This is a genomic window from Streptomyces sp. GbtcB7 (assembly GCF_019091445.1).
Lineage (GTDB): Bacteria > Actinomycetota > Actinomycetes > Streptomycetales > Streptomycetaceae > Streptomyces > Streptomyces mirabilis.
On the sequence record NZ_JAGXJM010000026.1, the window covers coordinates 55,707 to 169,017 of the forward strand.

107 protein-coding genes and 1 riboswitch (2 of these 108 only partly in view) are annotated in these 113,311 nt (G+C 71.0%); of the genes, 57 read left to right on the top strand and 50 right to left on the bottom strand.

The annotated features are described in order from the left end of the window. The 12 genes from araD to KVT44_RS35630 all read left to right on the top strand — a co-directional run. Positions 1-205: the 3' portion of an L-arabinonate dehydratase gene (gene araD, locus KVT44_RS35575; RefSeq protein WP_217571516.1), read on the top strand. The gene continues 1,547 nt to the left of window position 1, outside the view; only the last 205 of its 1,752 coding nucleotides appear in the window; the start codon falls outside the window, past its left edge; the stop codon is at positions 203-205. Positions 206-367: 162 nt separating this feature from the next. Further along, a complete protein-coding gene (locus tag KVT44_RS35580) occupies positions 368-1,303 on the top strand; it encodes a carbohydrate ABC transporter permease (protein WP_075026190.1) in 936 nt (311 codons plus the stop codon). Next, positions 1,300-2,202 carry a carbohydrate ABC transporter permease gene (locus KVT44_RS35585; RefSeq protein ID WP_190170320.1) on the top strand — a complete coding sequence of 301 codons (903 nt, stop codon included), beginning with the start codon at positions 1,300-1,302 and terminating at the stop codon, positions 2,200-2,202. Before KVT44_RS35580 ends, KVT44_RS35585 begins: the two co-directional genes overlap by 4 nt. Then, positions 2,199-3,464: a Gfo/Idh/MocA family protein gene (locus KVT44_RS35590; RefSeq protein ID WP_217571518.1), complete on the top strand. Its 1,266-nt coding sequence runs from the start codon at positions 2,199-2,201 to the stop codon at positions 3,462-3,464. The genes KVT44_RS35585 and KVT44_RS35590 overlap by 4 nt, the downstream gene beginning before the upstream one ends. Further along, positions 3,461-4,315 (top strand): PmoA family protein, encoded by an 855-nt coding sequence (locus tag KVT44_RS35595; RefSeq protein WP_217571520.1) that lies wholly within the window; start codon positions 3,461-3,463, stop codon positions 4,313-4,315. The genes KVT44_RS35590 and KVT44_RS35595 overlap by 4 nt, the downstream gene beginning before the upstream one ends. Then, entirely contained in the window at positions 4,315-5,850 is a 1,536-nt protein-coding gene (locus KVT44_RS35600) for a glycoside hydrolase 43 family protein (RefSeq protein ID WP_190170323.1), read from the top strand. Before KVT44_RS35595 ends, KVT44_RS35600 begins: the two co-directional genes overlap by 1 nt. A gap of 45 nt (positions 5,851-5,895) precedes the next feature. Next, positions 5,896-7,233 carry a sugar ABC transporter substrate-binding protein gene (locus KVT44_RS35605; RefSeq protein ID WP_217571522.1) on the top strand — a complete coding sequence of 446 codons (1,338 nt, stop codon included), beginning with the start codon at positions 5,896-5,898 and terminating at the stop codon, positions 7,231-7,233. A gap of 138 nt (positions 7,234-7,371) precedes the next feature. Further along, positions 7,372-8,166: a rhamnogalacturonan acetylesterase gene (locus KVT44_RS35610; RefSeq protein WP_217571524.1), complete on the top strand. Its 795-nt coding sequence runs from the start codon at positions 7,372-7,374 to the stop codon at positions 8,164-8,166. Between the two features lie 343 nt (positions 8,167-8,509). Further along, entirely contained in the window at positions 8,510-9,844 is a 1,335-nt protein-coding gene (locus tag KVT44_RS35615) for a polysaccharide lyase family 1 protein (protein ID WP_217571526.1), read from the top strand. Between the two features lie 197 nt (positions 9,845-10,041). Continuing rightward, entirely contained in the window at positions 10,042-11,178 is a 1,137-nt protein-coding gene (locus tag KVT44_RS35620; RefSeq protein WP_217571528.1) for a pectinesterase family protein, read from the top strand. Position 11,179: 1 nt separating this feature from the next. Beyond that, positions 11,180-12,196 (top strand): pectinesterase family protein, encoded by a 1,017-nt coding sequence (locus KVT44_RS35625; RefSeq protein ID WP_217571530.1) that lies wholly within the window; start codon positions 11,180-11,182, stop codon positions 12,194-12,196. A gap of 62 nt (positions 12,197-12,258) precedes the next feature. After that, on the top strand, positions 12,259-13,371 hold the full coding sequence (locus tag KVT44_RS35630) for a chondroitinase-B domain-containing protein (RefSeq protein WP_217571532.1): 1,113 nt from the start codon (positions 12,259-12,261) through the stop codon (positions 13,369-13,371). Positions 13,372-13,439: 68 nt separating this feature from the next. Here the strand turns inward: KVT44_RS35630 and KVT44_RS35635 are convergent, their stop codons facing one another. From KVT44_RS35635 to KVT44_RS35650, 4 genes are all read right to left on the bottom strand, one after another. After that, a complete protein-coding gene (locus tag KVT44_RS35635; RefSeq protein WP_190170330.1) occupies positions 13,440-13,751 on the bottom strand; it encodes a hypothetical protein in 312 nt (103 codons plus the stop codon). A 105-nt stretch (positions 13,752-13,856) separates the two neighbouring features. Then, positions 13,857-14,288: a hypothetical protein gene (locus tag KVT44_RS35640; protein WP_254650353.1), complete on the bottom strand. Its 432-nt coding sequence runs from the start codon at positions 14,286-14,288 to the stop codon at positions 13,857-13,859. A gap of 25 nt (positions 14,289-14,313) precedes the next feature. Beyond that, entirely contained in the window at positions 14,314-18,579 is a 4,266-nt protein-coding gene (locus KVT44_RS35645; protein ID WP_217571536.1) for an RHS repeat-associated core domain-containing protein, read from the bottom strand. Further along, a complete protein-coding gene (locus KVT44_RS35650) occupies positions 18,569-18,946 on the bottom strand; it encodes a hypothetical protein (protein ID WP_217571538.1) in 378 nt (125 codons plus the stop codon). Before KVT44_RS35650 ends, KVT44_RS35645 begins: the two co-directional genes overlap by 11 nt. A gap of 232 nt (positions 18,947-19,178) precedes the next feature. On the opposite strand from KVT44_RS35650, the gene KVT44_RS35655 reads away from it, so the two are divergent. Next, a complete protein-coding gene (locus tag KVT44_RS35655; protein WP_217571540.1) occupies positions 19,179-19,973 on the top strand; it encodes an HAD family acid phosphatase in 795 nt (264 codons plus the stop codon). A 19-nt stretch (positions 19,974-19,992) separates the two neighbouring features. Here KVT44_RS35655 and KVT44_RS35660 read toward each other — a convergent pair whose 3' ends face one another. Then, positions 19,993-22,212 carry a family 43 glycosylhydrolase gene (locus KVT44_RS35660; RefSeq protein ID WP_217571542.1) on the bottom strand — a complete coding sequence of 740 codons (2,220 nt, stop codon included), beginning with the start codon at positions 22,210-22,212 and terminating at the stop codon, positions 19,993-19,995. 234 nt (positions 22,213-22,446) lie between these two features. Here KVT44_RS35660 and KVT44_RS35665 point away from each other — a divergent pair, with 234 nt between their 5' ends. Next, positions 22,447-23,604 (top strand): right-handed parallel beta-helix repeat-containing protein, encoded by a 1,158-nt coding sequence (locus KVT44_RS35665; protein ID WP_190170336.1) that lies wholly within the window; start codon positions 22,447-22,449, stop codon positions 23,602-23,604. 107 nt (positions 23,605-23,711) lie between these two features. Here KVT44_RS35665 and KVT44_RS35670 read toward each other — a convergent pair whose 3' ends face one another. From KVT44_RS35670 to KVT44_RS35680, 3 genes are all read right to left on the bottom strand, one after another. Beyond that, positions 23,712-24,542 (bottom strand): pectate lyase, encoded by an 831-nt coding sequence (locus tag KVT44_RS35670; protein ID WP_217571544.1) that lies wholly within the window; start codon positions 24,540-24,542, stop codon positions 23,712-23,714. A gap of 100 nt (positions 24,543-24,642) precedes the next feature. Further along, a complete protein-coding gene (locus tag KVT44_RS35675) occupies positions 24,643-25,506 on the bottom strand; it encodes a hypothetical protein (RefSeq protein ID WP_217571546.1) in 864 nt (287 codons plus the stop codon). Further along, entirely contained in the window at positions 25,503-26,069 is a 567-nt protein-coding gene (locus tag KVT44_RS35680) for a SigE family RNA polymerase sigma factor (RefSeq protein ID WP_060902186.1), read from the bottom strand. Before KVT44_RS35680 ends, KVT44_RS35675 begins: the two co-directional genes overlap by 4 nt. Before the next feature lie 260 nt (positions 26,070-26,329). Here KVT44_RS35680 and KVT44_RS35685 point away from each other — a divergent pair, with 260 nt between their 5' ends. After that, a complete protein-coding gene (locus KVT44_RS35685; protein WP_097284153.1) occupies positions 26,330-27,781 on the top strand; it encodes an NCS2 family permease in 1,452 nt (483 codons plus the stop codon). Between the two features lie 79 nt (positions 27,782-27,860). On the opposite strand, the gene KVT44_RS35690 is transcribed toward KVT44_RS35685, so the two are convergent. The 3 genes from KVT44_RS35690 to KVT44_RS35700 all read right to left on the bottom strand — a co-directional run bounded on the left by KVT44_RS35690 (position 27,861) and on the right by KVT44_RS35700 (position 30,674). Next, entirely contained in the window at positions 27,861-29,312 is a 1,452-nt protein-coding gene (locus tag KVT44_RS35690) for a penicillin-binding protein 2 (protein WP_099923366.1), read from the bottom strand. A gap of 112 nt (positions 29,313-29,424) precedes the next feature. Further along, positions 29,425-29,898, bottom strand: coding sequence for a GNAT family N-acetyltransferase (locus KVT44_RS35695; RefSeq protein ID WP_217571548.1), 474 nt, complete (start codon positions 29,896-29,898; stop codon positions 29,425-29,427). A 2-nt stretch (positions 29,899-29,900) separates the two neighbouring features. Continuing rightward, the gene (locus KVT44_RS35700) at positions 29,901-30,674 is read right to left on the bottom strand and encodes an IclR family transcriptional regulator (protein WP_028803360.1); all 774 of its coding nucleotides are present in this window, start codon (positions 30,672-30,674) and stop codon (positions 29,901-29,903) included. A 131-nt stretch (positions 30,675-30,805) separates the two neighbouring features. Here KVT44_RS35700 and KVT44_RS35705 point away from each other — a divergent pair, with 131 nt between their 5' ends. The 5 genes from KVT44_RS35705 (at position 30,806) to KVT44_RS35725 (ending at position 35,597) form a co-directional block, all read left to right on the top strand. After that, positions 30,806-32,335 carry an aldehyde dehydrogenase (NADP(+)) gene (locus tag KVT44_RS35705; RefSeq protein ID WP_217571550.1) on the top strand — a complete coding sequence of 510 codons (1,530 nt, stop codon included), beginning with the start codon at positions 30,806-30,808 and terminating at the stop codon, positions 32,333-32,335. Positions 32,336-32,455: 120 nt separating this feature from the next. Further along, positions 32,456-33,064 (top strand): DUF1349 domain-containing protein, encoded by a 609-nt coding sequence (locus tag KVT44_RS35710; RefSeq protein WP_054232288.1) that lies wholly within the window; start codon positions 32,456-32,458, stop codon positions 33,062-33,064. Between the two features lie 64 nt (positions 33,065-33,128). Beyond that, positions 33,129-33,635, top strand: coding sequence for a GNAT family N-acetyltransferase (locus KVT44_RS35715; protein WP_217571552.1), 507 nt, complete (start codon positions 33,129-33,131; stop codon positions 33,633-33,635). Positions 33,636-33,712: 77 nt separating this feature from the next. Next, complete coding sequence (locus tag KVT44_RS35720) at positions 33,713-34,432, top strand: DsbA family oxidoreductase (RefSeq protein ID WP_217571554.1); 720 nt, start codon at positions 33,713-33,715, stop codon at positions 34,430-34,432. Positions 34,433-34,547: 115 nt separating this feature from the next. Next, positions 34,548-35,597, top strand: a complete 1,050-nt coding sequence (locus tag KVT44_RS35725) for an aminotransferase class V-fold PLP-dependent enzyme (protein ID WP_254650354.1) — start codon at positions 34,548-34,550, stop codon at positions 35,595-35,597. A gap of 80 nt (positions 35,598-35,677) precedes the next feature. On the opposite strand, the gene thpD is transcribed toward KVT44_RS35725, so the two are convergent. The 5 genes from thpD to KVT44_RS35750 all read right to left on the bottom strand — a co-directional run bounded on the left by thpD (position 35,678) and on the right by KVT44_RS35750 (position 40,599). Further along, a complete protein-coding gene (gene thpD / locus KVT44_RS35730) occupies positions 35,678-36,589 on the bottom strand; it encodes an ectoine hydroxylase (RefSeq protein ID WP_217571558.1) in 912 nt (303 codons plus the stop codon). A 6-nt stretch (positions 36,590-36,595) separates the two neighbouring features. Next, on the bottom strand, positions 36,596-37,000 hold the full coding sequence (locus KVT44_RS35735) for an ectoine synthase (protein WP_099923372.1): 405 nt from the start codon (positions 36,998-37,000) through the stop codon (positions 36,596-36,598). A gap of 62 nt (positions 37,001-37,062) precedes the next feature. Continuing rightward, positions 37,063-38,334, bottom strand: a complete 1,272-nt coding sequence (gene ectB, locus KVT44_RS35740; protein ID WP_190170346.1) for a diaminobutyrate--2-oxoglutarate transaminase — start codon at positions 38,332-38,334, stop codon at positions 37,063-37,065. A gap of 91 nt (positions 38,335-38,425) precedes the next feature. Next, complete coding sequence (gene ectA / locus KVT44_RS35745; RefSeq protein WP_217571559.1) at positions 38,426-38,965, bottom strand: diaminobutyrate acetyltransferase; 540 nt, start codon at positions 38,963-38,965, stop codon at positions 38,426-38,428. Between the two features lie 533 nt (positions 38,966-39,498). Continuing rightward, positions 39,499-40,599 carry an aminotransferase class V-fold PLP-dependent enzyme gene (locus KVT44_RS35750; RefSeq protein ID WP_308314200.1) on the bottom strand — a complete coding sequence of 367 codons (1,101 nt, stop codon included), beginning with the start codon at positions 40,597-40,599 and terminating at the stop codon, positions 39,499-39,501. Positions 40,600-40,836: 237 nt separating this feature from the next. On the opposite strand from KVT44_RS35750, the gene KVT44_RS35755 reads away from it, so the two are divergent. From KVT44_RS35755 to KVT44_RS35775, 5 genes are all read left to right on the top strand, one after another. Beyond that, positions 40,837-41,685 carry a transporter substrate-binding domain-containing protein gene (locus KVT44_RS35755; RefSeq protein WP_217571563.1) on the top strand — a complete coding sequence of 283 codons (849 nt, stop codon included), beginning with the start codon at positions 40,837-40,839 and terminating at the stop codon, positions 41,683-41,685. After that, entirely contained in the window at positions 41,682-42,515 is an 834-nt protein-coding gene (locus tag KVT44_RS35760) for an amino acid ABC transporter permease (RefSeq protein ID WP_217571564.1), read from the top strand. The genes KVT44_RS35755 and KVT44_RS35760 overlap by 4 nt, the downstream gene beginning before the upstream one ends. Continuing rightward, a complete protein-coding gene (locus KVT44_RS35765) occupies positions 42,512-43,327 on the top strand; it encodes an amino acid ABC transporter ATP-binding protein (RefSeq protein WP_308314199.1) in 816 nt (271 codons plus the stop codon). Before KVT44_RS35760 ends, KVT44_RS35765 begins: the two co-directional genes overlap by 4 nt. A gap of 35 nt (positions 43,328-43,362) precedes the next feature. Further along, positions 43,363-44,454 (top strand): amidohydrolase family protein, encoded by a 1,092-nt coding sequence (locus KVT44_RS35770; protein ID WP_217571565.1) that lies wholly within the window; start codon positions 43,363-43,365, stop codon positions 44,452-44,454. Between the two features lie 291 nt (positions 44,455-44,745). Next, positions 44,746-45,648 carry an SCO1860 family LAETG-anchored protein gene (locus tag KVT44_RS35775; protein WP_217571566.1) on the top strand — a complete coding sequence of 301 codons (903 nt, stop codon included), beginning with the start codon at positions 44,746-44,748 and terminating at the stop codon, positions 45,646-45,648. A gap of 314 nt (positions 45,649-45,962) precedes the next feature. On the opposite strand, the gene cobC is transcribed toward KVT44_RS35775, so the two are convergent. Genes cobC through cobM form a run of 6 tightly spaced genes read right to left on the bottom strand, consistent with a single transcriptional unit; the run spans position 45,963 to position 52,331 of the window. Further along, positions 45,963-47,042: an Rv2231c family pyridoxal phosphate-dependent protein CobC gene (gene cobC / locus KVT44_RS35780; protein WP_217571567.1), complete on the bottom strand. Its 1,080-nt coding sequence runs from the start codon at positions 47,040-47,042 to the stop codon at positions 45,963-45,965. Then, positions 47,032-47,967, bottom strand: a complete 936-nt coding sequence (locus KVT44_RS35785; RefSeq protein WP_099923380.1) for a sirohydrochlorin chelatase — start codon at positions 47,965-47,967, stop codon at positions 47,032-47,034. Before KVT44_RS35785 ends, cobC begins: the two co-directional genes overlap by 11 nt. After that, positions 47,964-48,566, bottom strand: coding sequence for a precorrin-8X methylmutase (locus KVT44_RS35790; RefSeq protein ID WP_217571638.1), 603 nt, complete (start codon positions 48,564-48,566; stop codon positions 47,964-47,966). Before KVT44_RS35790 ends, KVT44_RS35785 begins: the two co-directional genes overlap by 4 nt. Positions 48,567-48,571: 5 nt before the next feature. Then, positions 48,572-50,263 carry a precorrin-3B C(17)-methyltransferase gene (gene cobJ / locus KVT44_RS35795; RefSeq protein WP_217571568.1) on the bottom strand — a complete coding sequence of 564 codons (1,692 nt, stop codon included), beginning with the start codon at positions 50,261-50,263 and terminating at the stop codon, positions 48,572-48,574. Continuing rightward, positions 50,260-51,510, bottom strand: coding sequence for a precorrin-6y C5,15-methyltransferase (decarboxylating) subunit CbiE (gene cbiE, locus KVT44_RS35800; protein WP_217571569.1), 1,251 nt, complete (start codon positions 51,508-51,510; stop codon positions 50,260-50,262). Before cbiE ends, cobJ begins: the two co-directional genes overlap by 4 nt. Beyond that, positions 51,507-52,331: a precorrin-4 C(11)-methyltransferase gene (gene cobM / locus KVT44_RS35805; RefSeq protein ID WP_217571570.1), complete on the bottom strand. Its 825-nt coding sequence runs from the start codon at positions 52,329-52,331 to the stop codon at positions 51,507-51,509. The genes cbiE and cobM overlap by 4 nt, the downstream gene beginning before the upstream one ends. Positions 52,332-52,450: 119 nt before the next feature. Here cobM and KVT44_RS35810 point away from each other — a divergent pair, with 119 nt between their 5' ends. Then, the gene (locus KVT44_RS35810) at positions 52,451-53,185 is read left to right on the top strand and encodes a ZIP family metal transporter (protein WP_217571571.1); all 735 of its coding nucleotides are present in this window, start codon (positions 52,451-52,453) and stop codon (positions 53,183-53,185) included. Between the two features lie 11 nt (positions 53,186-53,196). Here KVT44_RS35810 and cobI read toward each other — a convergent pair whose 3' ends face one another. The 10 genes from cobI to KVT44_RS35860 form a co-directional block, all read right to left on the bottom strand. Next, positions 53,197-53,946 carry a precorrin-2 C(20)-methyltransferase gene (gene cobI, locus KVT44_RS35815; protein ID WP_217571573.1) on the bottom strand — a complete coding sequence of 250 codons (750 nt, stop codon included), beginning with the start codon at positions 53,944-53,946 and terminating at the stop codon, positions 53,197-53,199. Then, on the bottom strand, positions 53,943-55,415 hold the full coding sequence (locus KVT44_RS35820) for a cobyrinate a,c-diamide synthase (protein WP_217571575.1): 1,473 nt from the start codon (positions 55,413-55,415) through the stop codon (positions 53,943-53,945). Before KVT44_RS35820 ends, cobI begins: the two co-directional genes overlap by 4 nt. Further along, the gene (gene cobO / locus KVT44_RS35825; RefSeq protein ID WP_217571577.1) at positions 55,409-56,008 is read right to left on the bottom strand and encodes a cob(I)yrinic acid a,c-diamide adenosyltransferase; all 600 of its coding nucleotides are present in this window, start codon (positions 56,006-56,008) and stop codon (positions 55,409-55,411) included. The genes KVT44_RS35820 and cobO overlap by 7 nt, the downstream gene beginning before the upstream one ends. Beyond that, a complete protein-coding gene (locus tag KVT44_RS35830; protein ID WP_217571579.1) occupies positions 56,008-58,053 on the bottom strand; it encodes a putative cobaltochelatase in 2,046 nt (681 codons plus the stop codon). The genes cobO and KVT44_RS35830 overlap by 1 nt, the downstream gene beginning before the upstream one ends. Then, positions 58,050-61,703 carry a cobaltochelatase subunit CobN gene (gene cobN / locus KVT44_RS35835; RefSeq protein ID WP_217571581.1) on the bottom strand — a complete coding sequence of 1,218 codons (3,654 nt, stop codon included), beginning with the start codon at positions 61,701-61,703 and terminating at the stop codon, positions 58,050-58,052. Before cobN ends, KVT44_RS35830 begins: the two co-directional genes overlap by 4 nt. Beyond that, on the bottom strand, positions 61,700-63,247 hold the full coding sequence (locus KVT44_RS35840; RefSeq protein WP_217571583.1) for a cobyric acid synthase: 1,548 nt from the start codon (positions 63,245-63,247) through the stop codon (positions 61,700-61,702). Before KVT44_RS35840 ends, cobN begins: the two co-directional genes overlap by 4 nt. Beyond that, entirely contained in the window at positions 63,244-64,200 is a 957-nt protein-coding gene (locus KVT44_RS35845) for a cobalamin biosynthesis protein (RefSeq protein WP_217571585.1), read from the bottom strand. Before KVT44_RS35845 ends, KVT44_RS35840 begins: the two co-directional genes overlap by 4 nt. Positions 64,201-64,299: 99 nt before the next feature. Beyond that, a riboswitch (cobalamin riboswitch) is annotated at positions 64,300-64,442 on the bottom strand. Positions 64,443-64,553: 111 nt separating this feature from the next. Beyond that, the gene (locus KVT44_RS35850) at positions 64,554-64,778 is read right to left on the bottom strand and encodes a hypothetical protein (RefSeq protein ID WP_054232266.1); all 225 of its coding nucleotides are present in this window, start codon (positions 64,776-64,778) and stop codon (positions 64,554-64,556) included. Between the two features lie 12 nt (positions 64,779-64,790). Continuing rightward, the gene (locus KVT44_RS35855) at positions 64,791-66,035 is read right to left on the bottom strand and encodes an inorganic phosphate transporter (protein WP_101405904.1); all 1,245 of its coding nucleotides are present in this window, start codon (positions 66,033-66,035) and stop codon (positions 64,791-64,793) included. A gap of 212 nt (positions 66,036-66,247) precedes the next feature. Further along, positions 66,248-67,000: a lysozyme gene (locus KVT44_RS35860; protein ID WP_217571587.1), complete on the bottom strand. Its 753-nt coding sequence runs from the start codon at positions 66,998-67,000 to the stop codon at positions 66,248-66,250. Positions 67,001-67,196: 196 nt separating this feature from the next. Here KVT44_RS35860 and KVT44_RS35865 point away from each other — a divergent pair, with 196 nt between their 5' ends. From KVT44_RS35865 to KVT44_RS35875, 3 genes are all read left to right on the top strand, one after another. Beyond that, positions 67,197-67,922 carry a class II aldolase/adducin family protein gene (locus KVT44_RS35865; protein ID WP_099923394.1) on the top strand — a complete coding sequence of 242 codons (726 nt, stop codon included), beginning with the start codon at positions 67,197-67,199 and terminating at the stop codon, positions 67,920-67,922. A gap of 246 nt (positions 67,923-68,168) precedes the next feature. Beyond that, positions 68,169-69,293: a S9 family peptidase gene (locus KVT44_RS35870; protein ID WP_190170363.1), complete on the top strand. Its 1,125-nt coding sequence runs from the start codon at positions 68,169-68,171 to the stop codon at positions 69,291-69,293. A 282-nt stretch (positions 69,294-69,575) separates the two neighbouring features. Continuing rightward, positions 69,576-70,979 carry a hypothetical protein gene (locus KVT44_RS35875; protein ID WP_180293050.1) on the top strand — a complete coding sequence of 468 codons (1,404 nt, stop codon included), beginning with the start codon at positions 69,576-69,578 and terminating at the stop codon, positions 70,977-70,979. A 51-nt stretch (positions 70,980-71,030) separates the two neighbouring features. Here KVT44_RS35875 and KVT44_RS35880 read toward each other — a convergent pair whose 3' ends face one another. Further along, complete coding sequence (locus KVT44_RS35880) at positions 71,031-71,444, bottom strand: VOC family protein (protein ID WP_067364865.1); 414 nt, start codon at positions 71,442-71,444, stop codon at positions 71,031-71,033. Between the two features lie 170 nt (positions 71,445-71,614). Further along, positions 71,615-72,505 carry a neutral zinc metallopeptidase gene (locus KVT44_RS35885; protein WP_217571589.1) on the bottom strand — a complete coding sequence of 297 codons (891 nt, stop codon included), beginning with the start codon at positions 72,503-72,505 and terminating at the stop codon, positions 71,615-71,617. A 242-nt stretch (positions 72,506-72,747) separates the two neighbouring features. On the opposite strand from KVT44_RS35885, the gene KVT44_RS35890 reads away from it, so the two are divergent. The 4 genes from KVT44_RS35890 to KVT44_RS35905 all read left to right on the top strand — a co-directional run bounded on the left by KVT44_RS35890 (position 72,748) and on the right by KVT44_RS35905 (position 76,795). Next, positions 72,748-73,545, top strand: a complete 798-nt coding sequence (locus tag KVT44_RS35890) for a hypothetical protein (RefSeq protein WP_217571591.1) — start codon at positions 72,748-72,750, stop codon at positions 73,543-73,545. Positions 73,546-73,637: 92 nt separating this feature from the next. Then, positions 73,638-75,236, top strand: coding sequence for an ABC-F family ATP-binding cassette domain-containing protein (locus KVT44_RS35895; protein WP_067364496.1), 1,599 nt, complete (start codon positions 73,638-73,640; stop codon positions 75,234-75,236). A 387-nt stretch (positions 75,237-75,623) separates the two neighbouring features. After that, positions 75,624-75,845 (top strand): helix-turn-helix domain-containing protein, encoded by a 222-nt coding sequence (locus KVT44_RS35900; protein WP_006123601.1) that lies wholly within the window; start codon positions 75,624-75,626, stop codon positions 75,843-75,845. 146 nt (positions 75,846-75,991) lie between these two features. Continuing rightward, the gene (locus KVT44_RS35905) at positions 75,992-76,795 is read left to right on the top strand and encodes an enoyl-CoA hydratase/isomerase family protein (RefSeq protein WP_217571593.1); all 804 of its coding nucleotides are present in this window, start codon (positions 75,992-75,994) and stop codon (positions 76,793-76,795) included. 11 nt (positions 76,796-76,806) lie between these two features. Here KVT44_RS35905 and KVT44_RS35910 read toward each other — a convergent pair whose 3' ends face one another. Continuing rightward, a complete protein-coding gene (locus KVT44_RS35910) occupies positions 76,807-77,553 on the bottom strand; it encodes a nucleopolyhedrovirus P10 family protein (RefSeq protein ID WP_254650356.1) in 747 nt (248 codons plus the stop codon). 68 nt (positions 77,554-77,621) lie between these two features. On the opposite strand from KVT44_RS35910, the gene KVT44_RS35915 reads away from it, so the two are divergent. From KVT44_RS35915 to amaP, 5 genes are read left to right on the top strand one after another with little or no spacing between them, the layout of a single operon-like run. Then, the gene (locus KVT44_RS35915) at positions 77,622-78,110 is read left to right on the top strand and encodes an Asp23/Gls24 family envelope stress response protein (RefSeq protein ID WP_217571595.1); all 489 of its coding nucleotides are present in this window, start codon (positions 77,622-77,624) and stop codon (positions 78,108-78,110) included. A gap of 60 nt (positions 78,111-78,170) precedes the next feature. Continuing rightward, complete coding sequence (locus KVT44_RS35920; protein ID WP_054232254.1) at positions 78,171-78,356, top strand: hypothetical protein; 186 nt, start codon at positions 78,171-78,173, stop codon at positions 78,354-78,356. A gap of 5 nt (positions 78,357-78,361) precedes the next feature. Next, positions 78,362-78,736 carry an Asp23/Gls24 family envelope stress response protein gene (locus KVT44_RS35925; RefSeq protein WP_190170367.1) on the top strand — a complete coding sequence of 125 codons (375 nt, stop codon included), beginning with the start codon at positions 78,362-78,364 and terminating at the stop codon, positions 78,734-78,736. Then, complete coding sequence (locus KVT44_RS35930; protein WP_217571597.1) at positions 78,733-79,425, top strand: DUF6286 domain-containing protein; 693 nt, start codon at positions 78,733-78,735, stop codon at positions 79,423-79,425. The genes KVT44_RS35925 and KVT44_RS35930 overlap by 4 nt, the downstream gene beginning before the upstream one ends. Beyond that, positions 79,422-80,009: an alkaline shock response membrane anchor protein AmaP gene (gene amaP, locus KVT44_RS35935; RefSeq protein ID WP_217571598.1), complete on the top strand. Its 588-nt coding sequence runs from the start codon at positions 79,422-79,424 to the stop codon at positions 80,007-80,009. The genes KVT44_RS35930 and amaP overlap by 4 nt, the downstream gene beginning before the upstream one ends. Positions 80,010-80,033: 24 nt before the next feature. On the opposite strand, the gene KVT44_RS35940 is transcribed toward amaP, so the two are convergent. The 5 genes from KVT44_RS35940 to KVT44_RS35960 all read right to left on the bottom strand — a co-directional run bounded on the left by KVT44_RS35940 (position 80,034) and on the right by KVT44_RS35960 (position 84,962). After that, complete coding sequence (locus tag KVT44_RS35940) at positions 80,034-80,789, bottom strand: SDR family oxidoreductase (protein ID WP_217571600.1); 756 nt, start codon at positions 80,787-80,789, stop codon at positions 80,034-80,036. A gap of 15 nt (positions 80,790-80,804) precedes the next feature. Next, the gene (locus tag KVT44_RS35945; protein WP_217571602.1) at positions 80,805-82,610 is read right to left on the bottom strand and encodes a glycoside hydrolase family 15 protein; all 1,806 of its coding nucleotides are present in this window, start codon (positions 82,608-82,610) and stop codon (positions 80,805-80,807) included. A 101-nt stretch (positions 82,611-82,711) separates the two neighbouring features. Continuing rightward, positions 82,712-83,503 carry an SURF1 family protein gene (locus KVT44_RS35950; protein WP_217571604.1) on the bottom strand — a complete coding sequence of 264 codons (792 nt, stop codon included), beginning with the start codon at positions 83,501-83,503 and terminating at the stop codon, positions 82,712-82,714. A 93-nt stretch (positions 83,504-83,596) separates the two neighbouring features. Further along, a complete protein-coding gene (locus tag KVT44_RS35955) occupies positions 83,597-83,830 on the bottom strand; it encodes a hypothetical protein (protein ID WP_054232337.1) in 234 nt (77 codons plus the stop codon). A gap of 112 nt (positions 83,831-83,942) precedes the next feature. Further along, on the bottom strand, positions 83,943-84,962 hold the full coding sequence (locus tag KVT44_RS35960; protein WP_217571606.1) for a DEDDh family exonuclease: 1,020 nt from the start codon (positions 84,960-84,962) through the stop codon (positions 83,943-83,945). A gap of 251 nt (positions 84,963-85,213) precedes the next feature. On the opposite strand from KVT44_RS35960, the gene KVT44_RS35965 reads away from it, so the two are divergent. From KVT44_RS35965 to KVT44_RS36000, 8 genes are all read left to right on the top strand, one after another. Then, the gene (locus KVT44_RS35965; RefSeq protein ID WP_217571608.1) at positions 85,214-86,011 is read left to right on the top strand and encodes an acetoacetate decarboxylase family protein; all 798 of its coding nucleotides are present in this window, start codon (positions 85,214-85,216) and stop codon (positions 86,009-86,011) included. Beyond that, a complete protein-coding gene (locus KVT44_RS35970; protein WP_217571610.1) occupies positions 86,011-86,895 on the top strand; it encodes an SDR family oxidoreductase in 885 nt (294 codons plus the stop codon). The genes KVT44_RS35965 and KVT44_RS35970 overlap by 1 nt, the downstream gene beginning before the upstream one ends. 11 nt (positions 86,896-86,906) lie before the next feature. Next, a complete protein-coding gene (locus tag KVT44_RS35975; protein ID WP_217571611.1) occupies positions 86,907-88,190 on the top strand; it encodes an amidohydrolase family protein in 1,284 nt (427 codons plus the stop codon). 20 nt (positions 88,191-88,210) lie between these two features. Next, complete coding sequence (locus KVT44_RS35980; RefSeq protein WP_217571643.1) at positions 88,211-89,449, top strand: amidohydrolase family protein; 1,239 nt, start codon at positions 88,211-88,213, stop codon at positions 89,447-89,449. 24 nt (positions 89,450-89,473) lie between these two features. Further along, positions 89,474-90,184, top strand: coding sequence for a VIT family protein (locus KVT44_RS35985; protein WP_217571612.1), 711 nt, complete (start codon positions 89,474-89,476; stop codon positions 90,182-90,184). Positions 90,185-90,331: 147 nt separating this feature from the next. Next, a complete protein-coding gene (locus KVT44_RS35990) occupies positions 90,332-91,204 on the top strand; it encodes a sterol desaturase family protein (protein WP_217571613.1) in 873 nt (290 codons plus the stop codon). Further along, positions 91,201-91,896, top strand: a complete 696-nt coding sequence (locus KVT44_RS35995; protein ID WP_217571614.1) for a lysoplasmalogenase — start codon at positions 91,201-91,203, stop codon at positions 91,894-91,896. The genes KVT44_RS35990 and KVT44_RS35995 overlap by 4 nt, the downstream gene beginning before the upstream one ends. Before the next feature lie 41 nt (positions 91,897-91,937). Beyond that, the gene (locus KVT44_RS36000; protein WP_217571615.1) at positions 91,938-92,987 is read left to right on the top strand and encodes a zinc-dependent alcohol dehydrogenase family protein; all 1,050 of its coding nucleotides are present in this window, start codon (positions 91,938-91,940) and stop codon (positions 92,985-92,987) included. On the opposite strand, the gene KVT44_RS36005 is transcribed toward KVT44_RS36000, so the two are convergent. From KVT44_RS36005 to KVT44_RS36020, 4 genes are all read right to left on the bottom strand, one after another. Further along, positions 92,982-94,052: a CopD family protein gene (locus KVT44_RS36005; protein WP_217571616.1), complete on the bottom strand. Its 1,071-nt coding sequence runs from the start codon at positions 94,050-94,052 to the stop codon at positions 92,982-92,984. The two genes, KVT44_RS36000 and KVT44_RS36005, sit on opposite strands and share 6 nt — an antisense overlap. A 144-nt stretch (positions 94,053-94,196) precedes the next feature. Next, a complete protein-coding gene (locus tag KVT44_RS36010) occupies positions 94,197-95,579 on the bottom strand; it encodes a CoA transferase (protein ID WP_217571617.1) in 1,383 nt (460 codons plus the stop codon). A 78-nt stretch (positions 95,580-95,657) separates the two neighbouring features. Then, positions 95,658-97,202: a S8 family serine peptidase gene (locus KVT44_RS36015; RefSeq protein WP_217571618.1), complete on the bottom strand. Its 1,545-nt coding sequence runs from the start codon at positions 97,200-97,202 to the stop codon at positions 95,658-95,660. Positions 97,203-97,286: 84 nt separating this feature from the next. After that, the gene (locus KVT44_RS36020; protein ID WP_217571619.1) at positions 97,287-98,813 is read right to left on the bottom strand and encodes a S8 family serine peptidase; all 1,527 of its coding nucleotides are present in this window, start codon (positions 98,811-98,813) and stop codon (positions 97,287-97,289) included. 416 nt (positions 98,814-99,229) lie between these two features. Here KVT44_RS36020 and KVT44_RS36025 point away from each other — a divergent pair, with 416 nt between their 5' ends. The 3 genes from KVT44_RS36025 (at position 99,230) to moaA (ending at position 102,342) form a co-directional block, all read left to right on the top strand. After that, complete coding sequence (locus KVT44_RS36025; RefSeq protein WP_054232238.1) at positions 99,230-99,586, top strand: DUF485 domain-containing protein; 357 nt, start codon at positions 99,230-99,232, stop codon at positions 99,584-99,586. Then, a complete protein-coding gene (locus KVT44_RS36030) occupies positions 99,583-101,208 on the top strand; it encodes a cation acetate symporter (RefSeq protein ID WP_190170379.1) in 1,626 nt (541 codons plus the stop codon). The genes KVT44_RS36025 and KVT44_RS36030 overlap by 4 nt, the downstream gene beginning before the upstream one ends. Before the next feature lie 144 nt (positions 101,209-101,352). Further along, positions 101,353-102,342: a GTP 3',8-cyclase MoaA gene (moaA, locus tag KVT44_RS36035; RefSeq protein ID WP_099923412.1), complete on the top strand. Its 990-nt coding sequence runs from the start codon at positions 101,353-101,355 to the stop codon at positions 102,340-102,342. A gap of 99 nt (positions 102,343-102,441) precedes the next feature. Here moaA and KVT44_RS36040 read toward each other — a convergent pair whose 3' ends face one another. Both KVT44_RS36040 and KVT44_RS36045 read right to left on the bottom strand, forming a co-directional pair. Next, a complete protein-coding gene (locus tag KVT44_RS36040; RefSeq protein ID WP_060902214.1) occupies positions 102,442-102,663 on the bottom strand; it encodes a hypothetical protein in 222 nt (73 codons plus the stop codon). Between the two features lie 232 nt (positions 102,664-102,895). After that, the gene (locus KVT44_RS36045; protein ID WP_099923413.1) at positions 102,896-103,300 is read right to left on the bottom strand and encodes a DUF3099 domain-containing protein; all 405 of its coding nucleotides are present in this window, start codon (positions 103,298-103,300) and stop codon (positions 102,896-102,898) included. A 246-nt stretch (positions 103,301-103,546) separates the two neighbouring features. Here KVT44_RS36045 and KVT44_RS36050 point away from each other — a divergent pair, with 246 nt between their 5' ends. Then, the gene (locus tag KVT44_RS36050; RefSeq protein ID WP_067364569.1) at positions 103,547-103,822 is read left to right on the top strand and encodes a GlsB/YeaQ/YmgE family stress response membrane protein; all 276 of its coding nucleotides are present in this window, start codon (positions 103,547-103,549) and stop codon (positions 103,820-103,822) included. 96 nt (positions 103,823-103,918) lie between these two features. Here the strand turns inward: KVT44_RS36050 and tyrS are convergent, their stop codons facing one another. From tyrS to KVT44_RS36065, 3 genes are read right to left on the bottom strand one after another with little or no spacing between them, the layout of a single operon-like run. Further along, positions 103,919-105,187, bottom strand: a complete 1,269-nt coding sequence (gene tyrS, locus KVT44_RS36055) for a tyrosine--tRNA ligase (RefSeq protein WP_099923414.1) — start codon at positions 105,185-105,187, stop codon at positions 103,919-103,921. Positions 105,188-105,231: 44 nt separating this feature from the next. Then, positions 105,232-106,626, bottom strand: coding sequence for a metallopeptidase TldD-related protein (locus KVT44_RS36060; protein ID WP_217571621.1), 1,395 nt, complete (start codon positions 106,624-106,626; stop codon positions 105,232-105,234). Then, complete coding sequence (locus tag KVT44_RS36065; RefSeq protein ID WP_217571623.1) at positions 106,623-108,146, bottom strand: TldD/PmbA family protein; 1,524 nt, start codon at positions 108,144-108,146, stop codon at positions 106,623-106,625. The genes KVT44_RS36060 and KVT44_RS36065 overlap by 4 nt, the downstream gene beginning before the upstream one ends. A gap of 228 nt (positions 108,147-108,374) precedes the next feature. Here KVT44_RS36065 and fabG point away from each other — a divergent pair, with 228 nt between their 5' ends. The 3 genes from fabG (at position 108,375) to KVT44_RS36080 (ending at position 110,363) form a co-directional block, all read left to right on the top strand. Then, the gene (gene fabG, locus KVT44_RS36070; RefSeq protein WP_075026117.1) at positions 108,375-109,094 is read left to right on the top strand and encodes a 3-oxoacyl-[acyl-carrier-protein] reductase; all 720 of its coding nucleotides are present in this window, start codon (positions 108,375-108,377) and stop codon (positions 109,092-109,094) included. A gap of 5 nt (positions 109,095-109,099) precedes the next feature. Beyond that, complete coding sequence (gene fabI / locus KVT44_RS36075; RefSeq protein ID WP_054232228.1) at positions 109,100-109,867, top strand: enoyl-ACP reductase FabI; 768 nt, start codon at positions 109,100-109,102, stop codon at positions 109,865-109,867. A 151-nt stretch (positions 109,868-110,018) separates the two neighbouring features. Further along, on the top strand, positions 110,019-110,363 hold the full coding sequence (locus KVT44_RS36080; protein WP_099923416.1) for a hypothetical protein: 345 nt from the start codon (positions 110,019-110,021) through the stop codon (positions 110,361-110,363). A 9-nt stretch (positions 110,364-110,372) separates the two neighbouring features. On the opposite strand, the gene KVT44_RS36085 is transcribed toward KVT44_RS36080, so the two are convergent. Then, the gene (locus tag KVT44_RS36085; RefSeq protein WP_075026115.1) at positions 110,373-111,068 is read right to left on the bottom strand and encodes a FadR/GntR family transcriptional regulator; all 696 of its coding nucleotides are present in this window, start codon (positions 111,066-111,068) and stop codon (positions 110,373-110,375) included. 99 nt (positions 111,069-111,167) lie between these two features. Between KVT44_RS36085 and KVT44_RS36090 the strand changes: the two genes are divergently transcribed. The 4 genes from KVT44_RS36090 to KVT44_RS36100 form a co-directional block, all read left to right on the top strand. After that, on the top strand, positions 111,168-112,484 hold the full coding sequence (locus KVT44_RS36090; protein WP_217571625.1) for a CynX/NimT family MFS transporter: 1,317 nt from the start codon (positions 111,168-111,170) through the stop codon (positions 112,482-112,484). A gap of 46 nt (positions 112,485-112,530) precedes the next feature. Further along, complete coding sequence (locus tag KVT44_RS58650) at positions 112,531-112,644, top strand: SGM_5486 family transporter-associated protein (protein WP_099923418.1); 114 nt, start codon at positions 112,531-112,533, stop codon at positions 112,642-112,644. 180 nt (positions 112,645-112,824) lie between these two features. Next, positions 112,825-113,040, top strand: coding sequence for a hypothetical protein (locus KVT44_RS36095; protein ID WP_099923419.1), 216 nt, complete (start codon positions 112,825-112,827; stop codon positions 113,038-113,040). 65 nt (positions 113,041-113,105) lie between these two features. Then, positions 113,106-113,311 carry the 5' end (the start) of a histidine phosphatase family protein gene (locus tag KVT44_RS36100; protein WP_143601245.1) on the top strand. Its footprint extends 313 nt past the window's final position, so the window shows 206 of its 519 coding nt (coding positions 1-206); the start codon lies at positions 113,106-113,108; the stop codon falls past the right edge of the window.

A 113,311-nucleotide genomic window follows, 5' to 3' on the forward strand; every position in this document is an offset into this window, starting at 1 on the left:
CCTCGACGTCGAGGCACGGTCGCTCCAGCTCAACGTGGACGAAGCGGAGTTGGAGCGGCGCAGGGCGGAGTGGACGGCGCCGCCCGAACGGTACGAGCGCGGGTACGGGGCGCTCTACAACGAGCAGATCACCCAGGCGGACACCGGCTGCGACTTCGCGTTCCTGGCCCGGCCGGGGAAGGTGCCGGACCCGTACGCGGGCTGAGCGCGCCCGCGAGGGCCGCCCCTCTTTGAGTCTCACCTGATCGACATCTTGAACAGCAAGCAGTGATCACCAAACAGCAAGCGCTTCACCCATGTGTACGTAGCAAGCGCTTCCTGTCGTACGGCAAGCGTTCCACGGCACCCGCCAGAACGGAGAACAGTCATGGCCCAAGCCGCAGTCGTGGCGAAACAGCCCGCGCCACCCCGGCGGCGCCGTGGCTCGGCGACGCCCCGCAAGCTCCCGTATCTGCTGATCGCCCCGGCGGGCCTGCTGATGCTGGGCTTCATCGCCTACCCGGTCATCAGCGTCTTCTACTACAGCCTGCAGAACTACAACCCCACCAAACCGTGGCGCAACGGCTTCGCGGGCTTCGACAACTTCACCCACGCCTTCACCAGCGACCCCCAGTTCTGGGACACGCTGACCTTCAGCGCCAAGTGGGTCTTCGTCGAGGTCGGCCTGCAACTGCTCTTCGGGCTCGCGCTCGCGCTGATCGTCAACCAGACCTTCGTGGGACGGGCCGTCGGCCGCGCGCTGGTCTTCTCGCCCTGGGCCGTCTCCGGTGTGCTGACCTCCGCGATCTGGGTGCTGCTCTACAACTCCCAGACCGGCATCACCCGTTACCTGGCCGACGCGGGCATCGGCCAGTACGGCACCAGCTGGCTGTCGGACACCTCCACCGTCTTCCCGGCGGCCGTGGTCGCCGACCTGTGGCGCGGTGTCCCCTTCTTCGCGATCCTGATCCTCGCCGACCTCCAGTCCGTCTCCAAGGACCTGTACGAGGCCGCCGAGGTCGACGGCGCCAGCCGCTTCAAGCAGTTCCTGCACATCACGCTGCCGCACCTGAAGGACGCCATCATCCTGTCCACGCTGCTGCGCGCGGTGTGGGAGTTCAACAACGTCGACCTGCTCTACACGCTGACGGGCGGTGGTCCCGCGGGCGAGACGACGACCCTCCCGCTCTACATCGCCAACACCAGCGTCGACGCCCACAACTTCGGCTACGCGTCCGCCCTCACCACGGTCGCGTTCGTGATTCTGCTGTTCTGTTCGGTCGTCTATCTGCGACTGAGCAAGTTCGGAGGCGGGGACAAGTGATCACCGAGGACGCCACGATCAGCGCCCCCGCGGCGCCCGCCCCACCCGCCGAGGAGCCCCGGCAGCGCCCGGGAAAGAAGCGCCGCGCCTGGGACGAGGTCCCGCGGTGGCACATCTACCTCCCGCTCTCCCTCTACCTCCTCTTCACCCTGATCCCCTTCTACTGGATCCTGCTCTTCGCGCTGCGCCCGGCCGGCTCGACCTCGCTCGTGCCGTGGCCCATGACCTTCGACCACTTCGACAAGGTGTGGAACGACCGCAGCTTCGGGACCTACTTCCAGAACAGCGTGCTCATCGCCGTCGCCACGCTGGTGATGACGACCCTCGTCGCCCTCGCCGGCGGCTACGCCCTGGCCCGCTTCGACTTCAGGATCAAGCGCGGCTTCATGCTGGCGCTGCTCTGCTCCCAGTTCGTGCCGGGCGCGCTGCTCCTGGTCCCGCTCTTCCAGATCTTCGCCAAGCTCCAGATGATCAACTCGCTGGGCAGCGTCATCATCGCCGAGACGGTCTTCCAGCTGCCGCTGTCGATGATCCTCATCAGCGGGTTCATCAGGAACGTCCCGTACTCGCTCGAAGAGGCCGCCTGGGTCGACGGCTGCGACCGCTTCACCGCCTTCCGGATCGTCGTCCTGCCCCTGCTGCGGCCCGGGCTGATCGCCGTCGGCTCCTTCGCCTTCGTGCACGCCTGGAACCACTTCCTGTTCGCCCTGATGTTCCTCAGCGACCAGAGCAAGCAGACCATCCCCGTCGGCCTCAACACGCTGATGAGCTCCGACAGTGTCGACCTGGGCGCGCTCGCCGCGGGCGGCATCATCGCGGCCGTCCCCGTCGTCATCGTCTTCGCCTTCATCCAGAAGTGGCTGATCACCGGCTTCAGCGCGGGGGCGGTGAAGGGATGAGGCCCGCCGAGGAATTCCCGTCGAGCACGCCCACCGGAAAACTGCCGCTGCCCGTCGTTCTCGCGGGTGCGCGCGGCCACGGCCGTTGGCACCTGGAGAACATCCGCCGGCTCCAGGACAAGGGGCTCGTACGGCTGGCGGGCATCTGCGAGCTGACCCCGCTCGACGCGGAGGAACTGAACGGGCAGACGGTCGAGCAGTCGGCCGACTTCGGCGCCCTTCTCGACTCCACCGGCGCCGCGATCGCCGTGATCTGCACGCCCATCCCCACCCACACCGACCTGGCGCTGATCGCCGCGGGCAAGGGCGTACACCTGCTCCTGGAGAAGCCGCCCGCGCCGTCGTACGCGGAGTTCCGCCGGATGGCCGACGGGGTCGCCGCGGCCGGGGTCGTCTGCCAGATCGGCTTCCAGTCGCTCGGCTCGCACGCCGTGCCCGCGATCCGGAAGCTGATCGCGCAGGGTGCGATCGGCCAGGTGGCCGGGATCGGCGGGGCGGGCGCCTGGGCACGCGACGAGGCGTACTACCGGCGGGCGCCGTGGGCGGGCAAGCGCCGTCTGAACGGCGTGGACGTGATCGACGGGGCGCTCACCAACCCCCTCGCGCACGCCGTCGCCACCGCCCTCGCGCTCAACGGGTCCACCCGCGCCGAGGATGTCACCGCGATCGAGACCGAGCTGCTGCGCGCCAACGACATCGAGTCGGACGACACGTCCTGCGTACGGATCACCACCCCGCGGGGCCGGGTCACCGTCGCCGCCACGCTCTGTGCCGAGCGGCCCGGCGAACCGTACGTCCTGGTGCACGGCAGCAGCGGCCGGATCACCTTCTGGTACAAGCAGGACCGCGTGCTGGTGCAGCGGTCGGGGCACGGCCCCGAGGAGATCGAGTACGGCCGTACGGACCTGCTGGAGAACCTGGTCGCACATCTGATGGAGGGCGCCGAACTGCTGGTCGCGCCGGATGTGACGGGTGCCTTCATGAAGGTGGTGGAAGCGATCCGGCAGGCGCCGGATCCGCTCGCGCTGCCCGCCGACGCCTGGGAGCTGCTCCCCGAGGAGAACCGTCGGGTCGTGCCCGGCATCGACGGACTCGTCGCGGCCGCCGCCGACACCCTCGCCCTCTACTCCGAGCTCGGCGCCTCCTGGGCCCGGCCGCACCAGGCCCCGAACGACGTTCGAAGCGACGTCCCGAACAAGGCCGCGGACAAGGCCGCGGACAAGTCTGCGAACAAGGTGGGAAGCGAGGTGAGCACCCCATGAACCACGCGCAGAGCACCGACTCGCTCGTCCTGCGAGTCGCGGGCCGCCCGGTCGGCCGGTACGTCACCCGGCCCGAACTCGCCCCCCGGTTCTCGCCGCGCCCCTATCTCCACCCGGTCACCACCCTGGCCGGCACGGCTGTCACCGAGCTCAGCCCCGCCGACCACACCCACCACCTCGGCGTCGGTGTCGCCGTTCCCGACGTCGAGGGGCACAACTTCTGGGGCGGCCGCACCTACGTCCGCGACCAGGGACCCACCGAGCTCGCCAACCACGGCGCCCAGCGGCACGCCGGTTTCCAGCTGCGCGACCCGGACGGCTTCGTGGAGGAGCTGCGCTGGGTGGCCGCGGGCGGCGAGCTGCTGCGCGAGCGCCGCACGGTCGCCGTCACCGAACTCACCGACTCCGCCTGGGCGTTGGACTTCACCTTCTCCCTCACCAACACGACCACGCACCCCCTGTCGATCGGCAGCCCGGCCACCAACGGGCGGCCCGGAGCGGCCTACGGCGGCTTCTTCTGGCGGGCCCGCAAGGAAGCACAGGCGCCGCGCGTCTTCACCGCCGACACCGAGGGCGAGGAGGCGGTCCACGGAGCCCCCGCCGACTGGCTCGCCCTCGTGGGTGCGGGCTGGACCCTCGTCTTCGCCGGGGCCACCGCCGCGACCCGCCGTGACCCGTGGTTCGTGCGCACCACCGAGTACCCGGGCGTCGGCTCCTCCCTCGCGCACACCGAACGGCTGCCGATCCCGCCCGGGGAGACGGTCGTACGCCGGATCGTCACCGTCGTCGCGGACGGCGCCCTCGGCAGAAGCGAGGCCGCGGCGCTGGTACGCAAGGCGGTGAGCCCCTGATGGCGCTGACCTCCGCCGACCTCGGCGACGGCACCTACCGCAACCCCGTCCTCGACGCCGACTGGTCCGACCCCGACCTGCTGTGCGTGGGCGACGACTTCTACCTCACCGCCTCCAGCTTCGGTCGCGTGCCCGGCCTGCCGCTCCTGCACTCCCGCGACCTGGTCAACTGGACGCTCGTCGGACACGCCCTCCAACTCCTCGAACCCGCGAGGGACTTCAGGAAGCCCCGGCACGACTGCGGGGTGTGGGCGCCGTCCCTGCGGCACCACGACGACCGCTTCTGGATCTTCTGGGGCGACCCCGACCACGGCATCTTCCAGGTCAACGCCCCGGAGATCCGCGGTCCCTGGACCCGGCCGCACCTCGTCAAGGAGGGCAAGGGACTCATCGACGCCTGCCCGCTGTGGGACGAGGAGACCGGCGAGGCGTATCTCGTGCACGCCTGGGCCAAGTCCCGCGCGGGCGTGAAGAACCGGCTCACCGGCCACCGCATGCGCCCCGACGGCACCGGACTGCTCGACGAGGGCAAGGTGATCATCGACGCGGACCGGATCCCGGGCTGGTTCACCCTCGAAGGGCCCAAGGCCTACCGGCACGACGGCTGGTTCTGGATCTTCGCACCCGCCGGGGGAGTGGAGACCGGCTGGCAGGGCGCCTTCCGCTCGCGCGGCTTCTTCGGCCCGTACGAGGAGCGGGTGGTGCTGGAGCAGGGGGACACCGAGGTCAACGGCCCCCACCAGGGCGGCTGGGTGCGCACGGGGGCCGGCGAGGACTGGTTCGCGCACTTCCAGCAGCGCGGGCCCTACGGGCGGGTCGTCCACCTCCAGCCGATGCGCTGGGGCGCCGACGGCTGGCCGGTGCTCGGTGACAAGGGTGTCCCCGTCGCCGTACACCGGAAGCCGCGACTGCCGCCGCAGCCGCCCTCCGCGCCCGCCACCGACGACGACTTCCCCGGCGGCCGGTTCGGACGGCAGTGGCAGTGGACCGCCAACCGGCAGGACGGCTGGGCCACCCAGCACTCGGGGGACGGACTGCGGCTGAGCTGCGTACGGACGGTGGACGCGCACGACCTGCGCAGACTGCCGAACGTCCTCACCCAGCGGTTACCCGGCACCCCCGCCACCGTCGAGGTGGAGCTGCGCCTCGACAGCGAGGAGCCGGGGGCGCGGGCGGGACTCGCGGTGCTCGGCGACGCCTTCAGCTGGATCGGGCTCCAGCGGGAGGCGGACGGATCGGTGCGGCTCGTGCACCGGTTCGCCGAGTCGGTCGCCGAGCGTGAACGCGACGCCGCACATCCGCGAGAGGCGCCCGAGGGGCGGGCCCGGCTGTGGATCGAGAGCGGGGCGGGGGCGCGCTGCCGGTTCTCGTACGACGTCGGGGGCGGCCGGCAGCCCTCCGGCCAGGTCTTCGCCGCCACCCCCTGGCGCTGGGTCGGCGCCCTGCTCGGACTTTTCGCACTCGCGCCCGTCGGCGGGGGACACGCCGGCGCGGCCTCGTTCACGCAGTTCCGCATCACCAGTTCCTTCCGCTGACAAGACCCCACAACCCCGTTGGATCCAGAAGAAGAGAGCCGATCAATGAAGATCAACATGCACAGAACCGGGCGTGCCGCGACGGTCGTCGCCCTGGGCTCCGTGCTCGCGCTCACCGCCACCGCCTGCGGCGACAACGGCAGCGGAGCGGCGGGCGACAAGGGCACCGAGGGCTCCGGCAAGGGCGAGATCACCTTCTGGGACAACAACGGCGGTGTCCGCACCGACATCTGGAAGCAGATCATCGCGGACTTCGAGAAGAAGTACCCGGACATCAAGGTCAAGTACGTCGGCATCCCGGCGGCGAGCGCCCAGTCGAAGTACGACACCGCCATCCAGGGCGGCGGCCTGCCCGACGTCGGCGGCGTGGGCACCGCGATGCTCGCCGAGGTCGCCGTCCAGGGAGCGCTTGAACCGCTGGAGAGCCGGCTCAAGGGGAGCTCGCTGAACGGCAAGCTGAGCCAGAACCTGCTCGACGTCAGCCGGTCCGCGGGCGGCGGTGACGCCCTGTACCAGGTGCCGACCTCGGCCAACAACGGCACGCTGTGGTACCGGACGGACCTGTTCAAGGCGGCGGGACTGGACGCCCCGACCACCTGGTCGAAGTTCTACGACGCCGCCGACAAGCTCACCGACAAGGGCAAGAACAAGTTCGGCTTCACCATCCGGGGCGGCGAGGGAGCCATCGCGCCGGCCCTCGACGCGGTGTACGGCCAGACCGGCATCACCTCGTTCTGGAACGGCGACAAGACCACCGTCAACGACCCGAAGAACGTCGCCGCCCTCGAGAAGTACATCGCCCTGTACAAGAAGGACACCCCGTCCGCCGACGTCAACAACGACTTCACCAAGATGGTCGCCCAGTGGGACAGCGGCACCATCGGCATGCTCAGCCACAACCTCGGCTCCTACCAGGACCACGTGAAGGCGCTGGGTGCGGAGAAGTTCCGCGGCATCCCGAACCCGACGCAGGACGACGGCACACGCGTGCAGGTGTCCAACCCGGTCGACGGGATGAGCCTGTTCAAGTCCAGCAAGAACAAGGCGGCCGGCTGGAAGTTCATCGAGTTCGCCCTCTCGGCGGCGGAGAACTCCAAGTTCAACGAGTCGGCGGGACAGGTCCCGGCGAACACCGACGCCGCGAAGGACGCGTGGATCCAGAAGGCCGAGCCCACCAAGCTGGCCGCGGAGGCGCTGAACGGGGCCGGTACCAAGATCGTGCAGCTGCCGTACTACCTGCCGGACTGGAACACGATCTCCAAGTCCGACAACGAGCCGAACTTCCAGAAGCTGCTGCTCGGGAAGATGAGCGCGAAGCAGTTCCTGGACACGCTGGCCGACCAGTTGAACAAGGCGCAGGCGGACTGGAAGGCGAACCACTAGCTCCGCTGGGCCGGGTGCGGTCGGTTCGTGGTCTTCCAGGTTGTGTGGCGACCGCGGGCCGGGCGTGGCTGGTCGCGCAGTTCCCCGCGCCCCTAAAGACGGGGCGCGGGCCCACCCTCTGCTGAAAGGCACACGCCTGTGTCCCTCACCCGCAGACAGGTCACCTCGGCGGCCCTTGTCGCCGTTCCGGTCGCTCTTGCGGCGACCGGCACCGCACAAGCCGCCCAGCGTCGCCGCACCCTCTACATCGCCGGTGACTCCACCGCCGCCCAGAAGTACGCGGACGTCGCGCCCGAGACCGGGTGGGGCATGGCGCTGCCGTTCTTCCTGCGGGAGCACCTGGGCGTCGCCAACCACGCCGTGAACGGGCGGAGTTCGAAGAGTTTCGTCGACGAGGGGCGGCTCGAGGTCATTTTCGAGGCGATCCGGCCCGGCGACCTCCTGCTCATCCAGTTCGGGCACAACGACGAGAAGAGCGCCGACCCGACGCGCTACACCGAGCCCTGGACGACCTACCAGGACTACCTGCGGCAGTACGTCGACGGGGCGCGGGCCCGTGGCGCGCGGCCGGTGCTCGCCACCTCCGTGGAGCGCAGAAAGTTCGACGCGGACGGCAACGCCGTGCCGACCCACGGCGACTACCCGGCGGCGATGCGTGCCCTCGCCGAGGAGGAGCGCGTGGCGCTGCTCGACATCCAGGCCCTGTCGATCGCCCTGTGGCAGCGGCTCGGCGTCGAGGAGACCAAGAAGTACTTCAACTGGACCGCGACCGAGCAGGACAACACCCACTTCAACCCGCCGGGTGCGATCGCCGTGGCCCGTCTCGTCACGGCCGAGCTGCTGCACCGCCGGGTGCTGGCACACCGGGACGTGCGCCGGCTGGACGAGGAAGTCCCCGAGTCCTGGATCACCTGGCCGGACGCGGCCGTGTAACCCCCTTCCACAGAACCCTCAGCCAGAAGGAGAGCCGCACATTGAATCCTCACCTCCGTGAACGGAGGTAATTCCTGGCTCACGCCGCCTCTCGGACCGGCGGTCCGTCAGGTCTTCCACGATCAACACCAGCCGGGTTGAAACCAGCCCGGGCAGCTCACCTGCTGCGAGGTCACACAACTTGAAGGAGACTCCGCGTGCTTGGCTCTCGCGACGCATCGTCTGCGAATCACGCTAGCAGGACGCCGGTCCGCCCTGGAGGCGAACCGGCTGTTCCTGCCCTGCTGCACAGGTGTCCGATTCCTCCCCGGCCTGAAGGCCGGAGCGTCCTCGGAGGGATCCGGTGAACACGCAGAGATGGCATGCACATGCCACAACAGGGCCGGTGACGACGGCCCTGCTGGTCGGTTGCACCTCCCTGGCCCTCGCCGTCACCGGCACCACCGCCCAGGCCCAGGCCCGGTCGGGCGACCTCGGCCGAGGGACCCTCGCCACCGGTGACGGCTGGGGCTCCTACGGCACGGGGACCTCCGGTGGTGCGGCGGCCGACACCGCGCACGTGTACACCGTCACCACCTGGGCCGAGTTCAAGGCCGCGCTGAAGAACGGCGGCACCGCCCCGAAGATCATCCAGGTGAAGGGCACGATCGACGCCAACGCCGAGGGCTGCGACTCCTTCGCCGCGCCGGGCTACGGCTTCGACGCCTATCTGCAGAAGTACTCGCCGGAGAACTGGGGATACGGCACGAACCTGGACGCCGAGCCCGACGACAGCCCCGAAGGTCTGCGCCGCGCCTCCGCCGCCAACCAGGACACCGCCATCAAGGCGGAGATCCCCGCCAACACCACCCTCGTCGGCCTCGGCAAGGGCGCGGGGTTCAAGGGCGCCAGCCTCCAGATCAAGGCCGTGGACAACGTCATCGTCCGCAACCTCACCTTCGAGAGCCCGCTCGACTGCTTCCCGCAGTGGGATCCGACCGACACCTCCGTCGGCAACTGGAACTCCGAGTACGACAGCGCGGTGGTGTACGGCTCCACGCACGTCTGGCTGGACCACAACACCTTCACCGACGGGGACCACCCCGACAGCACGCTGCCCACGTATTTCGGCCGGATCTTCGAGCAGCACGACGGCGAGCTGGACATCGTCAAGGGCGCGGACTACGTGACCGCCTCCTGGAACGTCTTCGCCGACCACGACAAGACGATCCTCATCGGCAACAGCGACAGCGCGTCCACCGCGGCGGTCGACCGGGGCCACCTCAAGGTCACCTTCCACCACAACCTGTTCTCGAACCTCGTCGAGCGCGCGCCGCGTGTCCGCTTCGGCCAGGTCGACTCGTACAACAACCACTTCGTCGCGGGCGACGGCTACTCCTACAGCTACGGCATCGGCATGGAGTCCCAACTCGTCGCCGAGCACAACGCGTTCACGCTGCCCGCCGGGGTCAGCGCGGCGACCGTCCTGAAGAAGTGGAAGGAGGCGCCGCTCACCGCCGCGGACAACTACGTCAACGGGGCGGCCACCGACCTGATCGCCGTGCACAACGCGGAGATCCCGGCGGAGACGCTGCAATCCGGGGCCGGATGGACGCCGACCCTGCGCACGAAGGTCGACTCGCCCAGGGCGGTGCCGCGGATCGTGGACCGCGGGGCAGGCGCCGGAAAGATCTGCTGACCAGCTGATCCGGCTGACCAACCGACCCGGTCGACCAGCTGATCCGGTCGAACCGGCTCCGATCGTTCCAGCCCTCCCGGTCAGGCCGGAGCGGCTCCGCACCGCCCCTCATCCAGGGCGCGCCGCTCCGGCCCCTCGTCCCTCCCGCAGAGCCCGCGAGGCTTCTGAACCTCGCGGCACAGCGAAGGAGCATCGCCATGCTCTCCCGCACCACCACACCCGGCCCTGCCGTCCCCAGCCGGAGAACCTTCCTCGGCGCCGGAGCCGCTCTCGCGCTCGGCCTCGCGACTCCCGCGCGGGCCCAGGCGCGGCCCCAGGAGAAGTCCCCCTTCGGGCGTTACGGTTCGCCGTCCGCCCGGCTCACCGAGCGGACCCTGTACGTCCACCCCGGCGGCCTCGGTGACCACACCACCGTCCAGGCCGCCGTGACCGCGGCGAGTGGCAGCGGGTTCACGCTGGTCATCGCGCCGGGCGCCTACCGCGAGACGGTAGCCGTCAGCGTCGCCCGTACGGAGATGACCTGGATCGGCGCCTCCGGGGACCCGCGTGACGTCGTCGTCGTGTACGACAACGCCAACGGCACCCCGAAGCCGGGCGGCGGCACCTACGGGACCACCGGGTCGGCCACCACCACCGTGCAGGCCGACGGGTTCACCGCCCGCTCGATCACCTTCGCCAACGACTTCCTGCGCGCCGACCACCCCGAGATCACCGGCACCCAGGCGGTCGCCGTCAAGGTGCAGGGCGACCGCTCGGCCTTCGTGGGGTGCCGGTTCCTGGGCCACCAGGACACGCTGTACGCCGACTCGATCGCGCTCGGCACCTTCGCCCGCCAGTACTACCGCGACTGTTACGTCGAAGGTGACGTGGACTTCGTCTTCGGGCGGGCGACCGCCGTCTTCGAGCGCTGCCACTTCCGCACCCTGAACCGCACGGACCTGGCGACCGCCCCGTACGGCTTCGTCTTCGCCCCCTCCACCGCGCTCGCCAACCCGCGCGGCCACCTGGTCACCCACGGCCGTGTCAGCAGCGAGGCCCCGGACGCGTACTACAAGCTCGCCCGCCCCTGGGTGCCCGGCTCGGACACCACCGCCCGGCCCATGCTGACCGTCCGCGACACCCGCCTCGCCGCCGGGATCGACGCGGTCGCGCCCTACACCGACATGGCGGACACCTATCCGTGGCAGAGCCAGCGCTTCGCCGAGTACCGGAACACGGGGCCGGGGTCCGTGATCACCATCCCCGAGAACCGTCCCCAACTGAGCCCCGGGGAGGCCGAGTCGGCGACCCGGGAGGCGTACCTCGGCGACTGGACACCGTGGAAGGGGTGCTGAGATGCGCCGACGCGCCTTTCTCGCCACGGCCGGTGCGCTCGGCTTCCTCGGCGCGACTCCCGCCTTCGCGGGCGGGCGCCGGGTGCTGCACGTCCGCCCCGGTGACTCCGTCCAGGCCGCCGTCGACGCGGTGACGGGCGTCGGCTGGACGATCGTCGTGCACCCGGGCACATACCGCGAGGTCGTGAACATCCCCGCCGACAAGGCCGGCCTGACGCTGCTCGGCGCCGGCCGCGACCCGCGCGACGCCGTCGTCGTGTACGACAACGCCAACGGCACCCAGAAGCCGGACGGCTCCGGAACGTACGGCACCGCGGGCTCCGCCACCTTCACCTCGGCGGCGCCGGGGCTCACCGTGCGCGGGCTGACGCTCGCCAACGACTGGCTGCGCGCCGATCACCCGGACATCACCGGGACCCAGGCGGTGGCGGCGTACGTCACCGGGGACCGCTCGTCCTTCACCCACGTCCGCCTGCTGGCACACCAGGACACCCTGTTCGCGGACACGACGGCCCTGACCACCTTCGACCGCCAGTACTACCGCGACTGCTACATCGAGGGCGACGTCGACTTCGTCTTCGGGCGGGCCACCGCCGTCTTCGAGCGCTGCCACTTCCACACCCTCGACCGGGACGTCGCCTTCAAGCCCGAGGGGATGGTCTTCGCGCCCTCCACGGCCCGCGCCAACCCGCACGGTTTCCTGGCCCTGCACGGCCGGGTCACCTCGGGCGCGCAGGACGGTGCGTACAAGATCGCGCGGCCGTGGGTGCCGTCGTACGAGACGACGGCCTGGCCGTCCCTGGTCGTACGGGAGACGGAACTCGGCCCCGGCATCGACGCGGTGGCGCCCTACGTCGACATGCGCGAGGCCTACCCCTGGCAGTCCATGCGCTTTCGCGAGTACCGCAACACCGGCCCCGGCGCGGAGATCACCGTCCCGGAGAACCGTCCCCAGCTCACGGACACGGAAGCCATATCGCACACGCGTGCGGCGTATCTCGGCGACTGGTGCCCGTGATGTCCCCGCACCGATCACCGCAGTAGCTCCCCCCACCCGTATCGACGAAAGGACCGCACTCCATGTCTCGTCGAACCGCTCTCGCCCTCGGCGCCACCCTGGCGCTCGGCGCCGGACTCGCCGTCCTGCCCACCCAGGCCCAGGCGGCGACCGTCGTCGTCAGCACCACGGCCGACCTCACCAGCGCCATCAAGAACGCCACCGCCGGCACCGTCATCCAGGTGCGCGCCGGCACGTACTACCCGACGGCCACCCTCCAGTCGACGGCCAACGGCACCTCGTCGAGCCCCGTCACCCTCCAGGCGTACGGCTCGGAGACGGTGAAGATCGACGGCTCGTCGCTGCCCGCCGGGGACTGGATCTTCAAGCTGACCGCCGACTACTGGAACGTCTCCAACCTCACCTTCCAGAACTCCCCGGACAGCGCGGTCGTCTGCCAGTCCTGCACCGGCACGAACTGGAACAACATCAAGACCATCAACGGCGGCGACTCCGGCTTCACGCTCACGGGTGACGGCACCGTCAACAACACGGTCAAGAACCTCGACTCGTCCGGCAACTACGACGCCGCCACCCATGGCGAGAACGCGGACGGAGTCGCCGTGAAGTTCGGCTCCGGCACCGGCAACCTGATCACCGGCGCCCGCCTGTACAACAACTCGGACGACGGCATCGACTTCTGGTCCTTCTCGTCGCCCGTCACCGTCGAGCACACCTGGTCCTTCGGCAACGGCAAGAACCGCTGGGGCGACTCGGCCTTCGCGGGCGACGGCAACGGCTACAAGCTGGGCGGCGACGGCGAGGTCGTCGCACACGTCGTCAACAACTCCGCCGCCTGGGACGACGCGGGCAACGGCTTCACCGAGAACTCCAACACCGGCTCGATCGTCATCAACCGCACCACCGCGTACGCCAACGGCAAGTACGGCTACTACTTCGCCACCAGCTCCGCGAAGCTCGGCAAGAACCTGGCGGTGAGCAACGGCAGCGCGGCGGTCTCCAAGGGGTCCTCGGTCACGTCCGCCGGCAGCAACTGGGACTCGGGCGTCTCCACCCCGTCCTTCGTCTCCACGGACGCGTCGACGACGTACAACTCCCGCAAGTCCGACGGCTCGCTGCCCGCGACGACGTTCCTGACGACGGGGAGCACGACGATCGGCGCCACGATGAACTAGTCCTCAGCAGGCGCTCCGTGCGGGAAGCGGCACGGCCGACCGCTTCCCGCACGTACGTCGGCGCACACTCAGCCCAAGTGCCACAGGGCGTACGCCACCACGCACAGGATCACACCGGCGAACGCCATCAGCGCACCCAGGAACCGGAGATAGCCAGGGGTCGCGAAGAGGGTGGGAGACCCGCCCAGGCGCCCCATCGCCGCCCAGCTCTCCTCATTCTTGCGGCGAATCCGCTCGGAGCGTCGGGTGGTGATCCCCCGTACGTCGAACGCCCAACTCACTCCGCACCAGAGGGCGCCCAGGCCACCCAGCAGGAACACGGCGAGGACGACCGGCGAGGGGCCGTGCGACCCCGCGGCGAGGTTGAACTCTTCAGTCAATTTCTCAGATCCGTTCACAACAATTACTTCCGGCGGAATTCGACCAGCCGCGGGCCGCTCGCGGCGGCCGGTGCGGAGTATTCCCCGCGCTGAATCTCCCCGGATTCACCGGATCGTCACGAAACCCACGACGGGGCCGTCCTCCGTCGCGGAGGCCGCGACGGCGAAGGCGCGATCCGGGAACGTCTCGCTCAGGCACCGGCGCCAGGAAGCCGCGATCTCCTCCGCCAGGGCGAGGCCGCCGGCCTCGGATTCGCTGTCTTCCGGAATGTCGATGTACTCCCACAGTCGGAATTCGTTCAACGTGGCCTCGATCGACGTGGCGTCACCCTGCAACTGGTCCTGCCAGGTACGGAAGTTCGCCGGATCGTAGACACGGTCCCAGAGTACGCAGCCCTCGATCTCCACGAACCGTGGCATGAAAACCCGGGCGAGGGCGGCCCATTCGCCCAGCCCCGCATGCTGGGAGAGGTAGTCCAGATAGTCCGTCCCGTCGCCGACCGCCTCCGTCCACTCTCTGACGTCCGGAATGTTCATGGGGTCCATCGAATACTCTTCTCGCTCACTGAGGAAGCTCGTCGGCCCTGGCGGGGCGCGGCATCTTGTCCCACGTCAGGAAGGTCTGCCCGGTCTTGGGATTCACATTCTTGTGCGTCTCCAGCACGTGCGGCGCCGGAACTCCGCCGTGCGGCGCCGAATTCGGGTCCACGTCGACGCGTTTGACGGGGAGTCCTTGATCATCGTAAACAGCGTAGGCCGTCACGGTTCCGTCGTCCTTGCGGCGCACCAGGACCTCGTTCGGCTTCGCCGACTTGGGGAACCGGCCGCTGTACGGGGTCGCGTTGGAAAGGTCGATACCGCACTTGGGGGCGAGGCCCAGGGGGTCCGTCCAGCCCAGTGCGTTCACCACGTACGCGTAAGGATTGTTCGCGGGCTCCAGCCCCAGTGGGTCGGGACTGATGTACCGGGCGGTCTCCGGGTCGTAGTAGCGGTGCAGGTTGTAGCGCAGCCCCGTCTCGCGGTCGGCGTACTGCCCCGGGAAGCGCAACGGGCAGTCGACCGTCGCCTCGTCGTCCTGCGGAGACGGGAAGCCGGTGCCCCAGAGGGTGGTACGCCGTTGCCAGGCCAAGTCCCCGGTCGCCGAGACCAGTTCCGTGGGCGTGCCGACCGGGTCCGTGATCACGGCGTGGAAGCACGCCTCGCGCTCGGGGCTCGTCTCCTGCGCCAACCGGGCCAGGAAGGACGTACCGACGGACGCGGGCGGCGGCTTGTGGTCGGTCTGGGCGACCGGGCGGTGGCTGTCCGGTGCGTAGTCCCAGGTGCTGACGCGGCCGTCCGGTGCGGTCCGCTCGGCCAGCCGAGTGTCGTCCCAGGTGAACTCCGTACGGTCGGCTTCGGAGCCGTCCTCGGCCGACCGGTATTTGGCGGTGCGGCGGCCCAGCGGGTCATAGGTGTACCGCCAGCGGTCGCCCTCCGGGGTGACCGCCTCGGTCAGTCGGTCCTCGGCGTTCCAGGTGTACGTCCAGGTGAGGCTCCGGCCGTTGAGGAGCTTGCGCGACTTGCGCACCAGACGGCCGTGCGGGTCGTGTTCGTAGGTGGTGCGGCCGGCCCGGCGGATACGCGTGCCATCGAACTCGCGTTCGTCGGGAGTTTCGTGCGTGGGTCCGGTGGTGCGCACGACGTTGCCCGCCGAGTCATATGCGTACGTCTCGGTCCAGCCGTGCGCCCGTACACCGACGACCCGGCCGATGCCGTCCAGGTCGAAACGGCGGGTGCCCGAGGTGAGTTCACGGATCTCGGTGAGATAGCCGTCGGCCCGGTAGGCATAGGTGCGGTGCTGGAGGTGGCGGTCCGCTCCGGTCGCCCCCGACGTCGACGTCAGGGACTGCGTGGTCAGACGTCCGGCCGTGGTCCAGCTCTGTGCGAGCGTCACGTCCGCGCCGACACGGCGCTCCGTCTCGCGGCCCGCTGCGTCGTGGGAGAAGGTCAGAGATCCCGCTGCCGACCGTAGTTCGACGGGCCGCCCCACCGGGTCGTACGTCCAGTCGGAGACGAGGCCCGACGGTGTCACGCGGCGAGTGCGGCGGCCGAGCACGTCGTAGGTGAACGTGGTCGTGCGTCCGTTCACGGTTTCCGACAGCACGCGGCTCAGCGCATCGCGTTCCAGTACGACCTCGGCGTTCGCGTCGGCCGCGCGGGAGAGCTCGCCGTCCGGACCGTAGGCGTACGTCGTGACGTCGTTCGTTCCGGTGTGCTGTGCCACGACCCGGCCCAGCGTGTCCCGGGTGAAGCGCAGAGTCTCTTCGGCCGCGTTGGTGCGGGAGGTCAGCCGACCCGCCGCGTCGTGCGTATACGTCAGTGTCCGGCCGTCGAAGTCGGTCTCCACCCTCAGGCGGCCCGCCTCGTCGTAGGTGTACGACCAGGTCAGGCCCTGCGGATTGGTGACGCCGGTCAGCCGCAGCTCGGTGTCGTAGGCGAACTCGTAGCACGCGCCGTCCGGGTCTGTCCGGGTGGCCGGCACGTCGAAGTGCGTGGGGGTGTGCAGGGTGGTGTTGCCCGCGGGGTCGACGTGGGACAGCAGGTTGCCCTCCGCGTCCCAGGTCCACGACTCCCGTGCGCCGTCCGCCCGTTCGCGCCACGCGGGCTTGCCCTCGGTGGTCCAGCCCATGCGGGTGGCGTGGCCCAGCGGGTCGGTGACCTCGACGACGCGGCCGAAGAGGTCCCGGCGCACGGAGGTCGTGTGACCCAGTTCGTCGGTGAGGGCGATGGGCAGCCCGGCCGCGTCGTAGGCCGTCCTGCGCGTGTGACCGAGCGCGTCCGTGTGGGCTGTCGGACGGCCCGACTCGTCGTAGGTGTGAAGGGTTTCGGCGCCGCACGGGTCGACGGTCGTCAGCAGGTTGCCGCGCTCGTCGTAAGTGTGCAGCCAGATCGCACCGCCCGGCTCCACGACCTCCGTCGGCAGACCGAGCGTGTTGTACGTCGCCCGGGCCACCGACCCGTCCGGCAGGGTGAGCTCCGTCAGGTTCCCGGACTCGTCGTGGGCGTAGTGGGTGGTACCGCCCAGTGGATCGGTGACGGCGAGGGGTTTGGTCCCGTACGCGTCCCACTCCGTGCGCGTGACATGCCCCAGCGGGTCCGTCTCCTCGACGACCAGGCCCTCGGAGTTGTATCGATGGCTGGAGACGCGGCCGAGTGAATCGGTGTACGTCGTCGTGGCCGCCGCCTCGTCGTACGTCAGCGTGCCCGAGAGGATGCCGTCGACGCCCTCGGTGCGGACGACGCGGCCGCGTTCGTCGTAGACGTAGGAGAACCAGGTCCCGTTGCGGTCGGTCCAGCGCGTCATCCGGCCCTGGTCGTCGTAGGTGAACCGGAGCGGCTCACCGCTGGAGTTGATGACCTCGGTGAGGTTGCCGGACGGGTCGTAGCCGTACCGCATGACGGGCGTGCCCTCGCCCACCGGGCCGTCGGGGCCGTAGCGGGAGGGGGGTTCGTCGAGCAGGCGCAGGGCGGTGACGCGGGGGCCCTGGGTGTCGACGGCCAGGTAGTAGCCGCCGGAGTGGCGGATGCCGAACGGGATGCCTTCGTCGTCGCGCTCGACGTCGATGCGAGCGCCGTTCCGGTCGCTCCAGGAGTCCAGGGGGAGATGGAAGACGCCGAAGGAGCCCGAGGCGAAGGGGGTGCTGAAGGTGCGGACGACTCCGGAGTCGGGGTCGGTGATGGTCATGAGGCCGTCGGGCTTGCCGTCCCAGCGCAGTGGCCAGCGCGCGCCCTTCAGAGGGAGGGTCGGCACATCCGGCTCCGGCACGGGGTAGACGAGCCGCATGCCGTCCGCCGCCGCGAAGACGACACCCTCGCCGTCGATCTGCACGCACTCGTCGAGGGTGGAGATCCAGGTCGGGCCGAAACAGACCCCGCCCCGATAGGAGGACAGGTGGGTGCGCTGGAAGAGGAGGGGAAGGGACGCCGGCAGTGTGAGGTCGGTCTGGGACATCAGCATGGCGCCCGTCGCCACGTCGATCGGCTCGCCGACGCACGGCGTGCGATCCGCGTTGCGCGCGGCGGGTCCCAGCTCGACCAGGTCGGGGCGGAGGGACGGCGGGCGCAGCAGGAGGGGAGTGGTGTCGCTGAACGCGCCCTCCATGCCCGCCTTCAGTACGCCGCCGCCCGCGCCCAGCGCGCCGCCGAAGATCATGCCGTCCTTGGCGGCCTGGTTGACCTCGTCCAGGCTGAAGCCCTGCTGCAGACCGGTGACCATCTTCAGGGGCTGGGCCACGGCCAGGTCGACGGTGACCGACTCGATACCGCCGAAGGCCGCCGCGACCAGGGTGCCCGCCGCTATCTCCGCGACGGTGGTGGAGACCGCGATGCCCATGGTGGCGCCGAACTCGATGATGGCGTCGGCCGCCGCGACGGCGGCTCCGGAGGCGAGGCCCGCCGTGAAGAAGGCCAGCGCCACCCCGCCCGCGATCACGGCGGCGTCGATGCCGATCTGCGTCCAGAGTTTGTTGATGGCGTCGTCGATGGCGTCCGCGAACTTGTCCAGGGCCTTCGCCATCGCCCGGGAGGACTCCGCCAGGTCGCTCAGCCAGCCGGCGTCCTTGCCCTTGGCGTAGCGGTTCCAGAACTTCTCGAACGCGTCGATCGACTCGCCGGAGTTGTGGTGGATGAGGGAGGACGCACTCGTGTGCACCGGTCCCCGTACGTCGTCGACCGCGTCGGCGAAGGTGCGCCAGGCGGTGGCCGCGGCCCGCAGCGAACCGGAGTTGGCGTCCGGCCACCACAGGCCCAGCTTCAGCAGGATCTTCTTGGCCTCGTCCTCAACGCTCACCGGAACCGTCGCTCCCTGCCTTGTCGGTCCCGGCGGTCTTCACCTCGGTGAACATTCCCGCGATGAGCTGGTCGTTGTCGACGGTGCCGTCCGCCAGGTCTTTCATGGCCTCATGGATGCTCACCAGACCGAGTACGAGGGTGCCCGCCGCGCTCTCTATCTTCTTCTGCTGCGGTGAGTAGGCGTCCCCGAACTCCTTGCCCTGTTTGTCGTCGCCCCAGGGTTTTCCCAGGCTGTCCAGGGTGGTGACGAGGGTGGTGAGTGCCTTGCTGAGGTTCTTGGCCCCTTCGTGGAAGTCCGGCGCCGCGCGCTTCGGATCGGCGGTGTGGATGTGCAGAACCATGCCGTCGCCGTTGCCATCACCCATGCGGCTCTCCCCGTCTGACGCATCGTTCGCATGTGCGTTCCGACCCTAGGAGAACCGGTTCAAGGGAAGGTCAAGTGGACGCCACCTGCGGGCAATGCATCCGGGGAGTTGCCGCCCGCGGGTGAGGTCTCGATCGGATAAAGCCTCCCGCATGGCATGCGTGATGCGCGTAGACAGTCCCTGACCTGGCGCGGAATGACCTGGTCACCCATCACCCAGATCCGGAGAATCCATGCGGAAGTCCCTCAGAGCGGCAGCCATCGCGGCCGCTTGTGCCGTCGCCGGCGGCGCCCTCTACGGCACCGGCGTCGCCACCGCCGGCCAGTCGACGGCCAACTCGACCCACGAGCCCTACAACATCGGGCTCCTGGTCAAGGACATCGACACCTACTACGGCACCACGCTCGACAGCAACGGTGTGTACCAGGCGTCCAAGGACAGCCAGTACGCCAAGGACCTGGCGCGCCTGGAGTCGGACGCCAAGCACTACATCGACAAGGCGGCGCGCAAGGCGAAGCACCACGGCGAGAAGCCCGCGGTCGTCTTCGACGTCGACGACACGCTGCTGCTCTCCCTCGACTACGAGAAGAAGACCAACTACACGTACAACTCGGCCTCCTGGGCCGCGTACGTGGCCCAGGCCGACCGTCCGGCCGTCTTCGGCACCCCCGAACTCGTCGCGTACGCCGAGTCCAAGGGCGTCGAGGTCTTCTACAACTCGGGCCTGAAGGAGTCGCAGCGCGTCTCCGCGGTCGCGAACCTGAAGAAGGTCGGCGCCGACATCAACCTCGACGCCGACCACATGTTCCTCAAGGACGCGGCCAACCCGCCGGCCTACCTGAGCGCCTGCGCCACGGCCGCCGCCTGGAACTGCACCACCGTGCAGTACAAGTCCGGCACCCGTAAGCACATCGAGTCCCTCGGGTACGACATCGTCGCCAACTTCGGCGACCAGTACTCCGACCTCGACGGAGGCTACGCCGACAAGACGTTCAAGCTCCCGAACCCGACGTACTTCGTCAGCTAGTACTCAGGACCCGTAGTACTCAGGAGCCGGTCCGTACGGGGCGGATCGACTCCAGGGTCGGCACCACCGGTTCGATCGTTCCGTCGGCCGCGAACTCCATGCGGTCGATGGTGGTCTCCCGGTGCGTGCCGTCCCCGCCCGCCTTCCCGGGGCCGTTCAGGGCGAACCGGTGGTAGACGATGTACCAGTCGTCGGTGCCGGGGACGTTCACCACGGAGTGGTGTCCGGTGCCCTTGATGCCGTACTCCGGGCGCTTGGACAGGATCGTGCCCCGCTTGGTCCACGGACCGAGCGGGGACGGTCCGGTGGCGTAGGCGACGTGGTAGTTCTCGCTGCGGGTGTCGTCCTCGGACCACATGAAGTAGTACGTGCCCCGCCGCTCGACGACGAAGGATCCCTCACGGAAGTCGGGCTGCGTGATGTCCCGCACCTGCGAGGCGTCGAACGACACCATGTCGGCGTTCAGCGGCACCACGTATCCGTGGCCGTTGCCCCAGTACAGGTACGACTGCCCGTCGTCGTCCGTGAACACCGCCGGGTCGATCATCTGGCCCGTCAACCGGCCCTTGGCCACCAGGGGTCTGCCCAGCGCGTCCTTGAAGGGACCGGCCGGGGAGTCGGCCACGGCCACGCCGATCTGCTGCTCCGCACAGAAGTAGAAGTAGTACTTGCCGTCGCGTTCGGCGATCGCCGGGGCCCAGGCGTTCTTGTCCGCCCAGGACACATCGGGTCCCAGGTCCAGGATCACACCGTGGTCCTTCCAGTGGACCAGGTCCTTCGACGAGTACGCCTTGAAGCTCGTCCCGCTCCACCCCGCGTAGCCGTCCGTCGTCGGATAGATCCAGTACTGGCCGTCCAGGTAATGGACGTCCGGGTCGGCGTTGAGGCCGGGGAGGACCGGGCTGCGGTTGGGTACCGCCTCGACCGTCCAGGTCCGGCTCGTCCCGTCCGGGGCCGTCACGGTGTAGGTGCGCGGGGTGCGGAAGTCCCGGGGGGTGCCCGAGGCCGGGCTGACCTTCGCGCCCGCGCCGACCGCGAGGGTGGGGGCGAGGTGCCTGAGGTCCGTGTCCGGCTTCATCGGCAGGACGACCTTCGAGGCCGACTCGGTGACGATCGCATACCCGTTCTGGCCCTTCGCGGTCGCGTCCACGACCGACGTGCCGGTCACCGGGTAGGCGGCCAGCAGCCGGTCGTACTCCGCCTGCGTCACCGGCATCACCGTGCCGTGCCGGGGGCTCGCGGGCAGCTGGTAGTTCGTCGACATGGTCCACTTGCCCGAGTCGAGGTCGGTCGTCTCGAAGGGGACGTAACCGCGGCTGCCGTACTCGTCGATGAACAGGTACCACTTGTTCCCGGTGTTGGACTTGAAGACCGTCGGGCCCTCGCCGCGGTCGATCGAGCCGCTGCCGATGCAGTCCGAGACGAAGTCGTACTTGGTGTTCGTCAGGGAGGTCGACTTCTCGCCGGTGATGAACTTCGAGCAGGGGCTGGAGGAGCTGGGATCGCGCTCGTCCTTGGTGTAGCGGTAGTAGCTGCCCTTGTTCTTGATGACCGTCGAGTCGATCACCGAGTAGCCCGGGTCGTCCCAGACCTTCGGCTCGCTGAAGGTGCGGAAGTCCTTCGTGGTGGCGTACAGCATCTTGTTGTACGTCGATCCGGTGTGGTCCGGGTCGTCGTCGGCGTACAGCTTGGACGCCCAGAAGACGACGTACTCACCGAGCGAGTCGTCCCAATAGGCCTCCGGCGCCCAGGTGTTGCCCGCGCTGTCGGGGGCCACCTTCACCAGGCGCTGGTCGGTCCAGTGCACCAGGTCGGTGGACTCCCAGATCATGATGGACCTGCTGCCGTGCCGCTGCACGTAGTCCCAGCTGCCGCTGGAGTTCTGGTACATCTTCAGGTCGGTGGCGATGAGGAAGAACTTGTCGCCCTTGGGGGAGCGGATCACGAAGGGGTCGCGCAGTCCCTTCTCGCCGATGGTGGAGGTCAGGACGGGATTGCCCGCGTTCAACTCCCGCCAGTGCAACGGGTCGTTGCCGCGGCTCAGGGCGTAGCGGATCTGCTCGCCGTCGGCGGTGCCCTCGCCGGTGAAGTAGGCGAAGAGATAACCGGCGTACTTCGGTTCGTTCACGTGCGGTGCTCCCGAAGGTGACGGTGACGCGGGGCTCGGTGGGGCGGCCAGCAGGCCCAGGAGGAGCGCGAGGACGGGGATCAGGAGCGCGCGGGCGGTGCGGCGTCGCATGACACATCCTGTCGGAGTCTGGTGGATTCTGTGGGGGAAACGCTCTCGGAGTGTTGCCAGTGGGGGACAGCGCGTCAATTGATGAAAGCGGCACGACAGCCAGCGAAAGTTTCGACCTTTTTCGTGAGCCCTCGGCAACCTTTCCCGCCACCGCGGCGACCCGGGAGCAGAAGCGGGCCGGGGCGGCCCCTCCGGCCCGCTTCGTCTCCCGTCCCCCTAGGAAAGGAACGCCCCGTGCTTCTGAGCACCGGACGCCACCGCAGGACCCGTACGCTCTCGATCGCCGCGGCGGTGGCCGTCGCCGCGGGAGCGGGTGGCGTCTACCTCGGCCTCGCGAACAACGGCTCGGCGCAGGCCGCCGCCACCACGGTCACCGTCTCCACCACCGCGCAGCTCCAGACGGCCGTCGCCAATGCCGCCGCGGGCACGACCATCCAGGTGCGCGGCGGCACGTACTACCCGACGGCCACGCTGAAGTCGACGGCGAACGGCACCGGTTCCACGCGGATCACGCTCACCGCGTACGGCAGCGAGAAGGTGAAGATCGACGGTTCCAAGCTGGCCGCCGGTTCCTGGCTGGCCGGCATCTACGGCGACTACTGGACCGTCCAGAACATCACCTGGCAGAACTCGCCCGCCCAGGGCTTCGTCGCCACCTCCTCCGTCGGTGGCGTCTTCAAGAACCTCGTCACCGCGAACAACGGGGACTCGGGCTTCACGCTGCGCGGCGACGGCACGACCGACAACCTCGTGCAGAACCTGGACAGTTACGGCAACTACGACGCCGCGAACCACGGGCAGAACGCCGACGGCATCGCCATCAAGTTCGGCTCCGGCACCGGCAACAAGGTCACCGGCGCGCGCCTCTACAACAACGCGGACGACGGCCTCGACCTCTGGCAGTTCTCCTCGCCGATCACCATCGAGCACTCGTGGTCGTACGGGAACGGCAAGAACCGCTGGAACGACTCCGCCTTCGAGGGCAACGGCAACGGCTTCAAGCTCGGCGGCGGCGGTGCTTCGGTCGCCCACGTCGTGAACAACGACGCGGCCTGGGACAACGCGGGCAACGGCTTCACCGAGAACTCCAACACCGGGGCCATCGTGCTCAACCGCAACACCGCCTACGCCAACACCGACGCGGGCTTCTTCTTCGCGACCGGCAAGGCGCGGCTCGCCAGGAACCTCGCGGTGAGCAACAAGGGCGGCCTGGACAAGCTCGGTTCCGCCACGGTCTCCGCGGCCAACAACTGGGACAGCGGCACCTCGACGCCGTCCTTCAAGACGACGGACGCGAGCACGGCGTACGGTGCCCGCTCGTCGAGCGGTTCGCTGCCGGCGACCACGTTCCTGACGACGGGCTCGACGACCATCGGCTCGACCATGAACTGACGTACCCGCGTCCTGACGTACGAGGGAAAGTGAACGCCCCCGCCGGTCGTCACCGGCGGGGGCGTTCCTCTGACTGGCTCCGAGGGGGGCTCAGGCCAGCAGATCCATTACTTGTACGTGATGTCAGATGACGTGAACCTGCAGAAGGTTCCGTCCGCGCCGGTGCCGAGCTCGGTGGGCTCCTTGCCGCTGCTGTTGCCCTTGAAACGCACGCAGGTCTTGAGTTTCTTCTTGGTGTCGCCGGTGACACGGATCTTCGACAGCGTCGCCGTGTCGCCGAAGTTGGAGTTGATGCCGACCAACGCCTTGCCCGGGGCGGTCGCGTCGATGTCGCTGAGCACGATCGTGCGCTTGTACTGCGTCCTGCAGTTGCCGCAGGAGCGCGCCAGCTTGCCGAAGTTCTCCACGTGGAAGCCGGTGATGGAGAGCTTGCCGGCGCCGTTGAACTGGAACACCTTGTCGGAGGCCTTCTGCGCGCCACCGCCGATCACGTTGTACTTCGCGGACGACGCCTTGCCCTTGAAGGTGGCCGCGTCCTCGCCGACGTCCAGCCACCACACGTTCTGCAACGTGCAGCTGCCCAGACAGTGCACGCCGTCGGCGGCCGGGGTGCCGATGATGACGTTCTTGAGGACCGCGCCGTCCTTGAGCTCGAAGATCGGGCCCTGGTTCTCCGACTGGTCGGAGGTGCCGAGGGAACCACTGCCGAAGAACTTCGTCAGCTTGCCGTCGTAGGTGCCCGAGACCGAGATCGTCTTCGAGACGGCCTTGCTGCCCTTGGCCGTCGGCCAGACGGAACTCGCGCCCGCGGTGCTCAGCATCGACGTCGTGACGAGCGCGGCCCCGGTGATGCCGAGTGCGGCGACCCCACCGATCACGGACCGCCGCCCGGTGAGGCGACGACGGTGCCGGACGCGCTGATCAACTCGTGCAGTCATGAAGCGGGTTTCCTTGCGGGGAGGAGGACGTGTTCGTCTCCAGGTCGCCGCAGGTGAGGAAAGGGTTGCCGCCGTCCGCAGGTTTTTTCGAGGGGATTTTCTACGAGTCGCCGTCGGTGCCGCTCGCGGCGGCGAAGTCGCCCGCCACCGACAGCGTGCTGTCCGCGTTCCTCGCGTCCGCCGAGTAGCTGTCGTCCTTGGCGTCCCGGCCGCCGCGGGTGTGGTTGTACTGGCCCGCGAAGACCCACTGGCCGGCCGCGAGGGTGTGGCCGTCCTTGAGCACCCAGGTGTAGACGAGGAAGCCGTCCTTCTCGGTGACCGTCGTCGTGAAGTCGCTCTCGGGTGCCGAGCGCCAGGAGCCCGCGTCGCTGACCCCGCCGGTCTGCCTGATCTTCAACTCGACGGTGAGCGAGGTGAGCTTGTCGGCGTTCTTCAGGGTCACATTGCTCTGCGCCCAGAAGTCGTTGCTGTGCGGATCGACCGAGCCGTCGGACCACAGCGAGCCGTCCTGGTTGCCCGCGGCGGGCGCCTTGGGCGCGGCGGGCGAGGAGTTCGCGGCCGAGGGGGTGTCCGAGGGGGAGGCGCTCGCCTTCCCGGACGGCTTCGAGGCACCCGAGGTGTGCGAGGGGTGCGGCACGACGGGCGCGCGGCTCGTCGCGTCCGGGGAGACGGCCGGGGTCGGCGAGACCGCGACCGTCTGCTGCGGCGGGTTGTTCTCCTGCACCGCCGCGGCCACCCAGTAGCCGCCGACCGCGAGGACGCCCGCCACCGCGGCCGTGGCGCCGACGATCCGTCCCCAGCCGAGCACCGGCGGACGCGCCGCGCGCCGGGGCCGACGCTCGGAGGCGCCGGACATCCCGCGCTCGACCCGGGCCAGGATGCGCGCGCGGTCGGGCTCATGCGCCTCGGCCGCCTCGTGCAGCCTGGCGCGCAGCTCGTCGTGCACGTCCTGCGCCTTCCTCATCGGTCCCTTCCTCCGGCTCCACCCGTGGGCAGCACACCTGCGTGCACCCGCATCGGGGCCTCTTCGGTGCCGAGGAGCCGCTTCAGTTCGGCCATGCCCTTCGACGTCTGGGACTTAACCGTACCCACGGAAACACCGAGGGCGAGCGCCGTGTCCTTCTCCGAGAGGTCGAAAGCGTGCCGAAGCACGACACATGCGCGCTTACGGAACGGCAGCCGGCGCAGCGCCTCCTGGACGTCGATCTTCCCCGCTATGTCGGGGTTCTCGGTCTTGTCCTCGCGCTGCGACCAGAACAGTGTGATCCGTCTGCGCTCGCGCACCGCGCTGCGGATCCGGGTGCGGGCCAGGTTCGCGACGACACCGCGGGCGTACGCCACCGGGTGGTCGGCCGCGCGCACCCGGTCCCAGCGGTGCCACAGCGCGAGCAGCGCGTCGGCCGCCAGATCGTCGGCGGCGTCCGCCTCGCCGGTCAACAGATGGGCGAAGCGGGCGAGTTCGGCATGGTGCCGCTCGAAGAAGGCGTGGAACTCCACGGAGGCTGCGTCGTCGACGACAGTGCCCACGGCTACCTCTCCTTGCTGCGGCTTTTGAGCAACCGGTGCGGGTGCGTGCGTATACGGCCCCCGTGCGCCACCCGTGAAGGAATGGTGCCCCTGTGGGGCGAGATGCGTGAGCGTACCAGCGATGCGTACAGGGCTTCGAACAGCGTATGGCGGGCCGAACTCGATTCCGTAACACGGCGAAAACCTGAAAGCGGTTCAACGCGGGAACAATCCAGCCAGCATCCGCACACCCAGCACGCAGGCCACAAGGAGTATCAGCCATGTCCGAAACCCAGAAGGTGGCCGACCGGCCAAGTGCCGCGCCACCGGCGGCGAACAGCGTCGACCGGTTCTTCAGGATCTCCGAACGGGGCTCCACCTTCGGCCGGGAGATACGCGGCGGATTCGCCACGTTCTTCACCATGGCCTACATCCTTGTCCTGAACCCGATCATCCTCGGCAGCGCCAAGGACAAGTTCGGCCACCAGCTCGACAGCGGCCAACTCGTCACGGCCACCGCCCTGGTGGCCGCGGTGATGACCGTCATCATGGGCGTGGGCGGCAACCTGCCCCTCGCGATCGCCGCGGGCCTCGGCCTGAACGCCGTCGTCGCCTTCCAGATCGCCCCCCTGATGAGCTGGCCCGACGCGATGGGCCTGGTGGTCATCGAAGGCGTGATCATCTGCGTACTGGTCCTCACCGGACTGCGCGAAGCCGTCATGAACGCCATCCCGCAACCGCTGAAGCACGCCATCGGCGTGGGCATCGGACTCTTCATCGCCTTCATCGGCTTCGTGGACGCCGGTTTCGTCAGCCGCATCCCGGACGTCGCGAACACCACCGTGCCGGTGCAGTTGGGCGCGACCGGTTCGCTGACCGGCTGGCCCGTGCTGGTCTTCTGTCTCGGCGTGCTGCTCACCATCGGACTGATGGCACGCAAGGTCAAGGGCGCCATCCTGATCAGCATCGTGACGATGACCGTGGTCGCCGTGATCATCAACTCGGCCGCCGACATCAAGAGTTGGGGTCTGACCACGCCGAAGATCCCCTCCGACGTGGTGGCCACCCCGGACTTCGGTCTCGTCGGACACTTCAGTCTGTTCGGCGGCTTCGGCGAGACCGGCGCCCTGACCGTCGTCCTGCTGATCTTCACCCTGATCCTGTCGGACTTCTTCGACGCCATGGGCACGATCGTCGGCATCAGCGCCGAGGCCGGACTGCTCGACGAGGAGGGCAAGGTGCCCGGCATCGGCCGGGTGCTGTTCATCGACGGCGCCGCGGCCGTCGCGGGCGGCGCGGCCTCCGCCTCCTCCAACACCGCCTACATCGAGTCCGCGGCCGGCGTCGGCGAGGGCTCGCGCACCGGCTTCTCGAACCTGGTCACCGGCGGCATGTTCGCCCTCGCCCTGTTCCTGACCCCGCTGCTCACCATCGTCCCGCTCCAGGCGGCGGCCCCCGCTCTGGTCGCGGTCGGCTTCCTGATGATGACGCAGGTCAAGCACATCGAATGGGACAGCTACGAGATCGCGATCCCCGCGTTCCTGACCATCGCGGCGATGCCGTTCACCTACTCGATCACCAACGGCATCGGGGCCGGCTTCGTCGCCTATGTCGTGATCAAGGCGGTGCTCGGGAAGATCCGTGAGGTCCACTGGCTGCTGTGGGCCGTGTCGGCGCTGTTCCTGGTGTACTTCGCGATCGATCCGGTGAGGCAGCTGTTCGGCGTGAAGTGACCGTACGGGAGTGAAGTGACCGTACGAAGGAAGGGCCGCCCCCAGGGGTGCGGGGCGGCCCTTCGTCGTGCGCGGTGCGTCAGTTCTTCAGCGCCGCCCGCATCATGGCCTTGGCCACCGGCGCCGCCAGGCCGTTGCCGCTGACCTCGGACCTCGCCGCGTCGGACTGCTCGACGATGACCGCCACGGCGACCTCCTTGCCGTTCGAGTCGGACTTCGCGTACGACGTGAACCAGGCGTACGGCGTCTTGCTGTTCTTCTCGCCGTGCTGGGCCGTGCCCGTCTTGCCGCCCACGGTCGCGCCGGAGATCTTCGCGTTCGTGCCCGTGCCCTCGGTGACGACCGTCTGCATCGCGGACTGGAGCTGCTCGGCGGTCGTCGAGCTGACGATCTCCTTGGTTTCGGTGCTGTCGTCGTAGTTCTTCACCACATTGCCGCTCGCGTCACTGGTCTGCGACACCATGTGCGGCGAGACCAGCTTGCCGCCGTTGGCGATGGCGGCCGACACCATCGCCATCTGCAGCGGGGTCGCCGTGACGTCGTACTGGCCGATGCCGGTCAGCGCCGTGGACGACTCGTCCATGTTCGAGGGGTAGACGCTCGGGTACGCCCGTACCGGCACGTCCTGCGAGCTGTCGTTGAAGCCGAACTTCTCCGCCATCGCCTTGACCTTGTCCTGCCCGAGGTCGACGGCCATCTTCGCGAAGACGTTGTTGCACGAGTACTGCAGCGCCACCCGGATCGAGGCGTTCTTGCAGGGCGCGGAGGCGCTCTCGTTCGACAGGTCGGTCCTCGTGTTCGGCAGTGTGTACGGGTTCGGGCTGTCCGTGCCGGTGTCCACGTTCTTGTACAGCCCGTCCTCCAGCGCCGCCGCCGCGACCACCAGCTTGAACGTCGACCCGGGGGGCAGCGGCTGGCGCAGCGCCCGGTTGGTCATCGGCTTGTCCGCGTCCTTCGTCAGCTTCGTCCAGGCGGCGGAGTCACCGGTGCTGAGCCGCGAGGGGTCGTACGACGGAGTGGAGACCACCGCGAGGATCTTGCCGTTCGTCGGGTCGATCGCGACGGCCGCGCCCTTCTTGGCGCCGAGCGCCGCGTACGCCGCCTTCTGCACGTCCGGGTCGATGGTCGTGACCACGTCACCAGGGCTGGCGCGCTTGTTGGTGACGGTGTCGAGGGGGTTCTTCAGCTGGTTGTCCGTGCCGTCGAGCAGGCCCTGGTAGACGCCCTCCAACTGGGTCGCCCCGAACACCTGGGAGCTGTAGCCCGTGACCGCCGCGTACAGGCTGCCGTCCGTGTACGTCCGCTTGTACTTGAGGTCGCTGCCCTTCGTCTGCGCGGAGCCGGTGATCGCCCGGCCGGCCACGATGATGTTCCCGAGCGGGTTCGCGTACTGCTCGATCGCGTTCCGTCGGTTGTCCTTGTTGTCCGCGAGTGCCTTGCCGTCGTAGAACTGCACCCAGGTCGCCCTGACCAGCAGGGAGAGCACGAGCAGCAGAGTGAAGACGGCGGCACGCCTGATCGTCTTGTTCATCCCGCTCAGAAGGACGAGCGGAAGGGAGCGAATCGTTCCCTTCCGCCCGCATTTCTCATGCGCTGTTCATGAAGTCCGGCTCATATGAAGTCCGGCTCGCATGAAGTCCCGCTCAGCCCTCCAGGGTGAGCACGACCTCGTCCGTGTCCTCGCCGCGCGCGTGCGCGTACCCCCGGGCGTTCGCGGTGACCCGGAACCCGCACTTCTCCAGGACCCGCCGCGACCCCGCGTTGTCGGCCGCCGCCCGCGCGTGCAGCGGGCGTTCGGGCACCTCGGCCAGCAGGTCCCGCAGCGCGGCCGTCGCGATGCCCCGGCCCCAGTACGCCCGGTCGATCCAGTAGGTGACCTCGCGCTCGCCGGGATCCCCGTACACCGCGGCGCTGCCCACGACGTCGCCGTCCGCGAGGATCGTGCGCGGCACCACGTCGGACGAGGCGCGGACGCGCTTCCAGTGGGCGTCGAAGGCGTCCCGGTCGGTCGGGTCCTCGGCGGTGAAGGCGGCCATCCGCAGGGACTCGGGGTCGTTCATCAGCCGGAAGAAGACCGGCAGATCACTGTCGTGTACCGGGCGGAGCGAGATTTCCATCGTCAGAGCCTCCGGGTGGCGAGGGTCAGCCGGTCGCGGGCGTCGAACAGGGCGTCCTTGACCATCTGTTCGTGCGCGGGGGTGAGCCGGGCCACCGGGACCGAGCAGCTGATCGCGTCCCGGGCGGGGGTGCGGTAGGGGATCGCGACGCCGAAGCAGCGCAGCCCCAGCGTGTTCTCCTCACGGTCCACGGCGAAGCCCTGCTCCCGGACCTGGTGCAGCTCCTCGATGAGCTTCTCCCGGTCGGTGATCGTGTGCTCGGTCAGGGCGGGGAGCGTCTCGGGCAGCATCTTGCGGACCTGCTCGTCGGTGTGGGTGGCGAGCAGCGCCTTGCCGAGCGAGGTCGAGTGCGCGGGGAGCCGGCGGCCCACCCGGGTGAAGGGGCGCAGGTAGTGCTGCGACTGGCGGGTGGCCAGGTACACGACGTTCGTGCCGTCCAGACGCGCCAGGTGGATGGTCTCCGTGGTGTCGTCGGAGAGCCGGTCCAGGGTCGGGCGGGCCGCGGCGACCACCTCGTCGCCGTCGATGTACGAGGTGCCGACCAGCAGCGCCCGTACGCCGATGCCGTACCGCGTGCCCGTCGCGTCCGTCTCGACCCAGCCGAGCTCCACGAGGGTGCGCAGCAGCATGTAGAGGCTGGATTTCGGATAGCCGACGGCCTCCTGGACCGCGGCCAGGGAGTGCATACCGGGCCGGCCCGCGAAGTACTCGAGCAATTCCACGGTCCGTACCGCGGACTTGACCTGCGCTCCGCCGCCTGTCTCGCCTGCCGACATCGCCCTTGACCCCCTCGTTCGACGGGAAATAGTCTCCGCATCATATTCACCATCAGAGACAGCGTTCAGTATATCGAACACCGCTGGTGGGTGAGACAAGAACTGCGGCATTACATCTGGAGGGACCCGCGGTGGCAGCAGCACCAGTCTGGAGTGTCGACCCCCGTACCGGGAAGCAGCGCGAGCAGGTTGCGGTGGAGGCCACGGCCCAGGAGGTCGACGAGGCCGTCCGCGCCGCGCACGCCGCCCGGGGAGCCCTCGTCGACCGCACCGTGCGCGCGGCCTTCCTGAGGACCGCCGCGGACCTGCTCGAAGCGGCCAAGGAACAGCTCGTCGAGGCCGCCGACGCGGAGACCGCGCTCGGCCCGGTCCGGCTCACCGGCGAACTCGCCCGCACCTGCTACCAGCTGCGGGCCTTCGGCGGCATCGTCGACGAGGGCGCGTTCCTCGACGTCGTCATCAGCCACCCCGACGACACGGCGACCCCGCCGATCCCGGACCTGCGCCGCTACAAGGTGCCGCTGGGTGTCGTCGCCGTCTACTCCGCCTCCAACTTCCCCTTCGCCTTCTCCGTCGCCGGCGGCGACACCGCGAGCGCGCTGGCGGCCGGCTGCCCGGTCGTGGTCAAGGCCCACCCCGACCACCCGGCGCTCTCCGAGCTGGTCGCGGCCGTACTGCGCCGGGCCGCCGCCCGGCACGACATCCCGGGCGGTGTCATCGGCCTCGTGCACGGCTTCGAGGCGGGCGTCGAACTCGTCAAGCACCCGCTGGTCGCGGCGGCCGGGTTCACCGGCTCCATCCGCGGTGGCCGTGCCCTGTTCGACGCGGCGGCCGCGCGCCCCGTGCCGATCCCCTTCCACGGCGAGCTGGGCTCCCTCAACCCCGTCGTGATCACCGAGGCCGCGGCGGCCGAGCGCGCCGAGGCGATCGGCGCCGGGCTCGCGGGCTCGATGACGCTGGGCGTCGGCCAGTTCTGCGTGAAGCCGGGCCTGGTCCTGGCGCCCGCGGGCGCGGCGGGCGACCGTCTGGTGAAGTCCCTGACCGACGCCGTCAGCGACACCGACGCGGGCGTCCTCCTGGACCATCGCATGCGCGACAACTTCATCGCGGGTGTCGCCGAGCGCGCCGGGCTCCCCGGCGTCGAGAGCCCGGTGACCCCGGGCTCGGGCGGCGAGCACACGGTGAGCCCCGGCTTCCTGACCGTGCCCGCGCAGAAGCTCGTCACCGAGGGCGAGCACGACCTGCTCCTGGAGGAGTGCTTCGGCCCGCTCACGGTCGTCGCCCGCTACGAGGACGAGTCCGAGGCCAGCGCGGTCCTCTCGCGCCTTCCCGGCAACCTCACCGCGACCGTGCAGTTGTCGGCGGAGGAGGCGGCGGGCGAAGGCCGCGGCGCGGAGATCCTCGCCGAGCTGACGCCGCTCGCCGGGCGCGTCCTGGTCAACGGCTGGCCCACCGGTGTCGCCGTCGCCCCCGCCCAGCACCACGGCGGTCCCTACCCGGCGACGACGTCGACCTCGACGTCGGTCGGCGGTACGGCGATCGAGCGCTGGCTGCGGCCGGTGGCGTACCAGAACGCGCCGGAGGCGCTGCTGCCGCCGGAGCTGCGGGACGACAACCCGCTGGGGTTGCCGCGACGGTACGACGGCCGTCTGGAGCGGTAGCGCTCCGCGGGTAGCGCCGTTGGGGTTGTGGTTGTTCGCGGGCTGCGGGCTCGTTGTGGTTGATCGCGCAGTTCCCCGCGCCCCTTCGGGGCGCGGGAGTGGACCTGAGAGACTCGGTGAATGGACGTCGAACTTCCCGAACTTCCCTTCCCGCTCCGTACCTACGGGCCTGACGGGCACTGGTCGCACGAGGACGGGATACTCACGGGCTGGGCCGGCCCCCGCCAGGACCGTTTCGTACCGCCCACCGACGAGGCACTGGACCCCGCCTCCGACGCGCCCCGTCTCCTCGGGGCGCCCGAGGGGGACTTCCAGCTGATCGCCCGCGTCACGGTCGGCTTCGGCGCGGCCTTCGACGCGGGGGTCCTCTACGTCCATGTGGGGGAGCGGGCCTGGGCGAAGCTCTGCCTGGAGTACTCCCCGGACGTGCCCACCGTCTGCACGGTGGTCACCCGGGGGCACTCCGACGACGCCAACTCCTTCACCGTGGACGGCAGTTCCGTCTGGCTGCGGATCAGCCGCACGGGTCGGGCCTTCGCCTTCCACGCCTCCCGCGACGGCAAGCGCTGGACGTTCATCCGGCTCTTCACCCTGGGTGAGGAGAAGGAGACGTCCGCCGCGCTCGTCGGCTTCATGACGCAGTCGCCGATGGGGGAGGGGTGCGTGGTGACGTACGACGGCATCGAGTTCCGCCCGAACTGGCCCAAGGACCTGAGAGACGGCAGCTGACCGTGGGTGGGGGGTCGGCCGCGGGGTGGGAACCGTGGCCCCCCTCCACCACGTCCTCCGCTGCATGATCAGCACACCCCGCACCACGGGCCCCCTCGTCATCAGAACCGCGCTGCCCAGCGAGGCCGCCGCCATCACCGAGCTGCACGTCCGCGCCCGCTCCACGTACTACCCGGACGGCCTGCCCTTCGGCGACGTGGACTGGGTCGCCGCGTGGCGGGGCAGCATCGAGCGCCCCGAGGCCCATGTCCTGTGCGCGGTGCGTGACGGGCACCTGGTGGGCATCGCCTCCTTCCGGACGGCCGACGACGCGCCCGCCGACACCGTGAAGCTCTTCCAGTTCCACGTCGATCCCGACTGCTGGCGCCAGGGCATCGGCCGGGCACTGCACACGGCCTGCCTCGAACAGTGGCGGGCCGACGGCAAGCACACGGCCACCCTCGACGTGCACGTCGACAACGCCCGCGCTCAGGCCTTCTACGCCCGCCAGGGCTGGGTCCCGGACCCGGAGAACGCGCCCGCCGAAGGCGATCACCACCTCTTCCTGCGGTACGCCGTCACCGGGGAATGAAATCGGCCGTTTGAACGTTCACATACTCCTGCCCCCGGAGGGGCCCGTATTCGTACGACCTGGAGAGAGCCGAAGACATGCGCGTCGAGATCTGGTCGGATATCGCCTGTCCCTGGTGCTACGTGGGCAAGGCCCGCTTCGAGAAGGCGCTGGACGCCTTCCCGCACCGTGACGAGGTCGAGGTCGTGCACCGCTCCTTCGAGCTGGACCCCGGTCGCGCCAAGGGCGACATCCAGCCCGTGCTCAAGATGCTGACCAAGAAGTACGGCATGAGCGAGGCACAGGCGCAGGCCGGCGAGGAGAACCTGGGCGCGCAGGCCGCAGCCGAGGGCCTGGACTACCGCACCCGGGACCGCGACCACGGCAACACCTTCGACATGCACCGCCTCCTCCACTTCGCCAAGGAGCGGGGCCGCCAGGACGAGCTGATCGGCCTGCTGTACAAGGCGAACTTCGCCGAGGAGCGGACCGTCTTCGGCGACGACGAGCGGCTCGTCGAGCTGGCCGTCGCCGCCGGGCTCGACGCCGACGCGTCCCGCGAGGTGCTGGCCGACCCGAAGGCGTACGCCGACGAGGTGCGCGCCGACGAGCGCGAGGCCGCCGAGCTCGGCGCGAACGGCGTGCCGTTCTTCGTCCTGGACCGCAAGTACGGCGTCTCCGGCGCCCAGCCCGCCGAGGTGTTCGCACAGGCCTTGACCCAGGCGTGGGGCGAGCGTCCGCCGCTGAAGCTGATCCAGGACGGTGCCGCCGACGCGGAGGCCTGCGGCCCGGACGGATGCGCCGTACCGCAGCCGTAAGCCGTCCGGCACGGCGGTGAAAGCGCAGGTCGGGGCGGACGTATAAGCAGTCCTTACCGGAACCACTCAAAACTCCGTAATGGACGAGAGGTGCTCGGGACCGCACAGTGGTCTCATGGAGACCTTCGAGAGCCTCGTACGAGCCGAGTTCGCCCCGAAGAACACCTATCTGAACACCGCGAGCTGCGGACTCCTGCCGGCGCGCACGGTCGAGGCCATGCGCGCCGCCGTCGAATCCGTCGCCGACGGGCGGCCGTCCGACATGTTCGACGACGTGGAGGCCGCCCGCGCCGCCTTCGCCCGGCTGGCCGGGGTCCCCGCGGGCCGGGTGGCGGCCGGGGCCTCGGTCGCCGTCTACAGCGGACTGATCGCCGCCTCGCTGCCGCCGGGCGCCGAAGTCCTCACCGCGGAGGACGATTTCAGCTCCGTCGTGAACCCCTTCCACGTCCGTGGCGACCTCAAGCTGCGCGCCGTACCGCTGGAGCGGATCGCCGAGTCCGTACGTCCGGGCACCGCGCTCGTCGCGGTCAGCGCCGCGCAGTCCGCGGACGGGCGGATCGCCGATCTGGCGGGCATCGCCCGGGCCGCGCGCGAGCACGGGGCGCGTACGTACGTCGACGTCTCCCAGGCCGCCGGCTGGCTGCCGATGGAGGCCGACGCGTACGACTTCGTCTCCTCGGTCGCCTTCAAGTGGCTCGTCTGCCCTCGGGGCGTGGCCTTCCTGGTCGTTCCGGAGGACCTCGGCGGGCTCACTCCGGTGTTCGCCGGCTGGGTCGCGGGTGAGGCGCCCTGGGACAGCTGCTACGGCCCGGTGGCGGAACTCGCCCACTCGGCGCGGCGGTTCGACGAGAGCCCCAGCCTCTTCTCGTACGCGGGCGCCCGGCACTCGCTGGCGCTCGTCGAGGAGCTGGGCGTGGCGAACGTACGCGCCCATGACCTCGCCCTCGCCGACCGTTTCCGCGCCGGGCTCCAGGGGCTCGGCCACGCGCCGGTCTCCGCCCCCGCCTCGCCGATCGTGTCCGTGCCCGGACTCGGCCGGCGGCAGCAGGAGTTGAGCGAGGCCGGGGTCGAGGTCTCAGACCGGGCGGGCAATCTGCGCGCGGCCTTCCACCTGTACAACACCCCCGCCGACGTCGACCGACTGCTGGACGTCCTGTCCGGCTGACCCCGGCGGGGGCTTCTTCACGCTCGTGGCTACGTCACGCCCACGGTCACTTCACGCCCGCGGTCACTTCACGCCCGCGGTCACTTCACGGGCGTGAAATCACGGGCGCCGATGAACTCGGGCCTGCGGACCGGCGCCGCGAACGGCTCCACCGCCGTGTTCTCCACGCTGTTGAACACGATGAAGACGTTGCTGCGCGGGAACGGGGTGATGTTGTCCCCGGAGCCGTGCATGCAGTTGCAGTCGAACCAGGTCGCCGAACCGGCCCGGCCCGTGAAGAGCTTGATGCCGTGCCGGTCGGCGAAGCGGGTCAGCGCCTCGTCGGACGGGGTGCCCGCGTCCTGCATCTGGAGCGACTTCTTGTAGTTGTCCCGCGGGGTGGCTCCCGCACAGCCGAGGAACGTCTTGTGCGACCCCGGCATGATCATGAGGCCGCCGTTGGTGTCGTGGTTCTCGGTCAGCGCGATCGACACGGACACGGTCCGCATGTTCGCCAGCCCGTCCTCGGCGTGCCAGGTCTCGAAGTCCGAGTGCCAGTAGAACCCGCCGGCCCCGAAGCCCGGCTTGACGTTGATCCGCGACTGGTGGACGTAGACGTCCGAGCCGAGGATCTGCCGGGCCCGCCCGACGACCCGCTCGTCGCGTACGAGCGCGGCGAAGACCTCGCTGATGCGGTGCACCTCGAAGACGGACCGGATCTCCTGCGTGGCGGGCTCGACGATCGAGCGCTCGTCGGCGCGGATCGCCGGATCGGTGACCAGCCGCTCCAACTCGGCCCGGTAGAGGGCGACGTCGTCCTCGCCGATCAGCTCCTCGATCGCGAGGAAGCCGTCACGCTCGTACGCCTGGAGGTCGGGCACGGAGAACGGCCCCGGCGTGCCGGGCGTGCCCCAGACGACCGGGTCCTGGCGGGGGACGGACACCTCGGCGGCGCCGCGGCTGGGGTAGAGATCGGTGACGTTGGTCGTGCTGGTCGTGGTGGTCGTGGTCATGGGGCTTCAGACCTCCTCGGGTTCGGTGAGCACCGGGTAGACGCCGTTCTCGTCGTGGTCCTCCCGTCCGGTGACGGGCGGATTGAAGACGCAGACGCACCGGAAGTCGGTCTTGGGGCGCATGGTGTGGCGCTCGTGGCCGTCGAGCAGGTACATCGTGCCGGGCGAGATCCAGTGCGTCTCACCGGTCTCGTCGTTGGTCAGCTCGGCCTCGCCCGCCACGCAGAGCACGGCCTCGATGTGGTTCGCGTACCACATCGACGTCTCCGTACCCGCGTACAGGACCGTCTCGTGGAGGGAGAAGCCCACCTTCTCCTTGGCGAGGACGATGCGCTTGCTCTCCCAGGTACCCGTCGCGGCCTTCACATGCCGGTCGGTGCCTTCGATGTCCTTGAACGAACGGACTATCACGGTGGTGCCGTGCCTTTCTGTCAGATCTGTCAGATGTCTGCCGGACGTCTGTCGGTCGTCTGTCAGACGGTTTCGCGTACGGCGCGGGCGAGGGTGCGCAGGCCCTCGTCGAGCTCGTCGGGGGTGATGGTGAGCGCGGGGAGGAGTTTCACGACCTCGCTCTCCGGCCCTGACGTCTCGATGAGCAGCCCGAGTTCGAAGGCGCGCTGCGCGACGCGCCCCGCACGCTCCTTCTCGTGGAACTCGAGGCCCCAGACGAGACCGCGCCCCCGGTACTCCTTCACGTCGGCGAGGTTCTCCTCGGTGACGGAGATCAGGGCCTGCTCGATCTGCTCGCCGCGGGCACGGGTCTGCTTCTCCATGGCGGACCCGTCGGACCAGTACGTCTCCAGGGCCGCGGCGGCGGTGACGAACGCGGGGTTGTTGCCGCGGAACGTGCCGTTGTGCTCGCCCGGCTCCCAGACGTCCAGTTCGGGCTTGAACAGGCACAGCGACATGGGCAGCCCGTACCCGCTGATGGACTTGGACACGGTCACGATGTCGGGCACGATCCCCGCCTCCTCGAAGGAGAAGAAGGCTCCCGTCCGCCCGCAGCCCATCTGGATGTCGTCGACGATGAGCAGCATGTCGCGCCGCCGGCACAGGTCGGCGAGGGCGCGCAGCCACTCGGGCCGGGCGACGTTGATGCCGCCCTCGCCCTGCACGGTCTCGACGATGACCGCGGCGGGCTGGTTGAGCCCCGACCCCTGGTCCTCGAGCAGCCGCTCGAACCAGAGGAAGTCCGGCACCTGGCCGTCGAAGTAGTTGTCGAACGGCATCGGGGTCCCGTGCACGAGCGGAATCCCGGCACCGGCCCGCTTGAAGGCGTTCCCGGTCACGGCCAGCGAGCCCAGCGACATCCCGTGGAAGGCGTTGGTGAAGGACACGATCGCCTCGCGCGCCTTCACCTTCCGCGCCAGCTTCAGCGCGGACTCGACGGCGTTGGTGCCCGTCGGCCCCGGGAACATGACCTTGTACGGCAGGTCGCGCGGCCGTAGGACGAGGTTCTGGAAGGCCTCCAGGAAGGCGCGCTTGGCGGTCGTCGACATGTCGAGACCGTGGGTGACGCCGTCGCGCTCCAGGTAGTCGATGAGGGCCCGTTTGAGTACGGGGTTGTTGTGCCCGTAGTTGAGGGACCCCGCACCGGCGAAGAAGTCGAGGTACTCGTGCCCGTCCTCGTCGAACATCCGGCTGCCCCGGGCCCGGTCGAAGACGGTGGGCCAGCTGCGGCAGTAGCTGCGCACCTCCGACTCCAGGGTCTCGAAGACGCTCAGGTCGGGCTGGATGATGGTCACGGCGAATCGCTCCTCGGTGCGTGGGGGGAGGGGGGAGAAGTCAGGGGGGAAGCCAGGGGGGTGTCCGGGTCGGCCGGGGGCCGGCCCGGGGTCAGCTGGGGAGCGGACCGATCCGGTAGAGCACTTCGGGGTCGTGCGGTCCGTCCGGGAACTGCCCGGCCTCGAACAGCACTTCGTGCTCGACGCGCGCGCCGTGGCGTCGCGCGTACGAGGTGAACAGGCGCTCGGAGGCGGTGTTGCCGGGCGTGATCGTGGTCTCGACGGCGGTGATCGTCCGCTGCTCCGTGACCCGCGCGGTCAGCCCGTCGAGCAGGGCCGCGGCCAGTCCGCGTCCGCGGTGGGCGGCGTCGACGGCCACCTGCCACACGAGCAGGGTGCCCGGATGCTCGGGCCGGACGTACCCGGTGACGAAGCCGACGGGCACGCCGTCCGCGTCGCGCGCCACCGCCGACGTGCCGGCGAAGTCACGGCACCACAGCAGATAGCTGTACGAGGAGTTCAGGTCGAGGGTTCCGGAGTCCTTGGCGATATGCCAGAGCGCGGCTCCGTCCGCCACCTTCGGACGGTCGATCCGAAGGCCCTCCGGCATTTCCAGGAATTCCGCTTGCAGGTCTGCTTGTGCGGCGGTCATGCGGATTGAATTTACCGAGGGAAATCTCAAATTGCATCGTCGTCCGGGGTTACGCACGACGCGCCGTTGTGTTATCACGCGCCCGTGAGAGCCCTGTGCTGCGGGTGGTGTAAAGGGACGGTTTGCCCGGAAAATAGGGGAGGAAGTGGGCGCGCTGTGGAGTGCGTCACAGACACGTAATGGCCACGAGACGTGCCCGAATTACGTCGTTGGCGTTCGCGAAATCTTTGCGTTTAGGGTCCGGGAAAGCGGGCAGAAGAATACGGGAAGCTAATCTTCGAGTTAATGCAAGAATAAGCATGGTGAGCGCCTCGTCAATTGATGCACGATTAAGCCTCGGTAAGCCCGTCGATTCCCTCAGCTCGTCGCGCAGTTCCCCGCGCCCCTGGGGCGCGGGGCTGCGCCCCGGCGCCCCATCGGCCTGACGGCCTCGTCCTCACGCGCCGGACGAGCTGGGGGCTTTGAGGGGCGCGGGGAACTGCGCGACCAGCCCCCACCCACCCGCAGCCGACACACTCACCCGTGGAGTACGGCTAGGCCCAGGCCTTCGTCGTCGTGCGGCGTGCCGCTTCCAGGTCGATCGTGAGGCCGGACTCGGCCATCGCCGCCCCCAACGCCGCGAGGCAGGAATGCACGACCCCCGGCGTCGCATCGGGGCCGTAGTGGTTCACCCGGATCATCTCCTTCGCCAGCGCACCCCCACCCGCGACCAACGGCAACACCGGATCCGCGGCCAACGCCTTCGCGACCAGCACCCCCGCATCGACCCCGGACGGCGCCCGCAACGTCGTGGCGACCGGCGCCGCGTCCCCCGTCTCGTACACATACGGCTCCAGCCCGCCACCGAGAGCGACCGCCCCCGCCCGCGTGGCCGCCGCCGCCAGGGCATGGCGGCGCATCACCGCGTCGAGTCCCTCCCCCTCGATCCGCTCGACACACGCCTCCAGCGCCAGCATCTCCAGCTGCGCCGGCGCGTGCAGCAGCGCCTTGCGCCCGCCGTCGACCCACCGCTCCTTCCAGTCCAGCAGGGAGAGGTAGGACCGACGAGGCGCCCCGGGATTGGCGGCCATCCGCGCCCACGCCCGCTCGCTGACGGACACGGCCGACACCCCGGCCGGCCCGCCCATCGCCTTCTGCGCCCCGATCACGCACAGGTCGACTCCCCACGCGTCCGGCAGCACCGGCTCCGCGCCGATCGAGGCGACGGCGTCGAGGTAGAACAGCGCGCCGTGCGCACGCACCACCTCGCCGATCTCCGCGACGGGGTTCGTGTTGCCCGTCGCCGCCTCCGCGTGCACCAGCGAGACGAAGTCGATCGCCGGATGCTCGGCGAAGGCGTCACGCACCTGCGCGGCCGTCACCGCCGTGTGGAACGGCACCGCGAGGTCGATCACCGTCGCGCCGCAGTCCCGCAGCCAGTCCCCGAAGGTCTGCCCGTACGGCCCGGTGATCACGTTGAGCGCGGTGGTGCCGGGCCCGGCCGTGGCGCGAATGGCACCCTCCAGGGGCAGCAGCGCCTCGCCCTGCATGATCACGACGTCCTGCTCGGTGGAGAGCAGCCGCGCCACGCGGTCCTCGATCGCCGCGAAGTGTGCGGCGCTCAGCGGGGCGAGGTCCAGGAAGGGGTGGGTCACGGCGGTGCTCTCTTCGCTCACGGGTTCCAATTGCGCAGCCCCGAGCGTATCCGGCGTCCTTGTCACGCCCGCGGCGATCCTCGGTCGTACGAGCGGACACCCCCAGGTCGTACGGCCGGATGGCCCCGCGAGGCATGACTTCTGAGGCCGAACGGCGCAACAGCCATCGGATTGGTTTGAGCGAGTCAAACCTTTCCTTATAATCGGAATCCTCCATTCCCCCCACAGGAGGTCTCCGTGAACTCGGTCCTCGGACGCCGGACGCGCATTCTGGCCGCCACCACCGCCACGGCCGGGCTGCTGCTCGTGGCCGGCTGTTCCTCGGGCGGCGGTGGGGGCCAGAGCAGCGCCAAGGGCGTTCCCCTGGTCAAGACGGGCCAGGTCACGACCTGCACCCACCTCCCGTATCCGCCGTTCCAGTCGGAGATCAACGGCAAGGTGCAGGGCTTCGACGTCGCGCTGATCGATCTGGTCGCGGGGAACCTCGGCGTGAAGCAGGCCATCGTCGACACGCCCTTCGAGAACTTCAAGACGGGCGCGTTCCTCAACTCCGGCCAGTGCGACCTCGCCGCGGCCGGCATGACGATCACCCCGGAGCGCAAGAAGAACGTCGACTTCTCCGACCCGTACTTCGACGCCACCCAGGCCGTCCTGGTCGACAAGAAGAGCGGCGTCAACTCCCTCGCCGACGTGAAGGCCAAGGGCAAGAAGCTCGGGGCCCAGGCGCAGACCACGGGCGAGGAGTACGCGGCGAAGCAGGGCTTCGACTCGGTCTCCTTCGAGTCCTCCGACGCGGTCCTGAGCGGCCTGCGCACCGGCCAGGTCCAGGCCGTCGTCATCGACTACCCGGTCGTCCAGGGCTGGCTGAAGGACAAGGCGAACGCCGACGCCTTCAAGGTGGTCGACAACCTCAACACCGGTGAGCAGTACGGCTTCACGGTCAAGAAGGGCAACACCAAGCTCCTCGCCGAGATCAACAAGGCGATCAAGCAGGCCAAGGCCGACGGCACGTACAAGAAGCTCTACGAGAAGTGGATCGGCCCGTACCCCGCGTCCTCGGCCACCGCCTCGCCGTCCGCCTCATGAGCGATGCCGACACACGACTCCAGCCCCGAAAGTCCGGCCTGACCCGGCGCCAGAAGCGCGCCCTCTCGCGCGGCGCGCAGTACGTCGTCTTCGTCGCCGCCGTGATCGCCTTCGCGGTCGCGGCGGACTGGGGACGTCTGAAGAACCAGTTCGCGCAGTGGGACCTGGTCAAGCAGATGTTCCCGGACGTCATCACTCTGGCGCTGAAGAACACCGTGCTCTACACGATGTCCGGCTTCGTCGTCGGTCTCGTGCTCGGCCTGGTCATCGCCCTGATGCGGCTGTCCCCGGTGGGTCCCTACCGCTGGCTCGCCGGCGTCTACATCGAGATCTTCCGCGGCCTGCCCGCCCTGTTGATCTTCGTCTTCGTGGGTGTCGCCGTGCCCTTGGCGTTCCCGGGCACGGAGATCCCCGGCGGTACGTACGGCAAGGTGGCGCTCGCGCTCGGCCTGGTCTCGGCCGCGTACATGGCCGAGACGATCCGCGCGGGCATCCAGGCGGTGCCCAAGGGACAGATGGAGGCGGCCCGCTCGCTGGGCTTCTCGCACGCCCGGGCCATGGTCTCGATCGTCATCCCGCAGGCGTTCCGCATCGTGATCCCGCCGCTCACCAACGAGCTCGTCCTCCTCTTCAAGGACTCCTCGCTGGTGCTGTTCCTCGGGGTCACGCTGGAGGAACGCGAACTCACCAAGTTCGGGCGCGACCTGGCGAGCCAGACCGCCAACTCCACACCGATCCTGGTCGCGGGCCTGTGCTACCTGCTCGTCACCGTGCCGCTCGGATTCGTCGTACGCCGCCTGGAGGCCAAGGCCGGGGAGGCCACCAAGTGACCAGCACCAGCAGTAGTTCCAGCACCAGTACTCCAGAGATCCACGTCCGGGACCTCCACAAGTCCTTCGGCGACAACGACGTCCTGCGCGGTATCGACCTGGAGATCGGACAGGGCGAGGTCGTCTGCGTCATCGGACCCTCCGGCTCCGGCAAGTCCACCCTGCTCCGCTGCGTGAACCTCCTGGAGGAACCCACCAAGGGGCAGGTCTTCGTCGGCGGTACCGAGGTCACGCACCCCGACGTCGACATCGACGCCGTACGCCGCCGGATCGGCATGGTCTTCCAGCAGTTCAACCTCTTCCCGCACCTGTCGGTGACCGAGAACCTCACGCTCCCGCAGCGCCGGGTGCTGAAGCGGGACAAGGAGGAGGCGGCCAAGGTCGCCGCCGAGAACCTGGAGCGGGTGGGCCTGTCCGAGAAGGCGGACGCCTACCCCTCCTCCCTCTCCGGCGGCCAGCAGCAGCGCGTCGCGATCGCCCGCGCGCTCGCCATGGGGCCCGAGGTGATGCTCTTCGACGAACCGACCTCGGCGCTCGACCCGGAGCTCGTCGGCGACGTGCTCGCCGTCATGCGCAGGCTCGCCCACGAGGGCATGACGATGATGGTCGTCACCCACGAGATGAGCTTCGCGCGCGAGGTCGCCGACCGGGTCGTCTTCATGGACGGCGGCGTGATCGTCGAGGACGGCGCCCCCGCGCAGGTCATCGGCAACCCGAGCCACGAGCGCACCCGCCACTTCCTGTCCCGGCTGCTGGACCCGGCGATGGCGGAGGTCGAGGAGGACGTGGAGGAGGGGGGAAAGGGGCTGTAGCGCCTCCCCGTTCGGCACGAATTAAGGTGCGGTGCATGAGCGATCGCGCGGTGCTGCACGTGAAGGGGCGGGTGCTCGTCGGGCCCGACGACGTCCGGGACGAACTGTGGGTCGTCGGCGGGAGGATCTCCTACGAGCGTCCCCCCGGCGCCCGTGACATCCGTACCGTCGAGGGCTGGGCCCTCCCGGGTCTCGTCGACGCGCACTGCCACGTCGGCCTCGACGCGCACGGGCCCGTACCCGACGACGTCTCCGAGAAGCAGGCGCTCACCGACCGCGAGGCCGGCACCCTGCTCATCCGGGACGCGGGCTCGCCCTCCGACACCCGCTGGATCGACGACCGCGCCGACCTCCCGAAGATCATCCGCGCGGGCCGGCACATCGCCCGCACCCGCCGCTACATCCGCAACTACGCGCACGAGATCGAGCCGGAGGACCTGGTCGCGTACGTCGCCCAGGAGGCACGGCGCGGCGACGGCTGGGTGAAACTGGTCGGCGACTGGATCGACCGCGAGACGGGCGACCTCGGCGCCTGCTGGCCGCGCGAGGCGGTCACGGCGGCGATCGCCGAGGCGCACCGCCTTGGCGCACGGGTGACCGCGCACTGCTTCGCGGAGGACTCGCTCAGGGACCTGGTCGAGGCGGGTATCGACTGCGTCGAGCACGCGACCGGCCTGACCGAGGAGACGATCCCCCTCTTCGCCTCCCGAGGGGTCGCGATCGTCCCCACCCTCGTCAACATCGCCACCTTCCCGCAGCTCGCCGCCGGGGGAGAGACGAGGTTCCCGCGCTGGTCGGCGCACATGCGGGCACTGCACGAACGCCGCTACGACACCGTGCGCGCCGCCTACGACGCCGGAGTCCCGGTCTACGTCGGCACCGACGCGGGCGGTTCGCTGGCCCACGGTCTGGTGGCCGGCGAGGTCGCCGAACTCGTCACCGCGGGCATCCCACCGGTCGAGGCGCTGTCCGCGACGACCTGGGGCGCCCGGCGGTGGCTCGGGCGGCCGGGGCTCGACGAGGGCGCGCCCGCCGACCTCGTGGTGTACGAGGGGGATCCGCGCGCGGACGTACGGGTGCTGGCGGCTCCGCGCCGGGTCGTGCTGAACGGGCGGGTTATCGGCTAGCGGCGGAGAGGTCGTCGGTCGCCCGGTCGTCCGGTTGACGGAGCGTTACGCGTCCGCAGGCCGCCTCGTTACGCACCACCGTGCGCGCTCCGGAGCGTCGACCGGCGTGTTCGGGGCGGGGCTGTTGAGTGGGTGACAGCGGGGAACATCCGTGCCCAGCGGTGTCGGAAGATTCGAACGAACTCCCGGAAACCCCACGTTGGAGTGAAGTCACGTCAGGTTGCTGACTGTTCACTCTCGGTGCGTAATTCTTGCCGGGTCCCAAGCTGTTCTCTCCTGGGGGTCCCACCCTTGAACGCCCACACCAACTTCCGCATGCCCGCACGCCGTTTCACCGCCACCGCGGCGGCCACCGTCCTCGCCGCCGGTCCGATGGTGCTGGCCGGTGCGGGTTCCGCGCACGCGAGCGCCGACCACGGTCGTGCCAGCGCCGTCGTGCTGCGCACCGGGCTCGACGTGTCCCTGCTCAACAAGACCGTGAACGTCCCGCTCGCGGTCTCCCTCAACGAGGTGCGGGCGCCGCAGAGCGCCGAGCGGACCGCGCTGACGGCGAGGCTGGACGGGGTCGACGGTGGGCAGCCGTTCAGTGTGCTGCGGGCGGATGTCGCCTCCGCGAAGGCGACGGTGTCCGCGTCGGGGGCCGAGGCGTCCACGAACCTCACCCATGCGCGGATCCATGTCCCCGGGCTGCCGTTGCTGTCCCTCATCGAGGTCGGGCAGGTGACCTCGAAGGCGACCTGTGAGGCGGGCCGCAAGCCCGTGGCTTCCGCCACCCTCCTGGGCGGGGTGACCGTCCTCGGTAAGAAGGTGACGTTGACGGTGGGCGGTCCGACGGAGGTGAAGGTGCCGGGGGTCGGTGAGGTCCGGCTCGACTTCTCCAAGACGCGGACCACGTCCCGTACGGCGGCGGCGTCCGCGCTCGAACTCAAGGTCTCCGTCAACCCGTTGAAGCTGAACGTGGCGGATGTGGAAGGCACCCTGACCCTTGGGTCCGTCACCTGCGAGTCCCCGTCCGCGCCCGCTGTCTCCGTGTCGGCCCCTCCTCCCGACATCAAGCCCCAGGGGGCACCGGCGGAGTCGGGCCTCGCCGAGACCGGCGGCACGTCGACGACTCCGTACGTGGTGGGGGGCGGGGTCGTGCTCCTGGCCTCGGGCGCAGCGGCCGTAGCCCTGGCCCGCCGCCGCCAGGCCTGACCCCGCCCTGTCCCCGCCCCCGCCGCCCCTACCCGTCCCATCCCTGGGGGCTACGCCCCCAGACCCCCGGGTGGGTTTGCCGGCTGCGGGCCGGTGGGGGCTGCGCCCCATCGGCCTGACGGCCTCGTCCTCAAACGCCGGACGGGCTGAAGATGCGCGCAGCGCCCCTTCAGGGGCGCGGGGAACTGCGCGACCAGCCCCCACCACCCGCAGTCGAAGAATCCACCCGGGGGGTCTGGGGGCGGAGCCCCCAGGTTGAGGATGGGACGGGTAGGGGCGGCGGGGGCGAGACAGGCCCTTGCCGTACCCGCCCCTCATCGCCCAGCCACGACCATCGCCCGATCCAACGCCTGGAGGAATCCATTGACGGTGGCCCGGTCTCGCACGGCCAGGCGGAGCCAGTCGTCCCCCAGCCCCGGAAACGTGTCCCCACGCCGCACCGCGAACCCCAGCCCCCGCAACTGACGCCGCACCACCACCGCCCGAGGCAGCCGAATCAGCACGAACGGCCCCTCGGCGGGCTCGACGACCCGCAACCCGTCGGGCTCGAACTCCCGGAGCCCCGCGACGAGATGGGCCCGGTCGGAGGCGACCCGCCGAGCCGCGTGCGCGGCCTCGGCGAGCGCCCGGGGCGACACGCACACCTCGGCCGCCGCGAGGGCGGGCGTGGAGACGGGCCAGAGCGGCTGCGCACGGGCCAGCTCGCGGACCGTGTCCGGCGCGGCCAGGACGTACCCGATCCGCAACCCCGCCAGCCCCCACGTCTTCGTGAGGCTGCGCAGCACGACAAGCCCGGGAATGTCCGTCCGCCCGGCCAGCGCCTCCCGCTCACCCGGCACCGCGTCCATGAACGCCTCGTCGACCACCAACGTCCGCCCGGGCCGGGCGAGCGCGGCGATCGCGGCCGCCGGGTGCAGCACGGACGTCGGATTGGTCGGGTTGCCGATCACGACGAGGTCCGCGTCCTCGGGTACGGCCGCGGGATCCAGCCGAAAGCCGTCCGACTCGCGCAACAACACCCGGTCGACCGTGTGGCCGGCATCCCGCAGCGCCGCCTCCGGTTCGGTGAACTGCGGGTGGATCACGACCGGCTGACGGACCTTCAGAGCGCGGGCCAGAAGTACGAACGCCTCCGCCGCGCCCGCCGTCAGGAGCACCCGCTCCACCGGCACCCCGTGCCGCGCCGCCACCGCGGCCCGCGCGGCCCGCCCGTCCGGGTAGGCCGCGAGGCCGTCCAGCGACGCGGCGACGTGCTCGCGCAACCACGCCGGAGGCGTGTCCGCACGGACGTTCACGGCGAGATCGGTGAGCGCCGAGCCGTCGTCCCGCACCTCGGCGTCCCCGTGGTGCCGCAGATCGTGCGCGTCGCCCCCGTACGCGCCCTCAGTGCGCATGCGCGTGCCCGCCGTGGTGGTGCCCGTGGTGATGTCCGTCGTGGTGGTGCCCGTCGTCGTCCGGGTGGAAGTGCGGCTGCTGGGGGAGGCCCACCTTGTCCTCGAAGCCGGGCAGCGCGATGCGGTAGACGCAGGAGTCGCAGTTCATCCGCAGGTCGCCCTTGACGGCCTCCCGGTACCGCTCCATGACCAGGTCGAGCAGCTCCGGCTCGGGGCCGATGACGTCGGCGGACCGCACCTCGACGTCCGGGTGCGCGGCCGCCCAGCCCTCGGTCTGCTGCCGCACCCGGTCGGGGAGGATGCCGGTGAACAGGAAATACGGCAGCACCACAACCCTCCGCGCGCCCAGCTTCACACAGCGGTCCAGGCCCGACGGGACGTCCGGCGCCGCCAGCGACACGAACGCCGTCTCGACGCCCGCGTACCCGCGCCCCTCCCACAGCAGCCGCGCCGCCTTGTGCACCTCGGCGTTGGCGTCCGGGTCGGTGGAGCCGCGCCCGACGAGCAGCACGGTGACGTCGGACCGGTCCTGCGGCGTACGGACCGTGCCGCCGAGCGCCTCGTCCAGCCGCCGTTCGAGCACCGCCAGCAGTGACGGGTGCGGGCCCAGCGGGCGCCCGTAGGTGTACGAGATCCCGGGGTGCCGCTCCTTCTCGCGGGCCAGCGCCGCCGGGATGTCCCCCTTGGCGTGCCCGGCGGACACCAGCATCAGCGGGACGGCGGCGAACCGGCGTACCCCCTGCTCGACCAGTTCGGTCACGGCGTCACCCAGCGGCGGCGGCGACAGTTCGATGAACCCTCCGGCGACGGGCAGTTCGGGGTGACGGTGCCCCAACTGCCGTACGAAGTCGCGGAAGGCCTCGGCTCCGGCCGCGTCCCGGGTGCCGTGTCCGGCGATGAGCAGGGCGGGGGGCGGGGTGGTCACGAAAACTCCTTGGTTGCGGGGTGGTACAGCAGGGCGTTGAGCGCGGCGGCGGCGACCGCCGAGCCGCCCTTCTCGGACACGTTGCTGACGGCGGGCAGCCCGCTGTCGCGCAGCGCGGCCTTGGACTCGGCGGCGCCGACGAAGCCGACGGGCAGACCGATGACGAGCGCCGGGTCGGCGTCGAGGGTCAGCAGCTCCTCCAGCGCGGTCGGCGCACAGCCGATCACCCAGAGCGCGCCGGGCCCGACGTCCTCGTACGCGAGCCGGATCGCGTGGGCCGAACGGGTCAGCCCCGGGCCGGACTTGGCGTCCTTGAGGCGGCAGACGGTGTCGCGGCGCGTGATGCCAGCCGCGACCATCTCCACGTCCACCACGACCGGCGCCCCGGCGTGCAGCGCCGTGTGCGCCTTCGCCAGGGCGCCCTCGTCGGTGACGAGGTCGTCCGCGTATTCGAGGTCGGCCGCGGAGTGGATGACCCGCTCCACGACCGCCCGCGTCAGCGGCGGGAAGTGCGAGGTGTCCAGGCGGGCACGCAGCCGCCGGAAGGACTCCTGCTCGATGGGGTGCACGACCCGGTTCTCCGGGAACACCTGGCTCACTCGGCTCACTTGGGGTCCTCCTGCCAGCGGTAGCCGCGCGGTGTCACCATGCGCCCGGCGATCTCACGCGTCGCCGTGTTGCCCACGGTCACGACGGTCATCATGTCGACGATCGCCGGATCCAGGGACCCCAGCGACGTCACCCGGCTCGACTCGTCCAGCCGGGAGGCGTTGCGGACGACCCCGACCGGCGTCGTCGGCTCCCGGTGCTCGGCGAGGATCGCGAGCGCCTTCGGGAGCTGCCAGTCGCGGCCCCGGCTGCGCGGGTTGTAGAAGGTCACGACGATGTCCGCCTCCGCGGCGGCCCGCACCCGGCGCTCGATGACCTCCCACGGTGTGTGCAGGTCGGAGAGGCTGATCGACACGTGGTCGTGGCCCAGCGGCGCTCCCAGGATCGCCCCGGCCGCGAGCGCGGCGGTCACGCCCGGCACCCCGACCACGTCGATGTCGTCGGACGCCTCGGCCAGCGCCGGTGACGCCATCGCGTACACGCCCGCGTCCCCGCTGCCGATCAGCGCGACGGCCTGCCCGCGCCGGGCCTCGGCGACCGCCGTGCGCGCCCGCTCCTCCTCGGCGCCGAGCCCGGACTCCAGGATCCGGGTGCCGGGGCGCAGCAGATCGCGGATCTGGTCGACGTACTGGTCGAGCCCGACGAGCACCGACGCCCGCCGCAGCTCCTCCTTCGCCCGCGGGGTGAGCAGGTCACGGGCGCCGGGCCCGAGCCCGACCACCGCGAGCCGCCCGCGCGCCACGCGGCGCACGACGGCACAGGTGGCCATCGCGGGCCGCCCGTCCGCACGCGTCGACTTCCGCTTGGGTACGAGGAGTTCACCGCCGCGTACGAGGGCGGCGGCCTCCGCGACGGACGGGGTGCCGACGGCGGTGAGCGGTGCGTCCGAGGGGTTCGGCACGTCCACCGTCGCCAACTCCTCGGCGGTGTACGTCACCACGGGCACCCCGAGCCGTCCGGCGGCCTCGACGATGCCGGGCTCCTCGGCCTTGGCGTCGACGGTGGCCAGCTCCGCGACGGACCTCGGGGACAGCCCGGCGCCACGGAGTACGTCCTCGACGAGTGCGAGAATCTCCGCCATCGGGGCGCCCTTGGACGCGCCGACCCCCACCACGAGGGAGGGCGGCCGCAGCAGCACCTCGCGCTCGCCGGGCGCCACGGCCCGGTCGGTGACACGAATGCCGTACGCGCCCTCCGTCGCGACCGGCAGGGGCGGCAACGGCCACGCCAAGTCGGCCCGCAGGGCGACGGTTTCGCCGTCCAGCAGCGCCCGGGTGACCGCGGCGACCTCGCCCTCCACGGGGAAGCCGAGCGTGTCGAGACCCGGCACTCCGACCGCGTCCGTCGCCGTCGTCACCACCGGCTCGGCCCCGAGCAACTCGCCCACCTCGCGGGCGAGTTCATTGGCGCCGCCGCCGTGACCGCCGACGAGCGACACGGCGAACCGGCCGACCTCGTCCACGCACACGACCCCCGGGTCGGACGTCTTGTCGCCCAGCAGCGGTGCGACCAGCCGCACCACCGCGCCCGTGGCGAGGAAGCACACCAACTGGTCGCACTCCACGAAGGCCCGCCGCACGGCGTCCCCGACGGACCCGTCGTACACCCGCGTACGGGTGGGCCAGGCCGAGGCCAGCCGGTCACGGGCCGCCGCGCCCGCCGCCGTGGCGGAAATCAGGCCGATCACTGGAGCACTCCTTCGGTACGCGCCGGAGGCCGGACGCCCCACAGCAGAAAAACGGGGTTGGTGGCCGCGAGCCGGGTGACGTTCCCCGGCAGCGGCGCGAGCCGGGAGGACTGCAGCAGTACGCCGTCGCAGTCGAGCCCGGCGGCGGTCAGCGCCTCCCGGGCCGCCGGCACCCGGTCGAGCGCGGCCATGGCGACGACGACGGCCCGCCGGGCCCGCCGTGCGCAGACGGTCACGATGGCGGGCAGCTCGCGCCCCCCGCCACCGATGAAGACGGCGTCCGGATCGTCCAGGTCGGACAGCACGGTGGGCGCGGCCCCGTGCACCACCCGGACGTCGACGCCGTGCGCCTCGGCGTTGGCGAGGATCCGGTCGCAGCCGTCCCGTGTCTTCTCGATCGCGGTGACGGCGGCCCCGAACCGCGCGCACTCGACGGCGACGGACCCGGAGCCCGCGCCGACGTCCCAGACCAGCTCGCCGAGGCGCGGCCCGAGCCGGGCCAGCGCCAGCGCCCGCACCTCGAACTTGCTGATCATCGAGTCGCGGTGGGTGAACTCGCGCTCGTCCAGGGCCCACCGGTCGGGTCCGGCCGGGGGCCCGGCGACCGTCCGCACGGGGGCGAGGGCCCGCGACTCGTCGAGGCACAGGACGACACTCACCGCCGTGCCCCAGTCGCGGCCCGCGGCCTCCGCCGGGGTGACCCGCTCGACACGCTCGTGTGCGGGGTCGCCGAGGGCGCTCGCCACGACGAGGACGCGCCCGGCGCTGTGGTGGGCGAGGGCGGCGCCCAGTTCGGCGGGCCCGGAGCCGGGGCCGGTCAGCACCGCCACCTTCGGGTGCGAGCGGCAGACCTGGACGGCCGTGCGCAGCGCCCGCCCGTGGGCGCTCACCACCACCGCGTCGTCCCAGGGCAGCCCGAGCCGCGCGAAGGCGGTCGCGACGGACGAGACACCGGGGCGCACGTCCAGCCGCTCGGCCCCGAACCGCTCGGCCAGCGCCCGCACGATCCCGAAGAACCCGGGGTCACCGGAGGCGAGCACGACGACGCGCCGCTCCTTTTCCAGGCATCCCTCGATCGCGTCGAGGGCGGGCGCGAGCGGCCCGAGGACGATCCGCTCCACCGCGTCCGGCAGCCGCGCGGCCGCCAGATGGCGTCGGGCGCCCACGACGAGCCCGGCCTCGGCCAGCGCGTCCGAGGCGTCCGCGGAAAGCGGTGCCCCCGTCCCCGTACCGAAGACGGTGATCACGAAGGACTGCCCTTGCGGGCCGCGCGCAGCTCCGCGCGTGCCTGTGGATCGGCCCTGCGGAAGCCGTGGAAGTGACCGGGGTGGTAGAGGTGCGAGCGGGTGCCGGTCGCGTCGAGGGCGGGGCCGACCAGGAAGAGGGTGTGCTTCCAGAGCTTGTGCTCCTTGACGGTCTCCTCCAGCGTCTCGATCGTGCACTTCACGATCAGCTCCTCCGGCCAGGTCGCCTGGTAGGCGACCACGACCGGCGTGGACGTCGGATAGCCGCCCTCCAGCAGCTCCCGTACGAGCTGTCCGCTGCGGGCGGCCGACAGGAACAGCGCCATGGTCGTGCCGTGCCGCGCGAACTCCCGCACCTCCTCGCCGGGCGGCATGGGCGTCTTGCCGCCGCCGAGCCGGGTGAGGATCACGGACTGCGCGACCTCGGGGATCGTCAGCTCGCGCTGGGCGAGCGCGGCCACGGCGGAGAAGGAGGAGACGCCGGGAATGATCTCGGTCTCGACGCCGAGGTTCGCACACCGGTCCAGCTGCTCCTGCGTACCGCCCCACAGGGCCGGGTCGCCGGAGTGGATGCGGGCCACCTTCAGCCCGTCGGCCGCCGCCCGCTCGTACACGGCCACGACGTCCTCCAGGGACATCGTCGCCGAGTCCAGGATCTCCGCCCCCTCGCGCGCGTGCTCGAGGACCTCGGCCTGCACCAGGCTGGCCGCCCAGATCACGACGTCGGCCTCGGCGATGGCGCGCGCGGCGCGGAAGGTCAGCAGGTCGGCGGCGCCGGGCCCTGCCCCGACGATGGTCACCTTGCCGGTGGGGGCATCGGCCATGGGAATCGGTCCTCTCCTACGGATGAATCGGGTGCTGCGAGAAGTCGGTGGGCGCGTCAGTGGGCGCGAGGTTGTCGCCGGATGTGCGCGAACGGGGTGCGATCGGATACGAAGGGCTCATGGCGGTCTTCGTCGCGCTCGGCGCGTTCCTGATGACGCTGGCCGGCGGCTGGACGGCACAGCGGGTCACCGACCGCCGCCACCTGGTGCTGGGCCTGGCGGGTGGGCTGATGCTCGGCGTGGTCGGCCTGGATCTGCTCCCGGAGGCGCTGAAGGCGGCGGGCGAGGAGGTGTTCGGCGTACCGGCGGCCCTGCTGCTGTTCGTCGGCGGGTTCCTGTTGGCCCATTTGGTGGAACGGCTGCTGGCCGCCCGGCAGGTCGCGCACGGCGGCGAGGAGCACAACGGACGCGCGCCCGAGGTGGGCCTGACGGCCGCCGCGGCGATGGTCGGGCACAGCGCCATGGACGGCGTCGCGATCGGCGCCGCCTTCCAGGTCGGCGGCGGCATGGGCCTGGCGGTCGCGCTCGCGGTGATCGCCCACGACTTCGCGGACGGCTTCAACACGTACACGATCACGAGCCTGTACGGGAACGCGCGCCGCAAGGCGATCACGATGCTGTTCGCGGACGCGGTGGCCCCGGTGATCGGCGTCGCCTCGACCCTGTTCTTCACCATCCCGGAGCAAGCGCTCGGCGGCTATCTCGGCCTCTTCGGCGGCGTACTGCTGTACCTGGCCGCCGCCGAGATCCTCCCCGAGGCGCACCACGAGCACCCGGCCCGCTCGACCCTGCTGTGCACGATCGCGGGCGCGGGGTTCATCTGGCTGGTGGTGGGTCTCGCCGGAAGCGGGTGATCTTCCGGGGCTCACAGTTTCCCGCCGCGTTTGCCGTCCCGCCGGGCGGGCGCGATGAGGGTGGAGAGGTACGGCAGCGGTTCGCCGTCGAGGTCGGCGGCGGGCCGGATGGACTCGCCCTCCAGCCCGAGCGCGGACCCCCACACGGCGTCGTCGAGCCGCCCCGTCACCCGCAGCGCCTCCGCGACCTCGTGCGCCTGCCGCCCGAACTTGTACGCGACGACGGTCCCGGGCCCGTTGAGGGCGTCCTTGAGCACGGCGGCCCCGGCGGTCACCGGAACGAGGGTGAGCGGCTCGGTCCCTTCCGTGAGCACGGCCCCGGACCGCGCCGCCAGATCCTGCATGGCGGTGATACCGGGCACGGTCTCGACGACCGTGCCGGGCACCAGTTCCCCGATGGTCTGCGCGAGATAGGTGAAGGTCGAGTACACGTTCGGATCGCCGATGGTCGCGAAGGCGACGGACGCGTGCCGCCGGAGCAGCTCCGCGACCCGCGTGCCCGCGGCGTCCCAGGCGGCCTCGCGCCGCCCCCGGTCGGTCCGCTCGTTGAGCGCGAACACGACGCGGACGACCTTCTCCTCGGGCACGTAGTGCAGGACGGTGGCCTCCGCCCGCCCCCGCTCTCCGCCGTCCTTTCCATCGGGCGCGGCCATCACCGGTACGACCACGACCTCGGCGGCACGCAGCGCGTTGACGCCCTTGACGGTCACCAGCTCCGGGTCACCGGGACCGACCCCGATTCCGATCAGCTTGCTGCTCATGACGTCCGGCACCTCTCCACGAACCGACGGGCGACACCGGGTTGTGACGCCCAGTGCGTGTGCAGATAACTCGCATGCACACCTTGTTGTACGAAACCTTCGACGCGCCGCTCAGGGGCGCGCACCCCCCAGGCGGGAGCCGCCCCGGCGCCCGGCTCGACGACGGTCCGGTGGAACTCGTGCCCCCGCATCCGCGTCCCGGCGACGGCGAGCGCGCTGTCACTCACGGCCACGGCGTCCCGGTAGCCCAGGGTGAGCCGCTCACTCATCCGGGCCGAGACGTCGAGCACGCCGCACATGGGCTGCCCGTCGAGCTCGCGCGAGAGATACAGCAGCCCGGCACACTCGGCGGCGACGGGCGCCCCGCCGAACGCCAGCTCGGCCACGGCCTTGCGCAACGGCTCGTTGGCGGACAGCTCGGGCGCGTACACCTCGGGAAACCCCCCACCGATGACCAACCCGCCGGTACCGGCCGGCAGTTGTTCGTCCCGCAGAGGGTCGAAGGTGACGACTTCGGCTCCCGCGGCGGTCAGCAACTCGGCATGCTCGGCGTAGGAGAAGGTGAAGGCGGCCCCTCCGGCGACAGCGATTCGGGGCGCCGCACGCAGCCCGGTCCCGCGATCTTTCAGCCCGTCCGGCGTTTGAGGACGAGGCCGTTCAGGCCGATGGCGGGGGTCTGGGGGCGCAGCCCCCAGGGTGGGGACGGGAAGGGGCGGTGGGGGCGAAGAAACGACAGCCGCAGCCGCATCCCAGGCCGCACCCGACAGCGCGGGCGCGCTCCGCGCCAACGCGAGCAGCCCGTCGAGATCGCACCCCTCCCACACCTGCGAGGCCATGGCGGCAACCGACTCGACCGCTGCCGCGTGCCGCTCGGCAACGGGCACCAGCCCAAGATGCCGCGACGGCGTCCCCACCTGCGCGGCGCGTCGCAGCACCCCGAGCACCGGCACACCGGATTCGTCCAGAGCCTCCCGCAGCATCTCTTCATGCCGCGACGACCCCACCTTGTTGAGGATCACCCCCGCGACCCGCACCTCGGGATCCCAGGAAGCGAACCCGTGCACCAGCGCGGCCACGGACCGGGACTGCGACGACGCGTCGACGACCAGCACCACCGGCGCCCGCAGCACCTTCGCCACCTGCGCCGTGGACGCGAGCTCACCCTCCCCGGCGGCCCCGTCGTACAGCCCCATCACACCTTCGACGACCGCGAGATCGCATCCGCGCGCCCCGTGCGCGAACAGCGGCGCGATCAACTCCGTACCGCACAGATACGCGTCGAGATTCCGCCCCAGGCGCCCGGTGGCGAGCGCGTGGTACCCGGGGTCGATGTAGTCGGGCCCCACCTTGTGCGGGGACACGGCGAGCCCCCGTGAGGCGAAGGCCGCCATCAACCCCGTGGCAACGGTGGTCTTGCCGCTCCCGGAAGAGGGCGCGGCGATGACCAGCCGAGGGACGGAAATCACCACTCGATGCCCCTCTGGCCCTTCTGGCCGGCGTCCATCGGATGCTTGACCTTGGACATGTCCGTCACGAGATCCGCGAACTCGACGAGCTTCTCGGGAGCGTTGCGCCCGGTGATCACGACATGCTGCGTCCCGGGCCGGTCCCGCAGCACGGCGACGACCTCGTCGACGTCCACCCATCCCCAGTGCATGGGGTAGGCGAACTCGTCCAGCACGTACAGCTTGTACGTCTCGGCGGCGAGGTCCCGCTTGACCTGCTCCCAGCCCTCGCGGGCCTTCTCCTCGTTGTCCATCTGGGAGTCGCGCTGCACCCACGACCACCCTTCGCCCATCTTGTGCCAGTCGACGGCCCCGCCCTCGCCGGAGGCGCCGAGCACGCGCAGCGCGTTCTCCTCCCCGACCTTCCACTTCGCCGACTTGACGAACTGGAACACCCCGATGGGCCACCCCTGGTTCCAGGCGCGCAGCGCCAGCCCGAAGGCGGCGGTGGACTTGCCCTTCCCGATCCCCGTGTGCACCACGACCAGCGGCCGGTTGCGGCGCTGACGCGTCGTCAGTCCGTCCTCAGGTACGACACTCGGCTGCCCCTGCGGCATTACGCGGCCCTCCTCGAAGTCCCCTGCACATCGCGCACGAGCCCGGCGATCGCGTCGGCCCGCAACTCGTCCAACGTCACCGCCGTGCCGCCCAGTTCACCCGCGAGCCGCCCTGCGAGTCCGAGCCGCACGGGCCCCGCCTCGCAGTCGACGACCACGGAGGCGACCCCGTCGGCCGCGAACAGCCGCGCCGCCCGTTCGGCGAGCGCGACGGGCTCAGGGCCGCCGGTGGCCCGCCCGTCGGTCACCACGACGACCAACGGCCGCCGGGCGGCATCCCGCAGCCGCTCGACCCGCAGCACGTCGTGCGCGCGCAGCAGCCCGGCCGCGAGCGGCGTCCGCCCGCCCGTGGGCAGCGACTCGAGGCGGGCGGCGGCCGCGTCCACGGACGAGGTGGGCGGCAACGCCACGTCGGCCGTGGACCCCCGGAAGGTCACGAGCCCCACCTTGTCGCGCCGCTGGTACGCGTCGAGCAGCAGCGACAGCACCGCGCCCTTGACGGCACTCATCCGCTGCCGCGCCGCCATCGACCCGGAGGCGTCCACCACGAACAGCACGAGGTTGCCCTCACGCCCCTCCCGGGTGGCCTGGCGCAGATCGTCCCGCCGTACGACGAGACCGCGCCCCGACCGCCCCCGCGCCCGCTGATGGGGCGCCGCCGCCTGCACGGTCGCCGCCAGGTGCAGCTTGGTGAGCGCCCCTTGGGGCCGCCGCGACCCGGTGGTTCGCCCATGCTCGGTCCGCGCCCGCGAACGCCGCCCGGCCGCGCCCTCGCCGAGCCCCGGCACGCTCAGCACCTTCGTGCGAAAGGGTTCGGCGGCCCGTACGGGGGACTGCTCACCGGCGCCCTGCGCGGCCGGCGCCTGCCCCTCTTCCGAGGGCTCGCCCTGCGCCGGGACGTCACCGGCGGGGGAGTCTCCGTCCGGTCCGTCCTGAGGCGGCTGCCCACCGCCGCCGGGCCCGTCCGGATCCGGGTCGGGGTCCGCGTCCGGATCGTCGTCGGAAGAACCTTCGCCGGAAGAACCCTCGTCCGATCCCCCGAACTCCTCCAGCGTCTCGTCGAGCTTGTCCTCGTCGAGCCCCGGCGCGTCGAAGGGGTTGCGCCGCCGCCGGTGCGGCAGCGCGAGCAGCGCGGCCTGACGCACGTCCTCCGCCAGCACTTCGGTCCGTCCCGCCCACGCGGCGAGCGCGGTCGCGGTCCGTGCCATGACGATGTCGGCCCGCATGCCGTCCACCTCGAAGGCCGCGCAGGTCGCCGCGATCTGCCGCAGCGCCGGGTCCCCGAGCCGCACGGACGGCAACAGCCGCCGCGCCGCCACGATCCGGGCCCGTACGGCGGACTCCTCGTCGGCCCAGCGCGCCGCGAAGCCCGTCGGGTCGTCGTCGTGGGCGAGCCTGCGCCGCACGACCTCGACCCGCTGATCGGGCTCCCGGGAGGCGGCCACCTCGACGGTCAGCCCGAACCGGTCGAGCAACTGCGGCCGCAGCTCGCCCTCTTCGGGGTTCATGGTCCCGACGAGCAGGAAGCGTGCCGCGTGCCGTACGGAGACGCCCTCGCGTTCGACGTACGAGGCGCCCATGGCGGCGGCGTCCAGCAGCAGGTCGACCAGGTGGTCGTGGAGGAGGTTGACCTCGTCGACGTACAGGATCCCGCGGTGCGCGTCGGCCAGCAGCCCCGGCTCGAAGGCCTTCACGCCCTCCGCGAGCGCCCGCTCGATGTCGAGCGCGCCCACGAGCCGGTCCTCGGAGGCACCGACGGGCAGTTCGACCATGCGGGCCGGCCGGGTCTCGAAGGCGCCCGGCTCGTGCGGACCGTCGGGACAGGCCGGGTCGGGGCCGGCCGGATCGCACGAGAACCGGCACCCGGCGACGACGTCCACCCCCGGCATGAGCGCCGAGAGGGCGCGTACGGCCGTGGACTTGGCCGTGCCCTTCTCACCGCGGACGAGCACACCGCCCACGGCGGGCGACACGGCGTTCAGCAGCAGCGCGAGCCGCAGGTCGTCCTGGCCGACCACGGCCGTGAACGGGAACGGGGTACTCACTGGTCGTCGCCCTCCAAGTCGCCTTCGAGCTCCAGATAGGTGGCACGCAGCCGCTCCAGCGTGTCCGCGTCCGGCTCGGCCCACAGCCCCCGGTCGGCGGCCTCGAGGAGCCGTTCCGTGATGCCGCGCAGCGCCCACGGGTTGGACTTCTTCATGAAGTCCCGGTTCTCCGCGTCGAAGACGTACTCCGCGCTGAGCTTCTCGTACATCCAGTCGTCCACGACCCCGGCCGTGGCGTCGTACCCGAAGAGGTAGTCGACGGTCGCCGCCATCTCGAAGGCGCCCTTGTAGCCGTGCCGTCGCATGGCGGCCATCCAGCGCGGGTTGACGACCCGGGCGCGGAAGACGCGGTGGGTCTCCTCGCCCAGCGTGCGGGTCTTCACCTGGTCGGGTACGGCCGAGTCGCCGACGTAGGCCTCCGGGCTCGCGCCCGTCAGGTGCCGGACCATCGCGACCATGCCGCCGTGGTACTGGAAGTAGTCGTCGGCGTCGACGAGGTCGTGCTCACGGGTGTCGACGTTCTTCGCGGCGACGGCGATCCGCCGGAACGCGATCTCCATGTCCCCGCGCGCCGCCCGCCCGTCGAGTCCACGCCCGTAGGCGTAGCCGCCCCACACCGCGTACACCTCGGCGAGGTCGGCGTCGGAGCGCCAGTTGCGGGCGTCGATCAGGGGGAGGAGACCGGCGCCGTACGCGCCCGGCTTGGAGCCGAAGATGCGGGAGGTGGCCCGGCGCCGGTCGCCGTGCTCGGCGGTGTCCTCGTCGGCGTGCGCGCGGACGTAGTTGCGGTCGGCGGGCTCGTCCAGCTCGGCCACCGCACGCACCGCGTCGTCGATCAGGCCCACGACGTGCGGAAACGCATCCCGGAAGAAGCCGGAGATGCGGACCGTGACGTCGATGCGCGGCCGGCCCAGCTCCTCCAGGCCCACCACGTCGAAACCGGTCACGCGGCGCGAGGCGTCGTCCCAGACCGGGCGGCAGCCGAGCAGCGCGAGGATCTCGGCGATGTCGTCGCCCTGGGTGCGCATCGCGGACGTGCCCCAGACCGTCAGACCGACGGACTTCGGGTACTCGCCCGTGTCCTGCAGGTACCGCTGCACCAGGGAGTCGGCGAGCGACTGCCCGACCTCCCAACTCAGCCTGGACGGGATCGCCTTGGGGTCGACCGAGTAGAAGTTGCGGCCGGTCGGCAGGACGTTCACCAGCCCGCGGGTCGGTGAGCCCGACGGGCCCGCGGGGACGTAACCGCCGTCCAGGGCGCGCAGGATGTGGGTGATCTCGTCCGTCGTCCGGGCCAGGCGCGGCACGACCTCACGGCAGGCGAACTCCAGCACCGCGACGGCGTCGGGGAGCTCGACGCCCAGGACCTCGCGTACGAGAGCGGTGCTCTCGGACGTCACCCAGCCGCGCTCCTCCATGCCCTCCGCCATCCGGCGGCACAGCTGCTCCAGCAGGTCGATGGCGTCGGCCCCGGTCCGCGCCGGCCCCTCGACGAGGTCCGTCAGCTCCACCGGCACCTTCACCGGCGCGCCCGGCTCGGCGAGCAGTTCCTTCTCGACCAGGCCGAAGTGCTCGGCGAGGCAGGCCCGCAGTCCCGGCAGCGCGTTCGCGCTGCCGCCCCACACCTGGGAGGCGCGCAGCACGGCCAGGACGAGGTTGACGCGCGGCTCGGCCTCCGGGCCGCCGCCGAGGATGTGCAGACCGTCGCGGATCTGCACGTCCTTGATCTCGCACAGATAGCCGTCGATGTGCATGACGAACTCGTCGAACGCCGCGTCGTCCGGCTGGTCCTCCACATGCAGGTCGTGGTGGAGCTCGGCCGCCTTGACCAGCGTCCAGATCTGCGCGCGGACCGCCGGTGCCTTCGTCGGGTCCAGGTCGGACACGAGCGCGTACTCGTCGAGCAGCTGCTCCAGCTTCGCGAGGTCGCCGTAGGTGTCCGCGCGGGCCATCGGCGGTACGAGGTGGTCGACGACCGTGGCGTGGCCGCGCCGCTTGGCCTGGGTGCCCTCGCCGGGGTCGTTGACGATGAAGGGGTAGATGAGCGGGAGTTCACCGAGGACGGCGTCCGGCGCGCAGCCGCCGCTGAGCCCGAGGCCCTTGCCCGGCAGCCACTCCATCGTGCCGTGCTTGCCCATGTGCACGACGGCGTCGGCGCCGAAGCTGTTTTCGAGCCAGCGGTACGCGGCCATGTAGTGGTGCGACGGCGGCATGTCCGGGTCGTGGTAGATCGCGATCGGGTTCTCGCCGAAGCCGCGCGGCGGCTGGATCATCACGACGACGTTCCCGAACTGCAGGGACGCGAGCACGATGTCGTCGCCGTCGACGTAGAGGGAGCCTGGCGGCTCGCCCCACGCGTCCAGCATGCCTCGCTTGAGTTCCGGGTCCAGCTTGTCGAACCAGGCCCGGTAGTCGGCCAGCGGCACCCGTGCGGGCGCGGCGGCCAGCTGCTCCTCCGTGAGCCACTCGACGTCGTGGCCACCGGCGTTGATGAGCCGGTGGATCAACTCGTCGCCGTTGTCGGGGTGTCCCTCGACGACGTACCCGGCGTCCCGCAGCGCGTCGAGCACCCGTACCGCCGAGGCGGGCGTGTCGAGGCCGACCGCGTTGCCGACGCGGGAGTGCTTGGTCGGATAGGCGGTGAAGACGAGCGCGAGCTTCTTGTCCGCGTTCGGCTTGTGCTTCAGCCGGGCGTGCCGTACGGCGATTCCGGCGACGCGGGCGGCCCGCTCGGGGTCGGCGACGTAGACCGGCACCTCGTCGGGCCCCTGCTCCTTGAAGGAGAAGGGGACGGTGATCAGACGGCCGTCGAACTCGGGGATCGCGACCTGCATCGCCGCGTCCATGGGGGAGAGGGCGGCGTCCGACGCGTCCCAGGCACTCCTGGACGAGGTCAGGCAGAGCCCTTGCAGCACGGGGACGTTCAGGTCGGCGAGCGCGCCGATGTCCCAGGCCTCCTCGTCCCCGCCCGCGGATGCCTCCGAGGCGTGCGTGCCGCCCGCCGCGAGCACGGTGGCGACCAGCGTGTCCGCCGTGCCGAGGATCTCGTACAGGCCCGCGTCCGCGCCGCGCAGCGAACCGCAGTACACGGCGAGCGCGTTGGCTCCGCGCGCCTCGATCGCGTCGCACAGCGTGTCCACGAACGCGGTGTTGCCGGACAGCTGGTGGGCCCGGTAGAAGAGCACGCCGACGGTCGGCCGGCCCTCGACGAACGCGCGCTCGCCGTGGACGCCGTACTCCGGCATCTTCCGCGGCTCCTCGAAGCCCTCACCCGTCAGCAGCACGGTGTCGGAGAGGAACCGGGCCAGTTCGGTGAGGTTGTCCGGGCCGCCCTCGACCAGATAGCGCAGCGCCTCGGCGACGACACCGGCGGGCACCGACGACTCCGCCATCAGTTCGGCGTCGGGTACGGACTCCCCGCCGAGCAGCACGGTGGGGATGCCCGAGGCCTTCAGCTTCCGCAGGCCCTCCTCCCAGGCACGCTTGCCGCCCAGGAGTCGTACGACGGCGATGTCCGCGCCCTCGACGAGGGACGGCAGTTCGCCCTCGACCTCCACCCGGGTGGGGTTGCCGATCCGGTACGGGGCGCCGGAGGCACGCGCCGCCAGCAGATCGGTGTCGGCGGTCGACAACAACAACACTGTGCTCATGCGGGCGCTCCCGGTGGAATGAAAGGCAGTCCTTGCGGCGCGCCCGACTCGATGAGCCGCCACAGCGCGTCCGTGTCCGCGTGTTCCTCGATCAGATCGCCGAGCCGGTCGAGCTGCTCCTCGCGCAGCGCCGCGAACGACGTGTCGGCGGCCGGCACGAAACGACGGCCCGCGGCGGCCGCCACCTCGCGCAGGAAGGCGCGCCGGAAGCCGTCCGACTCCAGCGAGCCGTGCCAGTGCGTGCCCCAGACGGCGCCGACCCGGCAGCCGTCCAGGAACGGTTCACCGCCCGTCACATCGGCGACGCCGTGATGGATCTCGTAGCCCTCGACGTGCTCGCCGAGCGCCTCCCCGACGGGCCGGGTCAGGGTCTTCTCGCGTGCGAACCGCACACGGACCGGCAGGAGTCCGAGCCCGTCGACCTGGCCGGCGCGCGACTCGACCTCGTCCTCGATGTGCTCGCCGAGGACCTGGAAACCGCCGCAGATGCCCAGCACGGGCCGCCCCTCGGCGGCTCTGCGCAGGATGGCGTCCGCGAGTCCGCGCTCGCGCAGCCACTCCAGCGCCTTCACCGTCCCCCGGGTCCCGGGGACGACGACGAGGTCGGCGTCGGCCAGCTCCTCGGCCCGGTCCACGAACCGCACGACGACGCCCGGCTCGGCGGCCAGCGCGTCCACGTCCGTGAAGTTGGACATCAGCGGGATCGCGCAGACGGCGACGCGCAGTACGTCCTCGCCGACGGGGGAGGTCACCTGGGACTCCCGGACCGCTCCCCGCAACGACACCCGCAGCCCGTCCTCCTCGTCGATGCCGAGGCCGTGCCGGAACGGCAGGACGCCGTACGTACGCCGCCCGGTGAGGCCGTGGAGCATGTCGAGCCCCGGCTCCAGCAGGGAGACGTCCCCCCTGAACTTGTTGACGAGGAACCCGGCGACGAACTCCTGGTCCTCCCGCGACAGCAGCGCGACCGTCCCGAAGAACGAGGCGAACACACCCCCGCGGTCGATGTCGCCGACGACGAGCACGGGCAGCCGCGCATTGCGCGCGATCCCCATGTTCACGATGTCGGTCCGCCGCAGATTGATCTCGGCAGGACTGCCGGCCCCCTCACAGATCACCGCGTCATACGTGCCCCGCAACTCGGCGAGACAGTCCAGCACGGTGGTGAGGAGGGCTTCCTGCCGCCCCCCGTGCAGCCTTTCCCCGGGGGACGACCCCCCAGACCCCCCGAAGAACCCGCGCGCGGTCATCTCGCCCACGGGCCTGCCCATGAGGACGACCTGACTGCTCCGGTCGCTGCCCGGCTTGAGCAGCACGGGGTTCATGAGCGCGGTCGGCTCCACCCGGGCGGCCTGCGCCTGCATGGCCTGCGCGCGCCCGATCTCGGCGCCCTCGCGCGTCACGAACGAGTTCAGGGACATGTTCTGCGCCTTGAAGGGCGCGACCTTGACGCCGTGGCGCACCAGCCACCGGCAGATCCCGGCGGTCACGACGCTCTTGCCCGCGTCGGAGGTGGTTCCGGCGACGAGCAGCCCGCCGCTCATGACGTACGCCCCTTCCTGAGAAGCCTCTGTACGAGCAGCCGCCCGCCGGCGCTCACGCCGAGGGCGAGCCAGCCGACACGCCGTGACAGGCGTACGGCCCGCTCGATGTCGTCGACGTGCACGGCGCGCCCGGCGCCGTTGAGTTCGGGCCGGTGCTCGACGCGCCCGCCGTAGGAGAGGGTGCCGCCCAGGCGCACCCCGAGCGCCCCCGCGAACGAGGCCTCCACGGGCCCGGCGTTGGGACTCGGATGCTTGACGGCGTCGGCGCGCCAGGCTTGTACGGCCCCTCGGGGACTGTCACCCGCGAGGGCGGCGAGCACGGCCGTGAGACGAGCCCCCGGCCACCCGGCGACGTCGTCGAGCCGAGCCGAGGCCCACCCGTACCGCCGGTACCTGGGCGACCTGTGACCGACCATGGCGTCAAGGGTGTTGACGGCCCGAAAGCCCACGAGCCCCGGGACTCCGGCCACGGCACCCCACACCAGGGCGCCCACCACGGCGTCGGAGGTGTTCTCGGCGACGGACTCGACGACGGCGCGCGCGATGCCGTCGGCGCCGAGGGCCTGGGGATCGCGCCCGCACAGATGCGGCAGCCGCTCCCGGGCCGTCTCGATCTCCCCGTCCGCGAGGGCGTCACCGATCGCCCGGGCCTCCCGCCCGAGCGTGGTGCCCCCGACGACGGCCCAGGTGGCGGCGGCCGTCAGCGCGAGGGACGCGGCACGTGAGGGGCGTACGGCACGGGAAGCGACGGCGGCGAGTCCGGCGGCACCTCCCACACACACGGCGGTGTGCAGCGCGCCCCACCCGCGGTGGTCCCGCCACAGCACCCGCTCCACGGCTGCCGCGCTCCGCCCGAACACGGCGACCGGATGCCCCCGGCGGGGATCGCCGAGCAACAGGTCACCGAGGAGTCCGGCGGCGGCGCCGTACGCGAAGACGCGATCGGCACGCACGGGGTCAGCCGACCGTCAGGTCGGGTGGAACCGTCGCTCGCAGGGCACTTGGGCAGCCGCGCATGGCGTTATGTCCTCACTCAGGGTGTCCGCGCCCTGGTTCGACGAGACCGGCGGGGAGAGTTCCTGGCTCCCGGGGAGTTCCTTCCCCGGTCACAGTGGCGGGACCGCGCCGGATTCACACCGGCTTCCTCTTCTGTCGCCGTACTTGGCTCCGGCAGTCCACCACGGGTTGGAAGACCCGTCAACTTGCTGTTGACCTGCGCGGGGAGAGTGTGCGAAGGCCCACATACAGGTGGGGTGCGGGACGGTGATCCGTCCCGCACCCCACGCGAAGTGGTGCCCGTTTTGGGTTACTTGCCGACGATCAGGAAGATGCCGTACGCCACCGCCGCGGCGCACGCCGCGAAGCAGACGTACGCGCCGGTGACCGCGAGGGTCGCGGAGCCGCCCTGGGCGGACGCGGACTCGCGCTTGGAGAGGCCGACGATGCCGAGGGTGAAGAGGCCGACGAGGCCGACGGTGGTCACGAGGCTGACTCCGAAGACGGAGCCGAGGGCTGCCCAGTCGATGTGCATGCTGTTCTGTCCTTACACCGTGGCCGGGCGGGTGGGCTCCGCGTCCGGGGACGGGATGGTGGTCTTCAGGTCGCCGGACAGGTCGCCGGTGACGGGGCCCGCGGGCGGCGGGGTGACGGCGGCGATCGCTGCGGTGACGACGCCCGCGGGTTCGGCGTCGACGTCGTTGACGTTGTCGACGGTGACCGGCTGACGGCGGGAGAGCTTCCAGATGGTGCCGGCGCCGGCGACGAGCAGCGCGCCGGTGAGGACGATGCCCCAGGTGCCCTGCTTGGTCAGGAACTCGGCGGAGGCGCCGGCCAGACCGGCGGCCGGCAGGGTCAGGCCCCAGGCGACGAACATCCGCGTCGCGGTCGACCAGCGGACCACGCCGCCCTTGCGGCCGATGCCCGAGCCCATCACGGCGCCGGAGCACACCTGGGTGGTGGAGAGGGAGAAGCCGATGTGCGAGGAGGCCAGGATGGCCGTCGCGGCGCTGGTCTGGGCGGCGAAGCCCTGCGGCGGCGCGAGGTCCGTGAGGCCCTTGCCCATGGTGCGGATGATGCGCCAGCCGCCCAGGTACGTGCCGAGCGCGATGGCCGTACCGGCCGAGACGATGACCCACAGCGGGGGGTTCGAGCCCGGGGCGATGACGCCGCCGGTGACCAGGGCGAGAGTGATGATGCCCATCGTCTTCTGGGCGTCGTTCGTGCCGTGCGCCAGGGAGACCAGGCCGGCGGAGGCGATCTGGCCGGCGCGGTAGCCCTTGGCGGTCGCCTTCTCGTCGGCGCGGTTGCCGATCCGGTACGTCAGCCGGGTGGCCAGCATCGCGGCGAGTCCGGCCACGATGGGCGCGGCGACCGCGGGGATCAGCACCTTGGTGACGACGGTCGAGCCGTTCACCGACGACCAGCCGGCCGACATGACCGCGGCGCCGATCAGGCCGCCGAACAGTGCGTGGGAGGAACTGGAGGGCAGACCCAGAAGCCAGGTCAGCAGATTCCAGAGGATGGCGCCGACGAGCGCCGCGAAGATCACTTGGACGCGTATGCCCTCTTCGTTGATGATCCCGCCGGAGATCGTCTTGGCGACCTCCACGGAGAGGAACGCGCCGACGAGGTTCAGCACGGCGGACATGGCCACCGCCGTCTTGGGCTTCAGAGCGCCGGTCGAGATGGTGGTCGCCATCGCGTTGGCAGTGTCGTGGAAACCGTTCGTGAAATCGAACACGAGAGCGGTGACGATCACGATTCCGAGGAGGAGCGTGATGTGTTCCATTTACCCAGGCTTCTGTTTGACGTCAGTGGCAGGTGGACCGTAGGCAACCTGAGTGAACGGAAGGTGAACTGGGGCGGGCGCTGGGGTGTATCAAACGGTGGACCGCCCCTCCGCTCGTGATGACCAGTGTGCGGGAGGGGCGGCCCGACGGTTTACCAGATGTTCGAACGGAGGCGGAATATCGGGTTCCGCCTGGGGGTGTTCGAGGGCTTCTAGCCCGCGGCGAACTGCTTGAGCCGGGTCATGGATCCGTTGAAGAGATTCTGGTCACCCGGGAGCGTGCCGCTGTTGTCGTACTGCCAGAACGTCCACGTCGACCAGCCGGCCGGCAACGCGCCCGTGTCCGCCGAGTCGTAGCGGGCGAGCCAGAGGGCGTGGTTCGCGGCGAAGGCGCCGCTGCCGCCGGTGCAGGTGTTCCACCAGTGGGTGGTCGTGTAGATGACGGGACGGCGGCCGGTCTCCCGTTCGAGTTCGTCGCTGAACGCCTGGATCCACCTCACGATCCCGGCCTTGCTCAGGCCGTAGCACTTGTGCTTCTTGTCGTACGGGTTGTACTCCATGTCGAGCGCGGGCGGCAGCGTCCAGCCGTCCGCGCGCCAGGCGCCGCCGTTGCGCACGAAGTACGCGGCCTGGGTGGTGCCGGACGACTTGTCCGGCACCGCGAAGTGGTAGGCGCCGCGCAGGATCCCCGCGTCGCGCGCTCCGTCGTACTGCCGGCCGAAGTACGGATTGCGGTACGTGTGGGACTCGGTCGCCTTCACATAGACGAACCGGGCGCCCTTCGCTTTCGCGCTCTGCCAGTCGACGTTCTTCTGGTGCGAGGAGACGTCGTGGCCCTTGGGTTTGGCCGCCGCGGCGACCGGGGCCCCGGTGAGGACGGTCCCCGCGGCGGTGAGCGCCGCCACGGCGGCCGCCGCCGCAAGGACGCGGGCACGGCGAAGAAGTGGTTTGTGGTCACGAGCCATATTTCCCCCCGGAATGGCGACGTGCGTGACAAATCCTCCAGAGGCTATTGGAAGATCGTTGAAAGCCCGTCGATCGCCAGCCAATCACCCCAGAAGGGTGATATGTGCCGTTATGTGCCCTTACGGACGCTTGTCTTCCGCCCTAAAGTGCCCTCACCGACCGTGGGTTGACGTCCCTGCCTGGCAGGATCGCCACATGGCTGAGCAGCGGCGGGACGCACGGGAAGTGCGGGACGTGGGGGAGAGCGCGCCGGGCGCGCGCGAGCGGGAGGTGGCGGCCGCATGGGGCGAGCTCGTCGCGACGGCCCGCCGGACGGTGGCCGACGGTCTTGTCGTCGGTACGTCGGGCAACGTCTCCGTCCGGGTCGGCGACACGGTCCTGGTCACACCGACCGGAGTGCCCTACGACCGGCTGAGGCCCGAAGACGCCGTCGGTGTGGACCTCGAGGGCCGGCAGGTCCTCGGTTCGCTCGTTCCGACGAGCGAACTGCCGATGCACCTCGCGATCCACCGCGCCACCGACGCGCGGGCCGTCGTCCACACCCACGCCGCGCACGCGACGGCCGTCTCGACCCTCGTCCCCGAACTCCCCCTGATCCACTACATGGCGGGCGCCCTCGGCGGACCGGTCCGAGTTGCCCCCTATGCGACCTACGGCACCCCGGAGTTGGCCGAGAACATGCTCCAGGCCCTCACCGGCCGCACGGCCTGCCTCCTCCAGAACCACGGCACCATCGCCTACGGAGCCTCGCTGTCCCAGGCGTTCGACCGCACCGCCCAACTGGAATGGATGTCCCGCGTCTGGCTCCTGGCGTCGTCCGTGCCCGGCCTGTCCCCGACGCTGCTCTCGCCGGAGCAGGTGGGCGAGGCGGGGGAGCGGCTGGGGCGCTACGGGCAGGGCGGCGGGGCCGGGCCCCGCTGATCCGACGCGACGTACCGACCTGGCGGTGTGGTGGCACCGGACACGGCGGTGTGGTGGCACTGGATCCGGGGGTGTGGTGGCACCGGACCTGGCGGTGCGGTGGCACCGACCCGGCGGTGCGGGTTGTACCGACCCGGCGGTTCCGGTGCGCGCGCAGTGCCGGAGAACGAGCCCGCGCACCCCAAGGCGGGAGTCCACCGCCCGCTCCGGCTGGCCGACCGGGGGCCGCGCCGGGAGACTGAACCCGTGCGTACTGTCAAAGCGACGGCCGCGGCCGTCTCCGTAGCCCTGGCCGCGGGCGCAGCCTCCGTGGCGGCGGGCCGGTTCGCCAGCGACGCCGCGCTGAAGGCGCCGCCCGGCAGGCCACTGCCCACCGAGCCCCGGCTCACCGTGCACTCCACGGCCGCGGGCCGGATCACGCTCACCCGCGACCTGGCCTCCCTGCGCCCGGGACGGTACGGCCTCACGGGCGACGGCTCCCACGCGGTCGTCGGTGCCGTCCTGGACGACGCACCCCACACCGCCGACACGGTCGTACGCCGCCTCGAACGCGTCACCCACGGCACCCTGGAGCCCGGCGACAAGGCATGGCTCACGCCGAACCTGCACATCGGCAACCCCAGCAGCGCCCTCGGTCTCGACCACGCCGACGTGGACGTCCCCGGCGAGCTCGGCCCGCTGCCCGCCTGGTTCGTGCCCGGCACCCGCGACACCTGGGTGATCACGGCGCACGGGCTCGGCACCACCCGTGAGCACCCCATGAACGTGATGGAGTTCCTGCACCGCAACCAGCTGCCCGTGCTCGACCTCGCCTACCGCGGCGACCTCGGCGCACCCCGCTCCCCGGACGGCCTCAGCCACCTCGGCGAGACCGAGTGGCGCGACCTGGACGCCGCCGTGCGCTACGCCGTGCGCTACGGCGCCGAGCAGGTCGTCCTGTACGGCTGGTCCATCGGCGCCACCATGGCCCTGCGCACCGCCGCGCACTCCGCCCTGCGCGAGCGGATCTCCGGGCTGATCCTGGACTCGCCCGTCCTCGACTGGGGAGCCACGCTGCGCGCCCTCGCCTCGGCCCGCCACACGCCCAGCGCCCTGCTGCCCCTCGCGGTCCGTGCCGCGCAGGGCCGCACCGGTCTGCACGGCGACCGCATCCAGGAGGCCGCCGACCCGGGCCAGCTCAAGGTCCCGACCCTGATCGTGCACGGCCCGGACGACACCATCGCCCCCTGGGGCCCCTCGCGCCGCCTCGCCGAGCGCCGCCCGGACCTGGTCACCCTGCACACGGTCCCGAACGCCTCCCACGGCGCCATGTGGAACGCCGCCCCCAACTACGAAGAGGCCCTACGCCGCTTCCTCACCCCTCTGATGTAGCCACCCCTCCGCGCGACGCCTCCGCGCGACGCCCCCCGCGCGGAGACCCCGCCAAGACCGCTCCCGCCCGCACAACCATTCCCCGCACGCCCCGGCGGAGCCACCCCGCACAGCCCCCCGGCGGAGCCGTCCCCCAAGGCTTCCGGTTGGGCCCCGGTCAACTCGTGCGAGGCTTCGCTCACACGTGTCGAGCCCCCTCGGAACCCTGTCCATTGGCCACCCCTGTCGCCTGCTGTGACATTCCGTTTGGGTTTTCGGACCGTCAACCGGAAGACTGCACCCGTGACGTCCCGTAACCCGCGCGACTCCAGGCTCCGACTCGTCCGCTCGCGCCCCCTGGCTTCCGCCCCCCGAGCGGTGACCCAGCGCAGCTCGCGCCGACCCGCACCCCGGCCCCCCGAGGGCACCCCGCCCCCCGCGGAACTGGCCCGCATGGCCCGCACCGGCCTCGCCGCCGCGGCCCGTGTCGCCCGTTGGGCCGACGCCTCGCTCGGCCCGGGGAGCGACGGCGCGACCCCCGACGGCAAGGGCACCCTCGCCGACGCGACCGCCGAACGGGCCGCCGAGGAGTTGGGCCTGACCCCGGCTCAGGTCCGCGCGGACTGGGACACCGCACGCCTCGCCGGCCTCGTCGAGGTGCACGGCGACATCGCCCGCCCCGGCTGGCGACTGCGCGCCTGGAACCGCGACGACAGCGCCGTCCTGCGCGGCTGGGTCGCCCTCTTCGACGCCTGGTCGCTCGCCCACCCCGAGCCGGCCGACCGCGAGGCGTCCGCCGTCGCCGAGGTCGTCTCCGCGATGCCCCAGGTGCTCTCCTTCCTCCAGCTCTCCGCCGGGCCCGTCCCCATGGAGCAGCTCCTCGACCTCCTCGAACAGCGCGTCACCGAACTGCGCACCGAGCGCTGCGAAATCCCCTACGGCCCCCAGCCGGAGCCCGTCCCGGAGGCCGCCGAGATCGCGGACGCCCCACTCGAGCCCCTCCTCGACTGGGCCCTGCACGCGCTCGCCTCCGTCGGCGCGCTCACCTGCGCCGACGGGCAGGCCACGCTCACCCCGCTCGGCAGCTGGGCGGTCTGGGTCAAGCTGGAGCAGATCTGCGTCGCCGCGCAGAGCCCCGCCGGGAACATCGAGCAGCCCGCCTCGGACATGCTCCGCGGCTGCGCCCAGCTGCGCCCGAACGCGGCCCGCGCCGAGTACCGCGCCTGGCTCGCCGCCCGCCCCGTCGGCAGCGCCGTCACCGAACTCCTCGAAGCCGCCCGCGGCGAGGACGCCCTCACCCGCGGCCTCGCCTTCGAGGCGCTGCGCGTGGTCGGCGCCCCCGCCGAGCCCGACGTACGCGCCGTGGCCGACGAGTCCTGGCTGCGCCCCTACGCCCTGCTGTGGCTCGCCGAGCACGACGGCCACGACCCGGAGGACGCCCACGAGGTCCTCACCCGCGAAGAGTCCACCTGGCTCTGGGTCGACACCGCCGCCGCCGTCGCCGATCACGGTGAGGCGCCGCTTCTCGTGCGCCATCTGGAGTCCGCGGTGCAGCCCACCGTGCCCGCGCTCCTCGACGAGGTGCGCGCCGTCGGCCATCCCCGCACTGTCCAGGTCCTGGTCGCGCTCGCCGCCGCCCACCCGGACCCGGCCCTCGCCAAGGCCGTACGCCGCGCCGCCTTCCAGGTCCACACCGGAGGCAGCTAGGGCCTGTCCTTGGGATCAGCCCCGCATCCCCGCACCCCCTCGCCCCCGGGGTCAGCCCCGTATCTCCGGGGCGTACGTGCCGAAGCTCCAGATGTTGCCCTCGGCGTCCCGGGCCAGGTAGTCCCGCGAGCCGTAGTCCTGGTCGGTCGGGGGCATGAGGATCTCCGCGCCGTGGTCCACGGCGCGTTGGTGGTGTGCGTCGACGTCGTCCACGACCACGTACACCCCCGCGGGGCCCGCGTCCTTCATCGCGCCGTCGAAGACGCCACCGCGGCCCTTGGAGCCGAGCATCACCGCGCCGTTGCCCTGGACCAACTCGGCGTGCATCACCGTGCCGTCCTCGCTCTCGTACACCGAGGCCTCCGAGAAACCGAAGGCCTCCGTCAGCTGCCTGATCGCCGCTTTCGCGTCCGCGTACAGCAGCGTCGGGTAGATGCTCGGGCGCCCGCCGTCCGTACCTGCCATGCCGATCACTCCCACCGGAACTCGTCCTGCTGGGCCGGAATGTCACCCGCTGCCCAGTCTTGCACCGGCCACTGACAACGCCCCGGAGAGCCGAAGTCGCCCGGAACGCGCCGCATCCGCGGACTTTTCACCGCCCTGTCCGCGCTCTCGCCTCCGCCGCGTCCGCGCGCTCAGCGGAAGGTGTTGCACTGCGCCATGTCGCCGGTGCGATAGCCCTGGTAGAACCACTGCTGCCGCTGCGCGGACGAGCCGTGCGTCCACGTCTCCGGGGTCACCCGGCCCTGGAACTCCCGCTGGATCCGGTCGTCGCCGACGGCGGCCGCCGCGTCCAGTCCGTCCCGGATGTCGGCCGGAGTGAGGTTCTTGATCAACGGCCTGCCCGTCGACGGGTCCTTCGTCGTCGTCGCGTGGTGCGCCCACACCCCGGCGTAGCAGTCCGCCTGCAGCTCCACCTTCACCGAGTTGCTGTTCGCGCCCGTGACACCGCTCTGGGCCCTGCCCAACGTCCCCATCAGATCCTGCACATGGTGCCCGTACTCGTGCGCCACCACGTACGCCTGCGCGAACGGCCCGCCGCTGGAGCCGAACTTGGTCCGCAGGTCGTCGAAGAAGCCCAGGTCCAGATAGACCTTGCGGTCACCGGGACAGTAGAAGGGTCCGACCGCCGAGGTCGCGGTGCCGCACGCGGTGTTCACCCGCCCGCTGAAGAAGACGGTCGGCGAGCGCGTGTACGTACCGCCGCGTCGTGCGAACTCCTGCGCCCAGAAGTCCTGCACGCTGTTGACCACCGCCACCATCCGGCAGTCCTCCCGGGCGTTCGCGTCCCGCCCCTTCCGGCAGGTCTGCTTGATCTGGTCGAGCGAGGAAGTGGTCACCGCGGGTTGGTCGTTGCCGGAGGACAACCCGAGCTCATCGGGCCCGACTCCGAAGAACAGCCCGAGGATCAGGGCGATCAGACCCGCGATGCCACCCCCGACGGTCGCCCTGCCACCAGGGATCCGACTGCCGCGCACATCCTGTACGTCGGAGGTGTCCAGGTCGGCGTCGTCGTCGAACTGCATGGGCACACCACCCTCTGCGTACGGCTTCGCACCTCGGCGTACGTCGCTCCGTGGCGCCATCCTCGTACGCCCTCACAGGTCCGGCGCCGGGCGGAGGGCCGAACGGGCGACACGCCGCCCGCCGCCCGCCGTGTCCCGACGGGCGTTCCCACCGCCCACGCCTACGCTCTGCGCCTGATCCGTGCGCCTGGACGGCCGGACAGGTCCTAGGAGCGGCGGGTGGTGCCGATGGGGGCGAGGTGATGGCTGTGCCGGTCGAGGCGGCGGAGGCGGAACAGTCCGCCCCGGCGACCACGGACCCCCCGGCCCCCCGGCTCCGTTTCCCCGCCGCCCACCGCCGCGCCGCCCGCGCCCTGCTCCCCGTCGCCGTCGCCCTGCTGCTCACCGCGGCCCACGAAGCGCGCCCCGCGCCCTACGGAGACCGCCTCATCGCCCACACGCGCGTGGCGCACGGGCACGGGACACGACAGCCCCCGCTGCGCGCCACGAAGGCGGCCGTCGAGGCCTACGACGGGACGACCGGCCACCCCCGCTGGACCTACGCGCGCGAGGGCCGCCGTCCGGTGGCCGTGCTCCCCGCGCGCGGGCACGCGATCGCGCTGTGGGACGACGGACTGGTCACCGACACCGCGCGCGGTGACGGCAGCGCCGTGCGCTGGCACCGGGCCCTTCCCGGGGCCGCCGGGTGGCTCGCGGACCACGGGGCGAGTGGGGTGCTGCGGCCCCTGGGCACTCGCATGCTCGCCGTGATCACCCCGTGGCGCGTCGCCGCCTACCGCATCGCCGACGGCGACCTGCGCTGGACGCTGCCCGCCCGGTACGGCTGCTCCTTCGCCCCCGAACGTGCGTTGCGTCACGGCGAGGCGCTCCTCATCGCGCAGCCCTGCGCCACCGGCGACAGCTGGACCACCGAGCTCGTCGCCGTCGACGACCTGGGCAGAATCACCCCGCACCGCACGCCGCTGGGCGACGTGTGGCAGGGCGAGCGTCACAGTGCCGGACACACTCACCCAGGGAAAGTGGTTGCACGGCCCCGTTAGACTTGGGCGCATGGCCATTCTCCTCGCGCATTAGACGGCGGGAACGTCCTCAGCCGTCCACCCCGCCAACCACCCTGCCCTGGAGTCTGTCCGTGATCTCCGCCTCCGGTATCGAGCTGCGCGCCGGCGCCCGCATTCTCATCGAGTCCGCCACCTTCCGCATCACCAAGGGCGACCGTATCGGCCTGGTCGGCCGCAACGGCGCGGGCAAGACGACCCTGACGAAGGTCCTGGCCGGCGAGGGCATCCCGGCCTCCGGCACCGTCGCCCGCTCCGGCGAGGTCGGCTATCTGCCCCAGGACCCCCGCACCGGTGACCTCGACGTCCTCGCCACCGACCGCATCCTCTCCGCGCGCGGCCTGGACACCCTGATCCGCAAGATGCGGGAGAACGAACAGCGCATCGCCAACGGCTCGGGCGCCACCCGCGAGAAGGCCATGCGGCAGTACGAGCGCCAGGAGACCGAGTTCCTCACCAAGGGCGGGTACTCCGCCGAGGCCGAGGCCGCCACCATCGCCGCCGCGCTCAACCTGCCCGACCGCGTGCTCGGCCAGCCCCTGCACACGCTCTCCGGCGGTCAGCGCCGCCGTGTCGAGCTGGCCCGCATCCTGTTCTCGGACGCCGACACGCTTCTGCTCGACGAGCCGACCAACCACCTCGACGCCGACTCGATCGTCTGGCTGCGCGACTACCTGAAGACCTACCGCGGCGGCTTCATCGTGATCTCCCACGACGTCGACCTCGTCGAGACGGTCGTCAACAAGGTCTTCTACCTGGACGCCAACCGCGCCCAGATCGACGTCTACAACATGGGCTGGAAGCTCTACCAGCAGCAGCGCGAGGCCGACGAGAAGCGCCGCAAGCGCGAGCGGCAGAACGCCGAGAAGAAGGCCGCCGCGCTGAACTCGCAGGCGGACAAGATGCGCGCCAAGGCCACCAAGACGGTGGCCGCGCAGAACATGGCCAAGCGCGCCGACAAGCTGCTGGCCGGCCTCGAGGCGGTCCGCGTCTCCGACAAGGTCGCCAAGCTGCGCTTCCCGGAGCCCGCGCCCTGCGGCAAGACCCCGCTGATGGCCGAGGGCCTGTCGAAGTCGTACGGCTCGCTGGAGATCTTCACCGACGTCGACCTGGCCATCGACAAGGGCTCGCGCGTGGTCATCCTGGGCCTCAACGGCGCGGGCAAGACGACCCTGCTGAAGCTGCTCGGCGGCGCCGAGCAGCCCGACACCGGCGAGGTCATCGAGGGCCACGGCCTCAAGCTCGGGTACTACGCGCAGGAGCACGAGACCCTCGACCCCGAGCGCACGGTCCTGGAGAACATGCGCTCCGCCGCCCCCGACCTCGACCTGGTCGAGGTCCGCAAGACGCTCGGCTCGTTCCTGTTCTCCGGCGACGACGTCGACAAGCCGGCCGGCGTGCTCTCCGGCGGCGAGAAGACCCGGCTCGCGCTCGCGACCCTCGTGGTCTCCTCGGCGAACGTCCTCCTCCTCGACGAGCCGACGAACAACCTGGACCCGGCCAGCCGCGAGGAGATCCTCGGCGCGCTGCGCACCTACAAGGGCGCCGTCGTCCTCGTCACCCACGACGAGGGCGCCGTCGAGGCGCTCCAGCCCGAGAGGATCATTCTGCTGCCGGACGGTGTCGAGGACCTGTGGGGCTCCGACTACGCGGACCTCGTCGCCCTCGCCTGAGCCCTCGTACGGCCTCCCGGACAGCCCCGGGGCTGCCGTCAGCACGACGTGATCGAATGACTGATCCACTGCGTATGGATCATTCGGCCGATCCGTGATCCATCATCTGTGTGAGATCTCCTCGTACCGAGGTGTGTCCTACATCCATTTCGCGGCCGAGTCCTTTGTTCCCAAGGGCTCGGCCGTCTTGCGTCGCTGACCTGGCACTTCACGGAAGAACCCGTTCGGTCGTACGGACAGAGCGGTGCGGACCCTGTGATTCCATTTGTGAGGACGGGCTCCTGTCGTCAAAACCGTGTCTCACGGACCTTGCCGAATGGGTGGCCATGAAGCCCTGGAGGGGTGATCATGAGAAGTCCAGAGCGCACTTCCCATGAGGAGGCACGGGTGGCCGAGACTCTGAAGAAGGGCAGCCGGGTAACCGGCGCCGCGCGCGACAAGCTCGCGGCAGACCTGAAGAAGAAGTACGACTCCGGTGCGAGCATTCGAGCGCTGGCCGAAGAAACCGGCCGTTCGTATGGCTTCGTGCACCGGATGCTCAGCGAGTCGGGCGTCACGCTGCGAGGGCGTGGCGGAGCGACGCGGGGCAAGAAGGCCGCCTCGGCCTGAGGCCGGGCGTCCCCATCGGCTTCGGTGGTGGCCACCCGGTCGGTCGGGTGATCGACCGGGTGGTTACTGTGCAGTCACTTAGGTGTGTTCCTCGTGTCCTTCACGAGGTACGCGTCTGATCCGACCGCACCCATCGGAGGCAGCCCATGGCTTCGCTCGACAAGGATCTTGACCCCGTACTCGACAAGGACGGCGTACGGCTCACCGTCGACGACGCGATCGCCACGGTGACGCTGACCAATCCGGCCAAGCGCAACGCCCAAAGTCCTGCTCTGTGGCGGGCGTTGACGGAGGCCGGGCGGTTGCTGCCGGGCACTGTCCGTGTGGTCGTGCTGCGTGCCGAGGGCCAGTCGTTCTCGGCCGGGCTCGACCGGCAGGCGTTCACGCCCGAGGGGTTCGACGGCGAGCCGTCGTTCATCGACCTCGCGCGCGGGGCCGACGCCGAGCTCGACGCGACCATCGCCGAGTACCAGGAGGCGTTCACCTGGTGGCGGCGCAGCGACGTCGTGTCCATCGCCGCCGTGCAGGGGCACGCCATCGGTGCGGGTTTCCAGCTGGCGCTCGCCTGTGACCTGCGCGTCGTCGGGGACGACGTGCAGTTCGCCATGCGCGAGACCAGCCTCGGGCTCGTTCCCGACCTGACGGGAACGCATCCGCTGGTGAGCCTGGTCGGATACGCCCGCGCGCTGGAGATCTGCGCCACGGGTCGCTTCGTGTCGGCCGAGGAGGCCGAGCGCACGGGGCTCGCCAATCTCGCGGTGCCTGTCGACCAGCTCGAGGATGCCGTGCGGGACCTCGCCGGTGCGGTGTTGGCCGCGCCTCGGGACGCGGTCGTCGAGACCAAGGCGTTGCTGCGGGGGGCGCAGGAGCGGACGTACGAGGAGCAGCGGGTCGCCGAGCGCGCGGCTCAGGCCCGGCGACTGCGGGACCTTGCCGGTCTGGGGGAGTGAGGCCGTCCCTCCTACTCGACGGACGTCACCAGTACCGTCACTGACGGAGTGTCGGGGAGGGCCTCCGCGACCGCCGCTCTGACGGCTCTTGCCACGTCCACCGTTCGCTCCGTTGCCGCGACCGCCAGTTCGACGCGGACGTGGCGGCGGGCGAGGGCGGGATCCTTGCCGGGGACGTTCTCGATGTGCACCGGATGGCCCAGGACGTCCGTCAGGTGGAGTACCCCCGGCACGGACAGGGCGGCGGTGGCCGCCCGGGCCTCGTCGGGCGCCGTCGGTACGGCGGCCGGAGGCGGGGCGGCGCGGCGTACGGCGGTCGGCGGCGCGGAGACGTCCCCCAACTCCGTCACCTTCAGGTCGACCTCCGTGACCGTCAGGCCGAGGGGTTCGGCCGCCTCGGCCAGGCTCACGCGCAGGCGGGCCGCCGTCGTGGGAAGCGGCTCGACGCCGGGGGCCGTCGGATCCGCCCCGGCCGTGAACTCCGCGACGATGCGCAGGGGGCCGGGCGGCAGCGCGCTGGGCGGCGGCGGTACGACGGGCTCGTAGACCAGGTCCGGGTCCGCGAGGGCGATCCGGAGCGTGCCGAGGCGCACAGCGGGCACGCCGGCCGCCGCGCGCCGCAGGAACGCGTCGGCCGCCTCCTCGGCGATCCAGGCACCGTCGCGCGGATGCCCGAGCGGGAGCAGGCGCCCGAGCCCGAGCTGCCGCCGTACTGCCTGCGTCCATCGATCCGAGGTTATTGCTCCAGCCTGCCGCATCCCTGGCGCGCGAGCCCGCAACCGCACCTACTGTGGGCAAGGAGGACGACCGAAAGGGACGTACGGCGATGACCGACATGACGGAGCAGAACCGGACGGACAGCGCCGGGAGCGAGAAGGAGGCTCCCCAGAGCCGCAAGCCCGGGGTCACCAAGCGCGGCGGCGGTGATCCCGCGACGCGGGGGCGGACCACGATCGCCGACGGTGTGGTGGAGAAGATCGCCGGGCTCGCCGCCCGGGACGTGCTCGGTGTCCATGCGATGGGCAGTGGGCTGAGCCGGACCTTCGGGGCCGTGCGCGATCGAGTGCCAGGGGGGTCGAAATCCGTCTCGCGCGGCGTCAAGGCCGAGGTCGGGGAGCTCCAGACCGCGCTCGACCTGGAGATCGTCGTCGAGTACGGCGTGTCGATCGCGGATGTCGCCCGCGCCGTGCGTGAGAACGTCATCGCGGCCGTGGAGCGCATGACGGGACTCGAGGTCGTCGAGGTCAACATCGCGGTGAGTGATGTGAAGCTTCCCGAGGAAGAAGACGAGGAGCCGGAGGCGCGGCTCCAGTGACCGGCCCGGCCGCGCAACGGCCCACGACACCGAGGCCGTCGAACCGCTGAGGAGCGCACCATGAGCTTGGCCGTGATCGGCATGATCGCCGGAATGGCGCTGGGCTTCGCCGGGTACTTCGGGGGCTTCGGGGCCTTTCTGCTCGTGGCCGCCCTGGGTGCCGTCGGGTTCGTCGTCGGACGGTTCCTCGAAGGGGACCTGGATCTCGGTGACTTCTTCCGTCCCCGCGACGACCGGCGGCGGTGACGCCCGTGACCGGCCCGCTCGGCGACACCCGACGGCCCCCGACGGCCGTCGAGGCGGCCGAGCGCGGCGCGACCCGGATCGCCGACCGGGTCGTGGCGAAGATCGCCGCGCAGGCCGCCCGCGAGGCCCTGGACCCGCTGCCCCCGGACGCCGTACCCCCCCACGCGACGGTCGTCGTCCACCATGAAAGCGCCCGCGTCCGCCTCCACCTCGAACTCGGCTACCCCTCCGACATCGGCGCCCGCTGCAACGCGGTGCGTTGCCATGTCGCCGAGCGGGTAGACGCGTTGACGGGGATGGAAGTGCCGGAGGTGACGGTCCACGTCGAACGGCTGCACCTGGTACCGGCGACCGCCGCGGCACAGGGGAGGACGCGATGAGCGAGTCCCAGGGCTCCGAGAACACCACCCGACGCATGCCCGTCCTGGAGAAGAGCGACGCGGGCCCACCGGCCGAGGACGAACTCGGCCAGTCCGCCTCCGCGGCCGACTACGACCCGCCGCCCGCCGTCGACGACGCGCACGGCGGGCAGGGCCGGTTCTGGTCGGCGCGCCGCGTCCCCGCGGGGATCGTCGCGCTGCTGGTCCTCGTGGGTGCGGGCGTCCTGCTGTACGACGTCGCGGCCGTACGTGCCCACCGGCCCGCCTCGCACTGGCGCAGGTCCCTCGCCCGGCAGCTCGCCGAACGGCCCCTCGACGACACCTGGGTGCTCGTCGGCGCCGGCCTCGCCGCGGCCATCGGGCTCTGGCTGATCGTCCTCGCGGTGACGCCGGGGCTGCGCGACGTCCTGCCGATGCGGCGCACCCATCCCGACGTACGGGCCGGGCTGCACCGGGGCGCCGCCGCGACGGCGCTGCGCGACCGGGCCATGGAGGTCTCCGGGGTGCGGTCGGTCCGGGTACGGATGGGGCGCAGGAAGGTCGACGTGCGGGCGGTCTCGCACTTCCGCCCACTCGACGACGTACGGGCCGACCTGGACGCCACGCTCGCCGACGGCATCCGGGGGCTCGGGCTCGTCCGGACGCCCGCCCTGTCGGTGCATGTCGCGCGTCCGGGCCGGAAGGGGTGAGGGCGGTGCTCAGGATCGTCAACCGTGTCCTGCTGGGCATCGTCGGGCTCGCGCTGCTGGTCCTCGGCGGCTCCGTGCTCGCCGTCGGACTGGGCGTGCGGCCGCCCTCCTGGTGGATCCACGACGGGCGGCACGACGTGCTGCTGAGCGCCGCCGAACGGACCCGGTGGCGGGACCAGGGCTGGTGGTGGCCGACCGTCATCGCCGTTCTCGCGGTCGTCGTTCTGCTCAGCCTGTGGTGGCTGTCGGCCGTACTGCGGCGGCGCCGGCTCGCGGAGGTGCTCGTCGACACCGGCGACGGTGAAGGGGCGCTGCTGCGTGGGCGGGCCCTGGAGGGCGTACTGGCCGCCGAGGCGGGGCGGTTGGACGGTGTCGAACGGGCCGAGGTCCAGCTGACCGGGCGGCGCGGCGCTCCCGGGACCCGGGTCCAGCTCCTGCTGGAACCGCATGTCGATCCCGGGCAGGCGCTGCACCTGCTGACGACGGAGGCCCTGGCACACGCCCGGGACTCCGTGGGCCTCGCCGCGCTCCCCGCGGAGGTACGCCTCCGCGGGGTCAAGCACCGGGCCGAAAGGGTGAGTTAGTCCCCCGGCGGCGTCCGAGCGGACTCAGAACCCGCTCCGCACGCCGCCGTCCACCGGGATCATGATGCCCGTCAGATACGACGCGGCGGGCGAGAGCAGGAACGCCGCCGTGCGGCCGAACTCCTCCGGGGTGCCGTAGCGGCGCAGCGGAATCCGCGACTCGTTGGCCGCGCGGGTGGCCTCCGGGTCGGCGGAGAGGCCGTCGAGCTCGCGCAGACGGTCCGTGTCGATGCGGGCCGGGAGCAAGCCGACGACACGGATGCCGCGCGGGCCCAGCTCGTCGGCGAGGGACTTGGCGAAGCCGGCGAGACCGGGGCGCAGACCGTTGGAGATGGTCAGGCCCGGGATGGGCTCGTACACCGAGCCGGAGAGCACGAAGCCGATGACGCCGCCCTCGCCGAGCTCCGCGGCGGCCGCGCGGGCCAGCCGGACCGCGCCCAGGAAGACGGACTCGAAGGCGGCCGTCCACTGCTCGTCCGTGTTGTCCGCGACGAACCCGGGCGGCGGGCCGCCGACGCTGATCAGGATGCCGTCGAAGCCGCCGAAGTGCTCCCGGGCCGCCGCGATCAGCCGGTCCGGGGTCCCCGGGTCGGAGTTGTCGGCGGCCACCCCGACCGCGTTCGGTCCGAGCGCGGACGCCGCGTCGGTGGCGGTCTTCTCGTCGCGCCCCGTGACGATCACCTTCGCGCCGTCGGCGGTGAGCTCCCGCGCGGTGGCGTTGCCCAGGCCACGGGTGGCTCCCGTGACGACGTACACACGGTCCTTCAGTCCAAGATCCATGGCCCCCATCCTCCCCTATCCGGTCGCCTCGGCTCCTCCCGGATGCGCTTCACCGAACAGGTTGAAGGCGGTCCCCACCAGGCCGAGATGGCTGAACGCCTGCGGGAAGTTGCCGAGCTGGCGGCGCGCGACGGGGTCGTACTCCTCGGACAGCAGCCCCACGTCGTTGGCCAGGCCGATCAGTCGTTCGAACAGTTCGCGGGCCTCCTTCGTACGGCCCGTCATGTGCAGCGCGTCCGCGAGCCAGAACGAGCAGACCAGGAAGGTGCCCTCGCCGCCCGGCAGCCCGTCGACGTCGACGCCCTCGTCGCTGTAGCGGCGCAGCAGGAAGCCGTCGCGTTCGAGCTCGGCGCGCACCGCGTCGATGGTGCCGACGACCCGGGGATCGTCGGGCGGCAGGAAACCGACGCGGGGGATGAGCAGCAGTGACGCGTCCAGTTCGCGTGACCCGTAGGACTGCGTGAAGGTGTTGCGTTCGCTGTCGAAGCCGTGCTCGCACACCTCCTTGTGCACCTCTTCGCGCATCGTGCGCCAGCCCTCCAGGTCGCCGACGAGCTCCGGTTCGCTCTCCAGCGCCCGGACGGCGCGGTCGGCCGCCACCCACGCCATCACCTTCGAGTACACGAAGTGCCGGCGTGGGCCGCGCACCTCCCAGATCCCCTCGTCCGGCTGCCGCCAGGCGGTCCGCAGGAACTCCATCAGGGCGCACTGCAGGCGCCACATGTGCGGCTTGGACGGCAGGCCCGAGCGCCGGGCCAGCGAGAGCGAGTCGATGACCTCGCCGTACACGTCCAGTTGGAGCTGCTTCACGGCCTCGTTGCCGATCCGGACCGGGTACGAGCCCCCGAAGCCGGGCAGCCACGACAGCTCGAACTCGGGCAGCCGGCGCTCACCGGAGAGGCCGTACATGATCTGCAGGTCCGCGGGGTCGCCCGCGACCGCGCGCAGCAGCCAGTCGCGCCAGGCCTCGGCCTCCTCGTGGTACCCGGCCGCCAGGAGCGCGCCCAGGGTGAGGGTCGAGTCGCGCAGCCAGCAGTAGCGGTAGTCCCAGTTGCGGACGCCGCCGAGTTCCTCGGGGAGCGAGGTGGTGGGGGCGGCGACGATGCCGCCGGTCGGGGCGAAGGTGAGGGCCTTCAGGGTGATCAGGGAGCGCACGACGGCGTTGCGGTGCGGACCGTCGTAACGGCAGCGCGCCGCCCACGCCTGCCAGTCCTCGACGCTGGAGCGCAGCGCCTCGTACGGGTCGACGAGCGGCGGGCGCGACTGGTGCGAGGGATGCCAGGTCAGGACGAAGGCGACCTGCTCGCCCGCCTCCACGGTGAACTCCGAGTGCGTACGGAAGTCCTTGCCCCAGGTGCGTACCTCGGGTTCGCTGCGCAGCCACACCGAGTCCGGGCCCGCGACCGCCACCCGCTGGCCGTCCGCCCTGCGCACCCACGGCACGACGGAGCCGTAGTCGAAGCGCAGTTGCAGTGTGCTGTGCACCGTCACCCGGCCGCTGAGCCCTTCGACGACGCGGATGAGATCGGGGGCGTGCTCGCGCTGTGGCATGAAGTCGGTCACGCGGACCGCGCCCTCGTCCGTCTCCCATTCGGAGTCGAGCACCAGCGTGTCCTGCCGGTAGGCCCGCCGGGTGCAGGGGCCCGCCCCCGTGGGTGAGATCCGCCAGCGACCGTGGTTCTCGTCGCCGAGGATCGCGGCGAAGCAGGCGGCCGAGTCGAACCGTGGCAGACAGAGCCAGTCGACGGACCCGTCCCGGCCCACCAGCGCGGCGGTCTGTTCGTCCCCGATGAGCGCGTAGTCCTCGATACGTGGGTGCACGTGGGGCGAGTTCCCGGCGAAGGCCGGGGCCAATCGGGTCGGGGGCCGACCGGGTGACACCGGCCGAGGAAGTACGGGCGCGCCGGGCGGCGGCCCAGGGGTCAGGCGGTCACCGTGGCCGCTTCCGGCGCGGTCGCGGAGACGGCGGCCTCGGCCCGGTCGCGGCGCTCCCGGCGGACCAGGATCAGCCAGCCCACGGGCACGCCCGCGGAGAAGAGCCACCACTGGATCGCGTACGCCATGTGCGGACCGATGTCGTTGTGCTCGGGGTCGGGGATCAGTTCGGGGGAGTCACCCTTGGGCGCGGGCGCGGTCTGCTCGATGTACCCGCCGAGGACCTGCTTGCCGAGGCTCTTGGCCTGCAGTTCGCTGTTGATCAGCATGACCTGGCGGTCGGGCAGGCCCTGGATGTTCTTGATGCCGCTGTCGCCGGTCGTCTCGTCGGGCATCAGCCGCCCGGTGACGGTGATCTCGCCCTTCGCGGGCGCCGGGATCTTCGGGAACGCGGTCTGTGAGCCGTTCGAGTCGATCCAGCCCCGGTTGACGAGGAGCACCCGGCCGTCGTCCAGGTCGAAGGGGGTCAGGACGTGGTAGCCGACCTCGCCGTCGGCGTTGGTGCGGCGCCGCACGACGACCTCGTGCGCGGTGTCGAAGGTGCCCTTCGCGGTCACCCGGCGGTACAGGTCCGCGTGCTCGACGTGCTGCCCCGGCGCGGTGACCGACTCGGCGGGCACCGGCGTGGCCGTCAGCGACTGCGAGATGACCTTGTTCAGCGCGACCTTGTGCTCATGGCGGTGCAGCTGCCAGAAGCCCAGCTTGATCATCGTGGGGATGAGCAGGAGGGCCACGAGGGTGAGGATCACCCACTGCCGGGACAACAGGAAGCGGTACACCCCACGACCGTACAACTCGGTCGTGGGGCGTATTCAGGGGGGTGCGCGTCGACACGGCGGGAACGTGTGCTCCCGGACCGTTCCGCTCGGCTCTCAGACCTTGTCGATGATGCCCACCTTGCCCTCCGCGCGGGCGCAGTGCGCGCCGCAGAACCAGTGGCCCTCGACCTCGACGCCCTGGCCGATGATCTGCACGCGACAGTGCTCGCAGATGGGGGCCATCCGGTGGATCGCGCAGGAGAAACAGTCGAAGACGTGCACCGCGCCCTGCGCGTGCACCTCGAAGGTCATGCCGTAGTCATTGCCGCACACTTCGCATCTCGCCATGCGCCACAGGGTGAGGTGCTGACGCGGCGCGGGCGAGCGGGCGCCGGGCGAGTCGCCCGGCAATCACCCGTACGTCCGTCAGCGACCCCGGCCCCTCTTCAGCCCTCCGGGGTCACTTCTCCGAGGCCGGCGCCACGTCCCGCAGCAGCTGGCCGAACGCCGCCTCGTCGATCACCGGTGTCCCGAACTGTTTGGCCTTGACCACCTTGGACGTACTGGAGTCCGGATCGTTGGTGACGAGCAGGCTGGTCAGCCGGGACAGACTCGTCGCGACATGCAGGCCGGCCTCGACGGCACGGTCCTCCAGCAGCTCGCGGTCGACGGACGTGTCCCCGGAGAACGCGACCCGCATACCCTGCTTGAGTGGTTTGCCCGCTTCGTAGTGACCTGGGTTGGGATAGGGGCATGCGGGGCGTTTGCGTGAAGGCCGCCAACTCCCGGACGGGTAGCCACCGGACGAGTAGCCGCCGGACGATTGACCACCGGAACCGTACTGCCGTCCGATCCGCGGTGCCGCGGGGCTCTCGGACCACTCCCTGAGCGGCCGGCACTCCAGGAGCGGCAGCCGGATGCCGTCCCGCGCGGCGGCCCGCAGGCTCGGCCGGAACGCCTCGGCCAGCACGCGCGCGTCGTCCAGCGCGTGGTGCGCCCGCTGCTGTACGACACCGAAGTGGGCGGCCAGCGACTCCAGCTTGTGGTTGGGCAGCGGCAGGCCCAGCTCCTTGGAGAGCGCGATGGTGCACAGCCGCTGACGCACCGGCGCCTCACGCTCCGCGCGTGCGTACTCCCGCGCGATCATCGACCAGTCGAAGACCGCGTTGTGCGCCACGAGCACCCGGTCGGCGAGCCGGTCGGAGAACTCCTCGGCGATGTCCTGGAAGAGCGGGGCGCCTTCGAGCACCTCGGTCGTCAGACCGTGGATCCAGACCGGGCCCGGGTCCCGCTCCGGGTTGACCATCGTGTACCAGTGGTCCTCGACCTCGCCGCGCGCGTCCAGCCGGTAGACGGCGGCCGAGATTATCCGGTCGTCGCGGGCAAGGCCGGTGGTCTCCACGTCGACGACCGCGTACCCCTGCGGATACGCGGCCGGCCAGGGGGCTGGTGACGATGCGGTCGTCAGGTCTTCGAGCATGGTCACTGAGGATACGGGCCCTGACTGACAGTCCGGCCCCCACCTTCCCGGATCCGACGGACGGTCCGGCCCCCGGAGTTGACGCGGTCAGCGGGGGACAGGGGTGCCTTTTGTGGCGCGGGTCACCGGTTGGTTCGGCCCGGCGCACGGCCCCGGGCGCATGGCTGACGCATGGCTATGGACCTTTCGACGGTGTCCTGCAAGCGTGCTCCGCGCCCCAGCAGGTAGCGCCTACGAAGGGCGGTACGGACATGGCACGAGTGAGGTACGGCGCACGGACCGAGGCGGAGATCGCCGCCGCGCGCACCGCGAGCGCCAAGTTCCCCGACATCTGGTCCACCGGTGTGGTGGCCGTCTGGGAGAGTGATCCGGACGCGGTCGCGGCGGTCCTGCCACCCCCGCTCAAACCCACCGGGCGCCCCCTGGTCCGGGTGAACATCAGCAAGGTGGACCTGCCGGGTTATCCGCTCGGCGCGGGCTCGTTCGCCGTCGCCGCGGCGCACGACGGCGTCGAGGGCTGGTACCCGCTGGTCATGCCGATGACCCACGAGCGGGCGCTCATCGGCGGTCGCGAGGTCTTCGGGGAGCCCAAGAAGCTCGGCGAGGTCACCGTGGAACGCGACGGCCTCGTCGTACGGGCCGCACTCGCCCGGCACGGCATCGCGTTCGTCGAGGTGCGCGGCGCGGTGAGCGGTGACCTGCCGTTGCCCGAGCCCGCCCGGAAGACCGACTTCTACTTCAAGTTCCTTCCCGCGGTGGACGGTTCGGGCTTCGACGCGCATCCCGTGCTCGTGCACTGCGTACGCAACGAGAAGGTGCGCAGGCTGGAGCGCGTCACCGGGGACGTCGTGCTGCGCGAGTCGATGTACGACCCGGTCGCCGACCTCCCCGTACGCGAACTGGTCGAGATCACCCTCGGTGAGAAGACCACCGACCAGACGGGCCGGGTGGTCGAACGCGTCAGCGCCCAGGCCCTGTTGCCGTACATCCATCAGCGCTACGACGATCCGCGGCAGATCCTCGACGGGCCGCCGGAAGGGAGCGCCTGATGGATCTCCGGGCGGGGCAGGTCGCCGTCGTCACCGGCGCGGCGAGCGGTATCGGGCTCGCGATGGCGCGCCGGTTCGCGGCGGACGGTCTGAAAGTGGTCCTCGCGGACGTCGAGGAGGGTGCCCTGGAGAAGGCCGCCGCCACGCTGCGGGAGGACGGGGCGGAGGTGCACGCGCGCGTGGTGGACGTCTCGGAGCGCGAACAGCTCGACGCGCTCGCCGCCGAGACGTACGAGAAGTACGGCGCCGTGCATGTCCTGTGCAACAACGCGGGGGTCGGCTCCGGCGCCGAGGGCCGCATGTGGGAGCACGATCCGAACGACTGGAAGTGGGCCTTCGCCGTCAACGTCTGGGGTGTCTTCCACGGCGTCCAGGCCTTCGTACCGCGCATGATCGCCGGGGGAGAGCCGGGCCACGTCGTCAACACCTCGTCCGGCGACGGCGGGATCGCCCCGCTGCCGACCGCCTCCGTGTACGCCGTCACCAAGGCGGCCGTCGTGACGATGACCGAGTCCCTGTACGCGCATCTCAAGGCGGAGCACGCGCGCGTGGGGGCGTCGGTGCTCTTCCCCGGGCCCCACATGCTCCGCACCGGCCTGTGGGAGTCGCACCGCAACCGGCCCGAGCGCTATGCGAAACAGCGCCCCAGGCAGACCCCGTACCGCAGCCTCGACCAGTGGGAGGCCGCGATGAAGGAGGCGGGGCAGGAGGTGCGGTTCACGCCGGTGGAGGAGGTCGCCGACCTGGTGGCGGACGGCATCCGGGAGGGCCGGTTCTGGCTGCTGCCCGCGAGCGAGCACAGCGACCGGCAGATCCGGGCGAGGTCGCAGTCGATGCTCGACCGGGCCGACCCGTCGTACCTAGAGCACTTCATCCTGGACTGAGGAGGCGGGCGATGACCGACCGGGACCCCTATCTGATCATCTCCTCCGACTGCCACGCCGGGCTCCCCACCGAGGAGTACCGGCCCTACCTGGACTCCCGGCTCCACCGGGACTTCGACGACTTCCTCGCGGGCCAGGGCCGGCGCCGAGAGGAGATGAACCGGCTCGGCATCCGCAACGAGGCGTTCGCGGACCGCTGGTTCCAGGACAACGAGGAGGGCTTGCGCGGCGGTTGGGACACCGCGCAGCGCCTCAAGGAGCTGGACGGCGACGGCGTGGCAGGGGAGGTGGTCTTCCCGGACGCCGACGCCGTGGACAGCCGCACGGCGGCCCCCTTCGGCGTGGGCCTCGGCCTCTCCGGCGACCACGACCCGCAGCTCGGGATGGCGGGCGCGCAGGCCCACAACCGCTGGCTGGCGGAGTTCGTCGGGGAGAACCCCGAACGGCACTGCGGGGTCGCCCTGTTGCCGATCACGGCGGCCCCCGACGCGGTCGTCGCCGAGGTGTACCGCGCCAAGGAGTCGGGACTCGGCGCCCTGATGATCCCCGCCATGTGGGTCGACAAGGAGCCGTACCACGACCGCCGTTACGACCCCGTGTGGGCGGCCGCCGCCGAGTGCGGGATGCCGGTGGTCACGCACTCGGGCGCGGCGCCGCGCCACGAGTACGGCGACCACCTGGGGATCTACGTCTCCGAAGTCACCTGGTGGCCCGCGCGCCCCCTGTGGTTCCTGCTCTGGTCGGGCGTCTTCGAACGCCACCCGGGGCTGAAGTTCGGGGTGGCCGAGTCGGGCTGCTGGTGGCTGCCGAACCTCCTCTGGTTCATGGACCGCCTCTACCTGGGCGCGCACGGCGGCAAGAAGCTGTCGCCCTTCGCCGAGCTGAAGCGACCCCCGCACGAGTACCTCGACCGGCAGCTCTTCATCTGCGCGACGAACACCAAGCGCCGCGAACTCGCCCAGCGCTACGAGATCGGCGTCGACAACATCCTCTGGGGCAGCGACTTCCCGCACCCCGAGGGAACCTGGCCCGACACCCGCGCGTGGCTGCGGCGCACCTTCCACGACATCCCGGTCGCGGAGACCCGCCGCATGCTCGGCCTCGCGGCCGCCGAGGTCTTCGGCTTCGACGTCGAGCGGCTGACCCCGCTCGCCCGGCGCATCGGCCCGACCCCGGCCGACCTCGGCCAGAGCGACGACCAGACGGCCGTGGCGGCGTCCTGGGCACGCTCACGCGAGGTGGGCCGCCACTGGCTGACCGACCACGACTTCCCGGTCCTGGGGACGACGCCGTGAGCGCCCCCACGAACGACCCCGTGACCGACCGCTACACCGTGATCTCGGCGGACTGCCACGCCGGAGCGGACCTCCTGGACTACCGGCCCTACCTGGCGAAGGAACATCACGAGGCGTTCGACGCGTGGGCGGCCACGTACGTCAATCCGTACGAGGACCTGCTCGCCGACACCGCCGACAAGAACTGGAACTCCGCACGGCGCCTGGCGGAGCTGGAGGAGGACGGCATCGTCGCGGAGGTGGTGTTCCCCAACACCATCCCGCCCTTCTTCCCGTCGGCCGCCCTGATGGCGCCGGCCCCCACCGCCGAGGAGTTCGAACGGCGCTGGGCGGGCCTGCGCGCCCACAACCGCTGGCTCGCGGACTTCTGCGCGGCCGCGCCGGGCCGCCGCGCGGGTGTCTTCCAGATCCTCCTGAACGACGTGGAGGAGGCGGTGAAGGAGATCAGATGGGCCTCCCGGGCGGGCCTCAGGGGCGGCCTGCTGCTCCCCGGCACCCCACCGGGCTCGGGACTGCCCGAGCTGTACTCGTCGACGTACGACCCGATCTGGGCGGTCTGCGAGGAGCTGGGCGTCCCCGTGAACCACCACGCGGGCTCGGCGTCGCCGCCACTGGGCGAGGAACCGGCGGCCCGCGCGGTCTTCATGGTCGAGACGACCTGGTTCTCCCACCGCGCGCTCTGGCACCTCATCTTCGGCGGCGCCTTCCGCCGCCACCCCGGCCTGAGACTGGTGCTGACCGAGCAGGGCTCGGGCTGGATCCCCGGGGTGCTCGACATGCTGGACTACTACCACGGGAGGCTGTCGGCGGCGGCGGCGACGAAGAGGGCGAAGAGGGCGACGGCGGAGTCGAAGTTCGGCGCGGGACTCGCCGAGTCGATGGGCAAGGGCCCCTCGGAGGTCTGGCGGGACAACTGCTTCGTCGGCGCGAGCTTCATGCGCCCGCACGAGGTGCCGCTGCGGGCGCGGATCGGCGTCGACAAGATCATGTGGGGCAGCGACTACCCGCACGACGAGGGCACCTACCCCTATTCCCGGGAGGGCCTGCGCTGCGCGTACGCGGGCGTGCCGCGCGAGGAGGTCGCCGCGATGGTCGGCCGGAACGCCGCCCGGGTGTACGGCTTCGACCTCGACGCGCTGGACGCCCTCGCGGCGAAGGCGGGACCGACCGTGGCGGAACTGGCCGAACCGCTGACGCGGCCCCCGGCGGACGCGACGAGTCCGGTGTTCGCGAGGGGAGCGTCAGTACGGGTCTGGTGACGCGCCAGGTGGCATCCTCCCCGTGTGACGGTACCCATGCACGACGAGGCCCACGAAGGCACCCTCGGCTCCCGCCTGAACTGGCTGCGGGCCGCGGTGCTGGGCGCCAACGACGGCATCGTCTCCACCGCCGGCCTCGTCGTCGGCGTGGCCGGCGCCACGGACGACCGCTCCGCGCTGCTCACGGCGGGCCTCGCGGGGCTGCTGGCCGGCTCCATGTCGATGGCGGCGGGCGAGTACGTCTCGGTCTCCACCCAACTGGACTCCGAGAAGGCCGCCCTGGCACTGGAGCGACGCGAACTGCGCGAACAGCCCGATGCCGAACTCGAGGAGCTGACCGAACTCCTGGAGCAGCGCGGCCTGACCCGCGACGTGGCCCGCGAGGCGGCCGAGCAGCTCACGGAACGCGACGCCCTGAGGGCCCACGCGCGCGTGGAGCTCGGCATCGACCCCGACGACCTCACCAACCCCTGGCACGCGGCCTGGGCGAGCTTCCTCTCCTTCACCGTGGGCGCCCTCCTCCCCCTCCTCGCCATCGTCCTGCCACCGGCGGCCTGGCGCCTGGGCGTCACCGTGCTCTCGGTACTGGCCGCCCTGGTCCTCACCGGCTGGCTGAGCGCCCGCCTGGGCTCGGCGAACCCGGGCCGCGCGGTACTGCGGAACGTGGGCGGGGGTGCGCTGGCGATGGGGGTCACCTATGCGGCGGGGGTGCTGTTGGGGGCGGCCGGGGTGTGACGAGCGCCGAGCGAACGTGTGACGAGCATCGGTCCGGACCTGTCGGCGTTCTTGGCGGAGATCACCAATAAGCAAGCGCGTACCCTCGGTAATACTTGTGGGTAACAACGTCTAGCCGCGGCCGAGCTGCGGTTCTACGGTGCATCCATGCCGAACCTGCCCGATGTCGTGCTGTGGTCGATACCCGCCTTTGTGCTGCTCACCGTGATCGAGGTGGTGAGCGTCAGGATCCATCCGGACGACGAGGCCGCGGGGTACGAGGCGAAGGACGCCGCGACGAGCGTCGGCATGGGGCTCGGGAGTCTCGTCTTCGACTTCCTGTGGAAGATCCCGATCGTCGCGATCTATACGGCGATCTATGAACTGACGCCGCTGCGGGTGCCCGTCCTGTGGTGGACCGTTCCGCTGATGCTGCTGGGGCAGGACTTCTTCTACTACTGGTCGCACCGCGGGCACCACGTCATCCGCGTCCTGTGGGCCTGCCACGTGGTCCACCACTCCAGCCGGAAGTTCAACCTCACCACCGCGCTGCGCCAGCCCTGGACGACCTGGACGGTCTGGCCCTTCTACGTGCCGCTGATCGCCCTCGGTGTGCACCCCGCCGCGCTCGCGTTCTGCTCGTCGGCGAACCTCGTCTACCAGTTCTGGATCCACACGGAGCGGATAGACAAGATGCCCCGTTGGTTCGAGTTCGTGCTCAACACGCCCTCCCACCACCGGGTCCACCACGCCTCCCAGGGCGGCTATCTGGACCGCAACTTCGGCGGGATCCTCATCGTCTGGGACCGGCTCTTCGGGTCCTTCGTCGCCGAGACCGAGCGGCCCGTCTACGGGCTCACCAAGAACATCGCCACGTACAACCCCCTGCGCGTCGCCACCCACGAGTACGCCGCCATCGCCAGGGACCTGAAGGCGGCGACCGGTTGGCGCGAGCGGGCGGGGCGGGTCTTTCGCGGGCCCGGCTGGCAGCCGACGCCGAAGTCCGCGGGGCACCAGCCGGTCACGGAGCCCGTCGCGTGAGCCCACGGCACGCGCGCGTGCTGCTCGTCTCCTTCGGCGTGGCCGCCGCCGTGGACCTCGTTTCCCTGGCCGTCGGGTTCACCCCGGGGCACCTGGTCGCCAAGCCGCTTCTGATGCCCCTGCTCGCCGCCCACGCGGTCGTACGCGGCGGACCGCGGCTCCTGGTGGCCGCCCTGCTCTGCGGCTGGGGCGGCGACGTACTGCTCCTGTCCGACGCCGACCCGGCCTTCCTGGTGGGAATGGCCTCCTTCGCGGCCGGTCACGTCTGCTATCTCCTGCTCTTCAGAAGGCCGGATGCGCCGCATCGCCCTCCACACGTGCGTGGGCCGTCGGCCTGGCTCGGTGGCGTGTACGTCCTCGCCCTCGTCGTCACCGTCACCCTCCTGCGGCCCGATCTGCCCGCCGGCCTCCGTGTCCCCGTCGCGGGCTACAGCCTGCTGCTGACCGCGATGGCGGCCGCAAGCACCCGGCTCGGGCTCGTCGCGGGCGCGGGCGGGGCGCTCTTCCTGCTGTCCGACACCCTCATCGCCACCGGCGTCGCCGACTGGCCGCAGCTCCCGAGACCGGACTTCTGGATCATGCTGACCTATGCCGCCGCCCAGTTCCTGCTGGTCAGCGGAGTGCAGGGCACCCTTGGCGCGCATACCGCGGCGAGGGCGGCGTACGGTGAGATGCGCTCAACCACCCCCTGAGCGCATCTCACCCAGCCGATCGGCCGAGAAGGATCCTCGTCATGCGCGCCACCACCATCCACGCCCCGTACGACATGCGCGTGGAGGACGTCCCCGAACCCCTGGTGCAACTGCCCACCGACGCGGTCGTGCGGGTGCTGCGGTCCTGCATCTGCGGCAGCGACCTGTGGGCCTACCGGGGCGAGGCGGCACGGAAGGCGGGGCAGCGGATCGGGCACGAGTTCCTCGGCATCGTCGAGGAGACCGGCTCCGAGGTGACCGGCGTCCGCCGCGGCGACCTGGTCGTCGCGCCCTTCATGTGGTCGGACGGCGTCTGCGACTACTGCCGCGAGGGCCTCACCACCTCCTGCGAGCACGGCGGCTTCTGGGGCGCGGTCGGCTACGACGGCGGTCAGGGCGAGGCCGTGCGCGTCCCCTTCGCCGACGGCACCCTCGTACAGCTGCCCAAGGACGCGGCCTCCGACGACCACCTGCTGTCGGCCCTGCTGACGCTCTCCGACGTCATGGGCACCGGTCACCACGCGGCCCTCGGCGCGGGAGCCCGCAAGGGCGCCACCGTCGCGGTCGTCGGGGACGGCGCCGTCGGGCTGTGCGCCGTGCTGGCCGCCAAGCGGCTCGGCGCCGAGCGGATCATCGCGCTCGGACGCCACCAGGCACGTACGGACATCGCGCGTGCCTTCGGTGCCACGGACGTCGTCGCCGAACGCGGCGAGGCGGCCGTCGAGGCCGTCCGCGAGCTGACCCGCGGCCAGGGCGCGCACGCCGTCGTGGAGGCGGTCGGCACCGAGCAGTCCATGCGGACGGCCGTGAACATCACCCGCGACGGCGGCGCCATCGGCTTCGTCGGCGTGCCGCACGGCAGCGGCACGGGCCTCGACCTGGGCGTGATGTTCGACCGGAACGTCGCGCTGCGCGGCGGTGTGGCGCCGGTGCGGGCGTACATCCCGGAGCTGCTGCCCGACATCCTGGACGGCACCATCGACCCGTCGCCCGTCTTCGACATGACCGTCGGTCTGGAAGGCGTGCCCGAGGGCTACAAGGCGATGGACGAGCGCACCGCCCTCAAGGTGCTCGTCGCCAACGGCTCATGACCACCTGATCGGCAGCGGAAGCGCCGTCAGCAGCCCCGACACCGCCACGACCAGGCCCAGTGCCACCACCTCCGCGCGAGCGGGCACACAGGCGCTGAGCCGGTCGGCGGCCCGGCGCAGCCGCAGCCGTGCGAGCAGCGCCAGCACGGCGACGGCGGCCACCAGCACCAGCTTGGCGAGCAGGGTGCGCCCGTACGACGTCGCCGTCAGCTGGTCCAGGACCGTGCCGGGCGGCATGCGGCGCAGTGCGCTCCACACGCCCGTCGCGGTGAGCGTCGCGAACAGGACGGCGGCCACGCGCGCGTAGAGGCCCAGAAGCGCCGCGCCGGCCGCGTCCGCCGAAACCGCCGTCTCGGCCGTCTCCGTCGTCTCCGCAGCCTCCGCCTCCGAAGAGGCGCGCCAGGCGCTCAGCATCCGCAGCACGTACAGCAGGCCGCCCGCCCACAGGGCCGCGCAGGTCACGTGAACGAGCGTCAGACCGGAACCGACGAGCGGGCCGTGCTCCGGCGCCGGGTGGGCCCGCAGTGCCTCCGCGAGGGCCACCGCGGCCAGCGGCCACACCTGGGCGGCCGGTCTCCGTGAGAGGGCGCAGAGCCCGGCGGCCAGGAACGCGTTGACCTCCAGGAGCGCGAGCTTGCCGTCCCGGCTCTGGTAGAGCCCGCCGACGTCCATGTCGGAGAGGTGGTGCGGCAGCAGATTGCCGGTGGCCACCACCGAGGCGAGCCCCAGCGCGGCGACGAACCCGACCGCCGCGGCGTAGGGCGCCCAGCTGCGGGGCGCGTGCTCCAGCGGCGCGCCCGGCACCCGGCGGGCCAGCCGGGCCGCGAACAGTTCGCCCACGGGGACGCACAGCGCCGCGAACAAGGCCGCGCGCAGCAGGGCGATGCCGCCGACGCCGGGGGCGGCCGCCTCGCCGGTGCCGTCCAGCGCGGAGCGCGGACCGAGCAGCGGGATCAGGGCGGCCACGGCCACCAGGACGAGCAGGGCGACGGCGCGTCCGGCGGCGGGGCGCCGCGCCGGACCACTCGCGCCCGCTGTCTCGGCTGTCGGTCGTGTCAAGGTCACCCCAAGATCTTCACCAGTCGGCACAGAACCGGGCAAGTGCAGGGAAACAAGCGGTGGTTCGGCATTCCGCCCATAGGTACGTTTCCGGCCGACGCCTCGCTCACGCCCACCGGGCGGGGTCGGCGCGCGAACACGCCCGGTGGCTCAGGCCCACCGGGCCGGGTCCGTCCCCCAACGTCCGGGCGGCCGTGCCCAGTCGCGGGGCCCGTCGGCGAAGGAGACGGGCGACCGTGCGTACCTGAGCCGGCCCAGGTCGCTGTCGGTCTCGGCGAGCCAGGGGCCCGGTTCGTACGAGGTGTCGGCGGGCTCCCTCTCCAGGTGCGCCGGCCCCTCCATCAGCCACGCGGCCGTCCGCGCGAGCGCGAGCCGGACGAGCCGCGTCCCGCCCTCCCCGGTCTGCTCGGTGAGCGACCGGAGCACCGCGGCGGCCAGCAGGTACCCCGTGCCGTGGTCGAGGGCCTGCGCGGGCAGCGCACCCGGCCGCTCCGCGGACCCCTCGATCTGCGCGATCCCGGTGGCGACCTGCACCAGACTGTCGAAGCCCCGCCGCCCGGACCACGGCCCGTACCCGCCCCACGCCGACAACTGCGCCACCACCAGACCGGGCCGCCGTTCGGCCAGTGCCCCCGGGGAGAGCCCGAACCGGTCCAGTGCGCCGGGTCGGTACCCGGTGACGACGACATCGGCCTCGGCGAGCAGCTCCTCGAAGGCCGAGCGATCCCCGCGCGCTGACAGGTCGAGTGTGGCGGAACGCTTCCCGAAGTCCAGGTCGGCGTGCTGGTCGTCGATTTCGGGCAGGCGCGGGCTGTCGATCCGCAGGACGTCCGCGCCGAGGAGGGCGAGCGTGCGGGTGGCCACCGGGCCCGCGATGACCCGGGTGAGGTCCAGCACGCGGACGCCCGCGGCGGGCAGCAGGGGATCCCCGGCGAGCGGGGCGAGCGGTCGTACGGGTGCCGTGTCCAGCCGCTCGCGGGCCACCAGCGGGTGTGCGGCGATCGCCCGCCCCTGTGGGTGCGCCGCCCACCGGTCGGGCGTGCGCAGGGCGATCGCGAGCCCGCCGGCCGCGTACACCGTCTCCTCCACCTCGATGGCCGACCGCTCGGCGAGCACCTCGGCGACCACCTCGGTGAGGGAGCCCCGGCCCTCCGGCACACCCAGTGCGCCCAGCAGCCGCTTCTGGTGGTGCGGATAGTTCGCGTGGGTGCGCACCCAGCCGTCCGCCGTCCGCCAGAACCGGGACAGCGGGGCGAAGTTGACCGGCTCACGACCGTCGACGCGCAGATGCCGCTCACTGTGGAAGGCGGTGGCGACCGCCCCGTCGTCGACGCGCACCTCGGGCACCTTCCCTCCGGTGCGGCCTGCGGTCAGTTCGGCCCCGGCGAGGGCACAGACCGCGACACATGCCCGGGCCGTCCCGCGCACCGGCAGCCGTGCGGGCAGCACGCCCTCCCGTGCGACAGCCGAGATCTGTGAGACGAGTGAGGGGTCGCCGCCCAGAGCGGCCCACGCGAAGTCCGTACGAGTCATGACGGCACTATGCCGGGTGTACTGGATCAACATGGCGAAAGGGGCCGGGGTGCGCGCCCGGCCCCTCCGCTCACAGGGCTACTTCGTGACCGCGTTCAACGCGTTGACGGTGCCCCAGCCGTAGAACGCGTTGTGGTTCTTCGTGCCCTCGCACACCGCGTCGACCTTGCCGTCGCCGTCGATGTCGTAGGGGTCGGTGCACGGCGTGGCGTCGGCCTCCGCGTACAGCAGCGCCTTCACCAGGGCGGCGGAGGCGTGCGGGTGGGTCGACTTGATGAGGGCGGCGACGCCGGCGACGTGCGGGGACGCCATCGACGTGCCGGCCATGTAGCCCCACGTGCCGCCGGGCAGCGGGCCGAGGATCAGGCCGCTGGTGGCGGGCGGTGCCGGGGTCTGGTAGCGCGTCGAGTCGCCGCCGGGCGCGGCGACGTCGATGACGCCCAGGCCGTGGTTGGAGAAGGACGACTTGATGCCCTTGGCGCCCGTCGCGGCCACGGTGACCACACCCGGCAGCTGGGTGGGGATGTCGTAGCACTTGGAGGGGTCGATCACCCGGTCCGAGGGCGTGCCGTCGTTCGGGGAGACCGGGTCGGTGATCGAGTCGGCGGCCAGGTCGTAGTTCTCGTTGCCCGCCGCGGCGACGTTGACGGTGCCCTTGTGCTCCGCGTACCGCGAGGCGCGGGTGATCGCGTCGACCAGGGCCTTCTGGTCCGGGTCGTCCTTGCAGTTGAAGTACCAGGGGTCGGTGTAATAGCTGTTGTTGGTCACGTCGACGTGGTGCTCGGCGGCCCACACGAAACCGCAGACGACGGCCTCGGTGTAGAAGTAGCCGGCCGTCGTGGCCACCTTGATGCCGGCGACCTTCACGCCGGGCGCGACTCCGGTGATGCCGACGCCGTTCTTGGCGCCCGCGATCTCGCCCGCGACATGCGTGCCGTGCGGGCTCTCCGCGGCGGTCGGCCGCCAGGCCCCGTCGGTGGTGTCCGGCTTGCCCGTCACACAGTTGACCGAGGCGTCGCGGTTGAAGTTCGGCGCGATGTCGGGGTGCGTGTCGTCGACACCGGTGTCGATCACGGCGACCGTCACCTTGCTGCTGCCGAGGGTCTTCTCGTGCGCCTTGTCCGCCTTGATGGCGGGCAGGTCCCACTGGAGGGACTCCAGCGGGTCCTGCCCGGCGGCGGCCTCGGCGCTCGCGGCCTTCTCCTGCGCCGCGGTGAGCACCTGGGGCGCGCCCATGTCGGTGGTCGACTGCGCGGGCAGCGGCGCGTTGCGTGTGTTGCCGGCCGACTGCACGCCGCGTACGCCGCGGATCGTCCTGGCGAAGTCGGCGTTCGAGGAGTGCACGACGATCACGCCGATCTGGTCGTACGACGTCACTATCGTGCCGCCGGCCTGGGCGATGGCCTTCTTCACGGAGGCGGAAGTGCCGTGCCCGGGGCGGACGTTGACGACATAGCTGAGGGCGGTCGCGTCCGCCGTCGGCGCCGTGGCGGTCTGCGCGGCGGAGCTGTCGGTGTCGGCCGCCGAGGCGCTGACGTTCGGCAGGAAGGCGAGGGCCGTCGCCGTGGCCATCCCGAGCGGGAGGGCTATGGCGCGACGGGAGCGCTTGCGAGGCGCGGTCATGGAGTCTCCAGTTCATTCGCGGTACGAGCGGTACGAGCCGTGCGGAAGCTCATGTGACGTCCGGCCGGACTTGCTTGACGGGACTTACTTGACCGCGCGCAGCGCGTTGACGATCCCGGCTCCGTAGAAGCCGTTCACGTGCTTGCCGCCCACGCAGGTGGCGTCCACGACGCCGTCACCGTTCCCGTCGTAGGGGGCGGTCGGGCAACCCGGGTTGTCCGCCTCGGCCTTGAGGAGCGCCTGGAGCTGGGCCGGCGAGGCCCAGGGGTACTTGGACTTCAGCAGCGCGGCCACGCCCGCGACGTGCGGCGTCGCCATCGACGTGCCCTGCAGGAAGCCGTACTGGTTGTTCGGCATCGTCGACAGGATGCGGCCGTTCTTCGACGGCGTGTCCGGGATCTGGTACTTGTCGCCGCCCGGCGCGGCGACATCGATGACGCCCTTGCCGTAACTGGAGAAGTACGACTTGGCGCCGGTGACGCCGGTCGAGGCGACCGTGACGACGCCCGGCAGCTGGGTCGGTACGTCGAAGCACTTGTGCGGGTCGACCGTGCGGGTCACGGCGGTCGAGTCGTCGGGGCTGGAGGCGTCGACGAGGGCGTTCGAGTCGAGGTCGTCGTTGGAGTTGCCCGCCGCGGCGACGTTGAGGGTGCCCTTCTTCTGGGCGTACAGCTGGGCCCGGTTGACGGCGTCGACGATGGCCCTCTGGTCGGGGTCGTCGAGGCAGTTGTAGAGCCACGGGTCCACGTAGTAGCTGTTGTTGGTGATCTCCACGCCGTGGTCGGCGGCGAAGACGAAGGCGCAGACGACGCTCTCGGGGTAGAAGAGCTGGCTCGCGTCCGGCTCGGCCACGGTGATGCCCGAGACCTTGACACCGGGCGCGACGCCCGCGACACCGATGCCGTTGCGGGCGGCGGCGATCTCCCCCGCGACATGGGTGCCGTGGTAGTGGTCGGCGTCCACGGGGCGCCACGCGCCGTACGTGGTGTCCGGCTTGCCGCCCACGCAGTTCGCGGACTGCGAGGGGGAGAAGTTCGGGGCGATGTCCGGGTGGGTGTCGTCGACGCCGACGTCGATCACGGCGACGGTCACGTTCTTGCTGCCCGGGTTGGTCTTCGCGGCCTTGTCGGCGCCGATCGCGCGCAGGTCCCACTGGTCGGCTTCCAGGGGCTCCTCGCCCGCGGCGGCGGTCCTGGAGACCTTGGCGGCCTCGGCGGCGGACAGCATCTGCGCCGCGCCCTCGTCCGTCGTCCCCGCGGCCGTCAGCGGCGCGGTCCGGGTCGCGCCCGCCGACTGCACCCCGCGCACGGCGCGGATCCGCTGGCCGAAGTCCGGGTTGGCGGAATGGACGACGATCACGCCGATCTTCTCGTAGGCGATGACGACGGTGCCGCCCGCCGCGGAGATCGCCTTCTCCACCGACTCGATGGTGCGGTGGTCCGTCCTGGTGTTGACCACGTACGCGAGGTTGGGGCCGTCCGCGCTCGTCGTGGCGGACGCGGTCAGCGGGGCGGCCGACGCGGCGCCCGGCAGGAAACCGAGCGAGGCGGTGAGGGACAGGACGACCGGCACCGCGAGGGCGAGGCGACGTCTGGAACGCAGATGAGCCATGGGATCTCCACATCATCCGGAAACGAAAGCCGCCCGAACACAGGTGGTGCTCGGGCAGGTGCGTGATGGTGCTGAGGCTGGTGCGGGTGGCGCTTCGGCAGGTGCATGACGAGTGCTGCAGGCCGAAGCTATCTCCCGTCCCAGCTGGCCAGCAATGACTTCCGGAGATGACTTCCGAAAGAAGTCGGGGGAGTTGAACCGGTCCACGCGTGGCGCCGTGACCTTGAGCAGGGAGCCCGAGGACGATCGAGCCCCCTGTTGGATCACGCACCGGAGCGCATCCGTCGCTCCCGGTTACGTGATCCAGATCACTGTGAGGTCGCACCCGTATGTCCGCACCCCAGCCGTCCCCGTCCGCGAGCCCCGACTCGCCCCCGTCCACCGTCGCAACCGCACCCGCAACGCGAGGAGACTTCGTGGCTACCGACGCACCGCCCCCTTCGAAGGCCGATCCCCGGCTGCCCTCGACCGAGCAGTTCGTCGAGGTGCAGGAGAGCGCCGAGTTCGCCGAACTGCGCCGCTCGCACCGCTCCTTCGCCTTCCCGCTGACCGTCGCCTTCATCGCCTGGTACCTGCTGTACGTCCTGCTCTCGAACTACGCGGGCGACTTCATGGGCACCCAGGTGGTCGGCAACATCAACGTCGCCCTGGTCCTCGGGCTCGCCCAGTTCCTCACCACGTTCCTCATCGCCTGGTGGTACTCGCGGTACGCCGCCGCGAAGCTCGACCCCAAGGGCGAGGCGATCAAGTCCCGGCTGGAGGGCGACGCATGAGCCCCGTACAGACGACCGTGCTCGCCGCCGGTGAGGCCAGCCAGCACCGGCCGCTGATCATCACCCTCTTCGCGGTGTTCGTCGCCGCGACCCTCGTCATCACCGTCTGGGCGGGCCGCCAGACCAAGGACGCCGCCGACTTCTACGCGGGCGGACGACAGTTCACCGCCTTCCAGAACGGCCTGGCCGTCTCCGGCGACTACATGTCCGCGGCCTCGTTCCTCGGCATCGCGGGCGCGATCGCCCTCTTCGGGTACGACGGCTTCCTCTACTCCATCGGCTTCCTGGTCGCCTGGCTGGTGGCCCTCCTCCTGGTCGCTGAGCCACTGCGCAACTCCGGCCGCTACACCATGGGCGACGTCCTGGCGTACCGCATGCGCCAGCGCCCGGTCCGTACCGCCGCGGGCACCTCCACCATCGTCGTGTCGATCTTCTACCTGCTGGCCCAGATGGCCGGCGCGGGCGTCCTGGTCTCGCTGCTCCTCGGCATCACCAGCGACGCCGGCAAGATCGGCATCGTCGCCCTCGTCGGCGTCCTGATGATCGTGTACGTCACCATCGGCGGCATGAAGGGCACCACCTGGGTCCAGATGGTCAAGGCCGTCCTGCTGATCATCGGCGCCCTGCTGCTCACCTTCCTGGTGCTGCTGAAGTTCAACTTCAACATCTCCGACCTGCTCGGCAAGGCCGCCGACAACAGCGGCAAGGGCGCGCCCTTCCTGGAGCCCGGCCTCAAGTACGGCGCGACCTCCACCACCAAGCTGGACTTCATCTCCCTGGGCATGGCGCTGGTCCTGGGCACCGCGGGCCTGCCGCACATCCTCATCCGCTTCTACACCGTGCCCACGGCGAAGACCGCGCGGAAGTCGGTGAACTGGGCGATCGGCCTCATCGGCGCCTTCTACCTGATGACCCTCGCCCTCGGCTTCGGCGCCGCCGCGCTGATCAAACCCGACGAGATCATCGCCTCCAACAAGGCGGGCAACACCGCCGCGCCACTCCTGGCACTGCACCTGGGAGGCGTCGACTCCAACTGGGGCGCCATCCTGCTCGCCTCCATCTCCGCCGTCGCCTTCGCCACGATCCTCGCCGTCGTCGCCGGCCTGACCCTGGCCTCGTCCTCCTCGTTCGCGCACGACATCTACGCGAACGTCATCAAGAGGGGGCAGGCCACGGAGAAACAGGAGATGACCGCCGCCCGCTACGCGACGGTGGGCATCGGCGCCGTGTCCATCCTGCTGGGCGCCCTCGCCCGCGACCTGAACGTCGCCGGTCTGGTCGCGCTCGCCTTCGCGGTCGCCGCCTCCGCCAACCTGCCGACGATCCTCTACAGCCTCTTCTGGAAGCGCTTCACCACCCAGGGCGCGCTGTGGTCGATCTACGGCGGTCTGGTCACGGCGGTCGGACTGGTGCTGTTCTCGCCGGTGGTCTCGGGCAAGCCCACCTCGATGTTCCCCGACGTCGACTTCCACTGGTTCCCGCTGGAGAACCCGGGCCTCATCTCGATCCCGGTCGGCTTCCTGCTGGGCTGGCTCGGCACGCTCCTGTCCAAGGAGGAGCCGGACGCCGGCAAGTACGCCGAGCTGGAGGTGCGGTCCCTGACGGGCACCGGAGCACACTGATCCCCCTCGCCGACGGCCGCGTCGTAGATCTCTACGACGCGGCCGCGCCGGGTCTCGTGGGATCCGGCCGGGGTCGATGTCAGTCACGTCACGTAGGCTCGATCGTGTCGAGTGAAGTGATCCGCAACGAGGGAGGGGGCCCACGTGCTCATCGACACCTATGGCCGAGTGGCCACCGACCTGCGCGTCTCACTGACGGACAGGTGCAATCTCCGGTGTACGTACTGCATGCCCGAAGAGGGCCTGCAGTGGCTGGCCAAGCCCGACCTCCTCACGGACGACGAGATCGTCCGTCTCATCGAGATAGCGGTCACCCGTCTCGGCATCACCGAGGTCCGCTTCACCGGCGGCGAACCCCTGCTGCGCCCCGGCATCGTGGGCATCGTGGAGCGGGTCGCCGCACTCGAACCCCGCCCCCAGATGTCCCTGACGACCAACGGCATCGGCCTCAGACGCACCGCCGCCGCCCTGAAGGCCGCGGGTCTGGACCGGGTGAACGTCTCGCTGGACACCCTGCGCCCCGATGTCTTCAAGACCCTCACCCGCCGTGACCGCCACCAGGACGTCATCGCGGGCCTCGAAGCCGCCCGCGACGCCGGCCTGACCCCCGTCAAGGTCAACTGCGTCCTGATGCCGGGCCTCAATGACGACGAGGCCCCCGACCTCCTGGCCTGGGCGGTGGAGCACGACTACGAGCTGCGCTTCATCGAGCAGATGCCCCTGGACGCCCAGCACGGCTGGAAGCGCGAGGGCATGGTCACCGCGGGCGACATCCTCGCCTCGCTGCGGACGCGCTTCGCGCTCACCGAGGAGGGTGCCGCCGAGCGGGGTTCCGCCCCGGCCGAGCGCTGGCTCGTGGACGGCGGCCCGCACCGCGTCGGCGTGATCGCCTCGGTCACCCGCCCGTTCTGCGCGGCCTGCGACCGTACGCGCCTGACGGCCGACGGCCAGATACGCAACTGTCTGTTCGCCACCGAGGAGACCGACCTGCGCACCGCCCTCCGCTCGGACGCCCCCGACGAGGAGATCGCCCGCATCTGGCGCCTCGCGATGTGGGGCAAGAAGGCGGGCTCGGGCCTGGACGACCCGTCGTTCCTCCAGCCGGTCAGACCGATGTCCGCGATCGGAGGCTGAGAGCGCCCCTGCACCCCTGCAGGGGCGCGGGGCTGTGACACATGCGGCTCCGCCGCGTGGGCGCGACAAGCCACAGACGACCCGCACTTCCAGAACCGCTCAGCCCTCCGGCTCCTCCCAGTCCTCCAGCCGCACCACGTCCTTCAAGAAGCCCCGCACGTCGAGGAACGTGGACAGGTGCTCGCGGTGCTCCTCGCAGGCGAGCCACGTCTTGCGCCGCTCGGGCGTGTGCAGCTTCGGGTTGTTCCAGGCGAGCACCCACACGGCATCGGTGCGGCAGCCCTTCGCGGAGCACTGCGGAGTGCTGGGGGCCGGGGACATGTCGGGGAGCGGGAAAGTCACGCCTCAACCCTAAACGGCCCCGAAAAGGCGACGCCGAGCAGCCACGGGGGGAGCTGCCCGGCGTCGGTCTGTCGCTCCGACGGGGGATGCGGAGCGCGTACGAAGTATGTCACGGCTAGCCCGCTGCCCGGCACCGGAACAACATGATTGATCTGAGCTTTTCTTGAGCTTGGTGCGCGATTGGATTCCGTTTTCGGCGGATCCCCCGTGGTCAGGTGAGGGTCGAGTCGGGCTCGGCCCGCTCGTGCGGGCCGCCTCCCGGACGCACCCCGGGGTCGGTCACGTCCTCCGGGACGGATTCCGCGGAGGCGTCCGGGCGCGGCGGCGCGATCATCGCAGGGCCGGGCACGTTGACGAACGTCGACGGCAGCGACGGCGCGTTCTCCCGTCCGGCGTTGGCGATCACCACGGAGATGTAGGGGAGGAGTATGCCGAGCACCAGTGCGACGATTGCGACGTGCCGCTCCACGTTCCAGAGGGTCGCGGCGAGGATCACGGAGACCGTGCGGACGGACATCGAGATGACATAGCGGCGCTGCCTGCCGCGGACGTCCTCGTCGAGCCCCTGCCTGGCCCCGGTGATCCGGAAGACCTGGCTTTTGCTCTGCTTCCGCATCACGTTCCACCACCTGCTCTGTGTCGGACTCTCCCCGGCCCGTACCCGGTCCGAACCCGGTCTGGGAAGCAGGCCCGAACACGTCCCACGTTACGCCGCGGCTGCGTCGCCTTCGAGACCGGGGCGGGTCCGTCCTGGGGGGACATGATGCGCCGTACCGCGTACGGCCGCGCCCGACATGCGCCGTATGGCGCACACGCCGAGACTGGGCGTAATGCTCACGTAGAGCCGTACTAGGAGGCAGACATGGGCTGGTTGTGGGCGATCATCGTGGGCTTCGTTCTGGGCCTGCTGGCCAAGGCGATCCTTCCGGGCAAGCAGCACAGCCCACTCTGGCTGACCACCATCTTCGGCATCCTCGGAGCCATCGTCGGCAACGCGATCGCCAGGGCGGTCGGCGTCGCCGAGACCCGAGGCATCGACTGGAGCCGCCACGCCTTCCAGCTCGTGGCCGCGATCATCATCGTCTTCCTCGGCGACATGGCGTACATGGCGCTGCGGGGCAACAAGCAAAGAGCCTGACGAACCAGCGCGAAGCCCGGTGATCAGGTACGACGAAGGGGCGGTCTCCGCACGGGAAACCGCCCCTCATCGTGTCCAGGCCTCAGCGACTCGTGTCTAGGCCTCTGCGACCTCCACCGCCGCCAGGTTCTTCTTGCCCCGGCGCAGTACCAGCCAGCGCCCGTGCAGCAGGTCCTCCTTGGCGGGGACCGCGTCCTCGGCGGTGACCTTGACGTTGTTCACGTAGGCACCGCCCTCCTTGACCGTGCGGCGCGCGGCCGACTTGCTGGCCACCAGGCCGACCTCCGCGAAGAGGTCCACCACCGGGCCGAGCTCGGCGACCTGGATGTGCGGCACCTCGGAGAGCGCTGCGGCCAGCGTCCTCCCGTCGAGCCCGGTCAGCTCGCCCTGGCCGAAGAGAGCCTTGGACGCGGCGATCACCGCGGCCGTCTGGTCGGCGCCGTGCACCAGCGTCGTCAGCTCCTCGGCCAGCGCGCGCTGGGCGGCGCGGGCCTGGGGGCGCTCCTCGGTCTGCTGCTCCAGCTCTTCCAGTTCCTCGCGGGACTTGAAGGACAGGATCCGCAGGTACGTCGAGACGTCGCGGTCGTCCACGTTCAGCCAGAACTGGTAGAACGCGTACGGCGTCGTCATCTCGGGGTCGAGCCAGATGGCGCCGCCCTCGGTCTTGCCGAACTTGGTGCCGTCCGCCTTGGTCATCAGCGGTGTCGCCAGCGCGTGCACGTTGGCGTGCGGCTCCAGGCGGTGGATCAGGTCCAGGCCCGCGGTGAGGTTGCCCCACTGGTCGCTGCCGCCCTGCTGCAACGTACAGCCGTGGCGTCGGTACAGCTCCAGGAAGTCCATGCCCTGCAACAGCTGGTAGCTGAACTCCGTGTAGCTGATGCCTTCCTCGGACTCCAGGCGCCGGGCCACGGAGTCCTTCGTCAGCATCTTGTTGACGCGGAAGTGCTTGCCGATGTCCCGCAGGAACTCGATGGCCGACAGGCCGGCCGTCCAGTCCAGGTTGTTCACCATGACCGCGGCGTTCTCGCCCTCGAAGGACAGGAACGGCTCGATCTGCGAGCGCAGGCGCGTCACCCAGTTCGCGACCGTCTCCGGATCGTTCAGCGTGCGCTCGGCGGTCGGGCGCGGGTCACCGATCTGGCCCGTCGCGCCGCCGACCAGGGCCAGCGGGCGCAGGCCCGCCTGCTGGAGACGACGCATGGTGAGGACCTGCACCAGGTGCCCCACGTGCAGACTGGCCGCGGTCGGGTCGAAGCCGCAATAGAACGTGACGGGACCGTCCGCGAGCGCCTTGCGCAAAGCATCTTCGTCGGTGGACAGGGCGAACAGCCCCCGCCACTTCAGCTCGTCGACGATGTCCGTCACGGTTCTCGTATCTCCTTGGGTGGTCTCGTGAATCAGGTACGAGGTTATACGCCCTGGCTGACAGAGCTCATATTGAAGTCGGGCACCCTCAGCGGGGGCATCGCAGCCCTAGTGAACCAGTCGCTCCATTCACGGGGCAGCGTCTTTTCCGTGCGCCCCGCCTCCGTGGCCCGCGACAGCAGGTCCACCGGCGACTCGTTGAACCGGAAGTTGTTCACCTCACCGACGACCTGGCCGTTCTCGACGAGGTAGACGCCGTCCCGGGTCAGTCCCGTGAGCAGCAGCGTCGCCGGGTCGACCTCGCGGATGTACCAGAGGCAGGTCAGCAGCAGACCGCGCTCGGTGGCGGCGACCATCTCCTCCAGGGAGCGGTCCGCGCCGCCGTCCAGGATCAGGTTGCTGATGATCGGGGCGACGGGCAGCCCGGTGAGGCCCGCGCTGTGCCGGGTGGTGGACAGATGGGTCAGCGTGCCCTGGCGCACCCAGTCCGTCGCCGACAGCGGCAGCCCGTTGTCGAACACGGAGGCGTCGTCGCCCGAGGAGTGCGTGAGCACGAAGGGCGCGGACTCGAGCCCCGGCTCGTTGGGGTCGCTGCGCAGGGTCAGCGGCAGCTCGGTGAGCTTCTCGCCGACGCGGGTGCCGCCGCCGGGCTTGCTGAAGACGGTCCGGCCCTCGGCCGCGTCCCGGGCCGCCGCCGACCACATCTGGTAGATCAGCAGGTCCGCGACGGCGGTCGGCGGCAGCAGCGTCTCGTAGCGGCCGGCGGGCAGCTCGACGCGTCGCTCGGCCCATCCGAGCCGGGTCGCGAGCTCGGCGTCGAGGGAGGCCGGGTCGACGTCCTTGAAGTCCCGCGTGGACCGCCCCGCCCACGCCGAGCGCGTCCGGTCGGGCGACTTGGCGTTGAGTTCCAGCGTGCCGTTCGGCTGGTCGTGGCGCAGGCGCAGCCCCGTCGACGTACCGAGATAGCTGGAGACGAGCTCGTGGTTGGCGAAGCCGTACAGCTCGCGCCCGCCCGCCCGCGCGCGGGCGAAGGACTCGCCGAGCGCCGGGGCGAAGTCGGTGAAGACGGCGGAGGAGGTCTCGGTGGGCGCGTCGGTGAAGTCGGGGGACTCCGGCACGCCGGTGACCAGCGGCTGGGCGTCCTCGGCGGGCCCCGCGCCGCGTGCCGCCGCCTCCGCGGCCCGTACCAGGGGTTCCAGCTCGTCCGCGGTCACGGCCGAGCGTGAGACGACCCCGGAGGCCGTGCCCTCACGGCCGTCGACGGTCGCGATGACGGTCAGGGTGCGCCCGCGCGTGACCCCGTTCGTGGTCAGCGCGTTGCCGGCCCAGCGCAGGTTGGCGGTCGAGTGCTCGTCGGCGATCACGACGCAGCCGTCGGCGCGGGAGAGTTCGAGGGCGCGCTCGACGACCTCGTGCGGCTTGTTCGTACGGGCGCTCATCGACCGGCCTCCTGCGTCGTGTTGAGAATATTGACCCCCCGGAAGAGAGCCGACGGGCAGCCGTGCGAGACCGCCGCGACCTGACCCGGCTGGGCCTTGCCGCAGTTGAAGGCACCGCCCAGGACGTACGTCCCCGGGCCACCCACCGCGGCCATCGAACCCCAGAAGTCGGTCGTCGTGGCCTGGTATGCGACATCCCGCAACTGCCCGGTGATCCGACCGTTCTCGATCTTGAAGAACCGCTGACCGGTGAACTGGAAGTTGTACCTCTGCATGTCGATGGACCAGGACCGGTCACCGACGACGTAGATGCCGCGGTCCACGCCCCCGATCAGGTCCTCGGTCGAGAGCCCCGCGGGGTCCGGCTGGAGCGAGACGTTGGCCATGCGCTGTACGGGCACGTGCCCGGGGGAGTCGGCGTAGGCGCACCCGTTGGACCGGTCGAAGCCGGTCAGCTTCGCGATCCGCCGGTCGAGCTGGTAGCCGACGAGGGTGCCGTCCTTCACGAGGTCCCAGGACTGTCCCTCGACGCCCTCGTCGTCGTACCCGATGGTCGCGAGGCCGTGCTCGGCGGTGCGGTCACCGGTGACGTTCATCCGCTCGGAGCCGTACCTCAGCTTGCCGAGCTGGTCGAAGGTGGCGAAGGAGGTGCCGGCGTACGCCGCCTCGTAGCCCAGCGCGCGGTCCAGCTCGGTGGCGTGGCCGATGGACTCGTGGATCGTCAGCCACAGGTTGGAGGGGTCGACGACGAGGTCGTACAGCCCCGCCTCGACGCTGGGTGCCCGCATCTTCTCGGCGAGCAGCTCCGGGATCCGCGCGAGCTCGGAATCCCAGTCCCAGCCGGTGCCCGTCAGGTACTCCCAGCCGCGTCCGACCGGCGGCGCGATGGTGCGCATGGAGTCGAACTCGCCGCTGGACTCGTCGACGGCGACGGCGGTGAGCTGCGGGTGCAGCCGTACCCGCTGCTGGGTGGTCACGGTCCCGGCGGTGTCGGCGTAGAACTTGTTCTCGTGGACGGTCAGCAACGAGGCGTCGACGTGGTTGACGCCGTCGGCCGCGAGCAGCCGTGCGCTCCAGTCCGCGAGCAGCCCGGCCTTCTCCTCGTCCGGCACGGAGAAGGGGTCGATGTCGTACGACGAGATCCACGTCTTCTCGGCGTGCACCGGCTCGTCCGCCAGCTCCACGCGCTCGTCGGAACCCGCCGCCCTGATCACCTGGGCCGAGAGCTTCGCCATCGCCACGGCCTGCGACGCGACCTTCGCGGCCGCGTCCATCGTCAGATCCACACCCGACGCGAACCCCCAGGTCCCGCCGTGCACCACTCGCACCGCGTACCCCAGGTCCGTGGTGTCCGACGATCCGGCGGGCTTGGCGTCCCGCAGCCGCCAGGACGCGCTGCGCACCCGCTCGAACCGGAAGTCCGCGTGCTCGGCCCCCAGCGCCCGCGCCCGCGCGAGCGCGGCGTCGGCCAGGGCCCGCAGCGGCAGTGCCGTGAAGGCTTCGTCGATGGAATGAGGCACGGAGGTCTCCCTGCTGTCGTGGCCTGTCGGGTCCGATCATGTCGCGCGGGCGGGTCCGTGGGCCACATCTTTCCCTCCGCGCATCGAGGCTTTCTGTAGGGATCCGACAGTGAGTCCCCCGCGCCACTGTCGGTGCCCGATTCTCCGGGAGGCGTAGGGGACCGATAGGTTTCCAAGGAAGGCGCCTGTCTTGCAGGGGTTTCAGACAGCTATCGAAAGGGTGATCCGTTGAGCCGCTCGGTTCTCGTCACCGGAGGCAACCGGGGCATCGGCCTCGCCATCGCCCGCGCTTTCGCCGATGCCGGCGACAAGGTCGCGATCACATACCGCTCGGGTGAGCCGCCGGCCGCCCTCACCGCATTGGGCTGCCTCGCCGTCAAGTGCGACATCACCGACACCGAGCAGGTGGAGCAGGCCTACAAGGAGATCGAGGCCGAGCACGGTCCCGTCGAGATCCTGGTCGCCAACGCGGGCGTCACCAAGGACCAGCTTCTGATGCGGATGTCCGAGGAGGACTTCACGTCCGTCCTCGACACCAACCTCACCGGCGCCTTCCGGGTCGTCAAGCGTGCCAACCGTGGGATGCTCCGTGCCAAGAAGGGGCGGGTCGTCCTCATTTCGTCGGTCGTGGGGCTGCTCGGCTCCGCGGGGCAGTCGAACTACGCCGCCTCCAAGGCCGCCCTGGTCGGCTTCGCGCGTTCGCTCGCCCGCGAACTCGGCTCGCGCAACATCACCTTCAACGTCGTCGCGCCCGGTTTCGTCGACACCGACATGACCAAGGCGCTCACCGACGAGCAGCGTGCGGGCATCGTCGCCCAGGTGCCGCTCGGCCGGTACGCGCAGCCCGAGGAGATCGCCGCGACCGTGCGGTTCCTCGCCTCGGACGACGCCTCGTACATCACTGGAGCCGTCATTCCGGTTGACGGCGGACTGGGAATGGGTCACTGATCACCATGAGCGGAATCCTCGAGGGCAAGCGCGTCCTGATCACCGGTGTGCTGATGGAGTCCTCCATCGCCTTCCACACCGCCAAGCTGGCCCAGGAGCAGGGCGCGGAGATCATCCTGACCGCGTTCCCGCGGCCCACGCTGACCGAGCGCATCGCCAAGAAGCTCCCCAAGCCCACCAAGGTCATCGAGCTCGACGTGACCAACGACGAGCATCTGGCGCGTCTCGCCGACATCGTCGGTGAGGAGCTCGGCGGCCTCGACGGCGTCGTGCACTCCATCGGCTTCGCGCCGCAGGACGCCCTCGGCGGCAACTTCCTCAACACCCCCTTCGAGTCGGTCGCCACGGCCATGCACGTCTCGGCGTTCTCCCTGAAGTCGCTGACCATGGCCTGCCTGCCGCTGATGCAGAACGGCGGCTCGGTCGTCGGCCTCACCTTCGACGCGCAGTACGCGTGGCCGCAGTACGACTGGATGGGCCCGGCCAAGGCCGCCCTGGAGTCCGTCAACCGCTACCTCGCCCGCGACCTGGGCAAGCAGAACGTGCGCTCCAACCTGATCTCGGCGGGCCCGATCGGCTCCATGGCCGCCAAGTCCATCCCGGGCTTCGGCGAGCTCGCCTCCGTCTGGGACACCCGGGCGCCCCTCGAGTGGGACCTCAAGGACCCGGAGCCGGCCGGCCGCGGTGTCGTCGCCCTGCTGAGCGACTGGTTCCCGAAGACCACCGGCGAGATCATCCACGTGGACGGCGGACTGCACGCCATCGGCGCCTGATTTCCCCCATGTGGCCGACGCCCCGTTTCCCGCAGTGCGGGGAGCGGGGCGTCGCCCGTTCGGCCTAGTCGGCCGGGCGTCCCGGGCATCGCACCGCGCACGCTGGAACTACGCACCGCCCCGCAGCCGTACGGCCGAGGAGGTCCCCCTTGTGCGCCTGTCCCGCCGTTTTGCCCCGGTGTTCGCCGCTGTCGCCTTCATGATGGTTCTGCCGTACGACGCCGTGCCCCACACGCGCGTAGTGCACGGAAAACTCCCCGTCCCCCAGCCTTTCGGCGCCGAGTGTCGCACCGCGGTCCAGGGTTCGCACGTGACCGCGTACTGCCACAACCCCTACCCGGAGACCGACCGGGTCGCCCTGCACATCGAGTGCGACCGCTGGTGGGACATCGACACCGACACCGACCCGGTCGACGCGGGCCCCGCGATGACGGTCCGGCTGACCGGCCGGTGCTGGGAGGAGGTCCGGTCGGCGTGGGTCAGTCACCAGAGGTGACCGTGTTCGTCAGCTGTCGGAGGCCAGGGGCCTGAGCCGTCCCGGACGGCACTGGAACGGGTAGCCCCCGGCTTCCGCGCCCGCCGCCTCCGCGTCCCCCGCGCGGATCGCGTCGACGAGCCGCGCGTGGTCCATGTACGTCTCGGGCGTCAGCTTCCCGCCGACGTCCTCGCGCAGCCAGTCGCGTAGCACCTCGCCCAGGTCCGCGTACATCGCCGTCATGACGTCGTTGTGGGACGCGGCCACCACCGCCAGGTGGAAGGTCGCGTCGGCGGCCACGAAGGCCTCCGCGTCACCCGACTCCCAGGCCTCCTCCCGCCGTACGAGCAGCGCGTCGAGCTGCTTCAGATCGCGCTCGGTGCGCCGCTCGGCGGCCAGCTTCGCCGCGCTCGACTCCAGCGTGGCGCGCAGCTCGGCGATGTGCCGCGGATCGGCGTCGGCGAAGCGCCGGTGCATCACGCCCGCGAGCTCGCTGGTCGCCACGACATAGGTGCCCGAGCCCTGGCGGATGTCGAGCAGACCGTTGTGGGCCAGTGCGCGGACGGCCTCGCGGACGGTGTTGCGGGCGACGCCCAGCTGGTCGACGAGCTCCGGCTCGGTGGGGATGCGGGAGCCGACCGGCCACTCGCCCGAAGTGATCTGGTTCCGCAGCTCGGCGATGACCTGCTCGGACAGCGCCGAACGGCGGGGGTGGCTCAGCGGCATGACGGTCCTTCGTACGGGCCCGGTGTGATCGTTCGCGCGGGGCCGGAGAATCCGGAGATTAACGCAAGGGGATTGGACGGCCAATCATCCCATGATTCTATGATGGGTCTCATGGTGAGCGAGGAGACCGGGACGACGACGTCCCCACCCATACGCAGTTCCGCCGAGAGCACGGACCCCCGATCGCACCCCACGCGCGCGTGGGCGACGCGGCTCGTAACGGTCGGCATCGTCCTCACGGCCCTCAACCTGCGCCCCGCCATCACCAGCTTCGGAGCACTCCTGGAGGACGTGCGCGACGGGCTCGGCATGAGCGGCAGCGTCGCCGGACTGCTCACCTCCGTACCGCCGCTCTGCTTCGCCGTCTTCGGAGTCATGGCGCCGCGCCTCGCCCGCCGCTTCGGACCCGGCGCGGTCGTCTGCGCCGGAATGGTCGCCATCACGGCGGGGCTCGCGATCCGGCCCTACACCGGGAGCGCGGTCGGCTTCCTGGCCGCCAGCGCCCTCGCACTGATGGGCATCGCCGTCAGCAACGTCCTGATGCCGGTGATCGTCAAACGCTGGTTCCCGGACCGGGTCGGCTCCATGACCGGCCTCTACTCGATGGCCCTCGCCCTGGGCACCTCGGCCGCGGCGGCGGTGACCGTGCCCGTGACCGACGCCCTGGGCGGCGGCTGGCAGTCGGGCCTCGCGGTGTGGGCGGGCCTGGCGGCGGCCGCCGTACTGCCGTGGATCGGGCTGGTACGCGCGCGGGGCGCCGATTCCCGCGACGGCGAGCGGACACGGGCGGCACACCCCGCTCCGCGGGAAACCGGCGGACTGCGCATCACCCGCAGCCGGACCGCCTGGGCGCTCGCCGTCTTCTTCGGACTCCAGGCCACCGCCGCGTACATCACGATGGGCTGGATGGCGCAGATCTTCCGCGACGCGGGCGTCTCCGCGGGCACCGCGGGCCTGCTCCTCGCCGTCACGATGGTGATGGGCGTGCCCCTGGCCTTCGTCATCCCGCGCCTCGCCACCCGCATGCCCCACCAGGGGCCGATCGTGGTCGCGCTCGGTGTCTGCGGCCTCGCGGGATACGCGGGCCTCTACCTCGCCCCGGCGGGCGGAGCCTGGGCCTGGGCCCTCCTGCTCGGCGTCTCCAACTGCGCCTTCCCGCTGGCCCTCACCATGGTCGGCATGCGGGCCAGGACCGGCGCGGGCGTCGCCCAGCTGTCGGCGTTCGCGCAGAGCACCGGGTATCTGATCTCGATCCCGGGCCCCCTCCTCGTGGGCGTGCTCTACCAGCACAGCGGCGGCTGGGGGCTGCCGATAGCGCTCATGGCCGCCCTGATGATCCCGCAGATCGCGGTGGGCGTCCTGGCCGGCCGCGACCGTACGGTGGAGGACGAGGCCGCGCGCGGCCCCCGCCCCTGAGACCCCCGACGGCGAAGGTGCGGACGAAGGGTGCGAGACTGGTCGTATGGCGCTCGACCCGAACCCCCAGAACGGCCAGAAGAAGCTGCTGCTCGTGCTCGGCGCGATGCTGGCCATCACCGTGATCATCGCCATCATCGCGTCGATCGCCTCACCCTGACCACGGTCGCCCGCCCCCTGGGACACCGATGGTGGGGCTAGCCCCCCTGTCCCCTAGGGGGTGAGTGTCAGGGTCAAGTGGGTGGATCACCGGATGGGTTGACGGCCCGGGAATCCGTAACTTCGAGTTGTGGCCGCGAGGACGCGGACCACGGAGCACTCGAGGCCCCACGGAGGCGGCATGTCGGCCCGTACGCACACCCGGCCCCACCCGGCGACCCCGGGCGGCGTGGACATCCGGCTGCCCTGGTGGGCCCTCGCCCTGCCCGCCCTCGCCTTCGTCGCCCTGCTCCTGCTGATACTGAACCCGGCGGACGCGCACGCCGCGGGCGGCGACCCCGCGATCACCCACCTCTTCGAGCGCGTCCAGCAGACGGTGCTGCACCAGGCCCCCTGAGCACGCCCGGGAGAGCAGGTCAACTCTCAGCGCCGCATGGCGTGTTTCATGCGAAGCTGGGACCCATGAGCGTCGCAGAACCCCGCAGGATTGTCCTCTTCCGGCATGCGAAAGCCGACTGGCCACAGGTGTCCGACCACGAGCGGCCCCTCGCTGACCGGGGCCGCAAGGACGCCGCCGTCGCCGGACGCAAGCTGGCCGACACCGGGATCCCTTTCGATATGGCCCTCTGCTCCACGGCGACCCGCACCCGGGAGACCTGGAAGCTCGC

Excerpts from the sequence above, each read along its gene's own strand:
- KVT44_RS35590 (WP_217571518.1), top strand. The coding sequence starts at position 2,199 with ATGAGGCCCGCCGAGGAATTCCCGTCGAGCACGCCCACCGGAAAACTG.
- fabI (WP_054232228.1), top strand. The coding sequence starts at position 109,100 with ATGAGCGGAATCCTCGAGGGCAAGCGCGTCCTGATCACCGGTGTGCTG.
- KVT44_RS35605 (WP_217571522.1), top strand. The coding sequence starts at position 5,896 with ATGAAGATCAACATGCACAGAACCGGGCGTGCCGCGACGGTCGTCGCC.
- KVT44_RS36060 (WP_217571621.1), bottom strand. The coding sequence starts at position 106,626 with ATGAGCGCCCGTACGAACAAGCCGCACGAGGTCGTCGAGCGCGCCCTC.
- KVT44_RS36030 (WP_190170379.1), top strand. The coding sequence starts at position 99,583 with ATGAGCCCCGTACAGACGACCGTGCTCGCCGCCGGTGAGGCCAGCCAG.
- KVT44_RS35960 (WP_217571606.1), bottom strand. The coding sequence starts at position 84,962 with ATGCTCGAAGACCTGACGACCGCATCGTCACCAGCCCCCTGGCCGGCC.
- KVT44_RS35885 (WP_217571589.1), bottom strand. The coding sequence starts at position 72,505 with ATGCAGTTCGACGACGACGCCGACCTGGACACCTCCGACGTACAGGAT.
- cobN (WP_217571581.1), bottom strand. The coding sequence starts at position 61,703 with ATGAGCACAGTGTTGTTGTTGTCGACCGCCGACACCGATCTGCTGGCG.
- KVT44_RS35915 (WP_217571595.1), top strand. The coding sequence starts at position 77,622 with ATGACCGACATGACGGAGCAGAACCGGACGGACAGCGCCGGGAGCGAG.
- cobC (WP_217571567.1), bottom strand. The coding sequence starts at position 47,042 with ATGCGCACTGAGGGCGCGTACGGGGGCGACGCGCACGATCTGCGGCAC.
- KVT44_RS35580 (WP_075026190.1), top strand. The coding sequence starts at position 368 with ATGGCCCAAGCCGCAGTCGTGGCGAAACAGCCCGCGCCACCCCGGCGG.
- KVT44_RS35685 (WP_097284153.1), top strand. The coding sequence starts at position 26,330 with ATGTCCGAAACCCAGAAGGTGGCCGACCGGCCAAGTGCCGCGCCACCG.
- KVT44_RS35990 (WP_217571613.1), top strand. The coding sequence starts at position 90,332 with ATGCCGAACCTGCCCGATGTCGTGCTGTGGTCGATACCCGCCTTTGTG.
- KVT44_RS35760 (WP_217571564.1), top strand. The coding sequence starts at position 41,682 with ATGAGCGATGCCGACACACGACTCCAGCCCCGAAAGTCCGGCCTGACC.
- KVT44_RS35940 (WP_217571600.1), bottom strand. The coding sequence starts at position 80,789 with ATGGATCTTGGACTGAAGGACCGTGTGTACGTCGTCACGGGAGCCACC.
- KVT44_RS36045 (WP_099923413.1), bottom strand. The coding sequence starts at position 103,300 with ATGCGGAAGCAGAGCAAAAGCCAGGTCTTCCGGATCACCGGGGCCAGG.
- KVT44_RS35770 (WP_217571565.1), top strand. The coding sequence starts at position 43,363 with ATGAGCGATCGCGCGGTGCTGCACGTGAAGGGGCGGGTGCTCGTCGGG.
- KVT44_RS35620 (WP_217571528.1), top strand. The coding sequence starts at position 10,042 with ATGCTCTCCCGCACCACCACACCCGGCCCTGCCGTCCCCAGCCGGAGA.
- cobO (WP_217571577.1), bottom strand. The coding sequence starts at position 56,008 with ATGCCGCAGGGGCAGCCGAGTGTCGTACCTGAGGACGGACTGACGACG.
- cobI (WP_217571573.1), bottom strand. The coding sequence starts at position 53,946 with ATGAGCAGCAAGCTGATCGGAATCGGGGTCGGTCCCGGTGACCCGGAG.
- ectA (WP_217571559.1), bottom strand. The coding sequence starts at position 38,965 with ATGACCGCCGCACAAGCAGACCTGCAAGCGGAATTCCTGGAAATGCCG.
- KVT44_RS35850 (WP_054232266.1), bottom strand. The coding sequence starts at position 64,778 with ATGCACATCGACTGGGCAGCCCTCGGCTCCGTCTTCGGAGTCAGCCTC.
- KVT44_RS36095 (WP_099923419.1), top strand. The coding sequence starts at position 112,825 with ATGTCGGCCCGTACGCACACCCGGCCCCACCCGGCGACCCCGGGCGGC.
- KVT44_RS36015 (WP_217571618.1), bottom strand. The coding sequence starts at position 97,202 with ATGACCGCGCCTCGCAAGCGCTCCCGTCGCGCCATAGCCCTCCCGCTC.
- KVT44_RS35840 (WP_217571583.1), bottom strand. The coding sequence starts at position 63,247 with ATGAGCGGCGGGCTGCTCGTCGCCGGAACCACCTCCGACGCGGGCAAG.
- KVT44_RS35715 (WP_217571552.1), top strand. The coding sequence starts at position 33,129 with ATGATCAGCACACCCCGCACCACGGGCCCCCTCGTCATCAGAACCGCG.
- KVT44_RS35855 (WP_101405904.1), bottom strand. The coding sequence starts at position 66,035 with ATGGAACACATCACGCTCCTCCTCGGAATCGTGATCGTCACCGCTCTC.
- KVT44_RS35955 (WP_054232337.1), bottom strand. The coding sequence starts at position 83,830 with ATGGCGAGATGCGAAGTGTGCGGCAATGACTACGGCATGACCTTCGAG.
- KVT44_RS35655 (WP_217571540.1), top strand. The coding sequence starts at position 19,179 with ATGCGGAAGTCCCTCAGAGCGGCAGCCATCGCGGCCGCTTGTGCCGTC.
- KVT44_RS35965 (WP_217571608.1), top strand. The coding sequence starts at position 85,214 with ATGGCACGAGTGAGGTACGGCGCACGGACCGAGGCGGAGATCGCCGCC.
- KVT44_RS35975 (WP_217571611.1), top strand. The coding sequence starts at position 86,907 with ATGACCGACCGGGACCCCTATCTGATCATCTCCTCCGACTGCCACGCC.
- KVT44_RS35670 (WP_217571544.1), bottom strand. The coding sequence starts at position 24,542 with ATGACTGCACGAGTTGATCAGCGCGTCCGGCACCGTCGTCGCCTCACC.
- KVT44_RS35630 (WP_217571532.1), top strand. The coding sequence starts at position 12,259 with ATGTCTCGTCGAACCGCTCTCGCCCTCGGCGCCACCCTGGCGCTCGGC.
- KVT44_RS35920 (WP_054232254.1), top strand. The coding sequence starts at position 78,171 with ATGAGCTTGGCCGTGATCGGCATGATCGCCGGAATGGCGCTGGGCTTC.
- KVT44_RS36000 (WP_217571615.1), top strand. The coding sequence starts at position 91,938 with ATGCGCGCCACCACCATCCACGCCCCGTACGACATGCGCGTGGAGGAC.
- KVT44_RS58650 (WP_099923418.1), top strand. The coding sequence starts at position 112,531 with ATGGCGCTCGACCCGAACCCCCAGAACGGCCAGAAGAAGCTGCTGCTC.
- KVT44_RS35905 (WP_217571593.1), top strand. The coding sequence starts at position 75,992 with ATGGCTTCGCTCGACAAGGATCTTGACCCCGTACTCGACAAGGACGGC.
- KVT44_RS35810 (WP_217571571.1), top strand. The coding sequence starts at position 52,451 with ATGGCGGTCTTCGTCGCGCTCGGCGCGTTCCTGATGACGCTGGCCGGC.
- KVT44_RS35880 (WP_067364865.1), bottom strand. The coding sequence starts at position 71,444 with ATGGCAGGTACGGACGGCGGGCGCCCGAGCATCTACCCGACGCTGCTG.
- KVT44_RS36085 (WP_075026115.1), bottom strand. The coding sequence starts at position 111,068 with ATGCCGCTGAGCCACCCCCGCCGTTCGGCGCTGTCCGAGCAGGTCATC.
- KVT44_RS35860 (WP_217571587.1), bottom strand. The coding sequence starts at position 67,000 with ATGGCTCGTGACCACAAACCACTTCTTCGCCGTGCCCGCGTCCTTGCG.
- KVT44_RS35625 (WP_217571530.1), top strand. The coding sequence starts at position 11,180 with ATGCGCCGACGCGCCTTTCTCGCCACGGCCGGTGCGCTCGGCTTCCTC.
- KVT44_RS35650 (WP_217571538.1), bottom strand. The coding sequence starts at position 18,946 with ATGGGTGATGGCAACGGCGACGGCATGGTTCTGCACATCCACACCGCC.
- KVT44_RS35675 (WP_217571546.1), bottom strand. The coding sequence starts at position 25,506 with ATGAGGAAGGCGCAGGACGTGCACGACGAGCTGCGCGCCAGGCTGCAC.
- KVT44_RS35700 (WP_028803360.1), bottom strand. The coding sequence starts at position 30,674 with ATGTCGGCAGGCGAGACAGGCGGCGGAGCGCAGGTCAAGTCCGCGGTA.
- KVT44_RS35970 (WP_217571610.1), top strand. The coding sequence starts at position 86,011 with ATGGATCTCCGGGCGGGGCAGGTCGCCGTCGTCACCGGCGCGGCGAGC.
- KVT44_RS35890 (WP_217571591.1), top strand. The coding sequence starts at position 72,748 with ATGGCTGTGCCGGTCGAGGCGGCGGAGGCGGAACAGTCCGCCCCGGCG.
- KVT44_RS36010 (WP_217571617.1), bottom strand. The coding sequence starts at position 95,579 with ATGACTCGTACGGACTTCGCGTGGGCCGCTCTGGGCGGCGACCCCTCA.
- cobM (WP_217571570.1), bottom strand. The coding sequence starts at position 52,331 with ATGGCCGATGCCCCCACCGGCAAGGTGACCATCGTCGGGGCAGGGCCC.
- KVT44_RS35695 (WP_217571548.1), bottom strand. The coding sequence starts at position 29,898 with ATGGAAATCTCGCTCCGCCCGGTACACGACAGTGATCTGCCGGTCTTC.
- KVT44_RS35725 (WP_254650354.1), top strand. The coding sequence starts at position 34,548 with ATGGAGACCTTCGAGAGCCTCGTACGAGCCGAGTTCGCCCCGAAGAAC.
- KVT44_RS36020 (WP_217571619.1), bottom strand. The coding sequence starts at position 98,813 with ATGGCTCATCTGCGTTCCAGACGTCGCCTCGCCCTCGCGGTGCCGGTC.
- KVT44_RS35600 (WP_190170323.1), top strand. The coding sequence starts at position 4,315 with ATGGCGCTGACCTCCGCCGACCTCGGCGACGGCACCTACCGCAACCCC.
- KVT44_RS36050 (WP_067364569.1), top strand. The coding sequence starts at position 103,547 with ATGGGCTGGTTGTGGGCGATCATCGTGGGCTTCGTTCTGGGCCTGCTG.
- KVT44_RS35595 (WP_217571520.1), top strand. The coding sequence starts at position 3,461 with ATGAACCACGCGCAGAGCACCGACTCGCTCGTCCTGCGAGTCGCGGGC.
- KVT44_RS35930 (WP_217571597.1), top strand. The coding sequence starts at position 78,733 with ATGAGCGAGTCCCAGGGCTCCGAGAACACCACCCGACGCATGCCCGTC.
- KVT44_RS36040 (WP_060902214.1), bottom strand. The coding sequence starts at position 102,663 with ATGTCCCCGGCCCCCAGCACTCCGCAGTGCTCCGCGAAGGGCTGCCGC.
- KVT44_RS35640 (WP_254650353.1), bottom strand. The coding sequence starts at position 14,288 with ATGAACATTCCGGACGTCAGAGAGTGGACGGAGGCGGTCGGCGACGGG.
- KVT44_RS36090 (WP_217571625.1), top strand. The coding sequence starts at position 111,168 with ATGATGGGTCTCATGGTGAGCGAGGAGACCGGGACGACGACGTCCCCA.
- thpD (WP_217571558.1), bottom strand. The coding sequence starts at position 36,589 with ATGACCACGACCACCACGACCAGCACGACCAACGTCACCGATCTCTAC.
- KVT44_RS35720 (WP_217571554.1), top strand. The coding sequence starts at position 33,713 with ATGCGCGTCGAGATCTGGTCGGATATCGCCTGTCCCTGGTGCTACGTG.
- KVT44_RS35660 (WP_217571542.1), bottom strand. The coding sequence starts at position 22,212 with ATGCGACGCCGCACCGCCCGCGCGCTCCTGATCCCCGTCCTCGCGCTC.
- KVT44_RS35710 (WP_054232288.1), top strand. The coding sequence starts at position 32,456 with ATGGACGTCGAACTTCCCGAACTTCCCTTCCCGCTCCGTACCTACGGG.
- KVT44_RS35910 (WP_254650356.1), bottom strand. The coding sequence starts at position 77,553 with ATGCGGCAGGCTGGAGCAATAACCTCGGATCGATGGACGCAGGCAGTA.
- KVT44_RS35865 (WP_099923394.1), top strand. The coding sequence starts at position 67,197 with ATGGCTGAGCAGCGGCGGGACGCACGGGAAGTGCGGGACGTGGGGGAG.
- KVT44_RS35690 (WP_099923366.1), bottom strand. The coding sequence starts at position 29,312 with ATGAACAAGACGATCAGGCGTGCCGCCGTCTTCACTCTGCTGCTCGTG.